Source organism: Pseudomonas sp. NFACC16-2 (genome assembly GCF_900119205.1).
Taxonomy (GTDB): Bacteria; Pseudomonadota; Gammaproteobacteria; order Pseudomonadales; family Pseudomonadaceae; genus Aquipseudomonas; species Aquipseudomonas fluorescens_Q.
On record NZ_FPIX01000009.1, the window covers coordinates 33323 to 146377 of the forward strand.

A 113055-nucleotide genomic window follows, 5' to 3' on the forward strand; every position below is an offset into this window, starting at 1 on the left:
CGGAACGCGGAGCGTCCCTGGCGGCATTCCCACGCAGGAGCGTGGGAACGATCGAACCGCCAATCCTCTGTGGGAGCGAGCTTGCTCGCACACAGGTGCAGTCGTCCTTATTCGCCGATAGCTGCCTTGTAGCCTGCCGCATCAAGCAACTTGCCCACCTCCGCCTTGTCACTTGGCTGGAGCTTGAAGATCCAGGCGCCGTACGGATCGGAGTTCAGCAGCTCAGGCGAGCCGCTCAGCTCTTCGTTGACCGCTATCACTTCACCTGCAATTGGGGAATAGATATCGGAAGCAGCTTTGACCGACTCGACCACACCGGCCTGGTCACCTGCGCCAAAGACCTTACCGACTTCAGTCAGCTCGACAAATACCACATCGCCCAGGGCTTCCTGCGCATGATCGCTGATGCCCACGGTGACGGTACCGTCAGCTTCCAGGCGTGCCCACTCATGGCTTTCGGCAAAACGCAGTTCGGCAGGGATATCACTCATATTCTGTGTCCTCAATAGAAAGTATCAGCGGCCAGCGGCCCGCCGTAAAAGGTTAGATCAGGGTTTTGCCATGGCGGACGAAGGTCGGTTTGACCACCCGTACCGGATACCATTTGCCGCGAATTTCTACCTCGGCACGGTCGGCGGTTGCCATCGGAACACGTGCCAGAGCGATCGACTTGCTAAGCGTAGGAGAAAAACTACCACTGGTGATCTCCCCTTCGCCAACATTGGCGATGCGAACCACCTGATGAGCGCGTAAAACACCCCGCTCTTCCAGCACCAGCCCGACCAGCTTGTGCTGCACACCGCTGGCAAGCTCGGCTTCCAGCGCACTGCGCCCGATGAACGGACGGCTCGCCGGTTCCCAGGCGATGCTCCAGGCCATGTTCGAGGCCAGGGGCGAAACGTCTTGATTGATGTCCTGGCCGTAGAGGTTCATGCCGGCCTCCAGGCGCAAGGTGTCGCGGGCGCCGAGGCCAATGGGCGAAATGCCAGCGCCGACCAGGTCGTTGAAGAAACTCGGGGCCTCCTGGGCAGGCAAGACGATTTCCAGGCCATCCTCGCCGGTGTAGCCGGTCCGGGCGATGAACCATTCGCCGTCGGCGCGGCCTTCGAAAGGCTTGAGTTGCTGGATGATTTGCCCACGCGGTTGCGTCACCAGTTCGGCAATCTTCTGCCGGGCCTGGGGGCCCTGGATCGCCAGCATCGCCAGTTCGGGGCGCTCATGCAACTGCACGTCGTAGCCACCGAGCTGTGCCTGCATCCAGGCCAGATCCTGATCGCGAGTCGAGGCGTTGAAGACCAACCGATAACCGTCCTCGACACGGTAGATAATCATGTCGTCGACGATGCCGCCGCGCTCATTGAGCATCGCGCTGTACAGGGCACTGCCTGTGTCCTGCAAACGATCGACGTCATTGGCCAGCAAGCGCTGCAGCCAAACCTTGGCCTGGGGGCCGGCGACATCGATCACGGTCATGTGGGATACATCGAACACTCCGCAGTCGCGACGCACCTGATGGTGTTCTTCGACTTGCGAGCCGTAATGCAAAGGCATATCCCAACCGCCAAAATCGACCATCTTCGCGCCGAGGGCGAGATGAAGGTCATACAGAGGCGTACGCTGTCCCATGGGTTTCTCCTTCCGGGCTTGGCGAAGGTGCGGACGGGCACTGCATAGCGCGAACATCTGAAAAAAGGAGTTTTCTGACGTTCTCAGTTGCCCGGTCCGACAGACGGACCGCACCGAATGCCGCGCATTGTAGCCGCATGAGGTGGGACTGGCACCTAGCTGTTTCGATGGGCCGAACGTCGTATCAATCCGATGACTGGCAACAACCCCACCAGTACCAACGTCAGCGCCGGCAGCGCGGCCCGGGCCCACTCCCCTTCGCTGGTCATCTCGAAGATCCGCACCGCCAGCGTGTCCCAGCCGAACGGACGCATCAGCAGCGTCGCAGGCATTTCCTTGAGCACGTCGACGAACACCAGCAACGCCGCGCTCAAAGTGCCGGGTAACAGCAAGGGCAGATACACTTTGAAAAACAGTCGTGGCCCGCTGACCCCAAGGCTGCGTGCAGCCTCGGGCAAAGACGGACGAATGCGCGCCAGGCTGCTCTCCAACGGACCGTAGGCCACCGCCAAAAAGCGCACCAGATACGCCAGCAACAGCGCCGACAGGCTACCCAGCAACAACGGTTTGCCTGCCCCTCCGAGCCAGGTCGACAGCGGGATGACCAACTCACGGTCCAGGTAGCTGAATGCAAGCATGATCGACACCGCGAGCACCGAACCGGGCAAGGCATAGCCCAGGTTCGCCAGGCCGACGCCGGCACGAATCGGACGGGTTGGCGCCAGCCGTCGGGCGAACGCCAGCAGCAAGGCCACGCAAACGGTGATCAGCGCGGCCAGGCCGCCCAGGTAGAGGGTGTGGACGATCAGCCCGGCATAACGTTCGTCCAGGTCGAAACGACCGCGTTGCCAGAACCACACCACCAATTGCAGCACCGGAATGACAAAGGCACAGGCGAACACCAGGAAACACCAACTGCTGGCTGCCGCGGCCTTCAGACCGCGCAACGTATACAAAGCCTTGGCTCGGGGACGTTCGTTACTGGCCCGGTGGGCACCACGAGCCCGGCGCTCGCCGTAGACCACCAGCATCACCGCCAGCAACAGCAGGCTGGCCAGTTGCGCAGCACTGGAGAGGCTGAAGAAGCCATACCAAGTCTTGTAGATCGCGGTGGTAAAGGTGTCGAAGTTGAACACCGACACCGCGCCAAAATCCGCCAGGGTTTCCATCAGCGCCAACGCCACGCCCGCACCGATGGCCGGCCGGGCCATCGGCAGCGCCACGCGCCAGAAAGCCTGCCACGGCGACTGCCCGAGCACCCGCGCCGCTTCCATCAAGCCCTTGCCCTGGGCCAGGAATGCACTGCGCGCCAGCAGATAGACGTAAGGGTAAAAGACCAGCACCAGCACCAGGATCACCCCACCGGTGGAACGGACCCGGGGCAGGCGCAGGCCGCTGCCGAACCATTCGCGCATGAGCGTCTGTACGGGGCCGGCAAAGTCCAGCAGGCCAACGAAGACAAACGCCAACACGTAGGCCGGTATCGCAAACGGCAGCATCAACGCCCAGTCGAGCCAGCGTCGCCCGGGGAACTCACACAGGCTGGTGAGCCAGGCGAGACTGACACCCAGCAACGTCACCCCGACACCCACGCCAAGGATCAACGTGAGGGTGTTGCCCAACAAGCGCGGCATTTGCGTATCCCACAGGTGGGACCAGATCTGTTGGTCGATGCTCTGCCAGGACAACAGCAAGACGCTAAGGGGCAGCAGGACCAGCGCGGCAATGGCGAAGACCAGGGGATACCAGCGGCGTTGGACGGGGTGGGCCAAGGGGAGCTCTCGTTTAAATGATGATGCCCGCGCATTGGCGCGGGCACCTATTCTATAACCCGCCGCATGAAAACCTGTGGCGAGGGGATTTATCCCCGCTGGGTTGCGAAGCGACCCTCCAATCAGAGCACGCGGCGTGTCAGACGGATTGAATTGTCTGTCATTGGGCTTGCTCCGCAAGCCAGCGGGGATAAATCCCCTCGCCACAGGGAATAGTGTCTGACTTGGGGCTAATTTCAGCCACAGGGAATAGCGTCTGACTTGGGTTAATTCCAGCCCACAGCGTATAGCGTCTGACCTGGGTTAATTCCAGCCCACAGCGTATAGCGTCTGACCTGGGTTAATTCCAGCCAGCGCGATCCATCATGCGAATGGCTTCGGCCTGGCGTTTACCCGCGACTTCCACTGGCAGGGTATCGGCCTTGAACTTGCCCCAGGCCGCCACTTCCTTGGACGGCTCCACCTGCGGGTTAGCCGGGAATTCCTGGTTCACGTCGGCGAAGATGCTTTGCGCTTGCGGCGTGGTCATCCACTCCACCAGCTTCTTCGCGGCGTCCGGATGCGGTGCATGCTTGGTCAAGCCAATCCCCGAGAGGTTGATGTGCACCCCACGGTCGGCCTGGTTCGGCCAGAACAGCTTCACCTTCAGGTCCGGCTTCTGCTGGTGCAGGCGGCCATAGTAGTAGGTATTGACGATGCCGACGTCGCACTGCCCGGCGTTGATTGCCTCAAGCAGCGCGGTGTCATCGGAGAAGACGTCGGTGGACAGGTTCCGGACCCAGCCCTTGAGGATCTCCTCGGTTTTTTCCGCACCGTGGGTTTCGATCAGGGTGGCGGTCAGCGACTGGTTATAGACCTTCTTCGACGTGCGCAGGCACAGGCGGCCTTCCCATTCGTCACCCGCCAAGGCCTCGTAGGTGCTCAGCTCAGCGGGTTTGACCCGGTCGGTGGAGTAGACGATGGTCCGCGCCCGCAGGCTCAAGCCGGTCCAGGCGTGGGAAGAAGCGCGGTATTGAGACGGGATGTTGGCGTCGATCACCGGTGAGGTGAACGGCTGGAGGATGCCCATCTGCTCGGCCTGCCAGAGGTTGCCGGCGTCGACGGTGAGCAGCAGGTCGGCGGTGGCGTTCTCGCCCTCGGCCTTGATCCGCTGCATCAGCGGCGCTTCCTTGTCGGTGATGAACTTCACCGACACACCGGTCTTCTTGGTGTAGGCGTCGAAGACCGGTTTGATCAGCTCATCGATGCGCGAAGAGTAGACCACCACCTCATCGGCGGCCTGGGCGGCAGTGGCACCGATCAAGGTCAAGGCGAGGGCGGACAGCAGGCGCTTGGGTGCCGACATGGGGGCAGTCTCTCGAGTATGAAGTGCGCAAATGATAAGGACTCACATTTGGCTTCTCAATCGAACAGTGGGTGGACACATTTCCAAATGTTGCACAGGTGGGTTCTCAAGGTGACTGTCCCGGCCTCATCGCGAGCAAGTTCGCTCCCACAGGTTCTGCAGGTCAATGTGAGAGCGAGCTTGCTCGCGATGGGGCCATGAGCCCAACGGACCTCTCAGGCCTTGGCCAGATCCGGCAAATCCCCAATCAACCCCAGCGCCTCGCGCACGAACAACGCCTTGGCCTCAGGCATGCGGTCTACCAGCTTCAGCCCGGTGTTACGCAACCAGCGCACCGGCAATGGATCGGCCTGGAACAACCGCTCGAAACCTTCCATCGCCGCCATCAACGCCAAGTTATGGGGCATGCGTCGCCGCTCGTAGCGGCTCAGCACCTTCACATCCGCCAATCGTTCGCCACGCCCGGCCGCCTGCAACAGCACTTCGGCCAGCACGGCGGCGTCGAGGAAGCCCAGGTTCACGCCCTGCCCGGCCAACGGATGAATGGTATGGGCCGCGTCGCCGATCAACGCCAGCCCTTCGGCCACATAGCGCTTGGCATGTCGTTGGCGCAGCGGCACGCACAGGCGCGGGTCGGCACTCAGTACCGTACCGAGCTGGCCTTCGAAGGCTCGTTCCAGTTCGCTGCAGAATTCAGTTTCATCGAGCGCCATCAAGCGCTGCGCTTCACCGGGGGTGGTGGACCAGACGATCGAGCACCAATCGTGCTGACCGTCACGCTCAAGTGGCAGGAACGCCAGCGGACCGTTGTCGGTGAAACGCTGCCAGGCCGTCATTCGATGCGGCCGGGCGCTGCGCACGCTGGTGACGATGGCGTGGTGCAGGTAATCCCATTCGCGTGTGACAACGCCGGTCAGGCGGCGCACTGCGGAATTCGCGCCGTCAGCCGCGATGACCAGGGGCGCCCGCAACGTGCGGCCATCGGCCAAGGTCAGCAGCCAGTCGTCACCGGAACGACGCATCTGCTCCAGCCGGGCGTTGGCCAGCAGGCCCAGGTCGCAGTCATGCAGTCGATCCAGCAAGGCGTCCTGCACAACGCGGTTTTCAACGATGTGCCCAAGCGCCTCGGCGTGCAGGCTGGCGGCCGAGAAATGGATCTGTCCGGTGCCGCTGCCGTCCCAGACGTGCATGTCGGTATAGGGGCTGGCGCGTCGGGCGGTGATGCCGTCCCAGACGCCCAGGCGATCGAGGATCCGCTGGCTGGCCGTCGACAAGGCACTGACTCGGGGCTCGAACGCGGCCTGGGGATCGAAGGGTTTGACGCTCATCGGGCTGCCGTCGAGCAGCAGCACTTGCAGGCCACTGCCCTGCAACGCCAGCGCCAGGGCGCTGCCGACCATACCGGCACCGACAATCAGCAGATCTGCACGCAATTCCATGCTCTAAGCCTGTTTTGCTGGCGACATCGGTCGCCCATGAAAAGAAATGACAGCCCCGGCCTCAAGCATCGGGACGCGTCCCCAGCCCCATGGCCTGACGGGCGAACCAGCGCTTGGCCGGCGGCAGCAAGTCGAGGCCCAACAGGCCGAGGTTACGGCCCAGGGACACCAACGGCAGGTTGCTGGCGAACAGCCGCGTGACTTGGTCGGAGAAGCCCACGGTCAGGACCTGATCCATTCGCTGGCGCTCGCGATAGGCTTGCAACACGGCAAAATCCCCTGGCTCGCTTTCACTGTCGAGCAGGGCATCGGCAAGGGCCTGGGCATCGCGCAGGGACAAGTTGAACCCCTGCCCGGCAATCGGGTGCAAGCTGTGGGCGGCGTTGCCCAGGATCGCCAGGTGCGGACGGACCTGTTCTTCGGCCTCCACCAGCGCCAGCGGGTACAGATGTCGCACGCCCACCTGTTTCAGGGTGCCCAGGCGATAGCCGAACACGCCCTGCAATTCGCTGAGGAAACTGCGCTCGTCGAGGGCCGCCAGCCGTTTTGCATCCATGCCCTGGCGGGTCCAGACCAGCGCGCAACGATTCTCCGGCAGCGGCAACAAGGCCATCGGGCCGTCATCGGTGAAACGTTCGAAGGCCATGCCATTGTGGGCTTCGCTGGGGGTGATGTTGGCGATCAAGGCGCTCTGGTCGTAGGGTCGACTGCGCACGCCGATACCCAACTGCTCACGCAGGCCGGAGCGGCCGCCATCGGCCAGTACGGCAAGGTCGCATTCCAGGGTGGTTTCATCGTCGAGGGTCAGGCGATAACCGCCGACCAGAGGTTCCATGCCGGTGACCTGCGCCGGGCAGCGCCAACTGACCACCTCAGGGTCCAGGCCTTGCCACAGGCACTGGCCGAGCCAGGCGTTTTCCACCACGTAGCCCAGCGCCGGCACGCCCTCCTCCATAGCCGACAGACGCGCGGTGGAAAACCGCCCACGGTCGGATACATGGATCTGTTTGATCGGTTCGGCGCGGCGGGAAATCTCCTGCCAGACACCCAAGCGTTGATAAATCTGCCGGGCACCGTAGGACAATGCCGAGGACCGGGCGTCGTAGCTCGGCTGCCAGGCGTTGCCGGGAGCGAAGGGCTCGATCAGCATGATCTTCCAGCCCCGGGCCTTGGCACCGGCCTGCAGGGCCAGCGCCAGGCTCGCGCCGACCAGGCCGCCGCCGACGATCGCCAGATTGACCCGGCTCATGCCGCTTGCGTCCGGGCAGCGGCCATCAGGGCCTCGATGTCGGCGACCGTCTTCGGTACGCCGTGGCTCAGGATTTCACAACCGGTTCTGGTCACTACCACGTCATCCTCGATACGCACGCCAATGCCGCGCCATTTTTTCGCTACGCTGCGGTTGTTCGGGCTGATGTAGATGCCCGGCTCCACCGTCAGCGTCATGCCGACCTCAAGCACCCGCCACTCACCACCAACGCGGTATTCACCCACGTCATGCACGTCCATGCCCAGCCAGTGGCCAGCGCGATGCATGTAGAACGCCCGGTAGGCTTCGCTGGCGATCAACGCATCCACCTCACCCTCCAGCAGCCCAAGGCGCACCAGCCCCTCTGTAATCACCCGCACCGTCGCTTCGTGGGCCTGGTTCCAGTGTTTGTCCGGCGCGATCTGGGCAAATGCGGCTTCCTGGGCAGCCAGCACCACTTCGTAGATCGCCTTCTGCTCGGGTGAAAACTTGCCACTGACCGGCCAGGTTCGGGTGATATCGCTGGCGTAGCAGTCGATTTCACAACCGGCGTCGATCAGCACCAGATCGCCGTCCTTGAGCAGCGCGTCGTTCTGCTGGTAGTGCAGGATGCAGCTGTTGCGCCCCGCCGCGACGATCGAGCCATAGGCCGGCATTTTTGCCCCGCCCTTGCGAAACTCATAGTCCAGCTCGGCTTCCAGGCTGAACTCATGCAGCCCCGGACGCGCCGCCTGCATCGCCCGAATGTGCGCCTGGGCGGAAATCCGCGCCGCTTCGCGCATCACTTTCACTTCTGCCGCCGATTTATACAGGCGCATGTCATGCAGCAAGTGATCCAGGGCAACGAATTCGTTCGGCGGCTGGGCGCCGAGGTGGGCCTTGGAGCGAATCACGTTGATCCACTCCATCAGGTGCCGGTCGAATTCCGGGTTGCTGCCCATGGCCGAATACACCCGGTCGCGGCCTTCGATCAGGCCCGGCAGGATGTCGTCGATATCGGTGATGGGAAACGCGTCGTCGGCGCCGTAGTCACGGATCGCCCCTTCCTGGCCGGCGCGCAGGCCATCCCACAACTCACGTTCGGCGTTGCGCTCGCGGCAAAAGAGGATGTATTCGCCATGGGCGCGGCCCGGCATCAGCACCAGCACCGCTTGCGGCTCGGGAAAGCCGCTGAGGTATTGGAAGTCGCTGTCCTGGCGGTAGACGTGCTCGACGTCGCGGTTGCGGATCGCAACGGCGGCGGCGGGCAGGATTGCGATGCTGTTGGGTTCCATCTGCGCCATCAGGGCCTTGCGGCGACGGCTGTATTCCGATTTCGGGATATGAATCATGGGCAGACGGTGTTCCCTCTAAAAATTAATGCAAGGACGGCTTGGCCGCCGCTGCATCGGTTTTCTTGGTCTCGGTGAACAGCAGCAATGGCGCGACCCGCAGGTACTCCATCACTTCCATGTAGTCGCTTTCACCGTCATCGGATTCTTCCAGGGCATCCTGGACCTGGGAGATCGCGGCCAAGTCCTGCAACACTTCCTTGGCCTCTTCGCTCAAGGCGTATTCGCGGCGGGTCAGGCCGAAGCCGGCGAGGAAGCCCTGGCACCACTGGCCCAGCGCCGCGGCGCGTTCAGCCAGGGGGGCGTCGTCAGTGGGCAGCAGCAGGACGACGGTCATGTCGTCACTGGTCAGCTCGCCCTTGACCATTTCCTGCAGGCCGATCAGCGCGTTGCGGACGTTGTCCGCCGGCTCGCCTTCCAGCAGTTCTGCGGCGTCGGCCAACCAGCCGTCGGCATCGAACCCGGCGCCGGCGCAACTGCGACCGAGCAGCAGGCCATGCAGTTCGGCAGGCGAGACAGGATGACCGCTGGTGCTCAGCAGGGTGGCGAATGCTTGATACGGGGAATTCTGAATGGGCATGGGCAGCTAGGCGCCAGACGGCGCTATGTCTAGAATGGAGGCCTTGTATCCTACATCGACAGACTCGCCAAGACTATCAGAGGCTGTGCGACTCATACCCTCCATCAGACACAATCTTCAGTGGACACAATGGAAGACACCGACCTGCAAGCGCTGATGGCCAGACTCGAACTGCTAATTGACCGGGTCGAGCAACTTAAGAGCCAAAACGGACTCCTATTAGCTCAGGAAAAAACCTGGCGCGAGGAACGCGCGCACCTCATTGAAAAAAACGAAATCGCCCGGCGTAAGGTCGAATCGATGATTTCGCGCCTCAAGGCCCTGGAGCAAGACTCATGAGTTCAAGCAATAGCGTTACCGTGCAGATCCTCGACAAAGAATATTCGATCATCTGCCCCCAGGAAGAGCGTAGCAACCTGGTGAGCGCCGCCCGTTACCTGGATGGCAAGATGCGCGAGATCCGCAGCAGCGGCAAAGTCATCGGCGCCGACCGCATCGCCGTAATGGCTGCCTTGAACATCACCCACGACCTGCTGCATCGCCAGGATACGCCGGACCTGCAGGTCAGCGGCTCGACCCGTGAACAGGTGCGCGACCTGCTCGACCGGGTGGATCTGGTGCTCGCCACCGATCCGGATGTCAGCAAGGGCTGATTCGCGAGGCTGCCTGGGGTATACTCGCATCACTCCCTGGGGTGCTTGCCAGTTGGTGATGTCCCTGAGCCGATACGCACAACCACGGGGGTTGCACGTTGGGGCCGGTGTGCATGTCCGCTTGACGGAAAGCCTTAACGCCCCCTGCAACTTCCACCTTGAACTTTCGGGTTCAAGGGCTAAGCCGACAGCGGTTCATCCGGGGAGCCTGACTCCTGACAATGCCAGTCCATATGGACTGGCATTGTCGTTTCTGGCGCAGGCATTTCTGAGCAGCCTGTTTTGCGGTTACGCTGTGGCATCGCCACTGCGTGAAGCACTGATATGACCGAACCTGCGCTGCTGCCCCGCCCGCAACTTCGACGCCTGCTGCGCCAGGCCCGTCGCGCCCTGACGCCCGCCCAGCAACGGCAAGCCGCCCACGGGCTGTACAAGCAACTGGCCCAGCATCCGCTGTTTCGCCGTGCGCAGCACATCGCCCTCTACCTGCCCAACGACGGCGAGATCGATCCGCGCCTGCTGCTGCGCGAAGCCCAACGCCGGGGCAAGGCCACTTACCTGCCCGTGCTCAGCCCATGGCCGCGGACCAAGATGGTGTTCCAGCGCATCCACCCCGGCGAAAAAATGCAGCCCAACCGGTTTCGTATTCCTGAGCCGCGCAAGAACATCGCCCGGCAACGCAAGGCCTGGACGCTGGACCTGGTGTTGCTGCCATTGGTGGGGTTTGACGATGCGGGTGGTCGACTGGGCATGGGCGGCGGTTTTTATGACCGCAGCCTGGCGTATCTGGCGCGACGCAAGCAGTGGCGCAAGCCGACGCTATTGGGGCTGGCCCATGAATGCCAGAAAGTCGAACGATTGGCGCAGGCAAGCTGGGACGTACCGCTGCAGGGAACGGTCAGCGACAGGCATTGGTATATCGCGGGGTAGACGCCGCGATCATCTGCGGCGCCAGGAAAGCAGATTCAGCGTTTGAACGATGCCGCGGGCTGGGTGATTTCCACCGGCGCGTCGGTCTTGTTGGCCCACAGGCTTTGGGCGTAACCCGTGGTCACGACACCCAGACCGAACAGAATGACCAGGATCCACAACAAATCCGGTTTGCGTTTCATCGATTGCCCCCCTCAAGGCATATCACACACGATGACAGCAGCGGTTTTCTTATTGGCCGTGCAGCAGCGTCAAGCTTGGAAGGCCGGCATTTTGCGGCAACCGGCCCCGACACGCAAACTCTGGCGTCAACCGACTGTCGGTTTGTCATAAAATCGCTGAACTATTTTTTCAACACCGCCAAGGAGTAGCAATCATGGCCTATTGGCTGATGAAATCCGAGCCCGACGAATTATCCATCCAAGGTTTGGAAGAGCTCGGCCAGGCACGCTGGGACGGGGTTCGCAACTACCAGGCGCGTAACTTTCTGCGAACCATGGCGGTGGGCGACACGTTCTTTTTCTATCACTCCAGTTGCCCCGAGCCAGGCATTGCCGGAATCGGCCGGATTGTCCGTGCGGCCTACCCTGACCCAACGGCGCTGGAGCCCGACAGCCATTACTACGACCCCAAGGCCGGTCCGGACAAAAACCCCTGGACCGCGATCGACGTGGCCCACGTCGAAACGTTTCCCCACGTACTGAAGCTCGACTACCTCAAGCAACAGGCCGCCCTGGCTGAAATGCCACTGGTGCAAAAAGGCTCGCGACTGTCGGTGATGCCCGTCACCCCCGAACAATGGGCAACGGTCATGGCGCTGCGCTGATCGCCAATGAGTTGATGGATGTCAAGCGGGGTCGTTCGCTGACCTGGCAGACTTCGATGCTATAGCCGCAGGATGCCGGACATGTCGACAAACCATCGTACTTCTCGCTTTTTTGCCCTCGCCTTGATGACTGTTTTGCTGGCCGCCGGCGGTTTCGGCTATTGGAAATCGCGCCACGATCGCCTGCCGGAAGGCTTGAGCATGGGCAACGGTCGCCTTGAGGCCACCGAGGTCCAGATTGCCAGCAAGACCCCCGGGCGCCTGGCCGAAGTTCAGGTCGACGAAGGCGACAACGTCATCAAGGGCCAGGTGCTGGCGCGCATGGATACCCGCACCCTGGAGGCCCAGCGCAACCAGGCCGAGGCCGAAGTCGTGCGGGCCCGGCAGAACCTTGCTGCCACCGAAGCCAACGTGCAGTTGCGCCAGAGCGAACAATTGCTCGCTCACCAGGAGCTCAAGCGGACCCAGGAACTGTTCAAGCGCGGTTACGCCAGCGGCCAGGTCATTGACCAGCAACAAGCCCGCGTCGACACCGCCAATGCCGCGGTCAACGCCGCCCGGGCTCAGGTATCGGCGGCGAATGCGGCCATCGGCGCGACCCTGGCCCAAGTGGCCCAACTCACCAGCGAAATAGATGACAGCACGTTGCGGGCACCGCTCGACGGCGTGATCCAGTTGCGCCTGGCCGAGCCAGGTGAAGTGCTGGGCGCCGGCGGCCGAGTGTTGCTGATGATCGATCCGAACGACCAATACATGAACCTCTACCTGCCGGCGTCGGTGGCGGGGAAACTGGCGGTGGGCGATGAAGCGCGACTGTTGCTCGACGCCCTGCCCGCGCGACCTCTACCCGCCAAGGTCAGTTTCGTCGCGGCCAAATCCCAGTTCACCCCGAAAGAAGTCGAAACCCGTGATGAGCGCCAGAAACTGGTGTTCCGCGTTAAAGTACGCCTGACCCGCCCCGGCGAAGTGCCCCAGGTCAAACCCGGCATGCCAGGCGCCGGCTATGTACGCACCGCCCCCATCGACTGGCCGGCCAACTTGCAATGAGCGCCCCCGCCGGCGAGGCATTGCGCGCCTCGGGCCTTGAACACCGCTACGGCCAGCAGGTGGCGCTGAGCGATATCGCCTTCAGCCTGCCCGTCGGCACTCGCTGCGGCCTGATCGGCCCGGACGGTGCCGGCAAATCGAGCCTGCTGGGGCTGATTGCCGGGGTGAAGAAACTCCAGCACGGCCAACTGGACGTACTCGGCGCCTCGATCGACGACCGACGCCATCGCAATACCCTCTACCGACGCATTGCCTTCATGCCCCAAGGGTTGGGGGGCAACCTTTACCCGGACCTGTCGATACGCGAGAACATTCGCTTCTTCGGCACGCTGTTCGGGTTATCCCGGGCAGACTGCGAACAACGCATGGGCACTTTGCTGCTGGCCACCGATCTGCAGCGTTTTGCCGATCGCCCGGCGGGCAAACTGTCCGGCGGCATGAAACAGAAGCTCGGCCTGTGTTGCGCACTGATCCATGAGCCGGACCTGCTGATTCTCGACGAACCCACCACCGGCGTGGACCCGCTGTCCCGGCGTCGCTTCTGGGAACTGATAGAAGACGTGCGTCGACAACGCCCGCAACTGACCCTCCTGGTCGCCACCGCGTACATGGAAGAGGCTGAACAATTCGAGCATTGCCTGATGCTCGACAACGGTCGCTTGATCGCCAAGGGTTTGAGTGCCGAGCTGGCCACAGTCACGCCAGACGGCAAGCTCGACTCGGCCTTCACCCATTTCCAGGGCGACAGCAACCGCGATGCAGAGCCGCTGGTGATTCCCCCCAGGAGCGCCAACACCGCCGACATTGCCATCGAAGCCCACGACCTCACCTTGCGCTTCGGTGATTTCACCGCCGTCGACAACGTCAGTTTCGCGATTGGTCGCGGTGAGATCTTTGGGTTCCTGGGTTCCAACGGCTGCGGCAAGACCACCACCATGAAGGTGTTGACCGGGCTGATCCCCGCCAGCGAAGGCAGTGCCCGGCTGCTGGGCAACCCGGTCAACGCCAAGGACCTCGCCACCCGCAAGCGGGTGGGTTTCATGTCCCAGAGCTTTTCGCTGTACGGCGAACTGAGTGCGCGCCAGAACCTGGAACTGCACGCCAAGCTCTTCGACCTGCCCACGACGGACAGTCGCCAGCGCATCGACGAACTGATTCAGCGCTTCAATCTCCAAGCGCTGGCGGACCAGCCTTCCGGCGCCCTGCCACTGGGCCTGCGCCAGCGTTTGTCCCTGGCGGTGGCGGTGTTGCATCGCCCGGAAGTGCTGATCCTCGATGAGCCGACCTCGGGTGTCGACCCGGCTGCGCGGGATGATTTCTGGCGGCTGCTGATCGAGCTGTCTCGCGAACAGGGCGTGACGATTTTTCTTTCCACGCACTTCATGAACGAGGCCCAGCGCTGCGACCGTATTTCGCTGATGCACGCCGGCAAGGTCCTGGCTTGTGACACGCCGGCGGCCTTGCAGGCGCAGTTCAACGGCCAGACGCTGGAAGCCGCGTTCGTCACCTGCCTGGAAAAAGCCCAGGGCGAGACGCAGCAAGATGCCGCCCCCGTACCCCTTGACAGTGCCGACGCCCCCCGGGACCGGCGCGGCCTGAGCCTCGGTCGCCTGTGGGCCGTCGCCAGCCGGGAAGGCAAGGAGCTGCTGCGCGACAAGGTGCGGATGGCATTCGCCTTGCTGGGCGCCTTGTTCATGATGGTGGTCTTCGGCTTCGGTATTTCCCTCGATGTGGAGAAACTGGCCTTCGCCGTGTTTGACCAGGATCAGAGCCCGCAAAGCCGTGCCTATCTGGAAGCGTTCCGTAGCTCGCGCTACTTCGAGGAGCAACCGATCATCAGCGATGCGAAGGAGCTGCATCGACGCTTGCAGCGTTCGGAGATCAAGCTGGCCCTGGAAATCCCCCCCGGTTTCGGGCGTGACCTTTACGCCGACCGCCAACCGACGGTGGGCGCCTGGCTGGACGGCGGCATACCGTTTCGAGCCGAGACCAGTCGCAACTACGTCCAGGCCGTGCACCAGGCCAACCTTGAGCAACTGGCTGAACTCAGCAGCCGCGCGCCAAACCGGCAACCCGGTGCGACGCTGGAAACGCGCTTTCGTTACAACCAGGACGTGGTCAGCGTCAACGCCATCGGTCCTGGGGTCATGGCGCTGATCCTGGCGTTCATTCCGGCCATGTTGACGGCGCTGGGCATCGTGCGGGAGAAGGAGCTGGGCTCGATCACCAACTTCTACGCCACGCCGCTGACCCGACTGGAGTTCCTGCTGGGCAAACAAGTGCCCTACCTGGCGGTCAGCCTGATCAACCTCGCCCTGCTGACAGCGATGAACCGCTGGCTGTTCGGTGTGCCGTTCAAGGGCAGCGGCCTGACGCTAGCGATCGGCGGCCTGCTCTATGTACTGGCGACCACCAGCATGGGGCTGCTGATCTCGGCGTTCACCCGCACCCAGATCGCGGCGATCCTCGGCACCATGATTATCACCAGCCTGCCGACCATCCAGTTTTCGGGGTTGATCGTGCCGCGCTCCTCCCTGGAGGGTGCCGCTGCGGTGATGGGCCAGTTGTTTCCCGCCGGTTACTTCCTGGATATCGCCGTCGGCACCTTCACCAAGGCCCTGGATCTGCGCCAGCTATGGCCGCAATGCCTGGCACTGGGCGGTTTTTTCCTGGGCTTCACCGGGCTCAGCCTGATCATGCTGAAAAAGCAGGAGGCCTGATGCACACGCTTTCACATATCTGGCGTCTGGGGCTCAAGGAACTGACCAGCCTGCGGTACGACTCCGTCCTACTGCTGTTTTTGGGCTACGCGTTCACGGTGGCGATCTACATGCCGGCCGCAGGTTCGGTAATCGGCGTCCACAACGCCAGTGTGGCAATAGTGGACGAAGACCAGAGCCATCTTTCGCGCCAATTGGCCCAGCTCCTGCAACCGCCGGAGTTCCAGAACCCAGTGGCCTTGCCCTATGCCGAACTGGACAAGGTCATGGACAATGGCCGCTACACCTTTGTCATCAACGTGCCCGCCAACTTCCAGGCCGACCTGCTCGCAGGGCGCGAACCGACGCTGCAACTCAACGTCGACGCCACGGCCATGAGTCAGGCGTTCATGGGCGCCGGCTACATCGGACGGATTTTCCAACAGGAACTGACTACCTACGCCGGCCAGGCACAAACGAGCGAAGCAACGCCCGTGAGGCTGACCACGCGTTCGCTGTTCAATACCAATCTGGAAGGTGGCTGGTTCCTGGCGGTGATCCAGATCGTCAACAACATCACGATCCTGGCCATCATCCTGACGGGGACCGCGCTGCTACGCGAGCGCGAGCACGGCACCCTCGACCACTTGCTGGTGCTGCCGCTGACGGCATTGGAAATCATGCTGGCGAAAATCTGGAGCAACCTGCTGGTGGTGGTGCTGTGCACCTGGGCATCGCTGGAAATCATCGTCAAGTTCGCCTTGGGGGTTCCACTCGCCGGCTCCATGGCGCTCTTCCTGCTGGTGACCGCACTCTACCTGTTCGCCAGCACCTCACTGGGCATCTTCCTCGCCACCCTCGCCCGCTCGACGCCGCAATTCGGCCTGCTGGCGATCCCGGTTATCATTCCGATGCTGCTGTTGTCGGGCGGCAGTACACCGCTGGACAGCATGCCGCAATGGTTGCAATGGGTGATGCAAGGCTCGCCCTCGACGCATTTCGTCAGCCTCAGCGCGGCGATCCTGTTCCGAGATGCCGGCCCTGGCGTGATCTGGCCGGACCTGCTGGCGCTGGCGGCCATCGGACTTTTGTTCTTTGCAATCGCCCTGGCCCGGTTTCGGAAGAGCCTGGCGTCTTGACGAAAAAAAACAGCCTTGGGCAGCGCCAGGAGATCCGGGCACTGCCAAAGGCTGCGATCGAGCCGGTTTACTGAATGATCAGGTTGTTGAACAACAGGTCATCGACCATCGGTTTGCCGGTTTCGTCGTTCATCACCTGCTGGGTCTGCTTCAACGCTTCCTGACGCAATTTTTCCTTGGCCTCAAGGTTGTTCATGGTCTCGGTGGTCTGCTGGGCGAACAGCGCCACCAACTGGTTGCGAATCAACGGCTCATTGGCCTTGACCGCCGCCGCTGCGGCATCTCCTGTCACGCGCAGGGCCACATCGGCCTTGTAGACTCTCAACTTCGCCGAACCGTCGAGCCCATAGTTGCCGACAAAGGGCGGGCTGAGGGTGATGTAGCTGACCTTCGGCGCCTCACCCTCCTTCGCTTCCTTGCCCTCTTCGGCCATCGCTGCCACAGGCAACGACAGGGCCAGCATCAACATGATCCACGCTTTCACAATTGATTCCTCATCCGGTTTGCGGCCCAGCATACCGCCCCGCCGTTCAAGCACAAGCTTATGGCCGGCTATCAGGGCAAGGCATGCTCGTTGACCCGTTGTCTCTCACACCTACACTTATCGGCCATCACTCCCAAAGGAATAGCCCTGATGAAAGCCGTGCTGTGCAAAGAATTCGGCCCCGCCGAATCGCTGGTGCTGGAAGACGTCGCCAGCCCCATCGCCAAGAAGAACGAAGTGCTGCTGGACGTGCATGCCGCCGGGGTGAACTTCCCTGACACGCTGATCATCGAGGGCAAATACCAATTCAAGCCACCCTTCCCGTTCTCCCCCGGCGGCGAAGCGGCGGGCGTCGTCAGCGAAGTGGGAGAGAAAGTCAGCCACTTGAAGGTCGGCGACCGGGTAATGGCGCTGACTGGCTGGGGCAGCTTTGCCGAACAGGTGGCGGTACCTGGCTACAACGTGTTGCCGATCCCTGCATCCATGGACTTCAACACCGCCGCCGCCTTCAGCATGACCTATGGCACCTCGATGCATGCCCTCAAGCAACGGGCCAACCTGCAAGCCGGCGAAACCCTACTGGTGCTCGGCGCATCCGGTGGTGTCGGCCTGGCGGCGGTGGAGATCGGCAAGGCCATGGGCGCCCGGGTAATCGCCGCTGCCAGCAGCGCAGAAAAACTCGCCGTGGCGAAGGCGGCCGGCGCCGACGAATTGATCAACTACAACGAAACCAGCCTGAAGGATGAAATCAAGCGCCTCACCGACGGCCAGGGCGCCGATGTGATCTACGATCCGGTGGGTGGCGACCTGTTCGACCAGGCCATCCGCGCCATCGCCTGGAACGGCCGGCTGCTGGTGGTGGGCTTTGCCAGCGGACGCATCCCCGAGCTGCCGGTGAACCTGGCCCTGCTCAAGGGCGCCGCCGTGGTGGGCGTGTTCTGGGGCTCCTTCGCCCAGCGCCAGCCCCAGGACAACGCCGCCAACTTCCAGCAATTGTTCGGTTGGTTCGCCGAAGGCAAGCTCAAGCCGCTGGTGTCGCAGGTGTACCCGCTGAGCAATGCGGCGCAGGCGATCAATGACCTGGGGCAGCGCAAGGCGGTGGGGAAGGTGGTTGTGCAGGTGCGTTGAATGCCTCAAAGCGGTCAGGACCTCAAGCGCCGGACCGCTATTGAGCCGCACTAAAGCAACTCGCGAATCTCCTGCGGCAGCATCCGCACATACCGTGCCGCCGGAAAACTCCCGCAACGCTGCACGATCGTAGGCAGGCGCCTGTTGAACCGGGCGATCAAGGCCAAACGCTCCACATCCGGCATCTGTTTCACAAAAAACACATTAGACAAGTAACTGCGGGTGTAACGGAACGGGAGCAAATCCTCTACCCACAGCTGTCCCCTGGCATGCGCATTGATGTCCGAGCATTTCCAGGTCTTGATCCACTTGTTGGCATCCAGTGGCACGCCATCCAGGCGGAACTCGAAGGGCGCTATGACGTGCGTCTGCGCCGGATGTTCGTGGTCCACCGCCCACGGCCTGAAGCGCCATTGCCTCACGGCCTCCCGAGCGGCCTCGGCGAAATCCGGATGATCGCTGCGCAGGATCGCGACTTCATCGACACGACCATCGGCATGCACCGTGAAGCCGACCCGGACCACACCCACGACGCCCTTCCGGTGCAGGGCCGTCGGGTAGTCCGGCTTGGGATTGTGCTCGGGCACCAACAACACATCCGTCGCCCCGCTCGTAGCGGACAAGCACAACAACAGCATCACGACACACCACCTCATGCCCTCACCCCTCACCTGAATGCCAGACTTGGCAAAGACATAGAGGGTAGAGGCCGCGGCCTTGGGGCTGAATAGCGAGACGTCCCATTTGGGTGAAGGACCTTTCCCACTGTCCTGCCCCCTTGCCACCGATGCACCGCGTGAAAAAAGCCTGTGGCGACATTTCCTACAACAGCTTTCGCCAATACCTGAGCGACATGTTCGTTTAAGAACATTCGATCAGAAAAATTTCGCTGTTTAAACGATAAGAACCAATGCTATTTTCGGTAACGAAACTGTAACATTCGCATCCGCAGTCATAACAAGAACCTGGAGCCCTTGAATGTTTGCCTTCTTTCGCCCTGCCGCCCATCAGGCGTCCCTGCCTGAAGAAAAAATAGACAGCACCTACCGACGCCTGCGCTGGCAGATCTTCGCCGGGATCTTCATTGGCTACGCCGGCTATTACCTGTTGCGCAAGAACTTCTCCCTGGCCATGCCGTACCTGATCGACGAGGGTTATACCCGTGGTCAGCTGGGCCTGGCCATGTCGGCCATCGCCATCGCCTATGGGCTGTCGAAGTTCCTGATGGGCCTGGTGTCCGACCGGTCCAACCCGCGTTACTTCCTGCCCTTCGGCTTGCTGGTCTCGGCGGGGGTGATGTTCGTGTTCGGTTTCGCGCCTTGGGCAACGTCAAGCGTGACCATGATGTTCATCCTGCTGTTCATCAACGGTTGGGCCCAAGGCATGGGCTGGCCACCCAGCGGACGGACCATGGTGCATTGGTGGTCGCAGAAAGAACGCGGCGGCGTGGTGTCGGTGTGGAACGTGGCGCACAACGTCGGCGGCGGCCTGATCGGCCCGTTGTTCCTGCTGGGGATGGGCTGGTTCAATGACTGGCACGCGGCATTCTATGTGCCGGCTGCTGTAGCGCTCGCCGTTGCCGTGTTCGCCTTCGTGACCATGCGCGATACCCCACAATCGGTGGGCCTGCCGCCGATCGAGAAATACAAGAACGACTACCCCGAAGGCTACGACGCCAGTCACGAGAACGAATTCAGCGCCAAGGAAATCTTCGTCAAATACGTGCTGCGCAACAAAATGCTCTGGTACATCGCCATGGCCAACGTGTTTGTCTACCTGCTGCGCTACGGCGTGCTGGACTGGGCGCCGACCTACCTCAAGGAAGCCAAGGGCTTCACGGTGGACAAAAGCTCCTGGGCCTATTTCTTCTACGAGTGGGCGGGCATTCCCGGCACGCTGCTGTGCGGCTGGATGTCGGACAAGATCTTCCGCGGCAACCGTGGCCTGACCGGCATGGTGTTCATGGCCCTGGTGACCGTAGCGACGCTGGTGTACTGGCTGAACCCGGCCGGCAACCCGACCGTCGACATGATCGCCCTGGTTTCCATCGGTTTCCTGATCTACGGCCCAGTGATGCTGATCGGTTTGCAGGCACTGGAACTGGCACCGAAGAAGGCCGCCGGTACCGCCGCAGGCTTCACCGGCTTGTTTGGTTACCTGGGTGGTTCGGTCGCGGCCAGTGCCGCCATGGGCTACACCGTGGACCATTTTGGCTGGAACGGCGGTTTTGTGTTGTTGATCGGTGCTTGCCTGCTGGCGATGGCCTTCCTCGCGCCAACCCTGTGGCACAAGCAAATCGCCAGTCAGAGCCGCGAAGCGATCGCCTGATCCTGCGCTGATTTACAGCGCTTGAGCCGCGCCTCCAGATTCCGGTCTGGCATGGCGTGGCTGCGCAGGGCGTGGATGGTCTGCTCGACGTAATCGCGAGTGGTGCCGTAACGCCCACAGGCGCTTTCAAAGACCTGGCTCAGCACATGGTCCGGCAGGTTGCCGGCATAGCTGGGCAGGTGTCGCTCCAGTACAAACCCCAAGGCTTGCACCCGGCTGCCATCCTCGAGACGGCAACTGAGCCAATGCGGGCGATAGGACGGGACCGGCATCTCGCGTTGCCACAGGGCAAACAGCGAATCCTCGAGATTCTCCTCCGGCAATCGGTAGGCGAAACCGCTGCACGAGCCGCCGCGATCCAGCCCGAACACCAGCCCCGGCAACTCCGGTGTACCGCGATGCTCGTGGGACCACAGGTACAAACCGCGATGATAACCATGGACCCGGCCGCGCATCCGCTCCACCACCGTGCATTCGGGCCGCCAGATCAATGAACCGTAAGCAAACAGCCAGACCGGACCGCCCTGGTGGAGACTCATGGTCAATTGCATCGAGGCGAGCAATTGCTCACGGGTCAGTTGCGGGCCCAGGTCGAGCCTTGGCGGGTACAAGACGCATGTAATGGCGGATTCGATAGCGGTCATGGCCGGTAGCGTAGGGCTCCTCGCAATTCATGAAGCTGGATGGTGCGCCGTCATGACACTGACGCTTGGCAGAACCAAGGCAAATTGGATGCCATGAATGCTCGGGGCGCTGGCATATACCTTAACGGCATCTGGCTCATGAACTAAATATCGAATAGGCATATGTGCAGATCTATACATTTGTGGCGAGGGGATTTATCCCCGCTGGGGCGCGAAGCGGCCCAAAAATCCGAGCGCTCGGTGTGTCAGATCAATTGATTTCTGATTTCGAGGGCCGCTTCGCAGCCCAACGGGGATAAATCCCCTCGCCACAAAAGCACCTTAGCCTGGGCTAAATGAGTGCTACTCAAGCCCGAGGCGCATAGGCGAAGACATCCGCGCGCATTTGATGGGCGTCCATTCCGGCTTCCACCAACGCATCGAGCGTGGCGTAGATCATGGCCGGCGAGCCGCTGGCGTAGACGTGCACGCCGGAAAGATCGCTGAGGTCCTCGCACACGGCTTCATGGAGCATGCCGCAGCGCCCTTCCCAGCCGCACAAGTCGCTGACGACTTTGTGCAGGAACAGGTTCGGCAGTTTTTTCCATTCGTCCCAATGCTCGATTTCATAGAAATCTTCCGGCCGCCGCACGCCCCAATACAGGTGCACCGGGTGCTTGAAACCCGCCGCCCGGCAATGCTCGATCAGGCTGTGCATCTGCGCCATGCCGGTTCCGGCGGCGATCAGTACCAACGGGCCATCGGGCAATTCGGACAAATGCGTGTCGCCAAAAGGCATCTCGATACGCACGCTGGGGTTGCGCCGCAGCTGCTCCAGCAGGGCTTGTGCACTGCTTTCGCGCACCAACACGTGCAATTGCAGCTCGCGCCCCGAATGCGGCGCCGAGGCCAGGGAGAAGGCCGATTTTTCGCCGTTTTCCCGTTCGATCATCAGGTACTGCCCGGCGTGATAGCGCGGCGGCTTGCCGGCCGGCGCACGCAGGCGCACTCGCCAGACATCGCCCCCCACGTCGGCGCACTCGACCACCTGGCACGCCAGGTTGCGTACCGGTAGCTCACCCGGCGACAGCACGCCATCCCACAACACCACGCAGTCCTCCAGGGGTTCGGCGATGCAGGTGAAGATCTCACCGTGATCGCGCACCTCGCCCGCCTGTTCCACACGGCCCTCCACCAACAACGCGCCGCAGACGTGGCAGTTGCCGTTGCGGCAACTTTGCGGGCATTCATAGCCCAGGCGCCGCGCGCCATCGAGAATCCGCTCGGCGGGCCGGATCTCCAGCACCGCCCCGGAAGGCTGCAAGGTTACACGCATCAATCTATTCCTAACTGATTCCAGATGGCATCGATCCGTTGGGTAACGGCCTCATCCTTGACGATAACCCGGCCCCACTCGCGAGTGGTTTCACCGGGCCATTTATGCGTGGCATCGAGCCCCATCTTCGACCCCAGACCGGACACTGGCGAGGCGAAGTCGAGGTAGTCGATCGGCGTATTCTCGATCATCACGGTGTCGCGCTTGGGATCCATGCGCGTGGTAATGGCCCAGATCACGTCGTTCCAGTCCCGTGCGTTGATATCGTCGTCGGTGACGATAACGAACTTGGTGTACATGAACTGTCGCAAAAACGACCAGACACCGAGCATCACCCGCTTGGCGTGCCCCGGATACGACTTCTTCATGGTCACCACGGCCATGCGATACGAACAGCCTTCCGGGGGCAAATAGAAATCGGTGATTTCTGGAAACTGCTTTTGCAGGATAGGCACGAACACTTCGTTCAGCGCCACGCCGAGAATGGCCGGCTCATCGGGCGGACGGCCGGTATAGGTGCTGTGGTAAATCGGCTTGATCCGATGGGTGATGCGCTCGACGGTGAACACCGGGAAGCTGTCGACTTCGTTGTAGTAACCGGTGTGGTCGCCGTACGGCCCTTCATCGGCCATTTCGCCAGGATGGATCACCCCTTCAAGGATGATCTCGGCGGTGGCCGGTACTTGCAGGTCGTTGCCACGGCACTTCACCAGCTCGGTGCGGTTGCCGCGCAACAGGCCGGCGAACGCATATTCGGAGAGGCTGTCGGGTACGGGCGTGACGGCGCCAAGGATGGTCGCCGGGTCCGCGCCCAGGGCCACCGACACCGGGAAGGGCTGGCCGGGGTGTTTTTCACACCACTCACGGTAGTCCAGTGCACCGCCCCGATGGCTCAGCCAGCGCATGATGACCTTGTTGCGACCAATTACCTGCTGACGATAGATGCCCAGGTTCTGGCGATCCTTGTTCGGGCCCTTGGTGACGGTCAGGCCCCAGGTGATCAGTGGCCCTACGTCGCCCGGCCAGCAGGTCTGCACAGGGAGCATGGCCAGGTCGACATCGTCGCCCTCGATCACCACTTCCTGACAGATAGCGTCCTTGACGACTTTCGGCGCCATGGAAATGATCTTGCGGAAAATCGGCAGCTTGGACCAAGCGTCCTTCAGGCCTTTCGGCGGCTCGGGCTCCTTGAGGAACGCCAGCAGCTTGCCGATTTCGCGCAGTTCGCTGACCGCTTCGGCGCCCATGCCCAGCGCCACGCGTTCCGGCGTGCCGAACAGGTTGCCCAGGACCGGAATGTCGTAGCCTGTCGGATTTTCGAACAACAGCGCCGGGCCTTTTGCGCGAAGCGTGCGGTCACAGACTTCCGTCATCTCCAATACGGGAGAAATAGGAACCTGGATGCGTTTCAACTCACCGCGCTGCTCAAGTTGCTGCACGAAATCCCGAAGATCCTTGAATTGCATTGAGATGCCACCCCGAAAATAGGCGTATATCCTACCTGCTCCAGCGCCCAAACAGCAGCCCGTGTGTGCGCGGCGGCGATCAATTGTCGGTTGTACCCAAGAGTACCGGGGCAAACAGCGGACGTAGTCGGGTACTACCGAGATCAGAGAGATGATCCTCGTCCTTGTACCGTGAGTGACCATTGACTTCGATGCTGCAAATCTGGCCCGGACACATCAGCGGGGTCGGATCGATGACATGTACGCCTGGATCCGCGGCGCTCATCGAGTCGAACAAGGCGCTGAAAAAATGCTGGCGGGACAAGTGCTCCTGCAGCGGACGCCCCAAGCCTTCGGTCGAACGTCCGACCCGGGCCAGGCTCGTCAATCGATCGATCGCGTTCTTGCGCTGCAGCGGCACCTCCTTGAACAGCCACACTTGCACACCCGCCGCCCTCAACAGCGCCACCCGAGCCTTGAGCGCCGCAGCCATGCGCGACTCGGCCTGGGCCCTATTGTCACGGGGGTTGAGCAGTAAATGGTTATCGCCGTCCTCACGACCATAGACGTAAAGACTCCAGTTGGAGGCCAACACCACATCCTTGATCTGCAGACGGCGAACCTGCTCCATGGTTCTTTCATTGAAGTCCTTGCAACGTTGGTGCAGGTCGTCGCTCAGGATAGGCGGACAAGCGCTCATGCTGTAAAGCCATACCGGCCGCCTCGCGCGCGTGGCATTGCTTTCGATCGGCGGCAACAACGCAGCGGCATGGCTGTCGCCCCAGAACAGTTGAGTCGCCGGGACCTCTTTGTGCTCGCCAACCAGGCACGCCTTGTCCAGACTCTTGTCCGACGTCATCAGAAAGCACTTCATCTGCCCGGCTTTCCAATCCCGCGCCTGCGCATACTCCAACGCCTTGCCGGTGAGGCGCTGGGGAAAGCCATCCGCCGAACGCACCACCGAACCTGTCACCGCCAGGGCGACCATGGCCAGCAAGCCTCCCACCAGCACCGGTTTGCGTCCGGGCAGCAAACGCTTTTCACGAAACGGAAGCTCAACGAAGCGCCAACTCAGCCAGGCAAGACTCAACGCCAGCAATATCCAACCCACGGCCTCCAAATGCTCGATACCGTCGATGGAAACAGCATTGGCATAGACGTAGATCGGCCAGTGCCACAGATAGAGGGAATAGGAAATCAAGCCAATCCAGACGAGCACCTTGGCACCGAGCAGTTGAGCCACCCAGGTCGAACCCTGTGCCCCGGACCAGATCAACGCGGTGGCACCGAGAACAGGCAGTAGAGCGGCCCACCCTGGGAACGTCGTGGTCCTGTCAAAGGTGAACACCGCCACGAGGACCGCCGCCAACCCGGCCACGCCCGCCAATTGATAGAGCCACGGCCTCACGACATGTCTTGACGCGGGCAATACCGCGAGCATCGCGCCGCACAAAAGCTCCCAGGCACGTGTCGGCAGCGAGAAGAAAGTGACGTCAGGCTTGCGGTCGATGTAAGTGATGTTCAGCCCGAAAGAAATCAGCAACATGGCAAACAACATCCAGCGCCAATGACGAACATGGCGCATCAACAACATCAACAACGGAAAGAAAATGTAGTACTGCTCCTCAACCGCCAGCGACCAGGTATGAAGCAACGGCTTCAAGTCCGACGCCGGCTCGAAGTAGCCGTCTTCTCGCATGAACAAGATGTTTGAAATGAACAGCGATTGGTAACGAACCGTCCGGCCAAGCTCGGAAAAATCCTTGGCCGTCAGCAGCCACCACCCCATGACCAACGTTGCCAACAGCACCAGGCTCAAGGCCGGGAGGATGCGTCGCGCACGTCGGGCCCAGAAATCGATGAAACTGAAGCGTTGCGCACCCATCTCACGGAACAGGATGCTGCTGATCAGGAACCCGGAAATGACAAAGAAGACGTCGACTCCGACAAAACCACCGCTGAACGTGCTGAAACCGAAGTGAAAAAGCACCACCGGAATAACGGCCAGGGCCCTCAACCCGTCGATGTCACGGCGATTGCCAAATGTGTGCATAACGTTCCTTGTCGTTTAAAAATACAAATGCCAACAGCAAGGATACTGCTGGCCTTCGAAAGTTGTCTGCTTTGATACAAATCCAGCCAAAAAAAAGAGCGCCCGGTCAGGGGCGCTCTTTTTTTGAAGCGTTGCTTCGTGTTACTTGCGTTTCATCGACAGGAAGAACTCGTCGTTGGTCTTGGTCGTCTTCAGCTTGTCGACCAGGAACTCGATGGCGGCGACTTCATCCATCGGATGCAGCAGCTTGCGCAGGATCCACATGCGCTGCAATTCGTCGTCGGCGGTCAGCAACTCTTCGCGGCGTGTGCCGGAACGGTTGATGTTGATGGCCGGGAACACACGTTTCTCGGCGATACGACGATCCAGAGGCAGCTCCATGTTGCCGGTGCCCTTGAACTCCTCGTAGATCACTTCGTCCATCTTCGAGCCGGTTTCAACCAGCGCGGTGGCGATGATGGTCAGCGAACCGCCTTCCTCGATGTTTCGCGCGGCGCCGAAGAAACGCTTCGGTTTTTCCAGCGCGTGGGCATCGACACCACCGGTCAGCACCTTGCCGGAGCTCGGGATCACGGTGTTGTAGGCACGGGCCAGACGAGTGATGGAGTCCAGCAGGATCACTACGTCCTTCTTGTGCTCGACCAGGCGCTTGGCCTTCTCGATCACCATTTCGGCAACCTGCACGTGGCGGGTCGGCGGCTCGTCGAACGTCGAGGCGACCACTTCGCCGCGCACGGTGCGCTGCATCTCGGTCACTTCTTCCGGACGCTCGTCGATCAGCAGCACGATCAGATGAACTTCAGGGTTGTTACGGGCGATGTTGGCCGCGATGTTCTGCAGCATGATCGTCTTGCCCGCTTTCGGCGGTGCCACGATCAAGCCACGCTGGCCTTTGCCGATGGGTGCACACAGGTCGATGACACGACCGGTGAGGTCTTCGGTGGAACCGTTGCCGGCTTCCATCTTCATGCGCACGGTCGGGAACAGCGGGGTCAGGTTCTCGAAGAGAATCTTGTTCTTCGCGTTTTCCGGACGGTCGAAGTTGATCGTGTCGACCTTGAGCAGGGCGAAGTAACGCTCGCCTTCCTTCGGAGGGCGGATCTTGCCAACGATGGTGTCACCGGTGCGCAAGTTGAAGCGACGGATCTGGCTCGGCGAGACGTAGATATCGTCCGGGCCGGCGAGATAGGAAGCGTCTGCGGAGCGAAGGAAGCCGAAGCCGTCCTGGAGAATCTCCAGCACGCCATCACCGGAGATTTCCTCGCCGCTTTTCGCGTGCTTCTTGAGCAGGGAGAAAATCACGTCCTGCTTGCGCGAACGGGCCATATTTTCTATGCCCATCTGTTCGGCCAATTCGAGCAGTTCGGTAATCGGCTTTTGCTTGAGTTCAGTCAGATTCATATAGGAATGACGTAATCATTTATGGAGGGGGGAAATTAAGCTTTTGGCTTAATGAGGCCGCGCCGCGGAGAAGGCGACAGGATCGCGTACTTATTCGAAAGGAGAGCGTCGGCGACGGCTTGCAGGGGGCAATGGAGAAACCAGTGCGGGGCCGAATGTACCACCTGGGTTTGCAAGCGTCTAGCCCCGGATAACGAAAAAGCCCCGCGATTTGCGGGGCTTTTTCAGTGGCATTCGGCGCTTAGATGTTGGCGTCGAGGAAAGCCGCCAGTTGCGACTTCGACAGCGCACCCACTTTGGTGGCTTCGACGTTGCCGTTCTTGAACAGCATCAGGGTCGGGATACCGCGTACGCCGTGCTTGGCCGGAGTATCCTGGTTTTCGTCGATGTTCAGCTTGGCAACGGTCAGCTTGCCTTTGTAGGTCTCGGCAATCTCGTCCAGGACCGGGGCAATCATTTTGCAGGGACCGCACCACTCAGCCCAATAGTCGACCAGTACCGCGCCTTCGGCCTTGAGTACGTCAGCCTCGAAGCTAGCGTCGCTAACGTGTTTGATCAGATCGCTGCTCATGGAAATCTCCGGGGTTGTCAGCAAAAAAACGTGGCCCATCATAGCGGCCCTTCCCGGGTTCAGGAAGCCGCAGTTGATTGAGTCTCGCTATGGCGGTCGATGGCTTTGGGTATGGCCGACGTCATGAAGCCGCGGGGGCGACGAAGGCAATTCCGGTACGCAGTGCAGCGTTACGTACATGTTCCTGCATGGCTTTTTGCGCAGCGCCTGAAGCGCGGCGAGCTAAGGCGCGAAGGATCTTGCGATGTTCCTGCCAGGTTTCCATCGCCCGTTCCGCCCTGATGAACGGTAGTTTCTGGCTTTCCAGGAAGATCTCGGCGCTGGCGGTGAGAATGCTCAGCATCGCCTGGTTGCCGCTGGCCAACAGGATTCGCCGATGAAATTCGAAATCCAGCCGCGCGGCGGCGTCGAAATCGCCGATTTTCAATTCCCGTCGCATGGCTTCGACATTGTCTTGCAGCATGTCCAGCTCATCGGCGCTGAGCGTCACCGCCGCCAACCCCGCCGCGAAACCCTCCAGGGCGTAGCGCAACTGGAAGATATCCACTGGCGAGGCCTGGGCCGCGAACGGCCAGCCCGGCGCCGATTCGCTGCGTGGAGCCTCTACCGGTGCCTGCACGAAAACCCCTTTGCCCGGCTGCACGCTGATCATCCCCAAAGCGCTCAACGATGACAGCGCTTCGCGCAGCGACGCCCGACTCACCCCCAGTTGCAGCGCCAGGTCCCGTTGCGACGGCAGCGCATCGCCCGGGCCGAAGCCTTCATCGACGATCAGTTTGCGGATGGCTTGCAGGGCCACTTCAGGAACGGCGCGAGCGATGGAATTCATGATTTTTTAGACGAACCGGGCCAGTGAGCGGCTAGTTGTAAAGCTATTCGCCGCGCCCGGCAAGTCGTGCCCCAGCAGGGTTCGGCGACAAATACCGACGCCCGATAACGGTGCGAAAAACGCCGCGACTGTTCAGACCAGTAAGACCGCCCTCCGCCAGCAAAACCGCGGCTTGGGCCGCTGAAAAGTCGCCTTGGCATGGCCTGTGCTCTGTCCGAACGCAGAAATCACATCACCGATTGCGGAGATTCGCCATGATTCAGCGTTGCAGCGCCCTGCTCACAGCTCTGTTTGCCAGCCTGATGCTCTGTCAGCTACCCGCCCACGCCGATGGCCTGGAAGACGTGGTCAAGCGTGGCACCCTCAAGGTCGCCGTGCCCCAGGACTTCCCGCCATTCGGTTCGGTAGGCCCGGACATGAAACCCCGCGGCCTGGACATCGACACTGCAAAACTGCTGGCCGACCAGCTCAAGGTCAAGCTTGAACTGACGCCGGTCAACAGCACCAACCGCATCCCCTTCCTGACCACCGGCAAGGTCGACCTGGTGATTTCCAGCCTGGGCAAGAACCCGGAGCGGGAAAAGGTCATCGACTTCTCCAGCGCCTACGCGCCGTTCTACCTGGCCGTGTTCGGTCCGCCTGACGCCGCCATCAACAACCTGGACGACCTCAAGGGCAAGACCATCAGCGTCACCCGGGGCGCCATCGAAGACATCGAGCTGACCAAGGTCGCCCCCGAAGGCACCACCATCAAGCGCTTCGAAGACAACAATTCGACCATTGCCGCCTACCTGGCCGGCCAGGTGGACCTGATCGCCAGTGGCAACGTGGTGATGGTCGCCATCAGCGAACGCAACCCCAAGCGTGTTCCGGCCCTGAAGGTGAAACTCAAGGACTCGCCGGTGTACGTGGGCGTGAACAAGAACGAGCCGGCGCTATTGGACAAGGTCAACCAGATCCTCGCCACCGCCAAGACCGATGGCAGCCTGGAGAAAAATTCCCAGACCTGGCTCAAGCAGCCGCTGCCGGCCGATCTCTGACCGTCGCTTGAGAGGCTGAGCATGGCTTATCAGTTCGATTTTCTGCCGGTGGTGCAAAACACCGAGCTGCTGTTGCGCGGCGCGCTGTTCACCCTGGAACTGACGGCCATCGGTACGTTGCTCGGGGTCAGCCTGGGCATCGTCGGGGCCGTGGTGCGGGCGTGGAACATTCGCCCGTTCGCGGCGATCTTCGGCGTATACGTGGAGCTGATCCGCAACACGCCGTTCCTGGTGCAGCTGTTTTTCATCTTCTTCGGCTTGCCGTCCCTGGGCCTGCAGATTTCCGAATGGCAGGCGGCGGTGCTGGCGATGGTGATCAACCTCGGCGCCTATTCCACCGAGATCATTCGCGCCGGCATCCAGGCCATCCCACGAGGGCAACTGGAAGCCGCCGCGGCCCTGGCGATGAGCCGCTTCGAGGCCTTCCGTCATGTGGTGCTGCTGCCGGCGCTGGGCAAGGTCTGGCCGGCGTTGAGCAGCCAGATCATCATTGTGATGCTCGGCTCGGCGGTGTGTTCACAGATCGCCACCGAAGAGTTGAGCTTTGCCGCCAACTTCATCCAGTCACGTAACTTCCGCGCCTTCGAAACCTATGCGCTGACCACGCTCATCTACTTGTGCATGGCGCTGTTGATCCGCCAGTTCCTCAACTGGGTGGGCCGCCGCTGCCTGTACAAGAGCAGCAACGGGAGCGGCCGATGAGCGATTTCACTTTCTGGGACGTGGTGCGCAACCTGCTCACCGGCCTGCAATGGACCCTGGCGCTGTCGCTGGTGGCGTTTATCGGTGGCGGCGTGATCGGTTTGCTGATCATGGTGTTGCGCATCTCCAAGAGCGCCCTGCCCCGCAACATCGCCCGGACCTACATTGAGCTGTTCCAAGGCACACCGCTGTTGATGCAGCTGTTCCTGGTGTTCTTCGGCGTGGCCCTGGCCGGGGTGGAGATTTCCCCCTGGATGGCGGCGGCGATTGCCTTGACGCTGTTTACCAGCGCCTACCTGGCGGAGATCTGGCGCGGTTGTGTCGACTCGATTTCCCACGGCCAGTGGGAAGCCTCGGCGAGCCTGGCCCTCAACCCGCTGGAGCAGTTGCGCTACGTCATCCTGCCCCAGGCCCTGCGCATCGCCGTGGCGCCGACCGTGGGCTTTTCGGTGCAAGTGGTCAAGGGCACGGCCGTGACGTCGATCATTGGCTTTACCGAACTGACCAAGACCGGCGGCATGCTCGCCAACGCCACGTTCGAGCCGTTCATGGTCTATGGCCTGGTTGCCCTCGGTTATTTCCTGCTCTGCTACCCCTTGTCCCTCAGTGCGCGCTACCTGGAAAGGAGACTGCATGCCTCTGCTTAGAATTACCGCCCTGCATAAATACTACGGCGATCATCACGTGCTCAAAGGCATCGACCTGAGTGTCGAGGAAGGCCAGGTGGTGGCGATCATCGGCCGCAGCGGCTCGGGCAAATCCACCTTGCTGCGCACCCTCAATGGCCTGGAATCGATCAATGATGGCGTGATCGAAGTCGACGGCGAATACCTCGATGCGGCCCGCGCCGACCTGCGCAGCCTGCGCCAGAAAGTCGGGATGGTGTTCCAGCAGTTCAACCTGTTCCCGCACCTGACGGTCGGCGAGAACGTCATGCTGGCGCCACAGGTAGTGCAAAAAGTGCCCAAGGCCAAGGCGGCCGTGCTGGCGCGGCAGATGCTGAAACGGGTCGGGCTTGGCGAGAAGTTCGATGCCTTCCCCGACCGGTTGTCTGGTGGCCAGCAGCAACGGGTGGCGATTGCCCGCGCGCTGGCGATGTCGCCGAAAGTGCTGCTGTGCGACGAGATCACCTCGGCCCTGGACCCGGAACTGGTCAATGAAGTGCTCAGCGTGGTGCGGCAACTGGCCAAGGAGGGCATGACCCTGATCATGGTCACCCACGAAATGCGCTTCGCCCGGGAAGTGGGCGACAAACTGGTGTTCATGCACCAGGGCAAGGTGCATGAGGTGGGCGATCCCAAGGTGCTGTTCGCCGATCCGCAGACTGCGGAGCTGGCGAACTTCATCGGGACGGTCGAGCCGGCCTGATTTTCTCAGCCAAGGAACACTCTGTGGCGAGGGGATTTATCCCCGCTGGGCTGCGAAGCGGCCCCCAAACCAGGCAACTCGGCGTGCCAGGATAATTGAGTTCACAGCTTTAGGGCTGCTGCGCAGCCCAGCGGGGATAAATCCCCTCGCCACAAGGGCACCCTGCAAGCTGCTCTGGCTCAAGGGTTTGGTTCAGGTGCGTTGGCGTAGGCGGTTGATCGTGGCAGGATGGCGAGGTTATCGACCGAGACTTTTTGACCATGCCGCCATCCCAAGCCAAGAATCTGTCCCTGATCGCCGCCATCGACCTGGGCTCCAACAGCTTCCACATGGTCGTCGCCAAGGCCCAGAACGGGGAAATCCGCATTCTTGAGCGGCTCGGCGAGAAGGTCCAACTGGCCGCCGGTATCGACGAAGAGCGCAAGCTGAGCGAAGAATCCATCCAGCGCGGGCTCGACTGCCTCAAGCGGTTTGCCCAACTGATCAACGGTATGCCCCTGGGCGCGGTGCGGATCGTGGGCACCAACGCCCTGCGCGAGGCGCGCAACCGTGGCGAGTTCATCCGCCGCGCAGAAGAAATCCTCGGGCATCCGGTAGAAGTCATTTCCGGCCGTGAAGAAGCCCGCCTGATCTATCTGGGCGTTTCCCATACCTTGGCCGACACCCCAGGCAAGCGCCTGGTGGCGGACATCGGTGGCGGCAGTACCGAATTCATCATCGGCCAGCGCTTCGAACCTCTGCTGCGCGAAAGCCTGCAGATGGGCTGCGTCAGCTACACCCAGCGTTATTTCCGCGACGGCAAGATCACCCCGGCCCGCTATGCCCAGGCCTATACGGCGGCGCGCCTGGAGATCATGAGCATCGAGCACGCCCTGCACCGCCTGACGTGGGATGAAGCCATTGGCTCCTCGGGCACCATTCGCGCCATTGGCCTGGCCCTCAAGGCCGGCGGGCATGGCACCGGCGAGGTCAATGCCGAGGGCCTGGCCTGGCTCAAGCGCCGGGTGTTCAAGCTCGGCGATGCCGACAAAATCGATTTCGAAGGCATCAAGCCCGACCGCCGGGCGATTTTCCCCGCGGGCCTGGCGATCCTCGAGGCGATTTTCGACGCCCTCGAATTGCAGCGCATGGACCACTGTGAAGGCGCCCTGCGCGAAGGCGTGCTGTATGACCTACTGGGGCGTCATCATCACGAAGACGTGCGCGAGCGCACCCTTGGCTCGCTCATGGAGCGTTATCACGTCGACCTGGAGCAGGCCGCACGGGTCGAACGCAAGGCGCTGCATGCCTTCGACCAGGTGGCCGACGACTGGGACCTTAACGACGGGGTCTGGCGCGAGTTGCTGGGCTGGGCCGCCAAGGTCCATGAAGTGGGCCTGGACATTGCCCACTATCATTACCACAAGCATGGCGCCTACCTGATCGAACACTCCGACCTGGCGGGCTTCTCCCGGGAAGACCAGCAGATGCTCGCGCTATTGGTGCGTGGCCACCGACGCAATATTCCCAAGGATAAATTTGCCGAGTTCGGCGATGACGGCATCAAGCTGATTCGCCTGTGCGTGCTGCTGCGCTTCGCGATCCTGTTCCACCACATCCGTGGCACCCAGGAAATGCCCCAGGTCGCCCTGCATGCCGACGGCGATCAACTGGACGTGATGTTCCCCGACGGATGGCTGGAAGAAAACCAGCTGACCCAGGCCGACTTCGCCCAGGAAGCCGACTGGCTCACCCGGGTCGGGATTGTGCTGAACATTCACTGAGCCCCGCCACAACACAGATCTATTGTGGTGAGGGGATTTATCCCCGTTGGGCCGCGAAGCGGCCCCAAAGAGTTGGAAGGTAATCAACCTGACACAACTGGCCCGCAGGTTTCAGGGCTGCTTCGCAGCCCAGCGGGGCGGTGCGACGTTTCGCTAAATCCCCTCGCCACAGATATCCTTAAACCATCAGAACTGCATCACCCCAACCTTAACGAACCGCCAACACCGGACTGCTCAAGCGCTCCAACAACGTCGCCTGGGCGCTGCGCGGGTTCTGGTTGCCGGTCGGGGTGTTGCGGATGTAGCGACCATCCGACTGCAGGCTCCAGCTGTGGGTGTTGTCGGTGAGGTAGCTTTCCAACTCCTTCTTGACCCGCAGGATCAGCTTCTTGCCTTCCACCGGGAAGCAGGTCTCGACCCGCTTGTCGAGGTTGCGCTCCATCCAGTCGGCACTGGACAGGAACATCTGCTCCTCACCGCCGTTGAGGAAGTAGAACACCCGCGTATGCTCCAGGAAGCGCCCGATGATCGAGCGTACATGGATGTTGTGGGACACCCCCGCAATGCCCGGCCGCAAGCAGCACATGCCACGCACCACCAGGTCGATGCGCACGCCCGACTGGCTGGCCTTGTACAACGCACGAATGATCTTCGGGTCGGTTAGCGAGTTGAACTTGGCAATGATGTGGGCCGGTTTGCCGTCCAAGGCGAACTGCGTTTCCCGGGCGATCATGTCGAGCATGCCCTTTTTCAGGGTGAACGGCGCATGCAGCAGTTTCTTCATGCGCAGGGTCTTGCCCATGCCGATCAACTGGCTGAACAGCTTGCCGACGTCTTCGCACAAGGCATCGTCAGAGGTCAGCAGGCTGTAGTCGGTGTACAGGCGGGCGTTGGCAGCGTGGTAGTTGCCGGTGCCCAAGTGGGCGTAACGCACGATCTCACCGGCTTCACGCCGCAGGATGAGCATCATCTTGGCGTGGGTCTTGAAGCCGACTACGCCATAGATCACCACCGCACCCGCCGCCTGCAGGCGGCTGGCCAGTTGCAGGTTGGATTCCTCGTCGAAGCGCGCGCGCAATTCGATCACTGCCGTGACTTCCTTGCCGTTTCGCGCCGCGTCCACCAGGGCATCGACGATTTCCGAGTTGGCGCCGCTGCGGTACAGGGTCTGGCGCACCGCCAGGACGTGGGGATCCTTGGCGGCCTGGCGCAGCAGGTCAACCACCGGTGTGAACGACTCGAACGGGTGCAGCAGCAGGATGTCCTGCTTGCTGACCACGCTGAAAATGTTCTCGCTGTTTTGCAGCAGTTTCGGGATCTGCGGCGTGAACGGCAGATATTGCAGCTCCGGATGGCTGTCCAGGCCGGTGATGCTGAACAGTCGGGTCAGGTTGACCGGGCCGTTGACCTGATACAGCTCGGTCTCATGCAGGTTGAACTGCTTGAGCAGGTAATCGGACAGGTGTTTCGGGCAGGTATCGGCCACCTCCAGGCGCACCGCATCACCGTAGCGACGGGAGAACAGCTCGCCGCGCAGGGCGCGGGCCAGGTCTTCGACGTCCTCGGTGTCCACCGACAGGTCGGCGTTACGCGTCAAGCGGAACTGGTAGCAACCTTTCACCTTCATGCCCTGGAACAGGTCATCGGCATGGGCGTGGATCATCGACGACAGGAACACATAATTGTCGCCAGGGCCACCGACGTCTTCCGGCACGCGGATGATCCGCGGCAGCAGGCGTGGCGCCGGAATGATCGCCAGGCCGGAATCGCGACCGAAGGCGTCGATGCCCTCCAGCTCGACGATGAAGTTCAGGCTCTTGTTGACCAGCAGCGGGAACGGGTGTGTCGGATCGAGACCGATCGGCGTGATGATCGGTGCGATCTCGTCGCGGAAATAGCGGCGCACCCAGGTCTTGATCTTGGTGTTCCAGTAGCGCCGACGGATGAAGCGCACCTGGTGCTTTTCCAGCTCCGGCAACAGGATATCGTTGAGGATCGCGTATTGCCGGTCCACATGGCCGTGGACCAGCTCGCTGATGCGCGCCAGGGCCTGGTGCGGTTGCAGGCCGTCGGCACCAGCCTGTTCACGGGCGAAGGTGATTTGCTTCTTCAGCCCGGCGACGCGGATTTCGAAAAACTCATCCAGGTTGCTGGAAAAGATCAGCAGGAACTTCAACCGCTCCAGCAGCGGGTAGGACTCGTCCAGCGCCTGCTCCAGCACGCGGATGTTGAACTGCAGTTGCGACAGCTCCCGATGGATGTACAGGCTGCTGTCATCCAGGTTGGGAATCACAATCGCCGGGGCCGGTGCGGGCTCGACGACAGCTGGGGCAGCAGGCTCCAGCGCCGGCGGTGTCTCGGCAATCTGCTCGACCACGGGTTGAGCGTCTTTTACGGCAACTTCGGAGAGTCCTTCGGTATTCATCGCAAGTTCCTGGGAGGCTATTTCTGCTCTCGTAACAATTGGGCGGCGCGCACGGCAAAGTAAGTCAGGATGCCATCAGCCCCTGCGCGCTTGAAAGCGGTCAAGGACTCCAGGATCACCCCTTCGCCCAACCAGCCGTTCTGGATCGCGGCCATGTGCATCGCGTACTCGCCGCTGACCTGATAAACAAAGGTCGGCACTTTGAATTCGTCTTTGACCCGGCAAAGAATGTCGAGGTAGGGCATGCCAGGCTTGACCATGACCATGTCTGCCCCTTCTGACAAGTCAGCCGCCACTTCGTGCAAGGCTTCCTGACTGTTGGCCGGGTCCATCTGATAAGAGGCCTTGTTGGCCTTGCCCAGGTTCAGGGCCGAGCCGACCGCGTCGCGGAACGGACCGTAATAGGCGCTGGCGTACTTGGCCGAGTAGGCCATGATCCGCACGTTGACGTGACCGGCCACCTCGAGGGCTTCGCGGATCGCCTGGATGCGCCCGTCCATCATGTCCGACGGCGCCACGACCTGGGCGCCGGCCTCGGCGTGGGACAGGGCCTGCCTGACCAGTGCATCGACGGTAATGTCGTTCTGCACGTAGCCTTCTTCATCGAGGATACCGTCCTGCCCGTGGGTGGTGAACGGGTCCAGCGCCACGTCGGTGATCACCCCCAGCTCCGGGAAGCGCGCGCGCAAGGCGCGGGTCGCGCGCTGGGCGATGCCTTCCGGGTTCCAGGCTTCGGCAGCGTCCAGGGACTTGAGTGTCGGCGGCGTGACCGGGAACAGCGCCAGCGCCGGAATGCCCAGCTCGACCCAGTGGGCGGCTTCTTCGAGCAGCAGGTCGATGGTCAGGCGTTCCACCCCGGGCATCGATGCCACCGCTTCGCGACGGTTCTCACCGTCCAGCACGAACACCGGCAGGATCAGGTCATTGGTGGTCAGCACGTTTTCACGTACCAGCCGACGAGAGAACTCATCACGACGGTTGCGGCGCAGGCGGGTAGCAGGGAACAGACGATTGGCGGGGGTAAAGCTCACGGCAGACTCCTGAGCCCGTGCTGACGGGCGAGCGTGACAGTTATAAGCGCCCATTATGACGAAGACATTACAGTTATGTGCACCTGCGTCCGGTCGTCGCAGTTATTGTCATTGTAGGAATTGTTCACGTCGAGACACATTTCGATACTTTCCTGAATGTGCCTGAAGGGTTAGGCTGCGCGTTCATTTCGCCAGCACCCAGACAATGCTCCAACAATTTCTGCATGACTTCGGCTACTTGGCCCTGTTTATCGGCACGTTCTTCGAAGGCGAAACTATCCTCGTGCTCGCAGGTTTCCTGGCGTTCCGTGGCTACATGGACATCAACCTGGTGGTCGTCGTGGCGTTCTGCGGCAGCTACGCGGGCGATCAGCTGTGGTATTTCCTGGGACGCAAGCACGGGCGCAAGCTGCTGGCCCGCAAGCCGCGCTGGCAGTTGATGGGGGATCGGGCGCTGGAGCACATCCGCCGGCATCCGGACATCTGGGTCCTGAGTTTCCGTTTTGTCTATGGCCTGCGCACGGTGATGCCGGTGGCGATCGGTCTGTCAGGCTATCCGCCGGGTCGCTACCTGTTGCTCAACGGCATCGGTGCGGCGATCTGGGCCACGGCGCTGGCTGCGGCCGCGTACCACTTTGGCGCAGTGCTCGAAGGCATGCTGGGCAGCATCAAGAAGTATGAATTGTGGGTACTCGGCGCACTGCTGGTGCTGGGCCTGGTCTTGTGGCTGCGCCGACGCATCAAGAATGCGCGCCTGGCCAGGAAAGTCCTCGAAGCCGAGCGCCTGGAGCAAGCCAGGTCCGGCGAACCTACGACGCCAACCGAGTAAACCGGGTACGGCAGCAATATAGCCCGATGCCGCTGAGCAGGCTGTAGCTGAGCAGCCCGGCCCAGGCCACAGGGTTGGCCGGCCACAACCCGGCCAGTGGCGCCAGCCATACCAGCGGCAGGTTCGAGGCCAGCCGCAACAGCTCCAGCCGCAACGCCCACGGGCGATTCTCCAGGGCCACGCCCAACACGAACAGACCGAACGCCACCGCGCCCCAACCCAGCATCAGGGCGACGACCGGCAGGCTGGCTTCAAGGTTCATCAGATAACTGCCCAAGGCAATGTAGGCGCAGAACTGCAGCCCCAGGTACCACTGCTGGCGAGCATCCAACGGCACGTCGAATTTGCGGAACTGGCTCAAGTCCGACTTGTTCAGCGGGTACCTGGCCGCGACGTCCGCCGGACGCCAACCGGTGGGCATGAACCAGATCCGCAGCTTGTCCCACCAACGCCCGGCCCGCCTGGCATCGGCCCACAGCTGCGCATAGAACTGCAGGTTGGCCCACAACGGATTCCAGCTCTCCAGCGGCGTGGTCACGCCGAAAATCACCGGTTCGTTGACGTCTTCTTCCTGGAAGGTGCCAAACAGACGGTCCCAAATAATGAACACCCCGCCGTAGTTGCGATCCATGTAGAGAGGGTTCTGTGCATGGTGGGCACGATGATTGGACGGCGTAACGAAGCACCACTCCAGCCAACCGAGCTTGGGAATGTGCTGGGTGTGGACCCAGAACTGGTACAGCAGATTCAACGCCGCGACGCTGACGAAGACCACCAGTGGCACACCCAGTACGGCGAGCGGGACGTAGAAGATCCAGCTCAACAGGAACCCGGTGCTGGTCTGGCGCAACGCGGTGGACAGGTTGTAGTCCTCGCTCTGGTGGTGCACCGAATGGGCGGCCCAGAGGATGTTGCGTTCATGGCCCATGCGGTGCAGCCAGTAATAGCAGAAGTCGTAGAGCACGAAGGCAAACACCCAGGCCCAGGCCCGGTCGGCAGGCAGTTCGATGACGGCCAGGTGTTTCAGCGCAAAGGCGTAGGTCAGCAGCCCCACGCCTTTGGTCAAGAGGCCCGTTGTGGTCGACAGCACGCCGGTGCTCAAGCTGTTGATCGCGTCGGCCACACGGTAGTGGCTCACGCCCCGCCAGCGATCAGCCAGCAACTCGACGGCGATCAGCACGAAGAAGAACGGCACGGCATACAGGATGAAGTTCATGACGCAACCCGGGCATGCGAGGCAGGGAGATAGTCGGCAGATTAGGTGTAGCTGCCCGATCCCCCTATGGCAACGAGTGACAAATTAGTAGACATTTAACGCCATGAATCTGGAGAAAAGCCCATGAGCAAAAAAATTGCAGTGATCCTTTCCGGCTGTGGCGTCTATGACGGCGCCGAGATCCACGAAAGCGTGATCACCTTGCTGCGTCTCGATCAGCGTGGGGCTCACGTCCAGTGCTTCGCCCCCAACATTGCCCAGTTGCATGTGATCAATCACCTGACTGGCGAGGAAATGCCCGAGAGCCGCAACGTGTTGGTGGAATCGGCGCGGATCGCCCGGGGCAAGGTGAAGGACTTGCGTGAAGCCAGGGTCGAGGATTTCGACGCCTTGATCGTACCCGGTGGTTTTGGCTCGGCGAAAAACCTCTCCAACTTTGCCATTGAAGGCGCGGCTTGCACGGTCCAGCCAGAGGTCCTCGCGCTGACCGAGGCCTTTGCCGAGGCCGGAAAACCGGTCGGGCTGATCTGCATCTCCCCGGCCCTGGCGGCGAAAATCTACGGCCCGGGCGTGGTCTGCACCATCGGCAACGACGTCGACACTGCCGCCGCTGTGACCAAAATGGGGGGTACTCACGAAGAGTGCACCGTCACCGACATCGTTGAAGACCGAGCGCGCAAACTGGTCAGCACCCCGGCCTACATGCTGGCGCAAAACATCAGCGAAGCGGCTTCCGGCATCAACAAACTGGTGGATCGGGTGTTGGAATTGACGCACGAGAACGACGCCTGACCCCACCACCACTAACCCTGTGGGAGCGAGCTTGCTCCCACAGAGGTTTGGGCATGATTCAAGGCAATCGGGTCAGGCGCGTCAGGATCCGATCCAGGGCATTGGCGAACCCCTGTTTGTCCCGCTCGCTGTAGGCCGCCGGGCCGCCGCCCATGTGGCCCTGTTCACGCAGATCAGTGAACAGGTTGCGCACCGCCAGCCGATCGCCCATGTTTTGCGCATCGAACTCCTTGCCGCGCGGGTCCAGGGCCGCGACGCCCTTCTTCACCAACCGGTCGGCCAAGGGCACGTCGCTGCAGATCACCAGCTCACCCGGCTCGGCGTGCTCTACCAGGTAATCGTCCGCCGCATCAGGGCCACTGGGGACCACGATCAGCTTCACACAAGCCAGGGCCGGCTTGATCTGCGGCTGACCGGCCACCAGCACCACCTCGAACCGGCGCTTCAGGGCGAACTTGATCACCAGTTCTTTCGCCGTCTTGGGACAGGCATCGGCGTCGATCCATACGCGCATTGGGGTTGTTCCTCTTTAAATGCATCAAATGCATCGCGAGCAAGCTCGCGCCCACAAGGACAGCCTACATCCTGTGGGAGCGAGCTTGCTCGCGATCATGAGCGCAGCGAACGCTTTTCAGGAAACCTGGACCCGACGCTTCTCCACCACCCAACTGCGTCCATACAGCACCATGATCGCCAGGATCGCCACCACTTGAGCGGCCAGCGAATAGGCATCGGCATGAATGCCCAACCAGTCGAAGTCGAAGAACGACACCGGATGGGTGCCGAAGATCCCGGCTTCCTGCAACGCCTTCACGCCGTGACCGGCGAATACCACCGACAGCGCGCACAACAACCCGGCGTTGATACTGAAGAACAGGGCCAGGGGCAGTTTCGCCGAGCCGCGCAGGATCACCCAGGCCAACCCCACCAACAACACCAGCGCCGTCGCGCCGCCGGCCAGCACCGCGTTGTGCCCGGCGGGGCCCGCTTGCAACCACAGGGTTTCGTAGAACAGGATCACTTCGAACAGTTCGCGATAGACCGAGAAGAACGCCAGGATCGCAAAACCAAACCGACCACCGCCGCCCACCAGGCTGCTCTTGATGTAGTCCTGCCAAGCCGCTGCGTGGCGACGGTCGTGCATCCACACACCCAGCCACAGCACCATCACACTAGCGAACAACGCCGTCGCGCCCTCAAGCAACTCACGCTGGGCACCGCTGACGTCAATCACATACGCCGCCAGGCCCCAGGTCGCCAGGCCGGCCAACAGCGCCAGGCCCCAACCGACGTTGACGCTGCGCACCGCCGACTGCTGGCCGGTGTTGCGCAGGAACGCCAGGATCGCCGCCAGCACCAGGATCGCTTCCAATCCTTCACGCAGCAGGATCAGCAACCCGGAGATGTAGCTCAGCGACCAGCTCAAGCCATCGCCGCCCAGCAGGCCGGCTGACTCCTTCAACTTGGCCTTGGCCGCGTCCAGACGCTGTACCGCCTGCTCCACCGGCAAACCATCCTGCAAAGACTGACGGTAGGCCATCAGGGACTTTTCGGTGTCCTTGCGCACGTTGGCGTCGACGTTATCCAGCGAGCTTTCCACCAGCTCGAAACCTTCCAGGTAAGCGGCTACCGACAGATCGTAGGCCTGGTCGTGGTCACCGGCACGGTACGCCGCGATGCTTTTATCCAGGGTGGCCGCCGTGTAGTCGAGCAACTGCGCCGGGCCACGTTGCACCTGCGGCGGCTGGGCACGCTGGGCACGGAACGTCGCCGCTGCTGCCGGGCCTTGTGCGGCGAGGACTTCGGCAGGGGTCTGGCGCGCCAGGTCAGCGAGGTTGAAGACCTGTTCACTTTTGGCCGCGGCCGGGTCCGCGCTGAAGCTGGCGATGTAGGTCGCCAGGTCCCAGCGCTGACGGTCGTCGAGCTGATCGGCGAAGGCCGGCATATCGGTGCCTTCGATGCCCATGCCGATGGTGTTGTAGATCGCATAGAGACTCAGGCGATCCAGGCGCTGGGCGTCCCGCATGTTGGCGGGCGGCGGTTCCAAGCCGACACCGGCAGGACCGTCGCCGGCACCGTTGGCTCCGTGGCACACCGAGCAATTCTGGGCATACAGCGGCGCACCGCGGGAGGGATCGGGGGTGATCACCGGCGCCTGGCTGACTTCATATGCCACCGCCAGCTTGGCCCCCAGTTGCCGCGCCAGGCGCGCGACGTCGCCGCCGTCCTGGCGCTGGGTGATCGCGCCGCGCAAGGTGTCGATGCCCTGGGTCAATTCAGCCTTTTCCGGTTTGGCCGGCAGCCCGGCGATCAACCCGGCCAGCACCTGAGTGAATTCCAGTTGCTCGCGGTATTCCCCGTCCTCGATGACCTTGCCTGCCTCGACCGTCGCCGGGTAATCCGCGCCGATGTAATCCAGCAAATGCAGCGCCTGGGGGGCGCCCTCGACGGTGTCGGCCAGCAGCGAGGTGCTGCACAGCGCAAGCAATGGCAGTGCAAGCCAGGCCAGGAAACGGAACGGCGCAGTCATGAATGACTCTCGATTGGTAATAAGAAGTAACACATTGTTCACTTCCAATGACTTTGGCTCAAGAGCCGATGTGCTTTGACGACACATTTTCATCGGATTGCTGACTTGGAGGTGATGTCACAAAAACAGCATTTCGAGATTGAAAAGCCATTACATAGCTAAGCGCCATGTTTATAATCGCGCCGCCTTCTTATTGTTCGATGGCATAAAAGCTCCTCTTCTTATGAGGAACCGACAGCGTCCCGACGTTTGTCCGTGGGATCGCCCCAGCCCGACCCGCAAACCCCGGCTGTTTCTCAGGGAAGAAATGTTCATGGCATCCCGTGCCGTTTTTTCGATCGCCCTCGGTGCGATCACCTTGGTGTCCGGCTGTTCGGCCTTTCGCAACTACGACAGCGAATTGGCCCAGACCAACCAGCAACTGGCTTCCGGCAACGTCGACGCCGCATTGACGCTGCTGGAAAAGAACAACACCAGCCAGGACAAGGACCTGCTGTATTACTTCGAGAAAGGTGAGCTGCTGCGCGCCAAGGGCGACCTGTCCGGCAGCCAGACGGCCTGGACCAGCGCCGACCAACAGGTTGGCCAATGGGAAGACGCGGTCAAACTCGACACGGCCAAGTACCTGGCCCAGTTCGGCAGCTTCCTGGTCAACGATAAAGTCCGCCGCTACGAGGGCTATGACTACGAAAAAGTCATGCTGACCACGCAGATGGCCCTGAATCTGCTGGCCGTGAATGACTTCGACGGTGCGCGGACGCAAATCAAGAAGACCCACGAACGCGAAGCGGTGATCGCCGACCTGCGGGACAAGGAATACCTCAAGCGCGAGGAAGACGCCGAGAAGCAAGGGGTCAAGACCGAATACAAGGACCTCAAGGGTTACCCGGTGGCCAGCCTCGACGCTCCGGAAGTGGTCAGCCTGAAGAACAGTTACCAGAGCGCGTTCAGCCATTACCTGGCCGGCTTCGTCTATGAAGCCCTGGGTGAAAAGGACCTGGCCGCACCGGGTTACCGCAAGGCCGCCGAACTGCGCCCTAACACGCCGCTGCTGGAACAGGCGCTGCTCAACCTCGTCAAACCTGCCGCCAAGAACGATGACAGCGACATCCTGATCGTGGTGCAGAGTGGCCTGGCACCGTCCCGGGACTCGATCCGCATTCCCCTGCCCTTGCCGATCAGCGGCAACCTGGTCATCACGCCGCTGTCGTTCCCGCTGATCAAGCCTGACACCTCTACCGCCACCTTCAGCCAGATCGGCGTCGACGGTCGCCAGTTGGACCTGACCCAGCTCAACAGCACCACCGCCATGTCCCGCCGCGCCCTGCGCGACGACATGCCGGGCATCATCCTGCGCACCACCGTGCGCGCCGTCACCCGTGGCGTGGCGCAAAAGCAGATCAACGACACCAATCCCCTGGCCGGCCTGGCCGTCGGCCTCACCTCGGCCGTACTCGAAGGTGCCGATACCCGAACCTGGCGCACCCTGCCCGACTACACCCAGGTGGTGCGCCTGCGCCTGAAGAAAGGCGAGCACCAGGTCACCTTGCCAAGCTCGGTGGGCGGCTCGGTGGTCAAGGTCACCGTCGACCAGCGCTACCAGGTCATCAGCCTGCGTGCGGTGGGTAATCAGGTGTTCGCCGGTGGCCTGGCTGCCCAGGTGATGCCAAGCGCCAACCCGACTGCCATTGCCCTCAAGCAACCTTAAGAACGGAGTCTTGTTCACATGCGTTTAAAACTGATCGCCGTTGGCGCCCTGGCCTTGCTGGCCGGTTGCGCCACCCCGCCACCACCGGAGCCGGGCAGCGCCGCCAGCAAGGTCGTGGCGATGGGCAAGACCAAGAACATTGTGGTCGGCGCCATGCGCGTGGCCCGGGAAAACGGCTACATGACCGTCAATGTCCAGTTGAGCAATACCAGCTACAACAACAAGACGATGTATTACCGCTTTGCCTGGCTCGGGCCGGAGGGCTTTCCGATCGCCGAGGAAGAAACCTGGAAAAGCCTGACGCTGTATGGCGAACAGACCAGCTTCCTGCCGGCCATCGCACCGACACCCAAGGCCGTGGATTTCCGTTTGGAAATCAATACCCCTTGAGCCGGATCCCGGTCGGTCAAGCCAACACCAGGCCTGTGGTGAGGGGATTTATCCCCGCTGGGTTGCGCAGCAGCCCTCAAACCGACGGACTCGGTATGTCAGGTAGATTTCATTCAGTTTTTTGGGGCTGCTACGCAGCCCAGCGGGGATAAATCCCCTCGCCACAAAAACCCTTTATGCAGCAATTTGAGAGCACCCACATGTTCGTACGCATTTCCTCCATCGCCCTCGCCGCCCTGCTGGTCAGCGGTTGCGCCAACAACTCGCCGGTCCTGGGCAACAAGAACATCAGCTACGGCGACACCAAGGCCGTGGAAACCGTGACCAACGAGTTCGGTTCCACCGACCTGCAAATGATCGCCGAGTCCATGACCCGCTCCCTGGCCCAGTCCGGCATCCTGCAGGGTCGCCCGGTGGTCCAGGTCTATGACGTGAAGAACAAGACCAGCGAATACATCGACACCCGCGAAATCACCACCAGCATCAAGACCCAGTTGATGAAGACCGGCGCTGCTCGCTTCGCCAGCGACAACACCGCCATGGACAGCCAGGTCGATCAGCTCAAGCTGCAGAACCAGAGCGGCCTGTACAAGAAAAGCACCGTAGCCAAGACCGGCAACATGATCGCTGCCAAGTACCGCCTCGAAGGTTCCATCAGCTCGATCGTCAAGCGCAGCAGCGACTACAAGGACGTCTTCTACAAATTCAGCCTGCAATTGATCGACGTCGAAAGCGGTCTGGCCGAGTGGATGGACGAAAAAGAAATCCGCAAGACCACGGAGCGTTAAGCCATGCGCACATGGATAGGCATCATGGCCTTGGCTTGCGCATTTGGCGCGCAGGCGGCCCCGAAAGTCGCAGTGACCGACCTTGCATACCAGGAGCGGGTGGAGGAATACATCCACACCGTCTCAGCGCAGAGCAACTTCCAGGCGAACCCTTACAGCGCCAGCGCTTCCTCGAGCTACGACGAGATGGAAGCCACCAGCAGCTATATCGAGCAGGGCGAACTGCGCAAGTTCACGGGCGACATCAAGGGCGAGATCCTGCGCAGCGGGATGTTCCAGCTGGTGCAGGGCACCCCGCACACCGCGTCGTCCAAGGGCGACGTCTATGACGTGATCAAGCGCATCAAGGCCGGGAACTTCAAGGGTGCCGACTATGTGCTGTTCGGCACGGTGTCGGACATCGACTTCACCCGCGACATCAACGAGCTGGCCAATACCGACAGCTATTCGGCCGTACTGGCGCTGACCTTGGTGGCAGACTTCAGTCTGATCAACACCAAGACCTACGAAATCACTTCAGCCTTTACGGCCATGGGCGAAGGCCAGGACACCAAGTTGTTGAACCACCGGGACGTGCACATTAGCCTCAACCGGCCGCGGGTGGTGCGCGATGTGTCCAAGGCCCTGGGGGAAGACGTGGCGCGGCAACTGAGCGAACAGCTCGGCGGCCCGAGCTATCAACAGCCCAGCGAGCCGGTGCAGCGCAACAACCTGCCACGGGATACGGCGCCGGTGATCCTGCACTGAGCCACGCCGCTCGGTAAATGCTTAGATACTTCTGTGGCGAGGGGATTTATCCCCGCTGGGCTGCGAAGCAGCCCCAAGAATTTTGCGAGTGCTGCGCACTCGAGCGGGGATAAATCCCCTCGCCACAGGTGTTGTGTACAAGCCCGCTACACCGCAGCCTTGCGAATCGTCGCGAGCAAGCCCGCCGCGCCGATGAACAGGCCAGCAAACGTGCGGTTCATCCGCCGTTGCTGCTTCGGTGTGCGCAACAGGCGCAGGACTTTGGACGCCAGCCCGGTGTACCCGGCCATGACGATGAGGTCGACGACGATCATGGTGACGCCCAGGATCAGGTATTGCTGGATCAACGGGGCATGGGGATTGATGAACTGTGGCAACACCGCCAGCATGAACACCAGCGCCTTGGGGTTGCTGATGTTGACCAGGAAGCCGCGAAACACCAGCGCCAAAGGATTACCGATAGGCCGCACGACGGAATCATCGCTGATATCGCCAGGGATGGCTCGCCACTGTTTGATACCCAGGTAAACCAGATAGGCCACGCCGAACCACTTGATCGCATAGAACGCGGTGGCCGACGCCGTGAGGATAGCGCCAACACCGGCGGCGACGATCACGATTTGCAGCGCCAGGCCCAGTTGCAGGCCCAGGGCATTCCAGTAACCGCGCCAAAACCCGTAGCGCAAGCCACTGGACATCGATGCAATGGCACCGGCGCCCGGGGAAAGACTGATCACCCAACAGGCGGCAAAAAACGCCAGCCATGTTTCCAGCAACATTGCACACCTCGGCTCGGATTCGTCGAAAACGACTAAGCTAATGCGCCGCTGAAGGATTGACCATCGCTTTTTTGCAAAAAAAAACCAATCGACGAGGCCGGATTATTCGACGAATCCACCCACCGGAAACGCTTCGCTGCCGCGCCAGCGCCTTACCGAACGCTGGAAGAACAGGCTGTTGGGTACTTGCACCATGGCACTGCCGGTGCCGAGTTCCTCGGGTTCGATCAGCGTGGTGTACAGCAGATTGATCGCCACCACGCGTCCTTTGATTCCAGGCTTGTCGGTGGTGTCCACCAGTTCGACCACATCGCCCAGGCGAAACGGTCCGACGGTGTAGATCAACACGGCGCAGAACAGGTTGGACAGCACGCTCCAGATGGCGAAGAACGCCACCGCCGCCACCGCCACGAAACCCGAGATCGCCGTCCAGAGTACCGTGGCCGAGACACCCAGGCGCTCCAGCGCCACCAGTACGGCGCTGCCCATGATCAGCCAGCGCAGCACACCGCGCAGGATGATCACCAATTGCGTCGGCAGTGGGTAGCGCTCGCCGAGGCCCGTGAGCGCACGCGCAACGAACCGCTGGGCGACATATCCCACCAACAGGATCAGCAGGATTTGCGCACCCAGCCAGATCGGCTCGATCCACATGACGGGTATAGGCAACGCCAACGCTTCCATCAGGACAACGCCTCCAGCTCCGCTTGCAGGTTTTCCAGCAGTTCCAGCGCTTGCATCCAAGCCTCCTCGAGTTCCGCTTCCCGAATTTTCAGCTTGGCCTGCTCGGCCAGCAGGTCGCGCAACTCATCTTTGCGCGCCGCCTCGTAGAGACCACTGTCGCCAAGGCTGGTTTCGATCTTTTGCAGTTTTTCATGCAGCTTGCCCAACTCGGCTTCGAGTTTGTCGGCCTCACGCTTGTGCGGCGCCAGTTGCTGGCGCAATGCGGCGGCGGCCTGGCGCTGGGCTTTCTTGTCGGTCTTGTCCGGGTTGACCGGCGTACTGCTGACCGGCGCGTTGCGCTGACGGTATTCCACCAGCCAACGGGCGTAGTCTTCCAGGTCGCCGTCGAACTCCTCGACCTTGCCGTCGGCCACCAGGAAGAAATTATCCGTGGTGCTCTTGAGCAAATGCCGATCGTGGGACACCACCAGCACCGCGCCACTGAATTCCTGCAAGGCCATGGTCAGGGCCAGGCGCATCTCCAAGTCCAGGTGGTTGGTCGGTTCGTCGAGCAGCAACAGGTTCGGCCGGCCCCAGGCGATCAGTGCCAACGCCAGGCGTGCCTTTTCGCCACCGGAGAAATTCAGCACCGGCTCGTCGATGCGCGCCCCGCGGAAATCGAACCCACCGAGGAAATCCCGCAGGGTCTGCTCGCGCTCGGTCGGTGCCAGGCGTTGCAGGTGCAACAGCGGGCTGGCCTTGGAATCCAGGGAGTCGAGCTGGTGCTGGGCGAAATAGCCAACGACGGTGTTTTCACCTCGGGTCAAGCGTCCAGCCAATGGTTGGAGTTCGCCGGAGAGGTTCTTGATCAGGGTCGACTTACCGGCACCGTTGGGGCCCAGCAGACCGATCCGCGCACCCGGGGTCAGTTGCAGCTTGACCTTCTCCAGCACGGTCTTGTCGCCATACCCCAGGCGCGCGTCGGACAGGTCGATCAACGGGCTGGAAATCTTGGTCGATTCGCGGAAGACAAAATCGAACGGCGAATCGACGTGGGCCGCCGACAGCTCTTCCATGCGCTCCAGTGCCTTGATCCGGCTCTGGGCCTGGCGGGCCTTGGTGGCCTGGGCCTTGAAGCGGGCGATGTAGCTTTCCATGTGCGCACGTTGCGCCTGTTGCTTCTCGTAGGCCTGCTGTTGCTGGGCCAGGCGTTCGGCACGCGCGCGTTCGAAGGCGCTGTAGCCGCCGCGGTACAAGGTGAGCTTGCGCTGATCGACATGGGCCACGTGATCCACCACCGCGTCGAGGAAATCACGGTCGTGGGAAATCAGCAGCAGCGTGCCCGGGTAACTCTTGAGCCAGTCTTCGAGCCAGATGATGGCGTCGAGGTCCAAGTGGTTGGTCGGCTCATCGAGCAACAGCAGATCCGAAGGACACATCAAGGCTTGGGCCAAGTTCAGGCGCATCCGCCAGCCACCGGAGAAGTCCCCGACCTGACGATCCATCTGCTCATTGGTAAAGCCCAGGCCGGCGAGCAATTTGCGCGCACGAGCATCGGCGGTGTAGCCGTCGGCACTGTCGAGCTCCGCGTGCAGACGGGCCTGTGCGGCACCGTCGTGGGCCGCTTCGGCCGCCGCCAGGTCGCGTTGCACCTGGCGCAGGCGCAGGTCGCCATCGAGCACGTAGTCCACCGCCAGACGCTCGAGGGTGTCGACCTCCTGGCGCATGTGGGCGATGCGCCAATCAGCCGGCAACAGGCAATCACCCGAGTCCGGGTGCAGCTCGCCTCGCAGCAAGGCGAACAGGCTCGATTTGCCGGCGCCGTTGGCACCGATGAGGCCGGCTTTGTGGCCGGCGTGCAGGGTCAGCTCGGCGTCTTCTAGCAGACGTTGCGGGCCACGCTGTAAAGTCAGGTTCTGAAGTCGGATCATAATGGCGGCGGAGTCTACCAGCTTCGCTCGCAACTGGCGCGAGTAGCACGATGTCCCCAGACCTGTGGAGCTTTTCCCTCGACCTCTATGCCAAGCCTGGCGTAGAGCCTGCGTGCCTGGCATCACAAGACGCCGGCGCCAACGTCTGCCTGCTGCTGTGTGGCCTGTGGCTGGCGCAGCGTGGCGTGGCCTGCAATGAACACAGGCTGCGGCAGCTTCGACTATTGGCCGAGCCCTGGGATGCCGAGGTGGTGCGGCCACTGCGCACGCTTCGCAGCCAATGGAAAACCAGCGCCCTCCAAGACACGGCACTCAATGGCCTGCGCGAGCAGGTCAAGCAACTGGAGCTGGCGGCCGAACGGCAATTGCTGGAGCGATTGGAAGCGCTGGCCAAGGATTGGCCTGGGACACAACAGAACGATTCAGCGCAATGGCTGCAAGGGCTGGCGGCGAATGCCGGGCCAGCGAGCCGCGACGCGCTGCATCAGCTGCGCGTCGCGGTGTCCGGCACTTAGGAAGCGCTGGTTGGGGTGCTGCTGATGCTCGGCGCAACGGCAGCGGATGGGCTGGTCGCCGCGGCCGGAGTGCTGGCGGTTGGAGCCGGTGCCGTGGTCGGAGCCGGTGTCGCTGGCTTGGCGGCTGGCGCAGTCGCAGGTTTTGCAGCGGCTGGCTTTTTCACGGCCGGTTTCGCTGCCGGCTTGGCGGCTGGTTTGGCGGCAGCTGGCTTCGCGACGGCTGGTTTGGCAGCCGTTGGCTTCGCAGCAGCAGGCTTGGCAGCAGCCGGTTTGGCAGCGGGTTTAGCCGCCGCTTTGGCGGGGGCCTTGGCAGCGACTGGCTTGGCAGCGGTTTTCGCAGCGGGCTTGGCCGCAGCCGTTTTGGTTGCCGCAGGCTTCGCTGCTGGTTTGGCAGCAGGTTTAGCGGTGGCTTTTACCGCAGCTTTGGCAGCAGGTTTTGCGGCGGCAGTTTTAGCGGCAGGTTTGGCTGCAGCAGTTTTAGCGGCAGGTTTGGCTGCAGCTTTTGCCGCAGGTTTAGCGGCCGGTTTAGCTGCAGCTTTTACAGCAGGCTTGGCGGCAGCGGCTTTTGCGGCTGCCGTTTTTGTGGCGGGCTTGGCCGCAGCTTTGACAACTGGTTTTTTTGCCGCAGGTTTTGCAGCACTGGCAGCGACCGATTTGGCAGCAGGCTTGCTGGCAGCTTTGGCCGGCGCTTTCGCCGCAGGCTTGGCGGCGATTTTGGCCGGAGCTTTTGCCGCGACGGGTTTAGCCGCCGGCTTCTTGGCCGATACAGCGGCAGGCTTGGCAGCACGAAGCGTCAGCGCCTTGCCTGCGGCTTCCTGCACGCGACCGACACCCTGGGCCAGTTTCAGGCTTTCCTGGGCATCACGCTTGAGTTGCAGAATGTAGGCGCGGGTCTCGGACTGACGATCCTTCAAGGCATCAAGCAGGTCTTCGAGTTCTTTCACGACATCTTTGGCCTTGGCTTGCGCCTTGGCCTTGCCAGCGGTGGCTGCGTCTTGCAATTTGGTGCGCGACTTGTGCAGTTTTTCTTGCGCTTTGCCGCGTTGTTTTTCAAGTTTGGCGAGCAGTTTTTCAGCATCAGCCAGGGCTTGGGAGCAGGCATTTTCCAGATGTTCGAGCAGGCTGCCCGAGAGTTGTTGGAGCAAGTGCAACGGAGTGTTTACAGGCTTCTTGGTGGCCGACATGGTTTACCTCCTGACTGACGTGAGTGCGGCTCATACTAGACCTCTGCTTCAACCGCCGCTAGGGCATGTTGACAGTACACAAGACGTTGCGTTGCAAGGGACGAAAAATCTTCTGCGCCAGTGCCTTGGCAATCCACTTCTATAGATATCGGCACTGGCATAATTCCTCGATTCGAGGCCGGAGAGCACACATGTCGCGTCACCTGTTTTTATTCCTGTGCATGGTTTGCTCCACGGTCCAGGCCGTTGAAAAAACCAGCGCAAACGATGCCCACGATTTGGCTTACAGCCTGGGCGCAAGTCTGGGCGAACGCCTGCGCCAGGACGTGCCGGACCTGCAGATCAAAGCCTTGGTCGAAGGCTTGCAACAGGCCTACCTGGGCAAGCCGCTGGCCCTCAAGGATGAACGCATCGAACAGATCCTGGCCGAGCACCAGGCAAAACTGAATTCGCAATCGACAACGCCACAGATCGAAGCTGCGTTGAAAACGGAGCAGAAATTTCTCAATGAAGAAAAGAACCGTCCTGGCGTCCAGCAACTCGCAGACGGCATCCTGCTGACCGAGATCAAGCCAGGCCACGGCGCGAAGGCCGGCCCTCACGGCAAGGTCCAGGTGCTGTATACCGGTCGATTGCCGGACGGCACCGTATTCGACTCCAACCACCAGGCGCAATGGTTCAACCTCGACAGCGTGATTGACGGCTGGCGCAGTGCATTGCCGCAAATGCCGGTAGGCGCAAAATGGCGGTTGGTGATTCCGTCGACCCTGGCCTATGGCGCCGAAGGGGCGGGAGATGTGATCCCGCCATTCACGCCACTGGTGTTTGAAATCGAATTGCTGGGCGCGACGACCTGACGCCGACTCAATAAAAAACGGTGCGCAATGCGCACCGTTTTTTCATGACCGCGAACCCTCAGGCCTGGACCGCGGCTTCTTCCTTGTGAGCGTTGTGCAGCACTTCGATCAGGCAGTCTTCCAGCTCGAAACGTTCGTGCAGCAAGCCGCCCAGCTCCTTGAATTTTTCCGCTACGCACTTGCCTTCATCGCACAGGTCGTTGAACGCCAGCAGCTTTTCGGTGATGACGTCGATACGCGGGTAGATCTGCTCGGCCAGTTCCAGGCCGCGCTTGTCGTTGAAGGCCTTGGCCTCGCCCGTCAGTTGTTCGTATATCTCGAAATGACCGGCAGACACATAGTCGACCAGCACACCGCAGAACTCCTGCAAGGGTTTGCGGCTTTCGCTCAGCGCTTCAGGCTTATCGCCGAGGGCATCGTAGGCCCGAACCAGTTCGTGACGCTCCTGCAACCAGCGATCGATCAACAGATGCACCCCACCCCAGCGTTCCTGAGCATTCTGACAACTTTCGAGCATGGTGATTTCTTCCCTTGTGAGTCATGCCACTCGCAGCCTGTGCACGCCTGATGATCAGGGACAAGCCAGACACAACATGATCGAGCGGCACAATTCCAATAACACGTGCGGGCCAGATTATGCCCGCACGACAACGGCTTCAAGGTACGCAGGAGATAAAGTTCATACAAGTGTTTAATCCACGGCCCGGAGCATCTGCGACGTATCGCCGCTGAGCGGTCGTACCAGAGCGCTCCAGGCAAGGCGCAGCAGTAGATAGGCCATCGCGCTGGACACCGCGAGAAAAAACAACAGGCTCCATTCGGGGATACTCAGGTCGAACAACGTCCAGGTGATATTCGCGCAATCGACCGCGCCGTCGAGGACGCGATGCAACGCGCACCACCACGAATCCATCAGCTTGGGCTGGGCAACACAATCAGGAAACGGCTCGAACGAATGGCTTTGCATCAAGACCTGACGCCATGACAGGGTCATTCCCCCCGTCGCAAAAACCAACCCTGCCGCACCATAGAAGAGACTGCCTCTTTGGCCTGGACCGTGTACGCATGCCACAAGGCTGTTCACCAGGAACAGCGTCAGGCACAACCGCTGCAAGACGCACAGGCTGCAAGGCGTCAGGCCGACCGAATACTCCAGATAGGTGGCAATGCCCAAAGCCAGGGCTGCGGCGATGGAAGCCATGAAAAACAAGAAGCGTGAGCTGGCCAAAGACATGGCGGTTCCGTAACAGAAGAGACAAGCAGTTACGGTAGAGGAAAGCCCTCGAGCCTTTCAAGGCAGGCCCGCGCAGACACTTCACCAGGGATGTAGGGAATTCCCGACAGGCCAAAGAGGATACAGCGCGATGAGCTGTAGGACTTTACTGACAGCATGACCAAAGCCCCAAAACCAGGGTGGTATTCGCAACCCTTCGCTCATGGACGGCACTGAACCTGTGGCGAGGGGATTTATCCCCGCTGGGTTGCGAGGCAGCCCTAAAGCCTGGCGCCGTGCGTGCTGCATCAGATTTTCATCGAGCCCAAGCTTCAAAGGGCCGCTTCGCAGCCCAACGGGGATAAATCCCCTCGCCACAAGGGTTCATACCCTTTTCAAGAATGAGTCATGCCCCTCTCAAGTGGACAACACCTGAGCCGGAACCGGCAACGGTGCGGCCAGCAGGCGCTCGTCCAGCAGCCCCAATCCCTCCTGGAACAACTGGTTGCTGCGCTCGGCATCGCCCAGTTGCGCCAGCAATCGCGCCAGTTCAGCACAGGCTTCGGGGTTGCGTTGGACGCGCAAGCTGCTTTCCAGATAGTCCCGCGCCTTGCCCCACAAACTGTTCTGCAGGCATAGGCGCCCCAGGGTCAGCAGCAGGCTTGGATCCGCCGGATGATCCTTGAGCCAGCCTTCGGCCGTTTGCAACTGGCGGATCGGATCATTGCCTCGAACCAACCCGTACAGGCGCGCCAGATGGCTGTCATAGTGACGCTTGAGCGCACTTCGCAATACCTCTTCGGCCTCGACCTGGGCTCCCAACTGACGCAACTGCTCGGCATAGGCCAGCACCAGCGCCGACTCCTGGCGCTGCGCGGAGGTCAGTTGTTGCCAGGCGCGATTGAGCGACTGCAAACCGACGCTGCCGTCCTCCTCACGGTGAGCTGCCAGGGTGAGGTTTTCACCCCAGGCACGACGTTCCAGTTCCGCCAGTTCAGCGGGTGGCAGGACCTTGTCCTTGCGCAGCTCCGGCAACAGCCGGATCAATGCCGACCAGTCGCCGCGCTGCTGATGCAGTCGTTGCAGTTGGCGCAGGACCTGGACGTTATGGGGATGCCGCTCATGCATGGCCTGGAGCGTGGTCAACGCGCCGTCGGTGTCGCCTCGGTCCGTCTGCAGTTGCGCGTGCGTAAGGGCAATGGCCAGTTCCGCCTGGGGCTGACGCTCCAGGGCGCGCTCGAGCAAACTGTCGCTCTGTTCGTAGAGACCTTGTTCGTTGGCCGCACGGGCGGCACCGAGGTAATACAGCAGCGGCTGGCGCTCGGCTTCGGCAGCACGATGCAGGTGTCGTTGGGCACTGGCCCAGCGACCTTCGGCCAGGTCCAACTGGCCGTGCTCGATCGCCACTTGCACCCGCCGGCTGCGGTTGCGCCGCGACCACGGGTTGACCACGCCGCTCGACGTAGTCACCAGCCCGATCAGCGCCCGCAGGCCTCGCCACACCAGCCAGAGCACCGCCACCAGCGCCAGGGTGACCCAAAGGCCAGCTTCATAACGGAAGTTCTTGTACGCCACCAGCACGTAACCCGAATGCTCGGCAATCGCCACGCCCAGCAAGGCAGCGGCAGCGATGACCACGAACAGAATCACGTAGAGACGCTTCATGGCGTGGCCTCCTGCGCGCCAGGCGCGGGCAGCGGCTTTACCGATTCCTGGGCATTGAGGTTGCGGCGCTCAAGGTAAGCCTGGACGCTGCTCAGCGTGCCCGTCAGGTCCGGGGTGACCACCGTCACCGGCTGCTTGGACAGCTCGACCACGCGTTCGAGCATGATCTTGCTTTGCGGGTTGTCCTGGTTGAAGTTGTTCTTCAACACGTCCCGAGCCTCGGTCAGCGCCTGGGTGTAGACCGGCGCCTGACCATTGAGGGCGGCCCATTGCGCCTGCTCCAGCGCCAGACTCAAGGCCAGGCGCACTTGCACGAGGCTTTGCCCGGCCAGCAGCGGACGAACATTTTCATCGGCGTTGAAGTCGATACGGATATAGCGCGAGATCTGGTCCCACCATTGCGCCCAACGACTGGCGCCATCGCCGTCGGCGGTCAGGCCCAGCAGGGATTCACCGCGGTCCTTGTACTCGGGCGCCAATTCGGTCAGCTCCAGGACCTGGTCACGCAAGGCGCCCAGTTGCAGGAACAGCCCGGTGCGATCCGGTTGCTCGGTGCTGCGCAACGCGGCGAGGGTCTTGGCCAGTTGCTCGCGGGCGGCGAACGAACCGGGGTCGTTCTGCTCGCGCAGGATTTCGTCAGCCCCCTGGACCAGCGCCTGGGCACTGTTGATGTCCTGCAGGGCGGAAAGACGCAGGCTGGCCAGGCGCAACAAGTGCTCGGCCTCCGCCAGGCGCCAATCCTTGCGGCTGGCACCGAGCACGGTTTCCAGGCGCTGGTTCAGGTGCTGCTGGTCACTTTGCAACTGGGCCACCAGGCGCCGCCGCCCCTCCAGCTCTTCGGCCGGGGGCAATTGCGCCAGGCGCTCGCTCAGGCGTTGCTCGTTGAGCTTGAGGCTCTGGGCCTGGTCATTCAGCGCCTGGACCTGGGCGGACTGCTGCTGGTTATTGGTTTGCAGGTGACGCACCTGCCACACGCCCCAACCGCCCACGGCCACGCCAGCGGCCCCGAGCAGCAATGCAACAATGGCCAACCCGTTGCCGCGACGCGGCGCCACCGGGGGCGGAGTTTCAACCGGCGCATCGATCGCTGGCTGGTCTAGATCTTCTTTTGGCAAGGCTGTTTCGCTCACGTATCCATCCTTTGCATTAGAAAACGGCACGGAGTGTTCCCGTAACGCCGCCAGCAAAGCCGCGGCATTGGCGCCACGACAATCCACAACTGTTCGGGCCCCGGCGGCACGCGCCATCCCGGCAACCCTTGGGCTTGGAACAAACAACGGTAACCGCGCCAAGGCCGGCCACGCATCGCCGGCCAGCCGCTGCAGATGCTCGAAGCCCTGCCCACTGCTGACCACCAGTGCGTTCAAGTGTTCCGCTTCGACTTTCGCCGGCAACGCCCCTTCGCCGTAATCGGGCAAGTGGCGGCGGTACAATTCCAGATAATCGACACTAGCACCTTGCTCGCGCAAACGCTCTGCCAGCAAGCCACGCCCGCCTTCACCGCGCACGATCAAAACCTTGGGGTCGGGCCGCGCAACAGCCTGGCGCAAGACCACGTGTTCCAGCAAGGCTTCGCTGTCATCGCCGTTATCGGGATAAAACACCGTGAGGCCGGCATCGACGAGAATCTGTCCGGTGGCCGCCCCCACGCTGAACCAGGGTTGGTCTGGAAGCTGGGGCCAGTATTGGCGCAGCAACTCGACGCACAGGCGTGCGGCCGGTTTGCTGACGACGATCACGGCAGAGTATTGGTCCAGCACCTGGAGTATCGCCCGCCCGGCATCGGACAGCGGGACCGGCTCGATATCCAGCAAGGGCAGGCTGCTGCTGTAGACCCCCGCTTCGGCCAGGACAGCCGCCAGCGCCGACGACTCGTCCGCCGGCCGGGTGAGCAGCAGCCGCCAACCCGTCACGTGTGGCCGGCCTCGCCATAGACGGCCTTGAGAATGTCGGCGGCGCCCTGGCTCAACAGATCTTCGGCCACCCGCACGCCCAACGCCTCGGCATCGTGGCGCGGCGCCCGGGCTTCGGCGCTGAGCAGCCGGCCACCGTTGGGATCCCCCACCAGGCCACGCAACCAGACCTGTTCGCCTTCCAGCACGGCGTAACAGGCGATCGGCACTTGGCAACCGCCATTGAGGTGTTTGTTAAGGGCGCGCTCGGCGAATACCCGCGTAGCGGTGTCTTCATGGTGCAGCGGCGCCAGCAAGGCATGGATGTCGCTGTCGGCGCTACGGCACTCGATGCCCACCGCCCCTTGTCCACCGGCCGGCAGGCTGTCGTCGACGCTGATGGCCGAGGTGATGCGATCTTCAAAGCCCAGGCGGATCAGGCCGGCGGCGGCGAGGATGATCGCGTCGTACTCACCGGCATCGAGCTTGGCCAGGCGCGTATTGACGTTACCGCGCAGGAAACGGATTTGCAGGTCCGGGCGGCGAGTCAGCAACTGTGCCTGGCGACGCAGGCTGGAAGTCCCCACCACGCTCCCGGCAGGCAGTGCTTCAAGACTGGAGAACGTGTTGGAGACGAACGCATCGCGTGGGTCTTCCCGCTCGCAGATGCAAAACAGGCCCAGGCCTTCGGGGAAGTCCATGGGCACGTCTTTCATCGAATGCACGGCGATGTCGGCTTCGTTGTCCAGCAACGCGGTTTCCAGTTCCTTGACGAACAGGCCCTTGCCGCCGATCTTCGACAGTGGCGAATCCAGCAGCTTGTCACCGCGACTGACCATGGGCACCAGGGTCACGATCAGGCCGGGATGGGCCGCTTCCAGGCGGGCTTTGACGTATTCGGCCTGCCAGAGGGCCAAGGCACTTTTACGGGTGGCGATGCGGATCTCGCGAGGGGACATGGATCAATCCGTACTTAAAAGATACGGCAGATAATAACAGCTCAGCCAAAACCGCTTTGATTTGAATCACGACCCCAAGGCCTCCCTGGCCGCCAAATCCTCGAAATGAAACGCATCGAACGCCTTGGACCGCCGCATTAAAGCTGCTGCATCATCTTGCGCACGCCGGCCACGTGTCGCCGGCTGACAATCAGCGCGTCGCCATTGAGGCCCTTGAGGAACAGTTGGAAATGCCCAAGGGGGGTGCGTTGCAAACGCTCGATCCGCTCGCGGGCCACGAGGGCGTTGCGGTGGATGCGTACGAAACGTTCGCCGAACTCGTCTTCGAGGGCCTTGAGTGGCTCATCCAACAACACCTCGCCACTTTCATGGCGCAAGGTCACGTATTTGTGGTCGGCAATGAAATAGACCACCTGGTTCAACGGGATCAGCTCGATGCCTTTGCGGGTGCGCGCACTGATATGGCTGCGCGGGCCGCTGCCGCTTTCGGCGGCCGGACGGGTCAGCGCTGCCAGCTGCACGCGGTTGGGCCGCTCGGCCTTGCGCAAGGCTTCGAGCAGCGCCTCGGCCGCCACGGGCTTGACCAGGTAGCCCACGGCGCCGGCCTGCAACACCTCGGGAGGGAAGTCGTCCCGTGTGGTACAGAACACCACGGCGGGCGGCGACTCTCGTTCGCACAGCTTCGCCGCAACCTGCAGACCGTCCAGGCCAGGCATGCGAATGTCGAGCAGCACGATATCCGGCTTGTGGCTGTCAATAAGGGCCAATGCCTCTTCGCCATTGGTGGCGCTCGGCTCCAGGACACTGTAACCCTCGAGCTCGCCAACCATTCGGCTCAGGCGCTCGCGGGCCAGTGGTTCGTCATCAACGATCAGGACATTCATATTGCGCTGGATTCCTGCGTGAGTCTCGCACAAGGATAGCGTAGACAGGGGAAGTGACATCCGTCACGGCGATCCACGCTAAGACTCGTTCGAGGGCCAAAAAGTGCCGCGAGGCGGTTGCCTATCTTTACCAGCGCTTGCCGACCGATGCCCGAGGCCCGTTGTCGCACGGCGTCGCCGTAGGGATTGTTAACTGTCGATCTGACCAATATGAGCACCCCCTTCTTATCTATATCCGCTGCGCCATGGGTGGAAAAAGCAAAAGTCCTACAGTCCACTGTAGACGGTTGCCACGACGATATTGCTCAATCGAAAAATATCGTTGCGGGAAAACCCGGTTGGATCCCAGGCTTGCATCGAAAAAACCTGCCGACCAGTGCCAGCGCCAGTCCCGGCAACCCTGCTATCATCCGCCGCAGCCTTTAACCGCTACTTTCTCCACAGCCGATCACGAGCGAATTCATGAGCACTGACAAGACCAATCAGTCCTGGGGCGGCCGCTTCAGTGAACCCGTCGACGCCTTCGTCGCCCGCTTCACCGCCTCCGTCAACTTTGACCAGCGCCTGTATCGCCACGACATCATGGGCTCGATCGCCCACGCCACCATGCTGGCCAAGGTCGGCGTGCTGACCGATGCCGAGCGCGACAGCATCATCGACGGCCTGAAGACCATCCAGGCTGAAATCGAGGCCGGCCAGTTCGACTGGCGCGTCGACCTTGAAGACGTACACATGAACATCGAAGCGCGCCTGACCGACCGCATCGGCGTGACGGGCAAGAAACTGCACACCGGCCGCAGCCGCAACGACCAGGTCGCCACCGACATCCGCCTGTGGCTGCGCGATGAGATAGACCTGATCCTGGCCGAAATCACTCGCCTACAAAAAGGCCTGCTGGAGCAAGCCGGGCGCGAAGCCGAGAGCATCATGCCGGGTTTCACGCACCTGCAAACCGCCCAACCTGTAACGTTTGGGCATCACATGCTGGCCTGGTTCGAAATGCTCAGCCGCGACTACGAGCGCCTGGTGGACTGCCGCAAGCGCACCAACCGCATGCCCCTGGGCAGCGCCGCGCTGGCCGGCACCACGTACCCGATCGACCGTGAATACACCGCGCAGTTGCTGGGCTTCGACGCCGTGGGCGGCAACTCGCTGGATAACGTCTCGGACCGCGATTTCGCCATCGAATTCTGCGCCGCCGCAAGCATCGCGATGATGCACCTGTCGCGCTTCTCCGAAGAGCTGGTGCTGTGGACCAGCGCGCAATTCCAATTCATTGACCTGCCGGACCGCTTCTGCACCGGCAGCTCGATCATGCCGCAAAAGAAAAACCCCGACGTGCCGGAGCTGGTACGGGGCAAGAGCGGCCGGGTGTTCGGCGCATTGATGGGCCTGCTGACCCTGATGAAAGGCCAGCCGCTGGCCTACAACAAGGACAACCAGGAAGACAAGGAACCGCTGTTCGACGCCGCCGACACCTTGCGCGACTCGCTGCGGGCCTTCGCCGACATGATCCCGGCCATCAAGCCCAAGCACGCGGTGATGCGCGAAGCGGCCCTGCGCGGCTTCTCCACCGCCACGGACCTGGCCGATTACCTGGTGCGCCGTGGCCTGCCATTCCGTGACTGCCACGAAATCGTCGGCCATGCCGTGAAGTACGGCGTGGACAGCGGCAAGGACCTGGCCGAGATGAGCCTGGACGAACTGCGCCAGTTCAGCGACCAGATCGAACAGGACGTGTTTGCCGTGCTGACCCTCGAAGGCTCGGTCAATGCCCGTGACCACATCGGCGGCACCGCGCCGGCGCAGGTCAAGGCAGCTGTGGTACGTGGCCAGGCGTTGCTCGCCAGCCGCTAAAAGCATCACGAGCAAGCTCGCTCCCACAGTGGATCTTCATGTAGAGATTCATTGTGGGAGCGAGCCTGCTCGCGATAACTCACTTCAAAACACCGCGAAACTCATTTTTTGGCAGCGATCATCGCCAAAAACGCCGGCATCGCCGCTTCTCTATCCGCCGCAATCCGCTGCACATTTGGATTCTGCTCCAAGCGCTCCATCAGCGCCTTGGCCGCGGGCATGCCTGCCAGCAAGTCGATATCGAACAGCTTCCTGCCCACCTGCAAGGCCAGGGATAAGCTGTAGAAGAAATACAGATCGGCCAGGCTCATGCGCTCGCCCGCCACGTAGGGCGAGAATTTGCCGTGCCTGCCAAGCGAGGCAAACCCCAGCTGCAATTCGGCCTTGGTCTTTTGCTTGATGGCATCGGGCACCGGCGTGCCGAAAAATGCCTCGCCATAACAGGCTCGCCCCGGCAGCTCGATGTACAACTCGATTTCCCTGCACAGGGCCAGCACCTGGGCACGTTCGAATGGGTCACCGGGCAGCAGGGCTTTCCCGGGTTGGGTTTGCTCGATGTACTCGAGGATCACGCTGGTCTCGTTGATAAACCCTTGTTCGGTCTTCAACACCGGGACCTTGCCGCGCGGGCTGACCGCGAGCGCTTCGGGGGTCTGGCTAGGGTAAAACGGCACTTCCTCGAAAGGCAGGCCCTTCTCCAACAGCGCCAGTTTGACCATGTTGTAATAGTTACTGACAGAGAAACCATAAAGCTCAAGCATTACAAAGCCTCCAGGCCGTGCGGGGTTGGCAGCCAAGCGTTATAGACCGCCAGGGCATTTCTTGCCAGGCGCATCACGCCGCTGAATGCAGGTAAACTGGCGACCTTTCTCCCAGGAGCCTGCCATGAGCGAGCCAACCGACATCGACAACGACGAAGAAGAATTCGTCGAGAACACGCTGATCCAGGCCATCGAAAACCAGATCGAAAGTGACAATCCGCCTGCGGCCAAGGCCACTTTCAACAAGTTGACCCTGGTCGGTTATGAGCGCGAAGAAATCCTCAACCTGATGGCCCATGTGCTGGCGGTAGAAATCGATGCGATCCTGGAAGAGGACCGCGCGTTCGATACCCAATGGTACGAAGCCGCATTGCGCGCCCTGCCTGAGTTGCCGCCGGAAAAGAAATAAACCGTGAGGCAAAGTTGCTCCTGTGGCGAGGGGATTTATCCCCGCTGGGCCGCGAAGCGGCCCCCACAACGAGCGCACCTGTTTCCTTGGGCCTGCTTCGCAGTCCAGCGGGGATAAATCCCCTCGCCACAAGGTGCTCTGCCTGGCAGGACAGCGATGTTCCGCCACCCAAAACAAAAAAAGCATGACACTGAGACTGGACAGCTCGGCCGAGTGCGCTCACCTTAGTGACGCTGTCGACCAAATTCCTAGAAAGTCTGGAGTCCTTATGTCGCTTACCCCTGAGCTGGTTGCCGAACTGGAAATCCTTGCACTCTTCAACCTGGACAGTTCCCAGGAAGGCCTGAAAATTCATCAGACCGCTGCCCCTAAAGCGATTGCCGCTGCCCAACGCCTGTTCGAAAAAGAACTGATCACCCAGCCCGATGGTGGTTACCTGACAAGCCTGGGCCGAGATGCCGCCCAAAACGTACAAACCGTCCTGACAATACTCAGCGTGCAAGAAGCCGCCTGATCCCCCTGTCGCCCACGGAAATCTCCCTTACGGGATTTCCGCAGGCGCACGGGTGCCCTGCGTAAAAAACCGGCATCCGAAATCTGTTTTCAGCTTAAGAATTCCCAAGATCGGGCGCTAACCTGCCATCACCCCACGTTCGACGCCGCGAGCCGGTTTGAGCTGACATGACCCGCAATCACGAAATACGCCCTGATCTGGACGAGGGAATCGACCGCAAGGTCTTGAACCAGTTGCGCGCGCGTTTTCTCAAGCTCAACACCGTGCGGATGGAGCGCGCCCTCGAAGGCCTGTCGCCGCGCCAGCAAGGCGTGCTGACGTTGCTGCCGCTGTTCTTCCACGTCAACCATCCGCTGCTGCCCGGCTACGTTTCCGGCAGCACGCCTGCCGGGCTGTCGAACTACGAGCCTGACGCCAATATCCTTGCCGAAGCCCAGCGACTGACCCGCTCGTTTTCCTACAAGCCGCGGCACGGCAGCAACCCGCCACGGCCGATCCTTGGCCTGTTCCTGATGGGCAGCCTCGGTACCCTGGCCCAGGCCGACCAGAGCGACATGGACGTTTGGGTGTGCCACGGGCCTGACCTGAGCGACGATGACCTGGCCGAGCTGCGCAAGAAATGCCAGCTGCTGGAAATCTGGGCCGCGACCCAGGGCGCCGAAGCCCATTTTTTCCTGATCGACCCAGCGCGTTTCGTGCGGGGCGAGCGGGACAACCAGCTCAGTTCCGACGATTGCGGCACCACCCAGCATTACCTGCTGCTGGATGAGTTCTACCGCACCGCGATCTGGCTGGCCGGGCGCACGCCGATCTGGTGGCTGGTACCGGTCTATGAAGAAGAGAACTATGAGCAATACACCCATACGCTGATGTCCAAGCGTTTCATTCGCGCCGATGAAACCCTGGACCTGGGACACCTGGCCTACATTCCGCCAGGCGAATTCGTCGGTGCCGGGCTCTGGCAGCTGTTCAAAGGTATCGAGTCGCCCTACAAGTCCGTACTCAAGCTGCTGCTGACCGAGGTCTATGCCAGTGAACACCCGAATGTTCGCTGCCTGAGCCTGCGCTTCAAACAGGCCGTATTTGCCAATCGCCTGGACCTCGAAGAGCTGGATCCGTACATGCTGGTCTACCGCCGCATCGAGGAATACCTCAATGCCCGCGGCGAATCCGAACGCCTGGAGTTGATCCGCCGCGCGCTGTACCTGAAGGTCAATCGCAAGCTCACCGGCCAGACGCGTAGCAGCGGCTGGCAACGGGTACTGCTCGAACGACTGGCCCGGGAATGGGGCTGGGACCAGCGTCAACTGGCGCTGCTGGACGCCCGCAGCCAATGGAAAGTCCGCCAGGTCAGCCACGAGCGACGGGCCCTGGTCAACGAACTCACCCACAGCTACCGCTTCCTGACCCAGTTCGCCCGCACCGAGAAAACCGTCAGCCTGATCAACAAGCGCGATCTCAACGTGCTTGGCCGGCGGCTGTATGCCGCCTTCGAACGCAAGGCCGACAAGGTCGAGTTCATCAACCCCGGCATTGCGCCGGACCTGGCCGAAGACACCCTGACGCTGGTCCAGTCACCCAACAAGAAAGAACCGGGGCAGAACCAGTGGGCGCTGTACAACGGCAGCCTCAACGCCCTGGAGTGGGAGAATTTCGCGCCGATCAAGCGCTGCCGCGAGCTGCTGGAACTGCTGACCTGGTGCCATCGCAACGGCGTGATCGACAGCAGCACGCGTCTGGCGCTGCACCCAGGCGACAGCGACCTGAGCGAGTTCGAACTGTTCAACCTGCTGGGCAGCCTGCAACAGTCCATCGCCCTGCCCTTGACCACCGTGGATGAAGCACAGTTGCTGCGCGCCAGCGTGCCCAGCGAAGTGTTGATCCTGGTGAACGTCGGCGTCGACCCGCTCAAGCACCACCGCGACTTGAATATCCTGATGACCACCGAGCGCACCGACTCCCTGAGCTATGCCGGGGTCCGGGAGAACCTGGTGCTGACCCTCGACCAGGTCACGCTCAACAGTTGGAATGAGGTGCTGGTCAACCGTTTTGACGGCGAACACGCCTTGCTCGACTGCCTGCGCGATTACCTCAACGACCTGCCCGTCACCCAGCACCAGCCACGCTTGCAGGTGCGCTGTTTCTGCCACAACCGCGCCCAATTCATTGCGCGGCGCGTGGAAGAAGTCATCGATACGGCGCAGACCCTGCTGCTGAGCAGGCTCAATCACCGCTATCTGCTTCAGGTCCAACAGCACTATCACGTGTTGGAGCTGGTGCCCGGCCAGGTCAACCACGTGGCGCTGGGCAGCCTGTCGGCGCTGATGGATTACCTGGGCGAGGAACTGACAACCTACAGCCCCTTGCACCTGGACCCGATGGCCTTGGAGGACCATGACCTGGCGCTGATCCTGCCCATGGGCCAGCCCGAGTGCATCCAGGTGTTTTACCGCGTCGACGAAGACGAGGCCGATCTGTACGTGCTCGACGAGTTCAACGCGCTGTGGCAACAACACGTGCCTTATCACGACGAACAAAGCCTGCTGGTGCCGCTACAACGCTTTTTGCAGTCAGTGCTTTATCGTCGCGATGCCCTGCTGCCGCTGGATGCCGCCCAGCCGCCGACCCTGGAAACCCTGTACTACCAGTTATTGCCCTCAGGCAGTGGCCGGGCGCGACGGATCGAAGCGCGGCAAGCCCCGCAGATGCAAGTCAACAAGCCGTTCTATGACGTGCAGGCGATCATCGGCAAAGCGGCGCACGGGCAGGTGCACGTCACCCTGTACTGTGATCAGCAGGAGTTTTCCGAACTGGAACATGGCGACCAACTGTTCCGCGTGGTCGCCAGGGAGATCGTCGAACAGCGCCGCGAAGCCCAGCGCTATCGCTGCTACATCACCGACCTGGACCTCTCGGGCCTGGTGGGCGACGGCGCCTGTTCAAGCAATTTGTACCTGCGCTACAAGGCCGACCTGGAGCGCGCCCTGAACGAGGCACTGAACCAGGTCTGAGACGGGTTCAGAACGCACAGTCGCCGCCATTGACCGGCTGCGACTCGACCTCCAGCAACGTCAGCTTCAGCGTCTTGCCACCCGGGGCCGGCCAGTCGATGTGCTGACCGACCTTCAGGCCCAGCAACGCGCTGCCCACTGGCGCCAGGATCGAGATCCGGCCTTCGTCGGCGTTCGCGTCCTGTGGATAAACCAGCGTGAGGTGATAGTCCTTGCCGCTGCTTTCTTCGCGACAGTGCACGCGCGAGTTCATGGTCACGACATCGGCAGGCACTTCTTCGTGGCCCACCACGTTCTCGGCGCGATCCAGTTCGGTTTGCAGCGCAATCACGCCCGGCAGCGTTTCATCAAGGCTGTCGATCAGGCGTTCCAGACGCTGTACGTCCAGACGGGTAAGGGTGATGGATGGTGCGGTCATGATCCTGGCAGACTCCTTTCTTCTGCACGAAAAAAGCAAAACCCCGCCACAAAAAGGCGGGGTTTTCACGGGCCTCGATGGATTGAGGCGTAACCGGACACTATCACAGCTCAATAAATAAACAAGACGGGCGGGGTCTACTCATCGTCATGGGAAGCAGAATGACTGTGGCGAGGGGATTTATCCCCGCTGGGCTGCGAAGCGGCCCTAAACCCTCACCTTGGTGCATCAGGCTGGTCGTGCCCGGCTTCTATTGGGGGCTGCTTCGCAGCCCATCGGGGATAAATCCCCTCACCACAAATTACCTCAGAGACTGGCGCTTAGCCGCCTCGGCGCAGATAACCCGCCGACGCTCGTCGTCGGCCGAGCGCCATTCGCGGATATCTTCCACATGACGGAAACAGCCGAGGCAGACCTTCTGTTCATCCAGCTTGCACACGCCAGTACACGGCGATGGCACGGACGGGCTGACGTTGCTGTAGAGCGGCTTGAGTGGCCGTTGCGGGGCGGTCTGGCTCACGCCGTCACAAGCCTTCGAAATCGAGTTCCACGCCCGCCTGCTGCTTGACGATGCGCTCGAGCATTTCGCCCAACTGCTCTTCGCTCTTGTCGCACATCCAGCGCTCGCTTTCTTCGTCGTAGTCGAAGTGAAAGCCACCGGAAACCGCCGCCAACCACAATTGCCGCAACGGCTCCTGGCGACTGAAAATCAACTGACTGCCGTTTTCGAACTTGACGGTGAGTACACCGGCAGAGATTTCCAGGTCAATGTCCAGGCCACTGTCATCGAACACATCCTCCAGCGTTTGCTGGGTCGCATCGACCAGATCGTGGAAACGGGCTTCAGTCAAACTCATTGCGGCAACCTCGAAAATGTCTGCTCATGCTCAAGCGCCGCAAGATACGGACGCTTCCCGGCGATTGCAAAGGATATACCCACTGACGACCACCAGCGCCGCCAGACGGGCACCCCGTTGCATAGGCAAGCTGACGGGTGGCCGGTATACTCCGGCGCAATTAAAGCATTTTCAAGGATTTCGCCATGAAGCGCCTGATCTCTTCCCTTGCTGCGCTCGTCGCGGTTGCCTGCCTCGTGACAGCCTGTGGTCAAAAAGGTCCGCTGTACCTGCCTGATGACAGCAAGTCCCCTGAAGAACAGGCCAAGTCGTCCCAGGCCAAATCCCACTCGCACGACACCCACACCACCACTTACTAAGGGAACGCCATGGACGCTTTTAATTACCGTGGCGGGGAGCTGTTCGCGGAAGGGGTTGCCCTGTCCGCGATCGCCGAACGTTTCGGCACGCCGACCTATGTCTATTCCCGCGCTCACATTGAAGCCCAGTACCGGACATTCGCCGATGCCCTCGTGGGCATGCCGCACCTGGTGTGTTTCGCTGTAAAAGCCAACTCCAACCTGGGTGTGCTCAATGTCCTGGCGCGCCTGGGGGCCGGTTTCGACATCGTCTCCGGTGGCGAGCTCGAACGTGTGCTGGCCGCTGGCGGCAGCGCCGACAAGATCGTCTTCTCCGGCGTCGGCAAGACCCGTGAAGACATGCGCCGCGCCCTGGAAGTCGGCGTGCACTGCTTCAACATCGAATCCACCGACGAGCTGGAGCGCCTGCAGGTTGTCGCCGCCGAGCTGGGCGTTCGCGCACCGGTCTCCCTGCGCGTGAACCCGGACGTCGACGCCGGCACCCACCCGTACATTTCCACCGGTCTGAAGGAAAACAAGTTCGGCATCGCCATTGCCGACGCCGAGGACGTGTACGTACGCGCTGCCCAACTGCCGAACCTGGAAGTGCTGGGCGTCGACTGCCACATCGGCTCGCAACTGACCACCCTGGAACCGTTCATCGATGCCCTCGACCGCCTGCTGGCGCTGGTCGACCGCCTCGGCGACTGCGGCATCTACCTGCGCCACATTGACCTCGGTGGCGGTGTCGGCGTGCGCTATCGCGATGAAGAGCCGCCGCTGGTGGCCGACTACATCAAGGCCGTGCGTGAGCGCCTCGACGGGCGTGACCTGGCGCTGATGTTCGAACCGGGCCGCTACATCGTCGCCAACGCCGGCGCGCTGCTGACCCAGGTCGAGTACCTCAAGCACACCGAGCACAAGGATTTCGCCATCGTCGACGCGGCGATGAACGACCTGATCCGCCCGGCGCTGTACCAGGCCTGGATGGACGTCACCGCCGTGCGCCCTCGCGACACTGCGACCCGCAGCTACGACATCGTCGGGCCAATCTGCGAAACCGGCGACTTCCTGGCCAAGGGTCGGGAACTGGCGCTGGAAGAAGGCGATCTGCTGGCCGTGCATTCGGCTGGTGCCTATGGGTTTGTCATGAGTTCCAACTACAACACCCGCGGCCGTTGCGCCGAGGTGCTGGTGGACGGTGATCAGGCATTCGAAGTGCGTCGCCGCGAGACGGTAGCCGAGTTGTTTGCCGGCGAAAGCCTGCTGCCGGAGTAAAACCATGCTGCTGCGTTTTACCAAGATGCACGGCCTGGGCAATGACTTCATGGTCCTCGACCTGGTCAGCCAGCACGCGCACATCCTGCCCAAGCACGCCAAGCAATGGGGGGACCGGCACACCGGTATCGGTTTCGACCAGTTGTTGATCGTCGAGGCACCCAATAACCCGGACGTGGACTTCCGTTATCGGATCTTCAACGCCGACGGTTCGGAAGTGGAGCAATGCGGCAATGGCGCGCGCTGCTTCGCCCGCTTCGTGCTGGACAAGCGCCTGACCGCCAAGCGGCAGATCCGCGTCGAGACCAAAAGCGGCATCATCGAACTGGATGTGCGCAGCGACGGCCAGATCGGCGTCAACATGGGCGCTCCGCGCCTGGTACCGACGGACATTCCATTCCAGGCACCGGCCCAGGCCTTGAGCTATCAGGTGGACGTCGACGGCGCTACGGTGGAACTGGCAGCGGTTTCCATGGGCAACCCCCATGCCGTGCTGCGAGTGGCCGATATCAACAGTGCTCCGGTGCATGAGCTGGGGCCGAAAATCGAGCATCATCCGCGCTTCCCCGCGCGAGTGAACGTCGGTTTCCTGCAAGTCATCGACCGCCACCGCGCACAATTGCGCGTCTGGGAACGCGGTGCCGGGGAAACCCAGGCCTGCGGTACCGGCGCCTGTGCGGCCGCAGTCGCTGCGATCAGCCAGGGGTGGATGGATTCGCCGTTGTTGATCGACCTGCCCGGCGGGCGCCTGTCCATCGAATGGGCAGGCCCTGGCCAACCGGTGATGATGACCGGCCCGGCAGTGCGCGTATACGAAGGACAAGTTCGTCTTTGAGTGAGCCAAACCCATGACCGACCAGCCACAGGTTCCAGCCCCACAGCCCGACGAATCCCCCAGTCTGCCAGAAACCGCGGCCGTAGCGGCTTACCTGGAGGCTCACCCGGACTTCTTCGTCGCGCATGAAGAACTGCTCGCGACGATGCGCATCCCCCACCGGCGCGGCGATACCGTGTCGCTGGTGGAGCACCAGATGAAAATCCTGCGCGAGCGCAACATCGAAATGCGCCATCGTCTTTCGCACCTGATGGATGTAGCCCGGGACAACGACCGGCTGTTCGACAAGACCCGTCGGCTGATCCTCGCCCTGATGGACGCCAGCACCCTCGAAGACCTGGTCATGAGCGTCGAAGACAGCCTGCGCCAGGATTTCCAGGTGCCCTTTGTCAGCCTGATCCTGTTCGGCGACAACGCCATGCCGGTGGGCCGCTGGGTGACCCATGCCGAAGCGCAGACGGCCATCGGCGGCCTGCTCACGGAAAACAAAAGCGTCAGCGGCAGCCTGCGCGAGCATGAGCTGGACTTCCTGTTCGGCGAAGAACAACGCAAGCAGATCGGCTCCACCGCCGTCGTCGCCATCGCCCATCAGGGCGTGCACGGCGTGCTGGCCATCGCCAGCCGCGATCCGCAGCACTACAAGAGCTCGGTGGGCACGCTGTTCTTGAGCTACATCGCCGAAGTCACCGGCCGGGTACTGCCAAGAGTCGCCGGTTCGCTGCGCTCGGTACGCTGAGGATGGAACGGCAACTGGACGCCTACTGCGAACACCTGCGCAGTGAGCGCCAGGTGTCGCCCCACACGTTGTCGGCCTATCGCCGCGACCTGGAAAAAGTGCTGGGCTGGTGCCAGAAGCAGAACATCGACAGCTGGGCGACCCTGGACATCCAGCGCTTGCGCAGCCTGATCGCCCGCCTGCATCAACAGGGGCAATCCTCTCGCAGCCTGGCACGCCTGTTGTCAGCGGTACGCGGCCTGTATCACTACCTCAATCGCGAAGGCCTGTGCGATCACGACCCGGCCACCGGCCTGGCACCGCCCAAAGGCGAGCGCCGGCTGCCAAAGACCCTCGACACCGACCGCGCCCTGCAACTGCTCGAAGGTGCCGTCGAGGATGACTTCCTCGCCCGGCGCGACCAGGCGATGCTCGAGCTGTTCTATTCTTCCGGCCTGCGACTTTCAGAGCTGACAGGGCTTAACCTGGATCAACTGGACCTGGCCGATGGCATGGTCCAAGTGCTCGGCAAGGGCAGCAAGACCCGCCTGCTGCCCGTCGGCCGCAAGGCCCGTGAAGCCCTGGAGCAATGGCTGCCGCTGCGGGCGCTGGCCAACCCCGCCGACGACGCGGTCTTCGTCAGCCAACAGGGGCGGCGCCTTGGCCCGCGGGCCATTCAGTTGCGGGTCAAGGCTGCCGGCGAACGGGAGCTGGGACAGAACCTGCACCCGCACATGCTCCGGCACTCCTTCGCCAGCCATTTGCTGGAGTCCTCCCAGGACCTGCGCGCCGTTCAAGAGCTATTGGGGCACTCGGACATCAAGACCACCCAGATCTACACCCACCTGGATTTCCAACACCTGGCGACGGTCTATGACAGTGCCCACCCCAGGGCCAAACGCATCAAGGGCGACGAATCATGACCATCGAACTCATCACTTTCGACCTGGACGACACCCTGTGGGACACCGCGCCGGTGATCGCCAGCGCCGAAGCCATACTCCGCCAATGGCTGACCGACAACGCGCCGAACCTGGGCGGCGTGCCGGTGGAGCATCTTTTTTCGATTCGCGAACAAGTGCTGCGCGAGGAGCCTGGGCTGAAGCACCGCATCAGCGCCCTGCGCCGACGGGTGCTGTTTCGCGCCCTGCAGGAAGCCGGCTACGACCAGTGGCAAGCCTCTGAGCTGGCAGACCAGGCCTTCGAGACGTTCTTGCACGCCCGTCATCAGCTGGAGATTTTCCCCGAGGTGCAGCCCACGCTGGAGATCCTGGCCAATCATTTCGCCCTCGGCGTGGTCACCAATGGCAACGCCGATGTGCGCCGCCTGGGGCTGGCGGACTATTTCAAGTTCGCCTTGTGTGCTGAAGACATCGGCATCGCCAAGCCGGACGCGCGGCTATTCCACGAGGCCTTGCTGCGCGGCGGCGCGACGGCGCAGACCGCCGTGCACATTGGTGATCACCCCGGCGATGACATCGCCGGCGCCCAGCAGGCCGGCCTGCGCGCGGTGTGGTTCAACCCGACGGGCAAGGCCTGGGAAGCCGACCATGCGCCGGATGCGGAGATTCGTAGCCTGACCGAACTGCCAGGGTTATTGGCAGGGTGGCATCGCCAGCGCTGAACCCTGCTTCACAGCCGCCAAAGCCCTCTGTGGGAGCTTGCTCGCGATGACGGCGGCACATCCGACATCAATGCCAACAGACCTACCGCTATCGCAAGCAAGCTCGCCCCCACAGGGGTTGTGCCTGGCCTGGGAATGGAATCGCGCCCATGAAAAAGCCCGCAGCGACGGCGGGCTTTTTCAGCAAGCAATGAAGCCGATACTCAGATAGGGCGGCTGCCGTACTTGTTGTCAGGCTTCTTGGGCGGATCAGCGACCACGTTGGCCTCCACTTCCTGCACCTTACCGCCCCTGGCCAGGAATTCCTCCATGGCCTTGGCGAGCGCATCACGCTCCTTGTTCTTGGCCTCTACGCTCGGCAACTCGTCGACCGAAACGGCCGCCTTGGCCTTGCCTTTGGCGGTAGGAACCGGAACATCGGCCCCATCGTCGTCGGCAACGTCTTCCGCCGCCGCTTCAAGGCCTTCTTCGGTCTCGTCTTCGTCACCTACTTCGAGGTCGTCGTTTTCCAGATCATCGTCGCTCATGTTCTACCTCATGACTTGCGAAAAGCAGATTAGTTATAGCCCAGCTTCGCCATCTGTTCGAAGGCTGCCAGAAAAAATTCAACATCCGCCGGCAATCAGCGGTTATGCCCCTTCACCGTGCAAGGTGGCGAGGACTTTACGAGCACCGCCGTGATCACGGTGCTCGCCCAGATAAACACCTTGCCAGGTACCCAATGCCAGCCGCCCTGCCGTGACCGGCAGGCTGAGTTGACAACCGAGCACACTGGCCTTGAAGTGCGCCGGGAGGTCGTCCAGGCCTTCGTCGTTGTGCTCATAATCGGCGGTTCCTTGTGGGATCAGCCGATTGAAAAATCGTTCGAAGTCTCGACGTACCGCCGGATCGGCGTTCTCGTTGATGGTCAACGAAGCCGAGGTATGCTGCAGCCACAGATGCAACAGACCGACACGACACGCCTGGAGTTCAGGCAGGCCGGCAAGCAACTCGTCTGTCACCAGATGAAAGCCCCGAGGCCTTGCCCGCAGGGTTATCAGCGTCTGTTGCCACATACAGATCTCCGCACGTTCGGCGCGCATTCTAGCGCGCTCTGGGAAAAAACAAAGGGCCTAATATTCTTGCTTCGGTGTAAGCCTTTAGCGGTATAAAAACCCATGTCGCATCCACAACAAAAGGCGTCGGAAAAACCGGGGCGCCCTCTGAGCAATGACAAATTCCAGGCAAAAAAATGCCCGGCGAACCGGGCATTTTTTATTGCGTGTGCGTGTGCTTACAGATTGTAGCCACGTTCGTTGTGCTGGGCCAGGTCCAGGCCCACCGCTTCTTCTTCCTCGGTGACACGCAGCCCCATGACAGCGTCCAGGACCTTGAGGATGATGAAGGTGACGATTGCGGTGTAGACCACCGTGAAAGCCACACCCTTGAATTGAATCCACACTTGCGCACCGATATCGGTCACGGTGCCGAAGCCACCCAGGGCCGGTGCTGCGAACACACCGGTCAGGATCGCGCCGAGGATACCGCCGATGCCGTGTACGCCGAAGGCGTCCAGGGAATCGTCGTAGCCGAGTTTGCGCTTGAGGGTCGTGGCGCAGAAGAAGCACACCACGCCCGCTGCCAGGCCGATGACCAGGGCGCCCATCGGGCCCACGGTGCCGGCAGCCGGGGTGATGGCAACCAGGCCCGCCACGACGCCCGAGGCGATGCCCAGTGCGCTTGGCTTGCCGTGGGTGATCCACTCGGCAAACATCCAGCCCAGCGCCGCCGCAGCGGTCGCGATCTGGGTCACCAGCATCGCCATGCCGGCGGTGCCGTTGGCGGCGACGGCGGAACCGGCGTTGAAGCCGAACCAGCCGACCCACAGCATGGCCGCGCCCATCAAGGTGTAACCCAAGTTGTGCGGCGCCATTGGCGTGGTCGGGAAGCCTTTGCGCTTGCCCAACACCAGGCACGCCACCAGGCCTGCGATACCGGCGTTGATATGCACTACGGTGCCGCCAGCGAAGTCCAGTACGCCCCAGTCCCACAGCAGGCCGCCGTTACCGGACCAGACCATGTGGGCAATCGGTGCATACACCAGGGTGAACCACACGCCCATGAAGATCAGCATGGCGGAGAACTTCATCCGCTCGGCAAATGCGCCGACGATCAGGGCCGGGGTGATGATGGCGAAGGTCATCTGGAAGGTGATGAACACCGCTTCAGGGAACAGCGCCGCCGGGCCGGTCAGGCTGGCGGGTGTGACGCCCGCCAAGAAGGCTTTGCCGAAACCGCCGATAAAGGAATTGAAGTTGACGACGCCCTGCTCCATGCCGGTGGTGTCGAACGCAATGCTGTAGCCGTAGATGACCCACAGGATGCTGATCAGACCGGTAATGGCAAAGCACTGCATCATCACGGAAAGAAGGTTTTTCGACCGAACCATGCCGCCGTAGAACAGCGCCAGGCCGGGAATGGTCATGAACAGTACAAGAATCGTGGCCGTGAGCATCCAGGCGGTGTCGCCGGAGTTCAGGACTGGGGCTGCCGCTTCTTCTGCCATGGCCAGGCCAGGCATTGCGAAGGACAACAGGGCTCCTAGCCCTGCGAATTTACGCAGAGTCATATTGTTTTCTCCTGGGGCGTTGGGTTTGGCGGCTTAGATAGCGTCGGTATCGGTTTCGCCGGTACGGATGCGGATAGCCTGTTCCAGATTGACCACAAAGATCTTCCCGTCACCGATCTTGCCGGTGTTGGCGGCCTTGGTGATTGCCTCGATCACCCGGTCCAGATCCTTGTCGTCAATGGCGACATCGATCTTCACCTTGGGCAGGAAATCGACCACGTATTCCGCGCCGCGATACAGCTCGGTGTGACCCTTCTGCCGACCGAAGCCTTTGACCTCAGTAACGGTAATGCCCTGCACGCCGATCTCGGACAACGACTCGCGCACGTCGTCCAACTTGAACGGCTTGATGATGGCAGTGACTAGCTTCATGAAACTTTCTCCCGAATTGGTGGACTTGCCCCAGGAAAACAAACCCGACTCAAGTCTAAGCGCAGTGCCTGGCTTTGTAACGCGTCGTCGGCCCAAGTTGCCCGACAGGTGCCAGTTAACCGATCCTGACGAAACTCCCCGTTTCGCCTGCTGCACTGCATTCGTCACAGCGACTGCATCAGTGCATGGGTCATCAGCCTCTAAGCAGAAACCTTGCCATCTGCATCAAACCCTCTGATTTCAGTCTCTTGGCCACCTGCTCGACGTGCGTTGTGCCATGAACCGCAGCGATACGCACAACAACAGTGCAGCAACGCCCAGACCCATGCGCGAAAAGCGTGCATCCCTGGCTTGCGAATTGACTATAGACACTGCGTGATACACTGCCCGTCATTGTTTTCAGGACACCTGCCATGCTTGCGCCCAAAGACCTCCTCGACGCCCTGAGCGGCCACGCCTCCCGCCTCTTGAGTGGGGACACCCCCCTGCCAAAAAGCGAAATCGAAAGCCAGTTCAAAGCCCTGCTGCAAAGCGGCTTCAGCAAACTGGACCTGGTAAGCCGGGAAGAATTCGACAGCCAGATGGTCGTGCTGGCCCGGACCCGAGCGCGGCTGGAAAGCCTGGAGGCGAAGGTCGCAGAGCTTGAGGCGAAGATGAATCCATCTATCGAATAACGTGTACCCCTGTAGGAACTGCCGAAGGCTGCGATATTTTGATCGCTATCCTTTCCAACATCCCGGCAAAATCCTACAAGCCTCAGCGCCTCCGTCCGATTGCGCCGCCATGTCCAGGTTCCTAAGCTCGCTCGATGCTGAACATTCAGCACCGGGTTTGGCGACCCGAGCAGCTTAAGGCGCACACTATCCGACGGCGGACTTCCTTTCCGCCACATCGAGTCATGGCGGTTGTGCGTGGGAGACCCTCGGGTCTGCCGGGTTCCTTTTGCTCCGGTTCGCCAACCCGCGCACAACTGCCACCCAATCGTTTGGCGACGATTGATGGCAGCCCTTAAGCAAAAGGAGCTGTTCAATGAATCACGATGACGCTTATCTGATCCCCCACGTCTTCATCCGTCACAAGCTGCACCTCCATGCCCTGCTACTGCAAAACCAACCCTGGTTCAGCGCTCGCGATCTGGGCCGGTTCCTTCGGCTTTTTCTTGATGACCGAGCGCTACGCAAACTCGATCCTGACCAATACCAAAATTTACAAATGCTTATTCACGGCACTATCGAGAACGTACTGCTGATCAGCGAATCCGGTATCTATGCGTTACTGATCTATCACTATTGCCCCGAATATCGTGGCCTGCGGGAATGGCTCACTCACGACGTAGTCCCAGCTCTAAGAGACGCGCAACAGTTAGCACCAGCCGAACGCCCAATTCTGAGCGTGCTGAACTGGCCAAATATGTCTTTGAATTTACTGCACTGGAATAACCAGCCTTGGATTCGGTTGCAGGATGTTCCGCAATTGCTGCCGTATGAGGAGCAACCACGGAATGCGGTTAATCCTCCATGGTGGAAGCGTGCTTCGCGCGCGCTGCAGTTTTTTTAGTTTGGTCAATGATGATCATGAAAACCCTTCGATTTGGTGGAGTTCCATTGGGTTACCGAGGTCCCTCACCGATCCAGGCTCGCTCCTACAAGGAGAAGCTCCCGCGGCTGATTACCTCGGCGATCCTGCATCTCTTACGATTCAGCGACGCCAAGAGTCCAGAGGAAACCAAATGAGCCTCCAGAAATACAAACCAAATCGGGATAAAGAGCTATACCACGATAAATGCCTCAGCCTGGCGTCGCACAGGCTCCGCGCGTATTACATCGCTGGTTGCCAAACTGCTTGCATCTGATATCAATGTGCAACGATCAAACCTCAACGCGCGCATACCTCACAGGGACCGTTATGGCAGCACCAGACTTCCGCCTCATAGCCTCAGCGAACAGTGACCAAAGCGGTCATTTCGACGACATCGGCGCAATAGGAAAGACAATCACTCCAGAGATAGTCATCGCCCTATGCGGACCCATGGGGACTCCCTTGCACGATGTTGCACAGACTTTCCAAGACTTACTGCTCGGCAATGATTATAGCTACGAAAAAGTTAACATTATCCGACTGAGTGACGAAATTCGTAAGCAGAAAGCACTGACCGGCGAGAAATCCATTCTTAAGCTGATTGAGGCAGGAAATGAGCTTCGTGCTGAGTATGGCAACGAAATCCTGGCTCGCTTTGCAATTAGACGGATCACCTTGGAGCGCGAGGAAGCCCAGCAAGCATCGGAAAAAAATCGCGAGCCCGATTTATTCGAAGATGCAGAATCAGCGGTCATCCCTAAGGTGACTGTTCGCTACTGTCACATCATCGACTCGATCAAACATATCGATGAGCTGAAGCTGTTGCGGTCTATCTATGGAGATATGCTCCACGTCGTGGGAGTGTACTCGCCCATTGAGATGCGCATTGCCAGGCTTGAACGCTCCAAAGGCCCGGGAGATCACATCCACGATCTGATCGACAGAGACTCTGGAGAGGAAATAGACCACGGTCAGCGAGTCGAAGACACGTTTCCCCAAGCTGACTTTTTCCTGCGCGTGGAAAAGACTACAGACACACATCGTAAAGGGCGGGTAAACGCTTTCTCGACCTCATGTTGGGGACGGTGATTGCGACCCCAACCCTGAATGAACGGGCCATGTATACGGCATTCTCAGCCGCACGGAATTCAGCGTGCCTTTCGCGACAGGTCGGCGCCGCTATCACCAGTGCTGATGGGGAGATCCTAGCCACCGGATGGAACGATGTACCCAAAGCTTTCGGTGGGCTCTATCAGACAGAAACATACGGTAGCTCACCCGATGAAGACCGGCGCTGCTGGAACCTTGGGGGCGGCTTTTGCTCCAACGACCAAGAAAAAAGAGCCATTTCCAATGCGATAGTCGATCTCTTGACCAGCGAAGGCCTCATCGAAGAGGCCAAACGAGATCAGGTCTACCAAGTCATCCGCAAGAAGTCGCAGTTGAAGAGTTTGATTGAGTTTTCGCGCGCTGTGCACGCGGAAATGCATGCATTGTTAAGTGCTGGCGGTACTGATGGAGGGAAGATCCGGGGCGGGAAGCTATTCGTCACCACCTATCCCTGCCACTCTTGCGCTCGACACATCGTTGCAGCAGGAGTCCGGGAGGTTTACTTCTTGGAACCATACAGAAAGAGCCTTGCTACCAAGCTCCATGAGGATGCTATAACTGAAAATGAAAACGAGACAGATAAGGTCAGAGTGATGCCCTTTGACGGTGTGGCCCCCTCAAGATTCCTGCGCTTTTTCTCCGCTCACCCCAAAGGCCGGAAAAACGCAGAGGGAAATATGCATACCAGGGAAGCCCATCCCGTCGCCTTCGTTACAATAGAGGCCATTCCGACCCTTGAATCTCTCATCGTACAGGGACTATCCTCCCGCGGCATTTAAGGTCATCTGGTGAGCTGCTAGCAGCAGTGGAGAATTTTATGAAGAACGTTGACGAGTCTGGTAAACCAGAAGTCGGAATACAGTTGGCGCTCACCTTTGATTCCTTCGATTCCAAGGACCAGTCGTACCTGCCGGTACCAGCGTTCATTGAATCTGCGAAAGTGTTCCGCCTCACTGAGAACAAGGTGATAGCGTTTCCCAAGCAACGGATTTCCTCCGCTGAAGCAGGTTTAATCGCAAGGATCTTGCACAGAACCAGACATTTCGTCTGAGACCCTTATTGCTTTTACATGTGACTCAAGCGCGGCGCTCGACCTGCTCCCCCGGTTATCCGCAGAGCCTGTAACACTTCGTGTCCTAGGCCTCGATCTGACAGCTCAACCATCCGCCGCCCGCTGAGACGGGTCCAAGGCCAGTGCCAGCGGCAGCTCCAGGATAAAGAGCGCGCCCTGGCCCGGCCCCGCGCTCTGCGCCGTCAGATCGCCGCCCATCTCGTGCGCCGCCAGAATGCAGCTGTGCAAACCAAAGCCGTGGCCGTCGACACGCGTGGTGAAGCCGTGCTCGAACACCCGCGCGAGATTGTCCTGCGCAATCCCCTCGCCATTGTCCTGGACCTCGACCCACACGCGCCCATCGTCAACGACCTTCAGGCGCAGGATGATCTGCGGTGGCCGGTTCACACCGGCGTCCAGCGCCTGCTTGGCGTTGTTGATCAGATTCACCAGGATCTGCAGCACGCGGTGCTTGTCCAGTGGCATTTGCGGTATATCGCTGAACTCCTTGATCAGCGTGATGTGGTGACGAGCCAGGGACACATCGCAAATGCGCACGACATCCTCGACCAGCTCACGCAACGATCCCGGCTCCAGCACGCTGGCGTTGCCGGCGTAGGATTGCTGGGTGGCGACGATTTCCTTGATGTGGTCGATGCGGCGGGTCAACTGCGCCAACTCGGCTATCATGCCCTGCTGCTCGACGGCCAGCGCGTCGGCCAGCTTGTCGAGATAGTCCGGTAGCGCGCGACCTTTCGGGTCGCTGCTGATGAAGTCACCGAGGTCATCGGGATGCTCCTTCATCAGCTGGGCAACCTTGGCCACCCCGGGCCCCTTGGAGGTGTGCACCTTCTCGTACAGGACCTGGGCTGACACATTGACGCTGTTGAGCACATTGCCAACGTTGTGCAGCACATTGGTGGCGATCTCCGCCATGCCGGCGCGGCGGGCGGTGGTGACCAGTTCAGCCTGGGCCTCGCGCAACTCGTCGTTGACCTTGGCCAGTTGCTGCGGGCTGGGGATCTTCAGGGCCGCCGGCACCAGCCGGACCAGCAGGATGGCGGTAATCACCGAGGCAATCGCGGTGATGACCTTGACCAGCGCCATCAACCAGTAATAAGGCTGCCAGATGGTCAGGATCTCCATCACATGGCTGGTCCCGCAGGCCAGGATAAACACGCCAAAGGCCGCGAGCATCCAGTCAAACGGCACGTCTTTGCGCTTGTGGATAAAGTACAGGAGCGTGAATGGGATGGTGACGTAGGACAGGGCGATCAAGCCATCGGCGATCACATTCGTCCACAGCAGATCCGGACGCCACATGTAGCAATGCCCGTGGGGCATGAAGCGCTTGTCGGTTAACAAAGCCAGCAAATCGTCCATGGCCACTTCCTCGTTGTGCCGTTGATACCGCCAAATGTCGACTGGGCAAATCGGAGTCTAGCAGCGGGCCCTTCCCGGGCATTTTGCGTGGACAGGCGAGACGGTGATATGCGCTACCGCATCGCGCTTGTCGCCCTCGGCCGTCACTCGCTGTCGAAACATCCTGCCAAATTTTCCCCCTTCAATTGCCGCGCCCAAGCTCATCCCCAAGACTAACCTTCCAGAGCCGCAGGACGCGGCGCCCTATTCACTCAAGGAATGATTCATGTCGCTTGCCATCGTCCACAGCCGCGCCCAAGTAGGGGTCGAGGCGCCTGCCGTTACCGTTGAAGTCCACCTGGCCAATGGCTTGCCGTCGCTGACGATGGTTGGCCTGCCGGAGGCGGCGGTGAAGGAAAGCAAGGACCGGGTGCGCAGCGCGATCATCAATTCGGGCCTGAGCTTTCCAGCGCGGCGCATCACCCTGAACCTGGCGCCGGCGGATCTGCCCAAGGACGGCGGGCGGTTCGACCTGGCGATTGCCCTGGGCATCCTGTCGGCCAGTGTGCAGGTGCCAACCCTGACACTGGACGACGTCGAGTGTCTCGGTGAGTTGGCCTTGTCCGGCGCGGTGCGCCCGGTGCGCGGGGTACTGCCAGCGGCGCTGGCGGCGCGCAAGGCCGGACGCATGCTGGTGGTGCCGCGGGCCAATGCCGAAGAGGCCTGCCTGGCCTCGGGGTTGAAGGTGATCGCCGTGGACCATCTGCTCGAAGCAGTGGCCCACTTCAATGGGCACACACCGGTCGAGCCTTTCGTTTCCAATGGGCTGCTCTCGGCCAGCAAGCCCTACCCCGACCTGAATGAAGTACAGGGCCAGGCCGGGGCCAAGCGTGCCCTGCTGATCGCTGCCGCGGGGGCACATAACCTGTTGTTCAGCGGACCACCGGGCACCGGCAAGACCTTGCTGGCAAGCCGTCTGCCCGGGCTGCTGCCGCCCCTGGCCGAGAGCGAGGCCCTTGAGGTGGCGGCGATTCAGTCGGTTGCCAGTTGCGTGCCGCTGAGCCACTGGCCGCAGCGGCCGTTTCGCCAGCCCCATCACTCGGCTTCCGGCCCAGCACTGGTGGGTGGCGGGTCGAAACCACAACCCGGGGAAATAACCCTCGCCCACCATGGCGTGCTGTTTCTCGACGAGTTGCCGGAGTTCGACCGCAAGGTGCTGGAAGTCTTGAGAGAACCGCTGGAATCAGGGCACATCGTGGTGTCCCGCGCCCGTGATCGAGTACGGTTTCCGGCACGCTTCCAACTGGTGGCGGCGATGAACCCCTGCCCCTGTGGATATCTTGGCGAACCCAGCGGTCGCTGCTCCTGCACACCGGACATGGTGCAGCGCTACCGCAACAAGTTGTCCGGTCCGTTGCTGGACCGTATCGACCTGCACTTGACCGTGGCCCGGGAAGCCACCGCACTTAACCCGAAGAGCACAACGGGCGAGGACACGGCCACCGTCGCCGAACGAGTGGCCGAGGCCCGGGAACGCCAACAACGACGCCAGGGTTGCGCCAATGCCTTCCTGGATCTGCCGGGCCTGCGCCGGCATTGCAAGTTATCCACAGCCGACGAAACCTGGCTGGAAACCGCCTGCGAGCGGCTGACCTTGTCGCTGCGTGCCGCCCATCGCCTGCTCAAGGTCGCCCGGACATTGGCCGACCTGGAACAAACGGCAAGCATCCGCCGGGAGCATCTGGCCGAAGCGTTGCAGTATCGGCCTGCTACACCCTGATCACGGCTTGGTCAGGTCCACCAGCGGCGTATCGCGCACTTCGGTTTTCTGACCGTTCTGGATGGCGTCGATGCGCTTGAGCGCCGTATCCACAGCGCCCTTGTCCGCCAACAGGCTGTAGCGGATCTGGAACTGCTTGTGCTCTTTCGGCGCGATGGTGGGGACCAGGCCCAGGGGCCGCTGATACCGGCGGTTATAGGAAAAACTGGTGCCTGGCTCCAGCCCGGTCACGTAGCCCTGGCCTTGGGTATCGGTGTTTTTCCACAGGGAGAACACGGGCAACGTGCTGGTGTTGAAGCCTACCGACACACCGAGGCTGCCGGCCTTGTTGTGCAGCACGGTGAGGGTGTCGCCCTTGGCGTCAGCGTAGGGCACGACGTTATAGACGGTTTCGTCATAATCCTTGGTCGGGGCTCGGTAGGTTTGCCAATCCGGCAAATCGCCCTTGGCCTTGTCGTTGAACGGCGAGACCTGCTTGACTGGTGCCGCGAAACGAGCGCCCTGCTCCAGCAAAGGCGTGCTGAAATTGCTGTGATAGAGCGCTTGGTATTCCTTCGGGTAATCGCCGTTGTTGGTCAGTGTGTCGCTGAGCGCGAACGTCACACTGCCGGGCTCGGTGACCAGTTCGGTCTGTACCGAAAAGTCGACCTTCTTGAACGCCTGCTCCTTCAACTCGCCCCGCAGGGTGATGGCGTAAGGCGGTTTTTCATCAATGTGCAACGTGACTTTGTTGGCAGGAATATTAGCGGCGCGACCATGCAGGGTCAGCAGCTCACCGTTGTCCATGCCGGGATGGCCGACCCACTCGTAGCCGCAACGGGTGACCAGTTCATTGAAGCCTTCAAGCCAACCCAGGCCACCACGGCCGTTGAGTTCGATAAAGGCCGGGTTGACTACTTCCTTGACCGGCGAGTCCCAGCCCATGCGTACGCTGCCAACCGAGGCCTGCAACACATTCATGCCGCGGGTCGGGACGACTGAAAGCTTGAGGGTGCCATTGTCGATATCGACGATGCTGACGCCTTCCTGCCGGCCGCCGTGCAGGGTGCGCATCGTCACGGAAAAGGGCTTGCCGGTTTTCACACCGAGTTGCTGGCTGGTGATTTGCCAGGGTTGAGCGGCTTTATCCGTATCCAGCAGGACGTAGTCCCAAGCCATCGCATGGGAGGCAGCGCCCAAGGCGCCAAGGGTGATGAGGAGTTTGAGCGGAGTCATGGTCACGACCTTTTATTGGAGTTGTGCGGTTTTTATAGACTTGAAGAAACGTTTCAGCAAGCTTAAAAACAGCAATATCCCTAAAAAATAGCGACACCAGGGTGGTAGCTTTCGTGGGAGCGAGCTTGCTCGCGATAGCGGTGGATCAGATTGAGATGATGTTGGCCGGGCGGTCGTCATCGCGAGCAAGCTCGCTCACAGGGGTATGGGCGAGCTTGCTCATGACGGGACGCTTCAGCGGAACCGATCAACCTCTTGGCGCAGGTCCTGCGCCAGTTTCTCCAGTTCCTTGGCGGTGAGTGCCAGGTTCGAGACCACTTCGCGCTGTTCGCTGTTGGCCATGGCGATGCTTTGCAGGTTACTGCTGAGCAGGGTCGCAGTGCTGCTTTGTTCCTGGGTGGCGGTGGTGATCGCCGCAAACTGCTGGCCCGCCGAACGGCTCTGCTCATCGATTCGGGCCAGGGCCGTGGCCACGTTGGCGTTGCGCGAAAGGCCTTCTTGCATCAACAGGTTGCCCTGCTCCATCGTGCTGATGGCATTGCCGGTTTCCTGCTGGATGCTATTGATCATGCTGGAAATTTCGTCAGTAGCCTGGCGAGTGCGAGAAGCCAGGCTGCGGACTTCATCGGCCACCACGGCGAAACCACGGCCCTGCTCGCCTGCGCGGGCGGCTTCGATGGCGGCGTTCAAGGCCAGCAGATTGGTCTGCTCGGCGATCGAGGTGATCACACCCACGATGCCGCCGATTTCCTGGGAACGCTGGCCCAAGGTATTGATGACCGTGGCCGTACTGTTCAGCGCACCGGCAATTTGCTCCAGGGACGACGACGCTTCGTCCATCGAGGTTCGGCCAATGCGGGTTTGCTGGGCGTTTTCCTGGGCCAGGCGCTCGGTGTTGCCCATGTTGTCGGCAATGTTCAATGAGGTCGCACTGAACTCTTCCACCGCGCCGGCCATGCTGGTGATTTCGCCGGATTGCTGCTCCATGCCTTCATACGCCCCGCTGGACAACCCGGACAGCGCCTGGGCACGGCTGTTGACCTCCTGGGAGGCCTTGCGGATGTGCTCGACCATGGTCGACAAGGCCTGGCTCATCTGGTTGAAGGCACGGGCCAACTGACCGATCTCATCATGGCTCGACACGTTCAGGCGCACGCTCAGGTCACCGGCGCCCAAGGCTTCGGCCTGGCGCACCAGGTCCCCCAGCGGCGCCAGTTTGCTGCGCAGCAACCACATCGCCGAGCCGACCGCCAACAACATCGCCAGCAGGCTGCCAATGGCCAGTTGCGTACCGACGCTCCAGGTCACGGCGCGAATCTCGGTTTTGGGCATGCTCGCCACCACCGCCCACGGCCCACCTTCGAACGGTACGGCAACGCTGTAGAAATCTTCGGCGGTATCGGTCCAGAACGCGCCTTTGCCCGGCTTTTTGATCAGACCCGTGATGGTTGCGGTAGCGTTGTCCAGCGCCTGCACGCCGGCCGGCGGTACCAGCCATTTGTTTTGTTCGTCCAGCAGCGCCAGGGAACCGGTCTGGCCGATACGGAAGCGCTTGAGGTTCTCGAACTGCGCGTTCTGCGCATCGGTGTAGTCGAAACCTACGTACAGCACGGCAATGATCTTGCCGCTGCTGTCGCGTACGGGCGTGTACTGCGACATGTAGAAGCGTCCAAACAGCAAGGCTCGGCCAATGTAGCTCTGCCCGCTGATCACCGGACCATAGGCAGGGCCGGCGCGGTCGAGCACGGTACCAATGGCCCGCGTACCGTCCTGCTTGCTGACCGAGGTACTGACGCGAATGAAATCGTCGCCACTGCGCACGAAAACCGTGGCAACCCCGGCGGTCATCGCTTTGAAGTCATCCACTTCCTTGAAGTTGTTATTTAACACTTCGCCGCCCAAGCTCAAGCCTGGGGTTTGTACGCCCGCCACCGTCACCGGCTGGTCCGGATGCACGCTCAGCCCCGCGCTGAAGCGTTTCTCGAACAGACCCGCCAAGCGCTGGGTGCTCTCGCGCAAGGTGCTGTGGAACGTATTGAGCTGATCGGCCATCAGGCGCGCTTCGCTGGCCAGGTGTTCTTCACGGGTAGCGAGGTTGGCAGCGTCCAGCGAACGCAGGGCAAAGACGGTACTGCCGGAGATCACGACCGCCAATATCACAGCGAGCGCAAGGCCTAGCTGTGAGGCGATCCGGGCACGGGGTTGAGACATGACGGCTCCTGGCCGAGAGACCGGATCATCCTGATCACGCTCGCACGCTCGGCATTTTATTCGGGTGAGGTGTAAGTAGACCCTTTCTGAACGAGGGTTCCATGTTCACGGATTCGGCGGCAAAGCCAAATACTTGAGCGGCCTGGAAGGATTAACATCAAGTGGCCAGCACGCCAACTGCAACGTTTCAGCCCAGACGCTGCACATCAGGTAATTGCATGGCCTTCACCTCACCTTGGAGGAAGTCGCTGAGCCGGCGCAAACGTTCACCTCCCGGCCGGGTTTTCGGCCAGACCAGGTAATAGTGTTCACCGCTGGCGACAGCCGTTGGCCATGGCAGGCTCAGGCGCCCCTGGGCGACGTCTTCAGCCACCATCAGCAGATCGCCCATGGAGACCCCATAGCCGCGTGCTGCCGCGATCATGCCCAGCTCCAGGGTATCGAATACCTGCCCGCCTTTGAGCGAGACCTTGTCGGACAGCCCCATGCGTTGCAGCCAGTTGCGCCAGTCCCGGCGATCTGGCGTGGGGTGCAGCAATTCAGCGCTGGCCAACCGCGCCACATCCCAGGGCTGGTCGTTCAACAGGTTCGGCGCGCCCACCGGGATCAATTCCTCGGGAAACAGCAAACTGGCCTCCCAGTCTGCCGGAAAATGCCCGTTGCCCAGTAATACGGCGCAATCGAAGGGCTCGACGTTGAAGTCCACCGAGTCGACGTCCATCCAGGCACTGGTCAGTTGCACCTCGTTGCCGGGCTGCAAATGCCGGAAGCGACTCAAGCGCGCCAACAACCAGCGCATGGTCAGCGTGGAAGGCGCCTTCATGCGCAAGATGCCATCCTCACCATGCAAGGTATGGCAAGCCCGCTCCAGCGCCATGAAGCCCTCACGTACGCCCGGCAACAGTAACCGTGCGGCCTCGGTCAATTGCAGGTTGCGGCCGCTGCGCAGGAACAGCCGACAGGCAAAGTGATCTTCCAGCGTGCGTATGTGCCGGCTGACGGCGCTCTGGGTAATCGACAGCTCTTCAGCGGCGCGGGTGAACGAGCTGTAGCGCGCCGCGGCTTCGAATGCCCGCAGCGCATAAAGAGGAGGAAGACGACGAGACATCGCAAAAGCTCCATGGCGTTGTTTGCAAACCCTACCAGAAACGCGTCCAGCATGAGTTTTAATCATGCCAGCGATCTTTTTTATCCCTTTGTGCAATCCGCCGAGAGCGCCGAGAATCGTTGCTTTACTGCCTTGTTTGAACATGGAGCGTGATGATCATGCGGCATCCGGTGCGTACCGAACTCTGGGCCCTCCTGCGGCTGGCGGGGCCGTTGATTGCCTCGCAGTTGGCGCACATGCTGATGGTGCTCACCGACACCGTGATGATGGCGCGCCTGAGCCCCGAAGCCTTGGCCGGCGGTGGGCTTGGGGCGGCCACCTATTCGTTCGTGTCGATCTTCTGCATCGGCGTGATCGCTGCGGTGGGCACGCTGGTCGCGATCCGCCAGGGCGCAGGCGATGTCGAAGGCGCCACCCGGTTGACCCAGGCCGGGTTATGGCTGGCCTGGCTGATGGCGCTGATGGCCGGGTTGCTGTTGTGGAATCTCAAGCCAGTGCTGCTGATGTTCGGCCAGACCGAAACCAACGTGCTGTCCGCCGGACAGTTCCTGCTGGCGCTGCCGTTCGCCCTGCCCGGCTACTTGAGCTTCATGGCCCTGCGCGGTTTCACCAGCGCCATCGGCCGGGCCACACCGGTCATGGTGATCAGCCTCGGCGGCACCGTGGCCAACTTCCTGCTCAACTACGCGCTCATCACCGGAATGTTCGGCCTGCCGAAACTCGGCCTGATGGGGATCGGCCTGGTCACGGCCATCGTTGCCAACTGCATGGCCCTGGCGCTGGCCTGGCATATCCATCGGCACCCGGCCTACCGCGCCTATCCATTGCTCGAAGGCCTGTCGCGGCCCAATCGCCAGTACCTCAAGGAACTGTGGCGCCTGGGCCTGCCGATTGGCGGTACCTACGCGGTGGAGGTCGGGCTGTTTGCGTTCGCCGCGCTGTGCATGGGCACCATGGGCAGCACGTCGTTGGCAGCCCACCAGATCGCGCTGCAAATCGTCTCGGTGGCGTTCATGGTGCCGGCCGGGATGTCCTACGCCATCACCATGCGCATCGGCCAGCACTACGGTGCCGGGCAACTGTTGATGGCACGCCTGGCCGGTCGGGTCGGCATTGGCTTTGGCGCGGCCGCCATGTTGGCGTTCGCCATGGTGTTCTGGCTGCTGCCCCATCAATTGGTCGGCTTGTTCCTGGACCACGACGACCCGGCGTTCCGCGATGTGATCAACCTGGCTGTGAGCCTGCTGGCGGTGGCGGCGTGGTTCGAGCTGTTCGATGGCACGCAAACCATCGCCATGGGCTGCATTCGCGGGCTCAAGGACGCCAAGACCACCTTCCTGGTGGGCCTGGGTTGCTATTGGCTGATCGGCGCGCCGGCGGCGTGGTGGATGGCGTTCCACCTGAACTGGGGGCCGACCGGCGTCTGGTGGGGCCTGGCCCTGGGGCTGGCCTGCGCGGCCGTGAGCCTGACAGCGGCGTTTGAATGGAAAATGAAGCGGATGATTCGCAGCGAGCCCGGACGGCAGCGTTTCGAGGCCATCCAGGCCAAGTGAGATTCCCATGTGGGAGCGGGTTTGTGTCAGCTGATTTCCAGCATCGACTGCTGATCACCCTCGAACGTCAAGTACTCAACCAACTCCGGCAACGGCAGCGGCTTGCTGATCAGGAAACCCTGCACCTGGTCGCAACCGAAGCCGCATAGCAGGTCCAGTTGTTCCTGGGTTTCCACCCCTTCGGCCACCACTTCCAGATTGAGGTTGTGCGCCAGGTTGATCATCGCGTGCACCAGTTTGCGGTTCTCTTCGCGCTGCTCCATGCCACCGACGAAGCTCTTGTCGATCTTGAGCAAGGCGATCGGCAGGCTGTTGAGATGCACGAACGAGGAGAACCCAGTGCCGAAGTCGTCCAGGGAGAAGCGCACCCCCAGGCGGCCCAGGGCATCCATGGTCTGCTTGACCAGTTCGCTGCGGCGCATGACGGCGGTTTCGGTGAGTTCGAACTCCAGCCATTGCGCCTCGACACCCCGCTCGGCAATCAGCCGGCTCAGGGTCGGCAGCAACTGGCTGTCCTGGAACTGTCGGAACGACAGGTTGACCGCCATGTGCAACGGCGCCAGCCCACGCTCGCGCAGGGCCTGCATGTCCCGCAGCGCCCGGGAAATTACCCAGTAGCCCAGCGGCACGATCAGGCCGCTCTGTTCGGCCAGCGGCACGAACTCACTCGGTGGCAGCAAGCCACGTTCGCCGTGACGCCAGCGTACCAACGCTTCGAGGCCGACAATGTGGCCGCCATCGAGGTTCAGCCGTGGCTGGTAATGCAGTTCCAACTCGTCACGGCGCAGTGCCCGGCGCAGTTCGCTTTCCAGGTCGGCGAGGCTGCGGGCGTTGCGATTGATGCGCTCGTTGAAGATATGAAAGGTGCAGCCCTGGGTGCTCTTGGCCTGCTGCATGGCGATGTGGGCGTGCCACATCAGCGGATCGGCGCCGGCCTGGGCGCGAGCATGGGCAACGCCCAGGCTGCAGCCGATCAGCAAGCTTTCACCGTCCACCCAATAGGGTTCGGCCAAGGCTTCGGTAATACGCTCGGCCATCCACTCGGCCCGCTGTGGTGCGCGGCGGGTATCGATCAGCAGGGCAAATTCATCACTGCCCAACCGCGCCAATTGATCGCCGGCCTCGAGCGAGCTCTTGAGCCGCGACACCACTTGCAGGATCAAGCGGTCACCGGCCTGGTGGCCGAGGGCGTCGTTGGCGTGACGAAAGTTGTCCAGGTCCAGGTGACCGAGCGCCAGGCCACGGCCGTCGTTTTCCGCCAGACGCGCCGCCAGCAGCGTCTGGAAACCCTGGCGATTGGCGATGCCCGTCAATGGGTCCTGTTCGGCGAGGCGCTGCAAGGTGTTTTCCAGCACGCCGCGTTCGCGCACATGGCGCAGGCAACGACGCAGGGTCGCGCTGTCGAGGACATCACGCACCAACCAGTCGCTGACACCGTCGGGGGCAACCGCCGGCTCGTGCTCAAGCAACAGGATCGTCGGCAGGCTGCAACGGCCCGGCGCCGGCTGCAACGCCGTAACGGTCAGCAACACCGCGTTGCGATTATCTTCGAACAGGCTGCTGACTGACTCCCAGCTCGGGGCGCTGATCAACACGACCGAGGGCCCCAAGGGCGCCAGGCACTCGCGCAATATTGCTGACCACGCAGGCTCTTGGGCCAATAACAGCAAACGCAAGGGTTCGACAGGCGTTGACAAGCTGACTCCCTAGACTCTGCAAGGTGGTAGGCGCCGGGCATTATGACGCGCCGATGGGCAATGACCAATGCCAATGGTTCTCAAACACGCGGCTTTGGTGGTTTTTTTCCACTCCAAATCCTGCGCAGGACGCAATTGGCCCCACATCCTGCGTGAAAGTAGCAGAAGCGGCAAATGACAATGCGCTATGCGTCACAAGTCGGACAGAGCAGCACAATTCTCAGAGCCTGTTAAAATGCCGGCCCATTTCGCAAACGACTCCCTGACTCTGTCATGTCCCGACTCAATCCCCGGCAGCAAGAAGCCGTGAACTATGTCGGCGGCCCTCTTTTGGTGCTCGCCGGTGCAGGCTCCGGCAAGACCAGCGTAATCACCCGCAAGATCGCGCACCTGATCCAGAATTGTGGCATCCGCGCCCAGTACATCGTCGCCATGACCTTCACCAACAAGGCCGCCCGGGAAATGAAGGAACGGGTCGGCGGCCTGCTGCGCGCCGGCGAAGGCCGTGGCCTGACGGTCTGCACGTTCCACAACCTGGGCCTGAACATCATCCGCAAGGAACACGCGCGGCTGGGCTACAAGCCGGGCTTCTCGATTTTCGACGAGACCGACGTCAAGGCCCTGATGACCGACATCATGCAGAAGGAATACTCGGGCGACGACGGCGTGGATGAGATCAAGAACATGATCGGCGCCTGGAAAAACGACCTGATCCTGCCGCCACAAGCCCTGGAAAACGCCCGCAACCCCAAGGAACAGACCGCCGCCATCGTCTACGCCCACTACCAGCGCACGCTCAAGGCGTTCAACGCGGTGGACTTCGACGACCTGATCCTGTTGCCGGTCAAGCTGTTCCAGGACCACGCCGACATCCTCGAGAAATGGCAGAACAAGGTCCGCTACCTGCTGGTGGACGAATACCAGGACACCAACGCCAGCCAGTACTTGCTGGTGAAGCTGCTGATCGGCAAACGCAACCAGTTCACCGTGGTGGGCGACGACGACCAGTCGATCTATGCCTGGCGCGGCGCGCGGCCGGAAAACCTGATGCTGCTCAAGGATGACTATCCGTCGCTCAAAGTGGTGATGCTGGAGCAGAACTACCGCTCCACCAGCCGCATCCTGCGCTGTGCCAACGTGCTGATTTCCAACAACCCCCACGAGTTCGAAAAACAACTGTGGAGCGAGATGGGCCACGGCGACGAGATCCGTGTGATCCGTTGCCGCAACGAAGATGCCGAAGCCGAGCGCGTGGCCATGGAAATCCTCAGCCTGCACCTGCGCACCGACCGGCCGTACAGCGACTTCGCGATCCTGTACCGCGGCAACTACCAGGCCAAGCTGATCGAGCTGAAACTGCAGCACCACCAGATTCCTTATCGCCTGTCGGGGGGCAACAGCTTTTTCGGACGCCAGGAAGTGAAGGACCTGATGGCCTACTTCCGCCTGATCGTGAACCCGGACGACGACAACGCCTTCCTGCGGGTGATCAACGTGCCGCGCCGGGAAATCGGTTCGACCACCCTGGAAAAACTCGGCAACTACGCCACCGAGCGCAAGATCTCGATGTACGCCGCCACCGATGAAATCGGCCTGGGCGAGCACCTGGACAGCCGTTTTACCGATCGCCTGGCGCGCTTCAAGCGCTTCATGGACAAGGTTCGCGAACAGTGCGCCGGGGAAGATCCGATTTCAGCACTGCGCAGCATGGTCATGGACATCGACTACGAGAACTGGCTGCGTACCAACAGCTCCAGCGACAAGGCCGCCGACTACCGCATGAGCAACGTCTGGTTCCTGATCGAGGCGTTGAAGAACACCCTGGAAAAAGACGAAGACGGCGACATGACGGTCGAGGACGCCATCGGCAAACTCGTCTTGCGCGACATGCTCGAGCGCCAGCAGGAAGAAGAGGACGGCGCCGAAGGTGTGCAGATGATGACGCTGCACGCCTCCAAGGGCCTGGAATTCCCCTACGTGTTCATCATGGGCATGGAAGAAGAAATCCTGCCGCACCGCTCCAGCATCGAGGCCGACACCATCGAGGAAGAACGGCGCCTGGCCTATGTAGGGATTACCCGGGCCCGCCAGACGCTGGCCTTCACCTTCGCCGCCAAGCGCAAGCAGTACGGCGAAGTGATCGACTGCGCCCCGAGTCGTTTTCTCGATGAGCTGCCGCCGGATGACCTGGCCTGGGAAGGCAACGACGACACGCCGACGGAAGTCAAAGTCGTCCGGGGAAACAGCGCCTTGGCTGACATACGAGCGATGTTAAAGCGCTAGAATCGACTACTTTTTTCACCGACTTCAGGCGCTGCAAGCGTCATTAGAGGAGGCTTCATGGAAGCCCTGCACCAGAAAATCCGCGAGCAAGGCATCGTGCTTTCCGACCAGGTTCTGAAAGTCGACGCATTTCTCAACCACCAGATCGACCCGCAGCTGATGAAGCTGATCGGCGACGAATTCGCCGCGCTGTTCAAGGATTCGGGCATCACCAAGATCGTCACCATCGAAGCCTCGGGCATTGCCCCGGCGATCATGACCGGGCTGAACCTGGGCGTACCGGTGATCTTCGCCCGCAAGCAACAATCCCTGACCCTGACGGAGAACCTGCTGTCGGCCACCGTGTATTCGTTTACCAAGAAAACCGAAAGCACCGTCGCCATCAGCCCGCGTCACCTGACGAGCAGCGACCGGGTGCTGATCATTGATGACTTCCTGGCCAACGGCAAGGCCTCCCAAGCGCTGATCTCCATCATCAAGCAGGCTGGCGCCACCGTGGCAGGCTTGGGGATCGTGATCGAGAAGTCATTCCAGGGCGGTCGTGCGGAACTGGATGCCCAGGGCTATCGGGTTGAATCGTTGGCGCGGGTGAAGTCGTTGGCCGGTGGGGTTGTGACCTTCATCGAATAACCCTGTGCCTCCTGTGGGAGCAAGCTCGCTCCCACAGGAGTTTTAGGGTGTTCGCGATAGCGCAGTAGCCTTGAGCCCCGCCAGCAACAACCGCTGAAACAACTCCTCCTTCAGCCCTTCAGGGCTGCTCAGCTGCATCCGCCCCAAATGCCCGGCGAACTCCCAGGGCTCCGGAGCATCGAGGGCGGCCTTGCCCAGCTCCAGGATCTCGGCGAGCTTGAACTTGCTCTTGAGCCAGTTCAGCGCCCGCAACAGGTCCCGCTCGACCTCATCGAAATCACACCCCAGCGGGTATTCGGGAAACAGATTCGGATGGCGTGCCTGGATCGCCTGCAAGCGCTCCGATGTATTGTCGGCAAAGCGCGGGTCGAGACGGAAATCCTTCGGCAACTTGCCAGCACTTTGCGCCTGCTCGATCAATCCGGGCTGGAAGCGTGAATCGCTGATGTTCAGCAGCGCCTCGATCACCGCCGCATCGGTCTTGCCGCGCAGGTCGGCGATGCCGTACTCGGTCACCACGATGTCGCGCAAGTGCCGGGGAATCGTGCAATGTCCGTATTCCCAGACGATATTGGAGCTGATCTCGCCCCCGGCCTCACGCCAACTGCGCAGCAGCAGGATCGAACGCCCGCCCTCCAGCGCATGGCCCTGGGCAACGAAATTGTACTGCCCGCCCACGCCGCTGAGCACCCGTCCGTCTTCCAGCTGATCGGCCACCCCGGCCCCCATCAGGGTCATGGTGAAGACCGTGTTGATGAAGCGGGCGTCGAGGCGCTGCAGGCGCTTGAGCTGTTCCTGGCCGTAGAGCTCGTTGATGTAACTGATGCGCGTCATGTCGAATTCGAGAAGACGGCTGTGCGGCAACTCGCGCAGGCGCTCATAAAAACTGCGCGGCCCGAGGAAAAATCCGCCGTGTACGCAAATGCCGTCAGGTTGCGCCGCCTCGTCGAGGGTGCCGGCGTTGGCCCGTTCCTGGGTCGGAACGTCGGGATAGACCTTGCGCCGGACGATTCCGGCCTCGGCCAGCACCAGCAAACCATTGACGAACATTTCACTGCAACCGTACAGCCCTTTGGCAAATGGCTCGACCCCGCCTTCACGCTCGATCAATTGTGCCCACTGGCTGAGGTTCAGATCGGCCAGCAACGCCTGGTAGCCGGCGTTATCGGCCTGGCGCGCCAATAGCGCCGCGGTCAATGCATCGCCCATGGAACCGATGCCGATCTGCAGCGTACCGCCGTCGCGCACCAAAGTACTGGCGTGCAGGCCGATCAGATGATCCTGAAACCCCACCGGCATGTTCGGCGTGGAAAACAACGTGTGGCTGTCCTTCTCGTCGATCAACAGGTCGAAGGCGTCGATGCCGACTTCCGCGTCGCCCGGCATGTAGGGCAAATCGTTGTGCACCTGGCCGACCAGGAGGATGGTCTCCCCGGCCGCCCGCCGCTTGGCGATCATCGGCAGCAGGTCGAGGGTGATATCCGGGTTGCAGCTCAGGCTCAGGCGATCCGGATGCTCAGGATCGCTCGCCACCAACTGCGCCACCAGGTTCAAGCCGGCAGCGTTGATGTCCCGGGCAGCATGGCTGTAGTTGCTGCTGACATAGTCCTGCTGGGCTGAGGCGCTGTGCAGCAGGCTGCCGGGTTGCATGAAGAACTGCTCGACTCGTATGTTGGGTGGCAGGCTGTCCTGATGCAGGTCGGCCAGGTAATCCAGTTCGGGGTAGTCGCCGAAGACCCGTTCGACAAAGGGCTCGAGGAAGCGCTTCTGCAGACCATCGCCCAGTTTCGGTCGGCCCAGGCTCAGGGCCGTGTAGATGGTCAACTGCCGCTCGGGCAGTTGTGCAATGCGCCGGTACAGCGCGTTGGCGAACAGGTTGGGTTTGCCCAGCCCCAAGGGCATGCCCAGGTGAATATGCGCGGGCAGGCGCTCAAGCACCTCGTCCACCGCCTGTTCGATTGAACACAACTGCACCATCGGACCCTCCTGGACACTCCATGAATGTGGGTTGGACCGAGCTTGCCGGGTCTTGGTTGCGATGAACAGCCCTGAAAAAACCCGGGCACAAAAAAGCCGCTCGTAAGCGGCTTTTTTTTCGACTGAATTACTTGAGGCCGGACATCTTCTGGATGGCGCCCTTGAGTTCGGCATCCGAACAATCGGCGCAGGTACCTTTTGGCGGCATGGCGTTGATACCGGTGATGGCCTTCGCCAGGATTCCGTCCAAACCACCTTGATGATCGGCTCGCTCTTTCCAGGCAGCGGCGTCACCGATTTTTGGTGCGCCCAGCAGCCCGGAGCCGTGGCAAGCGTTGCAATGTTTGGCAATGACTTCATCCGGCGTCTTGGCACCGCCAGCGCCGCCAGCGGCTGTGGCCACTTCCATGCCCTTGCATTCCTTGCCCAGAACGCAAACCTGGCCGACGGGTTCAAGACGTTTGGCGATTTCATCGGTGGGCGCCGCTTGAGCGCTCGCAGCCCAAAGGGCCAATACGGTTGCTGGTGCAGCCAGCATTTTCATAATTAGGTTCACGCGTACACCCTCAATGGTGGCTAGTCACGCCTGCGGCCACGGTTTGCAGGCGGGCGCAAGTATAGCGGTAAGCCCGTCACACTGAAACAACCCTAAAGTCGCAAGGGTCTTGTTTGCAATGACGGTTACTTCCCTGGGCGCCTTTGCCGCTGGGGCCGGCGCCGCTTTTTCTAGAAATTCGCCGGCGTGGCTGCGCTGATCAGTCGCGCCGGCACGTCGAACGGGTTACGGAAACGGTGGGGCTTGGTGCTTTCGAAATAGTAGCTGTCGCCCGCTTCGAGCACGAAAGTTTCGACACCGACCACCAGTTCCAGCCGCCCCTCCACCAGGATCCCGGTTTCCTCGCCCTCATGGGTGAGCATCTCTTCACCGGTGTCGGCGCCAGGCGGATAGATTTCGTTGAGGAAGGCAATCGCCCGGCTCGGGTGTGCCCTGCCCACCAGCTTCATGGTCACGGCGCCGTCGGAGATGTCGATCAGTTCGTTGGCTTTATAAACGATCTGAGTCGGTTTCTCCTGAAGGATTTCTTCGGAGAAAAACTCGACCATGGACATGGGAATCCCGCCAAGGACCTTGCGCAGCGAGCTGATCGAGGGGCTGACGCTGTTCTTCTCGATCATCGAAATAGTGCTGTTGGTGACGCCCGCGCGCTTGGCGAGTTCACGCTGGGAAAGGCCTTTGAGTTTACGAATGGATTGCAGTCGTTCACCGACGTCCAATGCTGGAGCCTCCAGGGAATCAGGTTGTGAGGAAAGTGAGCGTTATCATGGCGACAGCGTTCAGTATTTACAACACTTTGACCCGAATCCTGTGCGGTGAAGCGACTTTCGGTAGGTGGCGCTTCGTCTCAGCCCCCGGAATAGAGCCGTGGCACCCGCCGCAGGTTGCAGAAAATCTGATAGGGGATCGTGCCAGCGGCCTTGGCAACGTCGCTGGCAAGGATGTTCTTGCCCCACAACTCCACGGTCGAGCCGAGCCCGGCCTGGGGGACATCGGTCAAGTCGACACACAGCATGTCCATCGACACCCGCCCGACCAGTTGGCTGCGCTGCCCATCCACCAGCACCGGCGTACCGTTCGGCGCCTGGCGTGGGTAGCCGTCGGCATACCCCATGGCGACCACCCCGACCCGGGTCGGTTGCGTGGTCACAAAACGAGCACCGTAGCCCACCGGTTCGCCAGCGGGCAATTCACGCACGCAGATGATCTTCGACTCCAGCGTCATCACCGGTTGCAGGCGCGAGGCGACGGCGTTGGGCTCGTCGAAGGGCGTGGCCCCGTAGAGCATGATGCCCGGGCGCACCCAGTCGCTGGGGATCTGCGGCCAGCCCAGCACGGCCGGTGAGTTGCGCAGGCTGATCTGCGCCGCCAGGCCCTGGCGGGCTTTGTCGAATACCGCCAGTTGCTCGGTGCTGCTGGGATCGTGCAGTTCATCGGCACGGGCGAAGTGACTCATCAAGACAATCTTCGCCACCTTGCCGCTGGCGAGCAGGCGACGGTAGGCCGCCTGGTAATCCGCCGGATGCAGGCCGACCCGGTGCATACCGGAATCGAGCTTGAGCCAGACCGTGATCGGCTGGCTCAGCGCGGCTTTTTCAATCGCTTCGAGCTGCCACAACGAATGCACCACGCACCAGAAATCGTGCTCGACGATCAACGGCAGCTCACTGGCCTCGAAAAAACCCTCCAGCAGCAGGATCGGTCTGCGGATCCCACCGGCCCGCAGTTCCAGGGCTTCTTCGATGCAGGCCACGGCAAACCCGTCGGCCGTGTCCTGCAGCGCCTCGGCGCAACGCACCGCGCCGTGCCCGTAGGCGTCGGCCTTGATCACCGCAAGGGCCTTGGCCCCCGTGACTTCGCGGGCCAATTGGTAGTTGTGACGCAGGGCTTGGAGATCGATCAGGGCACGGGCTGGACGCATGGCGGCAGGCTTCTAGGCGGTCATGAATAAAAAACCGGTGCTGGCTGACAGCATGAACCACCAACAGCACCGGGAGAGGGATCGTTTGGGCCGGTATTTAAGGCAACGCGGCCACGACGGACAGCTCCACCAGGATCTCCGGTTCGCACAGCTTGGCTTCCACCGTGGCGCGGGCCGGGGCGACGCCCTTGGGCAACCATTTGTCCCAGACCGCGTTCATGCCTTCGAAGTGAGCCTCGATGTCCTTCAAGTAGATCGTCACCGATAGCAAACGATTCTTGTCGGTTCCGGCCAGGTCCAGCAAGCGCTCGATATTGGCCAGGCTTTCGCGGGTCTGCTGTTCAATACCGGCGTTCATGTCGTCGCCGACCTGCCCGGCCAGGTAAACGGTGCCGTTGTGCACGACAACCTGGCTCATGCGGTCATTGGTGAGCTGGCGCTGGATTGACATGTTTTGCAGACTCCTGGTGTTTGCTGCCATAACGGGAAATATCGAGGCCTTCGGCGCTGATCTGCGGCTTGTTCTTCGCCATCAGGTCGGCCAACAGGCGACCGGAACCACAAGCCATGGTCCATCCGAGGGTGCCATGGCCGGTGTTCAGGAACAGATTCTTGAAGGGCGTGGCGCCCACGATTGGCGTTCCGTCCGGAGTGGTCGGGCGCAAGCCGGTCCAGAAACTGGCCTGGGCCAGGTCGCCGCCCTGAGGATAAAGGTCGTTGACGATCATCTCCAGGGTTTCGCGCCGACGTGGGTTGAGAGACAGGTCAAAACCGGCGATTTCCGCCATGCCGCCCACCCGAATGCGGTTGTCGAAGCGGGTGATCGCGACCTTATAGGTTTCGTCGAGGATGGTCGAAGTCGGCGCCATCGCCGGGTTGGTGATCGGCACGGTCAGGGAGTAGCCCTTGAGCGGATACACCGGTGCACGGATCCCTAGGGGCTTGAGCAGTTGCGGCGAGTAGCTGCCCAGGGCGAGGACGTAGCGGTCGGCGGTTTCCAGCTTGCCGTCGATCCAGACACCGTTGATGCGGTCACCGGCGAAGTCCAGGCGCTGGATATCCTGGCCGAAGCGGAATTGCACTCCGAGCTTCTCGGCCATTTCCGCCAAGCGCGAGGTAAACATCTGGCAGTCGCCGGTCTGGTCGTTGGGCAAGCGCAGGGCGCCGGCCAGAATGTCGGTGACATTCGCCAGGGCCGGTTCAACCCGGGCAATGCCCGCGCGGTCGAGTACTTCGAACGGCACACCCGACTCTTTCAGCACGGCGATGTCTTTTGCCGCGCCATCGAGCTGGGCCTGGGTGCGGAACAGTTGGGTGGTCCCCAGGCTACGGCCCTCGTAGGCAATGCCGGTTTCGGCGCGCAGCTCGTCGAGGCAGTCACGGCTGTACTCGGACAGGCGCACCATGCGCTCCTTGTTGATCGCATAGCGGCTGGCGGTACAGTTGCGCAGCATCTGTGCCATCCACAGGTATTGGTCAATATCGGCAGTGGCCTTGATCGCCAGCGGCGCGTGGCGCTGCAGCAGCCACTTGATGGCCTTGAGCGGTACACCCGGTGCGGCCCACGGCGAGGCATAACCCGGCGACACCTGGCCGGCGTTGGCGAAACTGGTTTCCATGGCAGGCGCCGGCTGACGGTCGACCACCACTACTTCAAACCCGGCACGGGCCAGATAATAAGCACTGACGGTACCGATGACGCCGCTACCCAAGACCAGAACGCGCATGTTGATGCCCTCATCGCGGATAACCGCTGACGTTTGTTGTACATAGCTTTGATGGTCGCAGTGTAAAAAAGATCAGCCAGTGCTTTTCACTATATAAACGCCTATATTTGGCGAGAATTCTCGGCAAAAACCCTTTTCACGGAGGTGCATCACCTGTGCGTACCAACACCCAGACCAAACGTGAGCTGGACAAGATCGACCGCAATATCCTGCGCATTCTCCAGGCGGACGGGCGCATTTCCTTCACCGAGCTGGGGGAAAAGGTCGGCCTCTCCACCACGCCCTGCACCGAGCGGGTACGGCGCCTGGAGCGCGAGGGCATCATCATGGGCTACAACGCCCGGCTCAATCCGCAGCACTTGAAGGGTAGCCTGCTGGTGTTTGTCGAGATCAGCCTCGACTACAAATCCGGCGACACGTTCGAAGAGTTCCGACGCGCCGTGCTGAAACTGCCTCACGTGTTGGAATGTCACTTGGTGTCAGGAGATTTCGACTATCTAGTGAAAGCACGGATTTCCGAGATGGCTTCGTACCGCAAGCTGCTGGGGGACATCCTGCTCAAGCTGCCCCATGTGCGCGAATCCAAGAGCTACATCGTGATGGAAGAGGTGAAGGAGAGCTTGAACCTGCCGATTCCGGATTGAGCCTGGCTCCGGACCGCTTTGGCGAGCAAGCTTGATCGGTCCCTCGCTCCCATGGGAACGATCTCGCTAGACTAGAACCTGCCGATTAGCAGCCATGTATTCATGAATCTGCTTCTCGACCCGCGGATGAATCAGCTCCACCGGCCGCCGTCCATTGGGACACGGCAAGGTCGCCGTGGTGCCGAACAGCCGGCAGATCAGCGGGCGCTCATCGTAGACGGTGCAACCGTCGGGCCCCAAGTGCACGCAGTCGAGTGCGTCCATGGCCGCGTCCTGTTCGGCCCGGGTCTTGCGGGGCAAGCGGGCCATTTCCTCGGGCGAGGTGGTCACCGGACCACAGCAATCATGGCACCCCGGTACGCACTCGAACGAGGGAATCTGCTGGCGTAGCGTGCGGATTTTTTGACTGTTGCAGCTCATCGAGGCGGTTACCGAAGGAGACGGTCCAGGATTCTGCCTTAAAAGCCGCGCACCAGACAGCGCCAGCCGACCGGTGTTGCCCAGTTAGGAATCGCCAGCTTATGCTCCGTAAAATTTCTCAAACACAAAAATCAGGATTACGCACATGAACGCCCGTGTTCAGCAACCGGTCCCGAGCCACGCGCACGCCGCCTCTTATTACGCCGCCAGCAGCCTGCCGCAACCGGACCATCCGCTGTTGCAGGGTGAACTGCTGGCAGATGTCTGCGTGGTCGGCGGCGGGTTCTCCGGGTTGAACACGGCCATCGAACTGGCCGAGCGCGGCATGAGCGTGGTGCTGCTGGAAGCGCACCGGATCGGCTGGGGCGCCAGCGGGCGCAACGGCGGCCAATTGATTCGTGGCGTCGGCCATGGCCTCGATCAGTTTGCGCCGATCATCGGCGCCGACGGCGTGCGCCAGATGAAGCTCATGGGCCTTGAGGCCGTGGAAATCGTCCGACAGCGCGTCGAGCGTTTCCAGATCCCATGCGACCTCACCTGGGGTTACTGCGACCTCGCCAACAAGCCCAGTGACCTGGAGGGCTTCGCCGAAGACGCCGAAGAATTGCGCAGCCTGGGTTATCGCCATTCGACCCGACTGCTGCAAGCCAACGAAATGCACAGCGTCGTGGGTTCGGATCGCTACGTCGGTGGGTTGATCGACATGGGCTCGGGGCATCTGCATCCGCTGAACCTGGCCCTGGGCGAAGCCGCCGCCGCGCAACAGCTGGGGGTCAGGCTGTTCGAGCAATCGGCGGTCACACGGATCGACTACGGTCCTGAAGTGAAGGTGCACACCCAGCAGGGCTCGGTCCGCGCCAAGACGCTGGTGCTGGGCTGCAACGCTTACCTCAATGGACTCAATCCGCAACTGGGCGGCAAAGTGCTGCCCGCTGGCAGCTACATCATCGCCACCGAACCCTTGAGCCAGGCCCAGGCTCAAGCGCTGTTGCCGCAGAACATGGCCGTCTGTGATCAGCGGGTGGCCCTGGATTACTACCGGCTTTCGACGGATCGCCGCTTGCTGTTCGGCGGGGCCTGTCACTATTCCGGCCGCGACCCGCAGGACATCGGCGCGTACATGCGGCCGAAGATGCTCAAGGTGTTCCCGCAATTGGCGGATGTGAAAATCGATTATCAATGGGGGGGGATGATTGGTATCGGCGCCAACCGTTTGCCACAGATCGGTCGGCTCAAGGACCAACCCAATGTGTATTACGCCCAGGCCTATTCCGGCCATGGGGTGAATGCCACGCACCTGGCCGGCAAATTGTTGGCCGAAGCCATCAGCGGGCAGCACAGCAGCGGTTTCGATCTGTTCGCCCAGGTCCCGCACATGACCTTCCCGGGAGGCAAGCATTTGCGCTCACCGCTGTTGGCGCTGGGGATGTTGTGGCATCGGTTGAAAGAGTTGGTTTAGTCCTGGATCCGGTGACGAGGGAGCTTGCTCCCTCGCCACCGGGTTCCTATTGCTTCAAAGCCGCCAGAACGGTTTGAGCCCCTCCTCCCGTGCCTGCTCCCGACTCAGCCCGATGTCACGCAACTGTTCGGGTGTAAGTTCCAACAAGGCCTTGCGTGTATGCAGACGATGCCAGAACAGGGCCCAGCGGTTCAGGCCGGACGGCGGATTGCACAATGTCGCGCTGCGCAGCCCTTTCTCCCGCCCTGCCGCCAGTTCCTGACTGTGTAACGTCAGCCGCACATCGCTCAAGCCGTTCATTTTGATCGCTCCTGTTTACTTGGGTAGCCAGAGGTTTCATGATGCGCGGACGGCTTGAAGCGATACAGATTCAACCGATTTCTTTTATAAGCATACAGATTCGGTACTTGCGGCACTGAATTGCCATTTTCCGCCGCAACTGTATTGGTTGCAGTTGCCTCATCTCATCGGGAGCGCACCATGACCCTCTACGTGAACCTCGCCGAATTGCTCGGTACCCGCATCGAACAGGGCTTCTACCGCCCCGGCGACCGGCTGCCATCAGTGCGGGCATTGAGCACGGAACATGGGGTCAGCTTGAGTACGGTGCAGCAGGCCTATCGCGTGCTGGAAGACAGCGGGCTGGCGATGCCGAGGCCCAAGTCCGGCTATTTCGTACCCGTGGGCCGCGAACTGCCGGACCTGCCGGTGGTAGGCCGTCCGGCCCAGCGCCCAGTGGATATTTCCCAGTGGGACCAGGTGTTGGAACTGATCCGCGCCGTACCGCGCCCGGACGTGGTGCAACTGGGACGCGGCATGCCGGATATTCATTCGCCGACCATGAAACCGCTGCTGCGCAGCCTGGCGCAGATCAGCCGCCGACAAGACATGCCCGGCCTGTATTACGACAACATCTACGGCAACCTCGCGCTACGTGAACAGATCGCCCGACTGTCGCTGGACTCCGGCTGCCAGCTGGGGCCCAACGACTTGATCGTCACCACTGGCTGTCATGAGGCCCTGTCGGTCAGCATCCGCGCCACCTGCGAACAAGGCGATATCGTCGCGGTGGACTCACCCAGCTTTCACGGGGCCATGCAAACCCTCAAGGGCCTGGGCATGAAGGCTTTGGAAATCCCCACCGACCCGCTCACCGGCATCAGCCTGGATGCCCTGGAACTGGCGTTGGAGCAATGGCCGATCAAGGCCATACAGTTGACTCCCAGCTGCAATAACCCGCTGGGCTACATCATGCCCGACGCTAATAAACGCGCGCTGCTGACCCTGGCACAGCGCTTCGACGTGGCGATCATCGAAGATGATGTGTATGGCGAGCTGGCCTACACCTACCCTCGCCCGCGCACCATCAAGTCCTTCGACGAAGACGGCCGCGTCCTGCTCTGCAGTTCTTTTTCCAAGACCCTGGCGCCAGGACTGCGCATTGGCTGGGTCGCGCCAGGCCGGTATCTGGAGCGGGTGCTGCACATGAAATACATCAGCACCGGCTCCACCGCGCCACAACCGCAGATCGCCATTGCCGAATTTCTCAAGGGTGGGCATTTCGAACCCCATTTACGCCGGATGCGTACGCAATACCAGCGCAATCGCGACGTGATGATCGATTGGGTCAGCCGCTATTTCCCACCGGGCACCCGGGCCAGTCGCCCGCGGGGCAGCTTCATGCTGTGGGTCGAATTGCCGGAAGGCTTCGACACGCTGAAGCTCAATCGGGTCCTGCTCGACCAAGGCGTGCAAGTCGCTGTCGGCAGCATCTTTTCGGCATCGGGCAAGTACCGCAACTGCCTGCGGATGAACTACGCTGCCAAGCCAACGGCCCAGATCGAAGAGGCCGTACGCAAGGTGGGAACCGCCGCTATCGCGTTGTTGAACGAAACCCAGCGCGACGTCGTCTGAACTTTACCCAGGGAAGCAGCACCCAACAGCCGATCAACGTGAACAAGCGGAACGATCCTACGTGAGATCCAGACCGATCCTGCCTGCGCTGCTGTTAGTCGCCTCACTGCTGAGCGGCTGCGCCGGTCTTGATGTCACCCGCGAGCCCTCCCAGGCCCTGCCGGCCGCCGAATCTTCGTTCGGCCGCTCGGTCCAGGCCCAGGCTGCCGCCCATGAAGGACGCTCGGGCTTTCGGCTGCTGTCGGACAGCACCGACGCGTTCATCGCCCGGGCCGAGCTGATTCGCCACGCCCAAGGCAGCCTGGATTTGCAGTACTACATCGTCCATGACGGCATCAGCACGCGGATGCTGGTGGATGAATTGCTCAAGGCCGCCGACCGAGGCGTTCGCGTACGGATCTTGCTGGACGACACCACCAGCGATGGCCAGGATCAGATCATCGCGACCCTCGCCGCTCATCCGCAGATCCAGATCCGCCTGTTCAACCCGCTGCACCTGGGACGTGCCACCGGCGTGACCCGCAGCCTCGGGCGCCTGCTCAACCTTTCGCAGCAACACCGCCGAATGCACAACAAGCTGTGGCTGGCGGATAACAGCATGGCCATCGTCGGCGGTCGCAACCTGGGCGATGAGTATTTCGACGCCGAACCCAACCTGAACTTCACCGACATCGACCTGCTCAGTGTCGGCCCGGTGGCCGAACAGTTGGGTCACAGCTTCGACCAGTACTGGAACAGCGCCCTGAGCAAACCCATCGAACAGTTCCTGTCCCATCGCCCCACGCCCAAGGACCTGGCCAACAGCCGCCTGCGCCTGCAAGAATCCATGGAGCAGACCCAAAAGGAAAATCACGCGCTCTACCAACAGTTGACTGCCTACAAGACCCAACCGCGCCTGGACACCTGGCGCGACCAGTTGATCTGGGCCTGGAACAAGGCGCTGTGGGACGCGCCCAGCAAGGTACTGGCCAAGGACGAGCCGGATCCGCAGCTATTGCTGACCACGCAATTGGCGCCCGAGCTGACGGGCGTCAGCAAAGAGCTGATCATGATTTCCGCCTACTTCGTCCCCGGTCAGCCAGGTCTGGTCTATCTGACCAGTCGCGCCGATGCCGGCGTGTCGGTGAGCCTGCTGACCAACTCCCTGGAAGCCACCGATGTGCCCGCCGTGCACGGCGGCTATGCACCGTACCGCAAGGCCCTGTTGCAACATGGCGTGCGCCTGTTCGAACTGCGACGACAACCGGGCGACACCGGCAGCAGCCCGCACCTGTTCTACAGCAAATCCTACGGCGAATCGGACTCCAGCCTGCACAGCAAGGCGATCATCTTCGACCAGCAGAAGTCGTTCATCGGCTCGTTCAATTTCGACCCGCGCTCGGTGCTGTGGAACACCGAAGTCGGCGTATTGGTGGACAGCCCTGAACTCGCCAGCCAAGTGCGCGAACTGGCCTTGCAGGGCATGGCGCCAGCCCTGAGCTATCAGGCCAGGCTGGAGGATGGAACGCTCGTCTGGACCACCGAAGACAACGGCCAGACGCACGACCTGAACCGCGAACCGGGTAGCTGGTGGCGCCGGTTCAATGCCTGGTTCAGCACGACCATCGGGTTGGAGCGGATGTTGTAGGTCTGTCCTCCTTGTGGCGAGGGAATTTATCCCCGCTGGGGCGCGAAGCGGCCCTAAAAAAGGGTGATCTGCACCGATCCGACTGACTGGATTCAGATTTTCGGGAATGCTGCGCAGTCCAGCGGGGATAAATCCCCTCACCACAGGGGTTTGGTGTGCTCAGGCCGCTTGGGTTGCCCCGAACGCCCCCTGGCGCAACAGCAGGATCACCAACCCGAACGCCCCGGCCGCCATGAACAAAGGCAGCGCATGCCCGCTGATCCACTGACTGCCCGCCCCCGCCACCAGTGGCCCGATCAGGCAACCAAGGCCCCACAGTTGCGCGACGTGGGCGTTGGCCCGCACCAGCGCATCGTCACGGTAACGCTCGCCGATCAGGATCAGCGACAACGTGAACAAACCGCCGGCACTGGCGCCGAACAGTACCCACAGCGGCCAGATCAACAGGGTATCGATCAAAAGCGGAACCGCCAGGCTCGATAACGTCAGCGCCACTGCACAGCCCGTCAACAGTGCCCGACGAGACACGCGATCGGCCAGGGCACCAATGGGCAACTGCAACAGGGCATCACCGACCACCACGGTGCTGACCATCACCAGCGCTACGTCAGCGGTGAAGCCCTGGCGCAGGCAATACACCGGCAGCAACGTGAGGATCATGGCCTCGAACGCGGCGAACAACGAGACCGCCCAGGCAATCGCCGGCAAGCCCCGGCAAAACGTCCACAAGTCGCCAAACGTAACGCTGCCGGCCTCGCTGTTCGGCGCACCGCTACGGCCCAGCAACAGTAAGGGTGCGATCAGCAGCAAACCGACACCCACCCAGAACCCGTAGTCATGAGCGGTCCCCAGCGCGCCCAGCAGCAGCGGGCCGGACAACTGGCTCAAGGCGTAGCTGCTGCCGTACAGCGCCACCAGTCGCCCACGCCATTTCTCAATGACCAGTTGGTTGATCCAACTCTCACCCAGAATGAACACCAAGGTCAGGACCACGCCAATCACCAGCCGCAGCAGCAACCAGACCGGATAGCTGGGCAACAGCGCCAGCAACCCGATGGACACCGCGCCGCCCCACAGGCACAGACGCATCAAGGCTGCCGTACCAAACCGCGCCGCCAGCCGGCTGGACACCTTGGCCCCGAGCAACACCCCCACGGCCGGCATGGCGGCCATCACGCCAATGGCGAACGAGCCATAGCCCCAGCCCTCCAGGCGCAACGACACCAGCGGCATGCTCACGCCCAAGGCCAGGCCGACACTCAGGACAGACGCCAACACGGCGAAATAGGTCGCCCAACGCATTTCCACGCTCCTGTGGAGGGTTATCAATCTCAGCCATCCCCCAAAACACTGTGGGAGCGAGCTTGCTCGCGATAGCGGCGCAACATTCAACAAAGTCGTCGACTGTCATACCGCGATCGCGAGCAAGCCCGCTCCCACAGGAGATGTGTGTCTACCGCAAATCTTCCGCTCCCACAAAAGGGATCAGAGCTTGATCCAGGTCGACTTCAGCTCGGTGTATTTGTCGAACGCATGCAACGACTTGTCGCGACCGTTGCCCGACTGTTTGAAGCCACCGAACGGCGCGGTCATGTCGCCGCCGTCGTACTGGTTGACCCAGACGCTGCCGGCACGCAGGGCCTTGGCGGTCAGGTGGGCCTTGGAGATGTCCCTGGTCCATACCGCCGCGGCCAGGCCGTACGGCGTGTCGTTGGCGATCTCGATGGCTTGCTCGGCGGTGTCGAAGGCAATGACCGACAACACCGGGCCGAAAATCTCTTCCTGGGCGATTTTCATCGCGTTGCTCACACCGTCGAAAATCGTCGGCTCGACGTACGTACCGCCCGTTTCCTCAAGGATGCGTTTGCCGCCGGCCACCAGTTTGGCGCCGTCGCTGTGACCGGCCTCGATGTAGGACAGCACGGTGTTCATCTGCTGGGTATCGACCAGGGCGCCGACATTGGTGGCCGGGTCCAGAGGGTTACCAGGCTTCCAGCCCTTGAGGGCTTCGATCACCAGTGGCAGGAAGGTGTCCTTGATGGAGCGCTCCACCAACAGCCGCGAGCCGGCGGTGCAGACTTCACCCTGGTTGAAGGCGATGGCGCTGGCGGCGGATTCGGCGGCGGCTTGCAGGTCCGGGGCATCGGCGAATACGATGTTCGGGCTCTTGCCGCCGGCTTCCAGCCAGATACGTTTCATGTTGGATTCGCCGGAGTAGATCATCAGTTGCTTGGCGATCTTGGTAGAGCCGGTGAACACCAGCGTATCGACGTCCATATGCAGGGCCAGGGCCTTGCCGACGGTGTGGCCATAGCCTGGCAGCACGTTCAGCACGCCTTTCGGAATGCCGGCCTCGATCGCCAGTGTGGCGATGCGGAGAGCGGTCAGCGGGGATTTTTCCGACGGCTTGAGCACCACCGAGTTACCGGTGGACAGCGCCGGCCCGAGCTTCCAGCAGGCCATCATCAACGGGAAGTTCCAGGGCACGATAGCCCCCACGACACCCACCGGCTCACGGGTTACCAGGCCCAACTGATCGTGCGGCGTAGCCGCCACTTCGTCGTAGAGCTTGTCGATGGCTTCACCGCTCCAGCTCAAGGCTTGCGCCGCGCCGGGAACGTCGATGTTCAGGGAATCACTGATCGGCTTGCCCATGTCCAGGGTTTCGAGCAGGGCCAGTTCTTCGGCATGCTGCTTGAGCAGGCCGGCAAAACGAATCATGGTGGCTTTGCGCTTGCTGGGTGCCAGGCGCGACCAGACGCCGGAACTGAATGTGGCGCGGGCGTTTTCGACTGCACGCTGGGCGTCGGCGACGTCACAGCTGGCGATCTTGCCCAGCAAGCGGCCATCGACCGGGCTGAGGCAATCGAAGGTTTCGCCGGACACCGCATCAGTGTACTCGCCGTTGATGAAGGCGCGGCCCTCGATCTTCAGGTCGCGGGCGCGTTGTTCCCAGTCGGCACGAGTCAGGGTGGTCATGCGTGTGTCCTCCTCTTATTGAGTACGAACGCCGCGCGGTGCGCAGCGCTCAAAAGTATTCTGCCCAACCAGCCTGGTTTCGGCGCCGTTTTCGGCATAGGGCACCCGCCACCCTAAACCAGCGGCTGGTCATGTTTCAATATATTTGACACAACGCAGGCAAACGACCTTGCGATGTTCGTTTTAATAAACATAGACTCGAAGCCTTCCAAGCGATCACTGGGGATCACCCGCATGAGCATTCAGGACATCGTCGATTTCAGCCAGGCCAATACCACCGCCGAACGTTATCGCCCGGACCCGGCCAAGGTGTTCAAGGGCGACCCCGAGCAAACCGTGTTCAACCATTACAGCAGCCCCTGCGGGCAGATGAACGCGGGCGTATGGGAAGGCGCCGTCGGCCAGTGGACGGTCAATTACACCGAGCATGAGTATTGCGAGATCGTCCAGGGTGTTTCCGTGCTGCGGGACGACAATGGCAACGCCAAGACCCTGCGGGCTGGCGACCGCTTTGTGATCCCAGCGGGTTTCCAGGGCACGTGGGAAGTGCTAGAGCCGTGCCGCAAGATTTACGTGGTGTTCGAGCAGAAGGCTTGAGCCCCGCCGAAAAAGAAGCTGACACTCTATCGCTGGTCAAGACCAGCGCAGCAGACAAGACTGCTCACGGGCATCACGTATTCTATCGTCGCAACGGCACGCACAGGACGTGCGGCCAACCGACAGGTGAGCGCCCTGACCCTATCACTATTGCAAGGAGGCAATATGCCCGTCGTACCTGATCAATGCGATCTCGCCATCGCCCAATACACCATCGGTCAAAAATGCACCCCTCAATTGCTTGAAGAGGTTCGCGCCTTGGCCAATGGAGCCCCCGTCCGCGCCACAGGTCCGAAATACCCGTCGAGCTGGGACCTGCGTCCGCGACGGATCAACCTGCACACCGACGCCGACAGGATCATTGTCAGCATCAACTGCGGCTGACCCCTCGTCGCTGACAACACAATCCAAGCTCAACAAAAAAGGCCCGTATCTCGCGATACGGGCCTTTTTCGTAAGAAGGGAAAAATCAATTACTTGATTTTGCCTTCCTTGTAGATCACGTGCTTGCGAACAACCGGATCATATTTCTTGATCTCGATTTTGTCCGGGGTAGTACGCTTGTTCTTGTCGGTAGTGTAGAAGTGACCAGTACCGGCGCTCGAGATCAAACGAATCAATTCACGCATGATTAGCTCCCTTAAACCTTGCCATCGCGACGAAGTTCGGCCAGCACGACACTGATGCCACGCTTGTCGATGATACGCATGCCCTTGGCAGATACGCGCAGACGCACAAAACGTTTCTCTTCTTCAACCCAGAAGCGGTGATGCTGCAGGTTCGGCAGGAAACGACGACGGGTTTTGTTGTTTGCGTGGGAAATGTTATTCCCAGTCACCGGACCCTTACCGGTAACTTGACAGACTCTCGACATGCCTCAGCCCTCTAAAACCACATGCCCAACCCGGCATGGGTTGGCCGCTTAATCTCTCAGTCATTTGGCGCCAGGCGCCGCGTTTCTTTAAGGGTCTTACCGGCTACACCTACAGTGAAGGAACCGGGCCCCTAGAAAAGAGCGCTGCTTTATACCAGAAAGACCACAGCGCAACAACAGCCGATGTGATTTGTCTTCATGGCGACTCATCGACCAACCGCCCCGGGCGGCGGGGGCAGAGGCTGGCACAGCACCTTACCGCTCGTCGCTGCATGCAGGTTTTTTTTCACCTGTGGCGATTTTTAGTCCATCCACGCGTCGGCGCAGAGTGCCGGAAAATGCAAAAAGGGGATAGTCATTTAGCGGCGAGCCCACTAGGGTAGGCCTTTTCCAGACTGCACTCGCAGATGGGCCTTCGACTTGCACAGGAAACCGACCATGCGCCTCGCTGCCCTACCATTGTTGCTCGCCCCTCTGCTGATCACCCCGCAGGCCTTGGCCGCCGCCCTGAGCGTCTGTACCGAAGCCAGCCCGGAAGGGTTCGATGTCGTCCAGTACAACTCCCTGACCACCACCAACGCCTCCGCCGACGTGCTGATGAACCGCCTGGTGGACTTCGATACCGCCGGCGGCAAAGTGGTCCCCAGCCTGGCCGAACGCTGGGAAGTCTCCACCGATGGCCTGACCTACGTGTTCAAGCTGCGGCCACAGGTCAAGTTCCACCACACCGACTACTTCACGCCGCGCCGCGACCTGACCGCCGAGGACGTGAAGTTCAGCTTCGAGCGCATGCTCGACCCGGCGAACCCATGGCACAAGGTGGCGCAAAGCGGCTTCCCCCACGCCCAGTCCATGCAACTGCCAGCGCTGATCAAGAAAGTCGACGCGCTGGACCCGTTGACCGTGCGCTTCACCCTCGATCACGCCGACTCGACCTTCCTGGCGACGTTGAGCATGGGCTTTGCCTCCATTTACTCGGCCGAATACGCCGATCAGTTGATGAAGGCCGGTACGCCGGAAAAGCTCAACAGCCTGCCGATCGGCACCGGCCCGTTCATTTTCAGCCGGTTCCAGAAGGACGCCTCGATTCGCTACAAGGCCAACGACGCCTATTTCGGCGGCAAGCCCCAAGTGGACCCACTGGTCTTCGCCATCACGCCGGATGCCAATGTGCGCCTGCAGAAACTGCGTCGCAACGAATGCCAGATCGCCCTGTCGCCCAAGCCGCTGGACGTACAAGCCGCCAAGCAAGAACCTACGCTGAAGGTCGAGCAGACCGACGCCTTCATGACCGCATTCGTGGCCATCAACAGCCAGCATCCGCCGCTGGACAAGCCTGAGGTGCGCCAAGCCATCAACCTGGCCTTCGACAAGGCCAGCTACCTGAAGACCGTCTTCGAAGGCACCGCCGAAGCCGCCAATGGCCCCTACCCGCCCAACACCTGGAGCTACGCCAAAAGCCTGCCCGGCTATACCCATGATCTGGCCAAGGCCCGCGACCTGTTGGCCAAGGCCGGCTTGAAGGAAGGCTTCCAGACCACCATCTGGACCCGCCCTTCCGGCAGCCTGCTGAACCCCAACCCCAGCGTCGGCGCACAACTGCTGCAGTCCGACCTGGCGCAGATCGGCATCCAGGCCGAGATCCGGGTGATCGAATGGGGCGAACTGATCCGTCGCGCCAAGGCCGGCGAACATGATTTGCTGTTCATGGGTTGGGCCGGCGACAACGGCGACCCGGACAACTTCCTCACCCCACAGTTTTCCTGCGCGGCGGTCAAGTCCGGCACCAACTTCGCCCGCTACTGCAATCCCGACCTGGACAAGCTGATCAGCGCCGGCAAGACCACTGGCGAACAAGGCGTGCGGGCCAAGCTCTACGAGCAGGCCCAGGCCCAGATCCAGCAACAGGCCCTGTGGCTGCCCCTGGCGCACCCGACCGCGTTCGCCCTGGCCCGCAAGGATGTTCAGGGTTACTCGGTCAGCCCGTTTGGGCGGCAGGATTACTCCAAGGTCAACATCAAGTAACCACGGCCTACAGCCTCCCCTGTGGGAGCGAGCTTGCTCGCGATGGCGGCTAGTCAGATAACATCAATGTTGACTGACCGACCGCTATCGCGAGCAAGCTCGCTCCCACACAGGGCCCAGCCTCGCCAGCGACGACCTACATCCACCCACGCTCCGCCATGGATAACGGTTCCCCATCGCCGACGATGACATGGTCGAGCACCCGCACATCGATCAGTTCCAATGCCTCCTGAAGCCGCTCAGTGAGCACCCGGTCGGCCTGGCTGGGCTCGGTGTTGCCGGAGGGATGGTTGTGGCACAGGATCAACGCGGCGGCGTTGTGGGCCAGGGCGCGCTTGACGACCTGCCGGGGATGGACACTGGCGCTGTCGATAGAGCCGCGGAACAGCGCCTCGAAGGTCAGCACCTGGTGCTTGGAATTGAGAAACAGGCAACCGAACACCTCGTGGGGTTCGTGACGCAACATCGATTTCAGGTACTCACGCACCGCGAACGGGCTTTCCAGCGTGGTCTTTTCCCGTGCCCGTTCAGCCAAATGCCGACGACTCATTTCCTGAGCCGCTTGCAGTTGGGCAAACTTCGCCGGTCCGAGCCCCATATGATTACTGAATGTGATCTGATCGGCTTCAAGCAGCGCGCGCAGGCTGCCAAATTGAATCAATAGTTGTCGCGCCAGATCCACCGCGCTTTTGCCCGACACGCCGGTGCGTAAAAAAATCGCCAGCAGCTCGGCGTCCGATAGACTCCCCGCCCCTAGCGCCAATAACCGCTCCCGTGGCCGCTCGGCCGCGGGCCAATCGCGAATACTCATGGCATCTCCCTGATTGTGGGCGCCGCTGTTCCATAGCGGTCGCTGTGATATCGTAGCCCATCTTTTTTGCAGGCGATTTGCACCCTGGCAGCTGCTGCCAAGGGGTTCGCCTTGCACTGACCACTGAAATCGAAAGGCAGGCCTATGCAGCGGCTGTATCGGAAACGCATCGTTCTGGGCGTCGGCGGCGGCATTGCCGCCTACAAGAGCGCCGAGCTGGTTCGCAGGCTTATCGACCAGGGCGCGGAAGTACGGGTCGTCATGACCCGTGGTGGCAGCGAGTTCATTACCCCGCTGACCATGCAAGCCCTATCCGGGCACCCGGTCCACCTGGATTTGCTCGACCCGGCGGCCGAAGCCGCCATGGGTCATATCGAACTGGCCAAGTGGGCCGACCTGGTGCTGATCGCCCCGGCCACGGCCGACCTGATCGCCCGTTTGGCCCAAGGCATCGCCGACGACCTGCTGACCACCCTGGTGCTCGCCACCGATGCGGTGGTCGCCGTGGCGCCGGCCATGAACCAGGCCATGTGGCGCGACCCGGCCACCCAGGCCAACCTGCAATTGCTCGAAAGCCGCGCCCTGAAAGTCTTCGGCCCGGCCTCAGGGACCCAGGCCTGTGGCGATGTCGGCATGGGCCGCATGCTCGAGGCCACTGACCTGGCCCAGTGCGCCGCCGACTGCTTCCAGCGCCAGGCCCTGACCGGCAAGCACGTGCTGATCACCGCCGGACCGACCCAGGAAAACATCGACCCGGTGCGCTACATCACCAACCACAGCTCCGGGAAAATGGGCTTCGCCCTGGCCGAGGCCGCGGTGGAAGCCGGCGCCCGGGTGACGCTGATCACCGGTCCCGTGCACCTGCCGACCCCGGACCGGGTCACCCGCATCGACGTGGTCAGCGCCCGGGACATGCTCGCAGCCTGCGAAGCAGCCATCCCCTGCGACCTGTTCATCGCCTCGGCGGCGGTGGCGGACTACCGCCCCGAAGTCGTCGCCCCGCAAAAATTGAAGAAAGACCCTACAAGCGGCGACGGCTTGCTCCTGCAAATGGTGCGCAACCCGGACATCCTGGCCAGTATAGCCACCCGCCCCGACCGCCCGTTCAGTGTCGGCTTTGCCGCCGAGACCGAACACCTGCTCGATTACGCCGCACGCAAGCTCAAGGACAAGAACCTCGACTTGATCGTCGCCAACGACGTGGCCAACCCGAGCATCGGCTTCAACAGCGAAGAAAACGCCTGCAGCGTGATCGACCGCCAGTTGCACGCCACACTTTTCGCCCAGACCAGCAAGAGCAAGATTGCCCGCCAGCTGATCACTTTTATCGCCGAACGTCTGAACCAGGTTTAATGTCATGCACGCCCTACAAGCCAAGATCCTCGACCCACGCATCGGCAACGAATTCCCGCTGCCGCAATACGCCACACCGGGCTCCGCCGGCCTCGACCTGCGGGCGATGCTCAAGCAGGACACGATCCTGGAGCCGGGCCAGACCCTGCTGATTCCTACCGGCCTGTCGGTGTACATCGGCGATCCGGGCCTGGCCGCGCTGATCCTGCCGCGCTCGGGCCTGGGCCATAAGCACGGCATCGTGCTGGGCAACCTGGTGGGCCTGATCGACTCCGACTATCAAGGCGAGCT

The 113055-nt window shown here is 61.5% G+C and carries 109 protein-coding genes, 1 other RNA gene and 4 pseudogenes (1 of these 114 running past the window's edge); 52 read left to right on the forward strand and 62 right to left on the reverse strand.

The window, feature by feature from the left end; translation table 11 throughout:
- Positions 1–107 precede the first annotated feature (107 nt).
- The 8 genes from gcvH to BT116_RS10185 all read right to left on the reverse strand — a co-directional run bounded on the left by gcvH (position 108) and on the right by BT116_RS10185 (position 9342).
- Positions 108–491: a glycine cleavage system protein GcvH gene (gene gcvH / locus BT116_RS10150; RefSeq protein WP_072342940.1), complete on the reverse strand. Its 384-nt coding sequence runs from the start codon at positions 489–491 to the stop codon at positions 108–110.
- Between the two features lie 52 nt (positions 492–543).
- Positions 544–1626: a glycine cleavage system aminomethyltransferase GcvT gene (gene gcvT / locus BT116_RS10155; protein ID WP_072342943.1), complete on the reverse strand. Its 1083-nt coding sequence runs from the start codon at positions 1624–1626 to the stop codon at positions 544–546.
- A gap of 155 nt (positions 1627–1781) precedes the next feature.
- Entirely contained in the window at positions 1782–3398 is a 1617-nt protein-coding gene (locus BT116_RS10160) for an ABC transporter permease (RefSeq protein WP_063323877.1), read from the reverse strand.
- Positions 3399–3738: 340 nt separating this feature from the next.
- Positions 3739–4743 carry an extracellular solute-binding protein gene (locus BT116_RS10165; protein WP_072342946.1) on the reverse strand — a complete coding sequence of 335 codons (1005 nt, stop codon included), beginning with the start codon at positions 4741–4743 and terminating at the stop codon, positions 3739–3741.
- A 215-nt stretch (positions 4744–4958) separates the two neighbouring features.
- Positions 4959–6176: a 2-octaprenyl-3-methyl-6-methoxy-1,4-benzoquinol hydroxylase gene (locus BT116_RS10170; protein ID WP_170845941.1), complete on the reverse strand. Its 1218-nt coding sequence runs from the start codon at positions 6174–6176 to the stop codon at positions 4959–4961.
- 67 nt (positions 6177–6243) lie between these two features.
- A complete protein-coding gene (ubiH, locus tag BT116_RS10175; protein ID WP_072342952.1) occupies positions 6244–7431 on the reverse strand; it encodes a 2-octaprenyl-6-methoxyphenyl hydroxylase in 1188 nt (395 codons plus the stop codon).
- Positions 7428–8762 carry a Xaa-Pro aminopeptidase gene (pepP, locus tag BT116_RS10180; protein ID WP_063323873.1) on the reverse strand — a complete coding sequence of 445 codons (1335 nt, stop codon included), beginning with the start codon at positions 8760–8762 and terminating at the stop codon, positions 7428–7430. Before pepP ends, ubiH begins: the two co-directional genes overlap by 4 nt.
- Before the next feature lie 25 nt (positions 8763–8787).
- A complete protein-coding gene (locus BT116_RS10185; RefSeq protein WP_072342955.1) occupies positions 8788–9342 on the reverse strand; it encodes a YecA/YgfB family protein in 555 nt (184 codons plus the stop codon).
- Between the two features lie 129 nt (positions 9343–9471).
- Between BT116_RS10185 and BT116_RS10190 the strand changes: the two genes are divergently transcribed.
- From BT116_RS10190 to BT116_RS10205, 4 genes are all read left to right on the forward strand, one after another.
- The gene (locus BT116_RS10190; RefSeq protein WP_003177365.1) at positions 9472–9681 is read left to right on the forward strand and encodes a TIGR02449 family protein; all 210 of its coding nucleotides are present in this window, start codon (positions 9472–9474) and stop codon (positions 9679–9681) included.
- A complete protein-coding gene (locus BT116_RS10195) occupies positions 9678–9995 on the forward strand; it encodes a cell division protein ZapA (RefSeq protein ID WP_003177364.1) in 318 nt (105 codons plus the stop codon). Before BT116_RS10190 ends, BT116_RS10195 begins: the two co-directional genes overlap by 4 nt.
- Positions 9996–10025: 30 nt before the next feature.
- Positions 10026–10205: non-coding RNA, 6S RNA (gene ssrS, locus BT116_RS10200), on the forward strand.
- Positions 10206–10319: 114 nt separating this feature from the next.
- Complete coding sequence (locus BT116_RS10205) at positions 10320–10925, forward strand: 5-formyltetrahydrofolate cyclo-ligase (RefSeq protein WP_072342957.1); 606 nt, start codon at positions 10320–10322, stop codon at positions 10923–10925.
- A gap of 35 nt (positions 10926–10960) precedes the next feature.
- Here BT116_RS10205 and BT116_RS31025 read toward each other — a convergent pair whose 3' ends face one another.
- Positions 10961–11107 (reverse strand): hypothetical protein, encoded by a 147-nt coding sequence (locus BT116_RS31025; protein WP_092149156.1) that lies wholly within the window; start codon positions 11105–11107, stop codon positions 10961–10963.
- A gap of 194 nt (positions 11108–11301) precedes the next feature.
- On the opposite strand from BT116_RS31025, the gene BT116_RS10210 reads away from it, so the two are divergent.
- From BT116_RS10210 to BT116_RS10225, 4 genes are all read left to right on the forward strand, one after another.
- Complete coding sequence (locus BT116_RS10210; RefSeq protein ID WP_072342960.1) at positions 11302–11751, forward strand: EVE domain-containing protein; 450 nt, start codon at positions 11302–11304, stop codon at positions 11749–11751.
- 81 nt (positions 11752–11832) lie between these two features.
- Positions 11833–12798, forward strand: a complete 966-nt coding sequence (locus BT116_RS10215; protein ID WP_072342964.1) for an HlyD family secretion protein — start codon at positions 11833–11835, stop codon at positions 12796–12798.
- Complete coding sequence (rbbA, locus tag BT116_RS10220; RefSeq protein WP_072342967.1) at positions 12795–15518, forward strand: ribosome-associated ATPase/putative transporter RbbA; 2724 nt, start codon at positions 12795–12797, stop codon at positions 15516–15518. The genes BT116_RS10215 and rbbA overlap by 4 nt, the downstream gene beginning before the upstream one ends.
- The gene (locus tag BT116_RS10225) at positions 15518–16636 is read left to right on the forward strand and encodes an ABC transporter permease (protein WP_072342970.1); all 1119 of its coding nucleotides are present in this window, start codon (positions 15518–15520) and stop codon (positions 16634–16636) included. Before rbbA ends, BT116_RS10225 begins: the two co-directional genes overlap by 1 nt.
- A 67-nt stretch (positions 16637–16703) precedes the next feature.
- Here the strand turns inward: BT116_RS10225 and BT116_RS10230 are convergent, their stop codons facing one another.
- Positions 16704–17120, reverse strand: coding sequence for a flagellar basal body-associated protein FliL (locus BT116_RS10230; protein WP_063325204.1), 417 nt, complete (start codon positions 17118–17120; stop codon positions 16704–16706).
- A gap of 150 nt (positions 17121–17270) precedes the next feature.
- Here BT116_RS10230 and BT116_RS10235 point away from each other — a divergent pair, with 150 nt between their 5' ends.
- Complete coding sequence (locus BT116_RS10235) at positions 17271–18248, forward strand: NADPH:quinone oxidoreductase family protein (protein ID WP_072342972.1); 978 nt, start codon at positions 17271–17273, stop codon at positions 18246–18248.
- A gap of 50 nt (positions 18249–18298) precedes the next feature.
- Here BT116_RS10235 and BT116_RS10240 read toward each other — a convergent pair whose 3' ends face one another.
- On the reverse strand, positions 18299–18886 hold the full coding sequence (locus BT116_RS10240) for an energy transducer TonB (protein WP_256572569.1): 588 nt from the start codon (positions 18884–18886) through the stop codon (positions 18299–18301).
- 340 nt (positions 18887–19226) lie between these two features.
- Here BT116_RS10240 and glpT point away from each other — a divergent pair, with 340 nt between their 5' ends.
- Positions 19227–20576, forward strand: a complete 1350-nt coding sequence (gene glpT, locus BT116_RS10245) for a glycerol-3-phosphate transporter (RefSeq protein ID WP_072342975.1) — start codon at positions 19227–19229, stop codon at positions 20574–20576.
- Here the strand turns inward: glpT and BT116_RS10250 are convergent.
- From BT116_RS10250 to BT116_RS10280, 7 genes are all read right to left on the reverse strand, one after another.
- Positions 20552–21220 carry a gamma-glutamylcyclotransferase gene (locus BT116_RS10250; RefSeq protein ID WP_072342978.1) on the reverse strand — a complete coding sequence of 223 codons (669 nt, stop codon included), beginning with the start codon at positions 21218–21220 and terminating at the stop codon, positions 20552–20554. The genes glpT and BT116_RS10250 overlap by 25 nt on opposite strands.
- Before the next feature lie 346 nt (positions 21221–21566).
- Positions 21567–22535: a CDP-6-deoxy-delta-3,4-glucoseen reductase gene (locus tag BT116_RS10255; protein ID WP_072342981.1), complete on the reverse strand. Its 969-nt coding sequence runs from the start codon at positions 22533–22535 to the stop codon at positions 21567–21569.
- Positions 22535–24001, reverse strand: a complete 1467-nt coding sequence (ubiD, locus tag BT116_RS10260; RefSeq protein WP_072342983.1) for a 4-hydroxy-3-polyprenylbenzoate decarboxylase — start codon at positions 23999–24001, stop codon at positions 22535–22537. The genes BT116_RS10255 and ubiD overlap by 1 nt, the downstream gene beginning before the upstream one ends.
- Before the next feature lie 79 nt (positions 24002–24080).
- On the reverse strand, positions 24081–26033 hold the full coding sequence (locus tag BT116_RS10265; protein ID WP_072342985.1) for an acyltransferase family protein: 1953 nt from the start codon (positions 26031–26033) through the stop codon (positions 24081–24083).
- A 141-nt stretch (positions 26034–26174) separates the two neighbouring features.
- Complete coding sequence (rho, locus tag BT116_RS10270) at positions 26175–27434, reverse strand: transcription termination factor Rho (protein WP_003206716.1); 1260 nt, start codon at positions 27432–27434, stop codon at positions 26175–26177.
- Positions 27435–27675: 241 nt separating this feature from the next.
- Entirely contained in the window at positions 27676–28005 is a 330-nt protein-coding gene (gene trxA / locus BT116_RS10275; protein WP_072343190.1) for a thioredoxin TrxA, read from the reverse strand.
- Between the two features lie 121 nt (positions 28006–28126).
- Complete coding sequence (locus BT116_RS10280; RefSeq protein WP_072342987.1) at positions 28127–28834, reverse strand: FadR/GntR family transcriptional regulator; 708 nt, start codon at positions 28832–28834, stop codon at positions 28127–28129.
- 254 nt (positions 28835–29088) lie between these two features.
- On the opposite strand from BT116_RS10280, the gene BT116_RS10285 reads away from it, so the two are divergent.
- The 5 genes from BT116_RS10285 (at position 29089) to ppx (ending at position 33707) form a co-directional block, all read left to right on the forward strand.
- The gene (locus tag BT116_RS10285) at positions 29089–29874 is read left to right on the forward strand and encodes a transporter substrate-binding domain-containing protein (protein ID WP_014340791.1); all 786 of its coding nucleotides are present in this window, start codon (positions 29089–29091) and stop codon (positions 29872–29874) included.
- A gap of 21 nt (positions 29875–29895) precedes the next feature.
- Positions 29896–30576: an amino acid ABC transporter permease gene (locus tag BT116_RS10290; RefSeq protein WP_003206733.1), complete on the forward strand. Its 681-nt coding sequence runs from the start codon at positions 29896–29898 to the stop codon at positions 30574–30576.
- Entirely contained in the window at positions 30573–31223 is a 651-nt protein-coding gene (locus tag BT116_RS10295) for an amino acid ABC transporter permease (RefSeq protein ID WP_003206735.1), read from the forward strand. Before BT116_RS10290 ends, BT116_RS10295 begins: the two co-directional genes overlap by 4 nt.
- Positions 31210–31944, forward strand: a complete 735-nt coding sequence (locus BT116_RS10300; RefSeq protein ID WP_072342990.1) for an amino acid ABC transporter ATP-binding protein — start codon at positions 31210–31212, stop codon at positions 31942–31944. Before BT116_RS10295 ends, BT116_RS10300 begins: the two co-directional genes overlap by 14 nt.
- A gap of 260 nt (positions 31945–32204) precedes the next feature.
- Positions 32205–33707: an exopolyphosphatase gene (gene ppx / locus BT116_RS10305; RefSeq protein ID WP_072342993.1), complete on the forward strand. Its 1503-nt coding sequence runs from the start codon at positions 32205–32207 to the stop codon at positions 33705–33707.
- A 208-nt stretch (positions 33708–33915) separates the two neighbouring features.
- On the opposite strand, the gene ppk1 is transcribed toward ppx, so the two are convergent.
- Together ppk1 and hemB are read right to left on the reverse strand one after the other, a co-directional pair.
- Positions 33916–36132 carry a polyphosphate kinase 1 gene (gene ppk1 / locus BT116_RS10310; protein WP_072342996.1) on the reverse strand — a complete coding sequence of 739 codons (2217 nt, stop codon included), beginning with the start codon at positions 36130–36132 and terminating at the stop codon, positions 33916–33918.
- 17 nt (positions 36133–36149) lie between these two features.
- Positions 36150–37163 (reverse strand): porphobilinogen synthase, encoded by a 1014-nt coding sequence (gene hemB, locus BT116_RS10315; RefSeq protein ID WP_063323855.1) that lies wholly within the window; start codon positions 37161–37163, stop codon positions 36150–36152.
- 205 nt (positions 37164–37368) lie between these two features.
- On the opposite strand from hemB, the gene BT116_RS10320 reads away from it, so the two are divergent.
- On the forward strand, positions 37369–37992 hold the full coding sequence (locus tag BT116_RS10320) for a DedA family protein (protein WP_003206742.1): 624 nt from the start codon (positions 37369–37371) through the stop codon (positions 37990–37992).
- On the opposite strand, the gene BT116_RS10325 is transcribed toward BT116_RS10320, so the two are convergent.
- A complete protein-coding gene (locus BT116_RS10325) occupies positions 37973–39208 on the reverse strand; it encodes a sterol desaturase family protein (protein ID WP_072342999.1) in 1236 nt (411 codons plus the stop codon). The genes BT116_RS10320 and BT116_RS10325 overlap by 20 nt on opposite strands.
- 123 nt (positions 39209–39331) lie before the next feature.
- Between BT116_RS10325 and elbB the strand changes: the two genes are divergently transcribed.
- Positions 39332–40000: an isoprenoid biosynthesis glyoxalase ElbB gene (gene elbB / locus BT116_RS10330; protein WP_072343002.1), complete on the forward strand. Its 669-nt coding sequence runs from the start codon at positions 39332–39334 to the stop codon at positions 39998–40000.
- 58 nt (positions 40001–40058) lie between these two features.
- On the opposite strand, the gene BT116_RS10335 is transcribed toward elbB, so the two are convergent.
- Both BT116_RS10335 and BT116_RS10340 read right to left on the reverse strand, forming a co-directional pair.
- Complete coding sequence (locus BT116_RS10335) at positions 40059–40514, reverse strand: YaiI/YqxD family protein (RefSeq protein WP_072343005.1); 456 nt, start codon at positions 40512–40514, stop codon at positions 40059–40061.
- A 117-nt stretch (positions 40515–40631) separates the two neighbouring features.
- A complete protein-coding gene (locus BT116_RS10340; protein WP_072343007.1) occupies positions 40632–42530 on the reverse strand; it encodes a cytochrome c/FTR1 family iron permease in 1899 nt (632 codons plus the stop codon).
- Between the two features lie 313 nt (positions 42531–42843).
- Here BT116_RS10340 and BT116_RS10345 point away from each other — a divergent pair, with 313 nt between their 5' ends.
- The 4 genes from BT116_RS10345 (at position 42844) to BT116_RS10360 (ending at position 46163) form a co-directional block, all read left to right on the forward strand.
- Positions 42844–44238, forward strand: a complete 1395-nt coding sequence (locus BT116_RS10345) for a COG3014 family protein (RefSeq protein ID WP_072343193.1) — start codon at positions 42844–42846, stop codon at positions 44236–44238.
- A gap of 18 nt (positions 44239–44256) precedes the next feature.
- Positions 44257–44628 carry a YcfL family putative periplasmic lipoprotein gene (locus tag BT116_RS10350; RefSeq protein ID WP_003206754.1) on the forward strand — a complete coding sequence of 124 codons (372 nt, stop codon included), beginning with the start codon at positions 44257–44259 and terminating at the stop codon, positions 44626–44628.
- A gap of 200 nt (positions 44629–44828) precedes the next feature.
- Complete coding sequence (lpoB, locus tag BT116_RS10355; protein ID WP_072343012.1) at positions 44829–45416, forward strand: penicillin-binding protein activator LpoB; 588 nt, start codon at positions 44829–44831, stop codon at positions 45414–45416.
- 3 nt (positions 45417–45419) lie between these two features.
- Positions 45420–46163 (forward strand): penicillin-binding protein activator LpoB, encoded by a 744-nt coding sequence (locus tag BT116_RS10360; protein ID WP_072343015.1) that lies wholly within the window; start codon positions 45420–45422, stop codon positions 46161–46163.
- A gap of 146 nt (positions 46164–46309) precedes the next feature.
- Here BT116_RS10360 and rhtB read toward each other — a convergent pair whose 3' ends face one another.
- The 3 genes from rhtB to BT116_RS10375 all read right to left on the reverse strand — a co-directional run bounded on the left by rhtB (position 46310) and on the right by BT116_RS10375 (position 49536).
- Positions 46310–46942: a homoserine/homoserine lactone efflux protein gene (gene rhtB / locus BT116_RS10365; RefSeq protein WP_072343018.1), complete on the reverse strand. Its 633-nt coding sequence runs from the start codon at positions 46940–46942 to the stop codon at positions 46310–46312.
- Between the two features lie 102 nt (positions 46943–47044).
- Positions 47045–47626 (reverse strand): mechanosensitive ion channel family protein, encoded by a 582-nt coding sequence (locus tag BT116_RS10370; RefSeq protein WP_072343021.1) that lies wholly within the window; start codon positions 47624–47626, stop codon positions 47045–47047.
- Positions 47626–49536 (reverse strand): ATP-binding cassette domain-containing protein, encoded by a 1911-nt coding sequence (locus BT116_RS10375; protein WP_072343024.1) that lies wholly within the window; start codon positions 49534–49536, stop codon positions 47626–47628. Before BT116_RS10375 ends, BT116_RS10370 begins: the two co-directional genes overlap by 1 nt.
- Before the next feature lie 50 nt (positions 49537–49586).
- Here BT116_RS10375 and BT116_RS10380 point away from each other — a divergent pair, with 50 nt between their 5' ends.
- Positions 49587–50051 (forward strand): TIGR02444 family protein, encoded by a 465-nt coding sequence (locus BT116_RS10380; protein WP_072343028.1) that lies wholly within the window; start codon positions 49587–49589, stop codon positions 50049–50051.
- Here the strand turns inward: BT116_RS10380 and BT116_RS10385 are convergent.
- Entirely contained in the window at positions 50048–51235 is a 1188-nt protein-coding gene (locus BT116_RS10385; protein WP_072343031.1) for an AlgP family protein, read from the reverse strand. The genes BT116_RS10380 and BT116_RS10385 overlap by 4 nt on opposite strands.
- Positions 51236–51426: 191 nt before the next feature.
- Here BT116_RS10385 and BT116_RS10390 point away from each other — a divergent pair, with 191 nt between their 5' ends.
- On the forward strand, positions 51427–52092 hold the full coding sequence (locus BT116_RS10390) for an FKBP-type peptidyl-prolyl cis-trans isomerase (RefSeq protein WP_072343034.1): 666 nt from the start codon (positions 51427–51429) through the stop codon (positions 52090–52092).
- A 58-nt stretch (positions 52093–52150) separates the two neighbouring features.
- Here BT116_RS10390 and BT116_RS10395 read toward each other — a convergent pair whose 3' ends face one another.
- From BT116_RS10395 to BT116_RS31415, 8 genes and pseudogenes are all read right to left on the reverse strand, one after another.
- Entirely contained in the window at positions 52151–52609 is a 459-nt protein-coding gene (locus BT116_RS10395; RefSeq protein ID WP_003206770.1) for an Rsd/AlgQ family anti-sigma factor, read from the reverse strand.
- 174 nt (positions 52610–52783) lie between these two features.
- Positions 52784–53326 carry a disulfide bond formation protein B gene (locus tag BT116_RS10400; protein ID WP_072343037.1) on the reverse strand — a complete coding sequence of 181 codons (543 nt, stop codon included), beginning with the start codon at positions 53324–53326 and terminating at the stop codon, positions 52784–52786.
- A 396-nt stretch (positions 53327–53722) separates the two neighbouring features.
- Positions 53723–54970 carry a heme biosynthesis protein HemY gene (locus BT116_RS10405; protein ID WP_072343040.1) on the reverse strand — a complete coding sequence of 416 codons (1248 nt, stop codon included), beginning with the start codon at positions 54968–54970 and terminating at the stop codon, positions 53723–53725.
- Positions 54967–56100 carry a uroporphyrinogen-III C-methyltransferase gene (locus tag BT116_RS31405; RefSeq protein ID WP_256571678.1) on the reverse strand — a complete coding sequence of 378 codons (1134 nt, stop codon included), beginning with the start codon at positions 56098–56100 and terminating at the stop codon, positions 54967–54969. The genes BT116_RS10405 and BT116_RS31405 overlap by 4 nt, the downstream gene beginning before the upstream one ends.
- Positions 56101–56136: 36 nt before the next feature.
- Positions 56137–56883, reverse strand: a pseudogene (locus BT116_RS31410) (uroporphyrinogen-III synthase); the annotation flags it as partial.
- A complete protein-coding gene (gene hemC, locus BT116_RS10415; protein ID WP_003206778.1) occupies positions 56880–57821 on the reverse strand; it encodes a hydroxymethylbilane synthase in 942 nt (313 codons plus the stop codon). The pseudogene BT116_RS31410 and the gene hemC, both read right to left, overlap by 4 nt.
- A 137-nt stretch (positions 57822–57958) precedes the next feature.
- On the reverse strand, positions 57959–58705 hold the full coding sequence (locus tag BT116_RS10420; protein ID WP_003206780.1) for a LytR/AlgR family response regulator transcription factor: 747 nt from the start codon (positions 58703–58705) through the stop codon (positions 57959–57961).
- Positions 58702–58851 (reverse strand): annotated as a pseudogene (locus BT116_RS31415) (sensor histidine kinase); the annotation flags it as partial. The pseudogene BT116_RS31415 and the gene BT116_RS10420, both read right to left, overlap by 4 nt.
- A 316-nt stretch (positions 58852–59167) precedes the next feature.
- Between BT116_RS31415 and argH the strand changes: the two are divergent.
- Positions 59168–60562 (forward strand): argininosuccinate lyase, encoded by a 1395-nt coding sequence (gene argH, locus BT116_RS10425; RefSeq protein ID WP_063323839.1) that lies wholly within the window; start codon positions 59168–59170, stop codon positions 60560–60562.
- Between the two features lie 101 nt (positions 60563–60663).
- Here argH and BT116_RS10430 read toward each other — a convergent pair whose 3' ends face one another.
- A complete protein-coding gene (locus tag BT116_RS10430) occupies positions 60664–61323 on the reverse strand; it encodes a glutathione S-transferase family protein (RefSeq protein WP_072343046.1) in 660 nt (219 codons plus the stop codon).
- A 124-nt stretch (positions 61324–61447) separates the two neighbouring features.
- On the opposite strand from BT116_RS10430, the gene BT116_RS10435 reads away from it, so the two are divergent.
- From BT116_RS10435 to BT116_RS10445, 3 genes are all read left to right on the forward strand, one after another.
- Positions 61448–61732, forward strand: coding sequence for a hypothetical protein (locus BT116_RS10435; protein ID WP_063323837.1), 285 nt, complete (start codon positions 61448–61450; stop codon positions 61730–61732).
- 268 nt (positions 61733–62000) lie between these two features.
- Entirely contained in the window at positions 62001–62246 is a 246-nt protein-coding gene (locus tag BT116_RS10440) for a TIGR02647 family protein (protein WP_003206789.1), read from the forward strand.
- A 167-nt stretch (positions 62247–62413) separates the two neighbouring features.
- Positions 62414–65257 (forward strand): class I adenylate cyclase, encoded by a 2844-nt coding sequence (locus BT116_RS10445; RefSeq protein ID WP_072343049.1) that lies wholly within the window; start codon positions 62414–62416, stop codon positions 65255–65257.
- A gap of 7 nt (positions 65258–65264) precedes the next feature.
- Here BT116_RS10445 and rnk read toward each other — a convergent pair whose 3' ends face one another.
- The 3 genes from rnk to cyaY form a co-directional block, all read right to left on the reverse strand.
- Positions 65265–65675 (reverse strand): nucleoside diphosphate kinase regulator, encoded by a 411-nt coding sequence (gene rnk, locus BT116_RS10450; protein WP_014340819.1) that lies wholly within the window; start codon positions 65673–65675, stop codon positions 65265–65267.
- Between the two features lie 301 nt (positions 65676–65976).
- Positions 65977–66195 carry a DUF1289 domain-containing protein gene (locus BT116_RS10455; protein WP_072343052.1) on the reverse strand — a complete coding sequence of 73 codons (219 nt, stop codon included), beginning with the start codon at positions 66193–66195 and terminating at the stop codon, positions 65977–65979.
- A gap of 4 nt (positions 66196–66199) precedes the next feature.
- Entirely contained in the window at positions 66200–66532 is a 333-nt protein-coding gene (gene cyaY / locus BT116_RS10460; RefSeq protein ID WP_072343055.1) for an iron donor protein CyaY, read from the reverse strand.
- Positions 66533–66717: 185 nt separating this feature from the next.
- Between cyaY and BT116_RS10470 the strand changes: the two genes are divergently transcribed.
- Genes BT116_RS10470 through BT116_RS10495 form a run of 6 tightly spaced genes read left to right on the forward strand, consistent with a single transcriptional unit; the run spans position 66718 to position 71322 of the window.
- Entirely contained in the window at positions 66718–66891 is a 174-nt protein-coding gene (locus BT116_RS10470; protein WP_013694543.1) for an LPS translocon maturation chaperone LptM, read from the forward strand.
- Positions 66892–66900: 9 nt separating this feature from the next.
- Complete coding sequence (lysA, locus tag BT116_RS10475) at positions 66901–68148, forward strand: diaminopimelate decarboxylase (protein ID WP_072343058.1); 1248 nt, start codon at positions 66901–66903, stop codon at positions 68146–68148.
- Positions 68149–68152: 4 nt separating this feature from the next.
- Positions 68153–68983: a diaminopimelate epimerase gene (gene dapF, locus BT116_RS10480; RefSeq protein ID WP_072343061.1), complete on the forward strand. Its 831-nt coding sequence runs from the start codon at positions 68153–68155 to the stop codon at positions 68981–68983.
- A gap of 13 nt (positions 68984–68996) precedes the next feature.
- On the forward strand, positions 68997–69719 hold the full coding sequence (locus tag BT116_RS10485; protein ID WP_072343064.1) for a DUF484 family protein: 723 nt from the start codon (positions 68997–68999) through the stop codon (positions 69717–69719).
- A gap of 2 nt (positions 69720–69721) precedes the next feature.
- Positions 69722–70621, forward strand: coding sequence for a tyrosine recombinase XerC (gene xerC / locus BT116_RS10490; protein WP_072343068.1), 900 nt, complete (start codon positions 69722–69724; stop codon positions 70619–70621).
- Positions 70618–71322 carry an HAD family hydrolase gene (locus BT116_RS10495; protein ID WP_063323831.1) on the forward strand — a complete coding sequence of 235 codons (705 nt, stop codon included), beginning with the start codon at positions 70618–70620 and terminating at the stop codon, positions 71320–71322. The genes xerC and BT116_RS10495 overlap by 4 nt, the downstream gene beginning before the upstream one ends.
- 203 nt (positions 71323–71525) lie before the next feature.
- Here BT116_RS10495 and sutA read toward each other — a convergent pair whose 3' ends face one another.
- The 4 genes from sutA to glnK form a co-directional block, all read right to left on the reverse strand.
- Positions 71526–71849, reverse strand: a complete 324-nt coding sequence (gene sutA, locus BT116_RS10500) for a transcriptional regulator SutA (RefSeq protein ID WP_003206813.1) — start codon at positions 71847–71849, stop codon at positions 71526–71528.
- Between the two features lie 102 nt (positions 71850–71951).
- The gene (locus BT116_RS10505; protein WP_072343198.1) at positions 71952–72377 is read right to left on the reverse strand and encodes a secondary thiamine-phosphate synthase enzyme YjbQ; all 426 of its coding nucleotides are present in this window, start codon (positions 72375–72377) and stop codon (positions 71952–71954) included.
- A 218-nt stretch (positions 72378–72595) separates the two neighbouring features.
- Positions 72596–73930 (reverse strand): ammonium transporter, encoded by a 1335-nt coding sequence (locus BT116_RS10510; protein ID WP_072343071.1) that lies wholly within the window; start codon positions 73928–73930, stop codon positions 72596–72598.
- A gap of 33 nt (positions 73931–73963) precedes the next feature.
- Positions 73964–74302: a P-II family nitrogen regulator gene (glnK, locus tag BT116_RS10515; protein ID WP_002555808.1), complete on the reverse strand. Its 339-nt coding sequence runs from the start codon at positions 74300–74302 to the stop codon at positions 73964–73966.
- Positions 74303–74715: 413 nt separating this feature from the next.
- On the opposite strand from glnK, the gene BT116_RS10520 reads away from it, so the two are divergent.
- The 5 genes from BT116_RS10520 to BT116_RS10540 all read left to right on the forward strand — a co-directional run bounded on the left by BT116_RS10520 (position 74716) and on the right by BT116_RS10540 (position 78041).
- Complete coding sequence (locus tag BT116_RS10520; protein WP_072343074.1) at positions 74716–74976, forward strand: accessory factor UbiK family protein; 261 nt, start codon at positions 74716–74718, stop codon at positions 74974–74976.
- A gap of 355 nt (positions 74977–75331) precedes the next feature.
- Positions 75332–75859 (forward strand): BRO-N domain-containing protein, encoded by a 528-nt coding sequence (locus tag BT116_RS10525; protein ID WP_072343077.1) that lies wholly within the window; start codon positions 75332–75334, stop codon positions 75857–75859.
- Between the two features lie 348 nt (positions 75860–76207).
- Positions 76208–76969, forward strand: a complete 762-nt coding sequence (locus BT116_RS31225) for a nucleoside/nucleotide kinase family protein (RefSeq protein ID WP_072343080.1) — start codon at positions 76208–76210, stop codon at positions 76967–76969.
- A 29-nt stretch (positions 76970–76998) separates the two neighbouring features.
- Positions 76999–77769 (forward strand): deaminase, encoded by a 771-nt coding sequence (locus BT116_RS31230; protein ID WP_072343083.1) that lies wholly within the window; start codon positions 76999–77001, stop codon positions 77767–77769.
- A 38-nt stretch (positions 77770–77807) separates the two neighbouring features.
- Entirely contained in the window at positions 77808–78041 is a 234-nt protein-coding gene (locus tag BT116_RS10540) for a hypothetical protein (protein WP_072343086.1), read from the forward strand.
- Positions 78042–78146: 105 nt separating this feature from the next.
- Here BT116_RS10540 and BT116_RS10545 read toward each other — a convergent pair whose 3' ends face one another.
- Entirely contained in the window at positions 78147–79424 is a 1278-nt protein-coding gene (locus BT116_RS10545) for a sensor histidine kinase (protein ID WP_072343089.1), read from the reverse strand.
- A 265-nt stretch (positions 79425–79689) separates the two neighbouring features.
- On the opposite strand from BT116_RS10545, the gene BT116_RS10550 reads away from it, so the two are divergent.
- Positions 79690–81183 carry a YifB family Mg chelatase-like AAA ATPase gene (locus BT116_RS10550; protein ID WP_072343091.1) on the forward strand — a complete coding sequence of 498 codons (1494 nt, stop codon included), beginning with the start codon at positions 79690–79692 and terminating at the stop codon, positions 81181–81183.
- Here the strand turns inward: BT116_RS10550 and BT116_RS10555 are convergent, their stop codons facing one another.
- The 4 genes and pseudogenes from BT116_RS10555 to BT116_RS10565 all read right to left on the reverse strand — a co-directional run bounded on the left by BT116_RS10555 (position 81184) and on the right by BT116_RS10565 (position 85717).
- Complete coding sequence (locus tag BT116_RS10555; RefSeq protein WP_072343094.1) at positions 81184–82398, reverse strand: aldose 1-epimerase family protein; 1215 nt, start codon at positions 82396–82398, stop codon at positions 81184–81186.
- A 234-nt stretch (positions 82399–82632) separates the two neighbouring features.
- A complete protein-coding gene (locus tag BT116_RS31780) occupies positions 82633–83493 on the reverse strand; it encodes a methyl-accepting chemotaxis protein (RefSeq protein ID WP_371856973.1) in 861 nt (286 codons plus the stop codon).
- Positions 83494–83535: 42 nt separating this feature from the next.
- A pseudogene (locus BT116_RS31785) lies at positions 83536–84609 on the reverse strand (Cache 3/Cache 2 fusion domain-containing protein); the annotation flags it as partial.
- Between the two features lie 187 nt (positions 84610–84796).
- Entirely contained in the window at positions 84797–85717 is a 921-nt protein-coding gene (locus tag BT116_RS10565; protein ID WP_063323822.1) for a LysR substrate-binding domain-containing protein, read from the reverse strand.
- Positions 85718–85875: 158 nt separating this feature from the next.
- On the opposite strand from BT116_RS10565, the gene BT116_RS10570 reads away from it, so the two are divergent.
- Positions 85876–87270, forward strand: a complete 1395-nt coding sequence (locus tag BT116_RS10570) for a NorM family multidrug efflux MATE transporter (RefSeq protein ID WP_063325198.1) — start codon at positions 85876–85878, stop codon at positions 87268–87270.
- A 26-nt stretch (positions 87271–87296) separates the two neighbouring features.
- On the opposite strand, the gene BT116_RS10575 is transcribed toward BT116_RS10570, so the two are convergent.
- A complete protein-coding gene (locus tag BT116_RS10575; RefSeq protein ID WP_072343100.1) occupies positions 87297–88967 on the reverse strand; it encodes a putative bifunctional diguanylate cyclase/phosphodiesterase in 1671 nt (556 codons plus the stop codon).
- Positions 88968–89240: 273 nt separating this feature from the next.
- On the opposite strand from BT116_RS10575, the gene rep reads away from it, so the two are divergent.
- Positions 89241–91250, forward strand: a complete 2010-nt coding sequence (gene rep, locus BT116_RS10580) for a DNA helicase Rep (RefSeq protein ID WP_072343103.1) — start codon at positions 89241–89243, stop codon at positions 91248–91250.
- 57 nt (positions 91251–91307) lie between these two features.
- The gene (locus BT116_RS10585) at positions 91308–91880 is read left to right on the forward strand and encodes a xanthine phosphoribosyltransferase (protein WP_018602593.1); all 573 of its coding nucleotides are present in this window, start codon (positions 91308–91310) and stop codon (positions 91878–91880) included.
- Positions 91881–91922: 42 nt separating this feature from the next.
- Here the strand turns inward: BT116_RS10585 and BT116_RS10590 are convergent, their stop codons facing one another.
- The 6 genes from BT116_RS10590 to dadA form a co-directional block, all read right to left on the reverse strand.
- Complete coding sequence (locus BT116_RS10590) at positions 91923–93857, reverse strand: acetyl-CoA hydrolase/transferase C-terminal domain-containing protein (protein ID WP_072343106.1); 1935 nt, start codon at positions 93855–93857, stop codon at positions 91923–91925.
- 127 nt (positions 93858–93984) lie between these two features.
- The gene (locus BT116_RS10595; RefSeq protein WP_072343109.1) at positions 93985–94401 is read right to left on the reverse strand and encodes a c-type cytochrome; all 417 of its coding nucleotides are present in this window, start codon (positions 94399–94401) and stop codon (positions 93985–93987) included.
- Between the two features lie 182 nt (positions 94402–94583).
- Positions 94584–95132 carry a cupin domain-containing protein gene (locus BT116_RS10600; protein WP_003206841.1) on the reverse strand — a complete coding sequence of 183 codons (549 nt, stop codon included), beginning with the start codon at positions 95130–95132 and terminating at the stop codon, positions 94584–94586.
- Positions 95133–95260: 128 nt separating this feature from the next.
- On the reverse strand, positions 95261–96334 hold the full coding sequence (alr, locus tag BT116_RS10605; protein ID WP_072343112.1) for an alanine racemase: 1074 nt from the start codon (positions 96332–96334) through the stop codon (positions 95261–95263).
- Positions 96335–96431: 97 nt separating this feature from the next.
- On the reverse strand, positions 96432–96785 hold the full coding sequence (locus BT116_RS10610) for a RidA family protein (RefSeq protein WP_003206844.1): 354 nt from the start codon (positions 96783–96785) through the stop codon (positions 96432–96434).
- A complete protein-coding gene (dadA, locus tag BT116_RS10615; RefSeq protein WP_072343115.1) occupies positions 96757–98061 on the reverse strand; it encodes a D-amino acid dehydrogenase in 1305 nt (434 codons plus the stop codon). The genes BT116_RS10610 and dadA overlap by 29 nt, the downstream gene beginning before the upstream one ends.
- Before the next feature lie 155 nt (positions 98062–98216).
- Here dadA and BT116_RS10620 point away from each other — a divergent pair, with 155 nt between their 5' ends.
- Positions 98217–98705, forward strand: coding sequence for an Lrp/AsnC ligand binding domain-containing protein (locus tag BT116_RS10620; RefSeq protein WP_003206849.1), 489 nt, complete (start codon positions 98217–98219; stop codon positions 98703–98705).
- A 66-nt stretch (positions 98706–98771) separates the two neighbouring features.
- Here the strand turns inward: BT116_RS10620 and BT116_RS10625 are convergent, their stop codons facing one another.
- Positions 98772–99125 carry a YkgJ family cysteine cluster protein gene (locus tag BT116_RS10625; protein WP_063323814.1) on the reverse strand — a complete coding sequence of 118 codons (354 nt, stop codon included), beginning with the start codon at positions 99123–99125 and terminating at the stop codon, positions 98772–98774.
- A 145-nt stretch (positions 99126–99270) separates the two neighbouring features.
- Between BT116_RS10625 and BT116_RS10630 the strand changes: the two genes are divergently transcribed.
- Positions 99271–100584, forward strand: a complete 1314-nt coding sequence (locus BT116_RS10630; RefSeq protein ID WP_072343119.1) for an NAD(P)/FAD-dependent oxidoreductase — start codon at positions 99271–99273, stop codon at positions 100582–100584.
- A gap of 54 nt (positions 100585–100638) precedes the next feature.
- Here BT116_RS10630 and BT116_RS10635 read toward each other — a convergent pair whose 3' ends face one another.
- Positions 100639–100884 (reverse strand): DUF1127 domain-containing protein, encoded by a 246-nt coding sequence (locus BT116_RS10635; protein ID WP_072343122.1) that lies wholly within the window; start codon positions 100882–100884, stop codon positions 100639–100641.
- Positions 100885–101064: 180 nt separating this feature from the next.
- Between BT116_RS10635 and BT116_RS10640 the strand changes: the two genes are divergently transcribed.
- Entirely contained in the window at positions 101065–102498 is a 1434-nt protein-coding gene (locus BT116_RS10640) for an aminotransferase-like domain-containing protein (protein ID WP_072343125.1), read from the forward strand.
- A gap of 61 nt (positions 102499–102559) precedes the next feature.
- The gene (locus BT116_RS10645) at positions 102560–104125 is read left to right on the forward strand and encodes a phospholipase D family protein (protein ID WP_072343128.1); all 1566 of its coding nucleotides are present in this window, start codon (positions 102560–102562) and stop codon (positions 104123–104125) included.
- Positions 104126–104284: 159 nt separating this feature from the next.
- Here BT116_RS10645 and BT116_RS10650 read toward each other — a convergent pair whose 3' ends face one another.
- Positions 104285–105427, reverse strand: coding sequence for an MFS transporter (locus tag BT116_RS10650; protein WP_072343131.1), 1143 nt, complete (start codon positions 105425–105427; stop codon positions 104285–104287).
- Positions 105428–105610: 183 nt separating this feature from the next.
- Complete coding sequence (locus BT116_RS10655) at positions 105611–107104, reverse strand: aldehyde dehydrogenase (RefSeq protein ID WP_072343136.1); 1494 nt, start codon at positions 107102–107104, stop codon at positions 105611–105613.
- Positions 107105–107338: 234 nt separating this feature from the next.
- On the opposite strand from BT116_RS10655, the gene BT116_RS10660 reads away from it, so the two are divergent.
- Together BT116_RS10660 and BT116_RS10665 are read left to right on the forward strand one after the other, a co-directional pair.
- The gene (locus tag BT116_RS10660; protein WP_072343141.1) at positions 107339–107701 is read left to right on the forward strand and encodes a cupin domain-containing protein; all 363 of its coding nucleotides are present in this window, start codon (positions 107339–107341) and stop codon (positions 107699–107701) included.
- A gap of 165 nt (positions 107702–107866) precedes the next feature.
- Positions 107867–108085: a peptidase inhibitor gene (locus BT116_RS10665; protein WP_063323806.1), complete on the forward strand. Its 219-nt coding sequence runs from the start codon at positions 107867–107869 to the stop codon at positions 108083–108085.
- A gap of 89 nt (positions 108086–108174) precedes the next feature.
- Here the strand turns inward: BT116_RS10665 and rpmG are convergent, their stop codons facing one another.
- Both rpmG and rpmB read right to left on the reverse strand, forming a co-directional pair.
- Positions 108175–108330, reverse strand: coding sequence for a 50S ribosomal protein L33 (gene rpmG / locus BT116_RS10670; protein ID WP_003177274.1), 156 nt, complete (start codon positions 108328–108330; stop codon positions 108175–108177).
- An 11-nt stretch (positions 108331–108341) separates the two neighbouring features.
- On the reverse strand, positions 108342–108575 hold the full coding sequence (gene rpmB / locus BT116_RS10675; RefSeq protein ID WP_003177273.1) for a 50S ribosomal protein L28: 234 nt from the start codon (positions 108573–108575) through the stop codon (positions 108342–108344).
- A 438-nt stretch (positions 108576–109013) separates the two neighbouring features.
- On the opposite strand from rpmB, the gene BT116_RS10680 reads away from it, so the two are divergent.
- Positions 109014–110600 (forward strand): ABC transporter substrate-binding protein, encoded by a 1587-nt coding sequence (locus tag BT116_RS10680; protein WP_072343143.1) that lies wholly within the window; start codon positions 109014–109016, stop codon positions 110598–110600.
- Positions 110601–110621: 21 nt separating this feature from the next.
- A pseudogene (locus tag BT116_RS31790) lies at positions 110622–110723 on the forward strand (metal ABC transporter ATP-binding protein); the annotation flags it as partial.
- Positions 110724–110736: 13 nt separating this feature from the next.
- Here BT116_RS31790 and radC read toward each other — a convergent pair.
- Entirely contained in the window at positions 110737–111411 is a 675-nt protein-coding gene (gene radC / locus BT116_RS10685; protein WP_072343146.1) for a RadC family protein, read from the reverse strand.
- Between the two features lie 144 nt (positions 111412–111555).
- Here radC and coaBC point away from each other — a divergent pair, with 144 nt between their 5' ends.
- Complete coding sequence (coaBC, locus tag BT116_RS10690; protein WP_072343148.1) at positions 111556–112764, forward strand: bifunctional phosphopantothenoylcysteine decarboxylase/phosphopantothenate--cysteine ligase CoaBC; 1209 nt, start codon at positions 111556–111558, stop codon at positions 112762–112764.
- A gap of 4 nt (positions 112765–112768) precedes the next feature.
- On the forward strand, positions 112769–113055 hold the 5' portion of the coding sequence (dut, locus tag BT116_RS10695; protein WP_003206867.1) for a dUTP diphosphatase. Its footprint extends 169 nt past the window's final position; 287 of the gene's 456 nt are visible here — the first part of the coding sequence; the start codon lies at positions 112769–112771; the stop codon falls past the right edge of the window.

Coding starts and splice junctions, on each gene's coding strand:
- gcvH (WP_072342940.1), bottom strand. CDS start 491: ATGAGTGATATCCCTGCCGAACTGCGTTTTGCCGAAAGCCATGAGTGG.
- gcvT (WP_072342943.1), bottom strand. CDS start 1,626: ATGGGACAGCGTACGCCTCTGTATGACCTTCATCTCGCCCTCGGCGCG.
- BT116_RS10165 (WP_072342946.1), bottom strand. CDS start 4,743: ATGTCGGCACCCAAGCGCCTGCTGTCCGCCCTCGCCTTGACCTTGATC.
- ubiH (WP_072342952.1), bottom strand. CDS start 7,431: ATGAGCCGGGTCAATCTGGCGATCGTCGGCGGCGGCCTGGTCGGCGCG.
- pepP (WP_063323873.1), bottom strand. CDS start 8,762: ATGATTCATATCCCGAAATCGGAATACAGCCGTCGCCGCAAGGCCCTG.
- BT116_RS10185 (WP_072342955.1), bottom strand. CDS start 9,342: ATGCCCATTCAGAATTCCCCGTATCAAGCATTCGCCACCCTGCTGAGC.
- BT116_RS10190 (WP_003177365.1), top strand. CDS start 9,472: ATGGAAGACACCGACCTGCAAGCGCTGATGGCCAGACTCGAACTGCTA.
- BT116_RS10195 (WP_003177364.1), top strand. CDS start 9,678: ATGAGTTCAAGCAATAGCGTTACCGTGCAGATCCTCGACAAAGAATAT.
- BT116_RS10205 (WP_072342957.1), top strand. CDS start 10,320: ATGACCGAACCTGCGCTGCTGCCCCGCCCGCAACTTCGACGCCTGCTG.
- BT116_RS31025 (WP_092149156.1), bottom strand. CDS start 11,107: ATGAAACGCAAACCGGATTTGTTGTGGATCCTGGTCATTCTGTTCGGT.
- BT116_RS10210 (WP_072342960.1), top strand. CDS start 11,302: ATGGCCTATTGGCTGATGAAATCCGAGCCCGACGAATTATCCATCCAA.
- BT116_RS10215 (WP_072342964.1), top strand. CDS start 11,833: ATGTCGACAAACCATCGTACTTCTCGCTTTTTTGCCCTCGCCTTGATG.
- rbbA (WP_072342967.1), top strand. CDS start 12,795: ATGAGCGCCCCCGCCGGCGAGGCATTGCGCGCCTCGGGCCTTGAACAC.
- BT116_RS10225 (WP_072342970.1), top strand. CDS start 15,518: ATGCACACGCTTTCACATATCTGGCGTCTGGGGCTCAAGGAACTGACC.
- BT116_RS10235 (WP_072342972.1), top strand. CDS start 17,271: ATGAAAGCCGTGCTGTGCAAAGAATTCGGCCCCGCCGAATCGCTGGTG.
- BT116_RS10240 (WP_256572569.1), bottom strand. CDS start 18,886: ATGCTGTTGTTGTGCTTGTCCGCTACGAGCGGGGCGACGGATGTGTTG.
- glpT (WP_072342975.1), top strand. CDS start 19,227: ATGTTTGCCTTCTTTCGCCCTGCCGCCCATCAGGCGTCCCTGCCTGAA.
- BT116_RS10250 (WP_072342978.1), bottom strand. CDS start 21,220: ATGACCGCTATCGAATCCGCCATTACATGCGTCTTGTACCCGCCAAGG.
- BT116_RS10255 (WP_072342981.1), bottom strand. CDS start 22,535: ATGCGTGTAACCTTGCAGCCTTCCGGGGCGGTGCTGGAGATCCGGCCC.
- ubiD (WP_072342983.1), bottom strand. CDS start 24,001: ATGCAATTCAAGGATCTTCGGGATTTCGTGCAGCAACTTGAGCAGCGC.
- BT116_RS10265 (WP_072342985.1), bottom strand. CDS start 26,033: ATGCACACATTTGGCAATCGCCGTGACATCGACGGGTTGAGGGCCCTG.
- rho (WP_003206716.1), bottom strand. CDS start 27,434: ATGAATCTGACTGAACTCAAGCAAAAGCCGATTACCGAACTGCTCGAA.
- trxA (WP_072343190.1), bottom strand. CDS start 28,005: ATGAGCAGCGATCTGATCAAACACGTTAGCGACGCTAGCTTCGAGGCT.
- BT116_RS10280 (WP_072342987.1), bottom strand. CDS start 28,834: ATGAATTCCATCGCTCGCGCCGTTCCTGAAGTGGCCCTGCAAGCCATC.
- BT116_RS10285 (WP_014340791.1), top strand. CDS start 29,089: ATGATTCAGCGTTGCAGCGCCCTGCTCACAGCTCTGTTTGCCAGCCTG.
- BT116_RS10290 (WP_003206733.1), top strand. CDS start 29,896: ATGGCTTATCAGTTCGATTTTCTGCCGGTGGTGCAAAACACCGAGCTG.
- BT116_RS10295 (WP_003206735.1), top strand. CDS start 30,573: ATGAGCGATTTCACTTTCTGGGACGTGGTGCGCAACCTGCTCACCGGC.
- BT116_RS10300 (WP_072342990.1), top strand. CDS start 31,210: ATGCCTCTGCTTAGAATTACCGCCCTGCATAAATACTACGGCGATCAT.
- ppx (WP_072342993.1), top strand. CDS start 32,205: ATGCCGCCATCCCAAGCCAAGAATCTGTCCCTGATCGCCGCCATCGAC.
- ppk1 (WP_072342996.1), bottom strand. CDS start 36,132: ATGAATACCGAAGGACTCTCCGAAGTTGCCGTAAAAGACGCTCAACCC.
- BT116_RS10320 (WP_003206742.1), top strand. CDS start 37,369: ATGCTCCAACAATTTCTGCATGACTTCGGCTACTTGGCCCTGTTTATC.
- BT116_RS10325 (WP_072342999.1), bottom strand. CDS start 39,208: ATGAACTTCATCCTGTATGCCGTGCCGTTCTTCTTCGTGCTGATCGCC.
- elbB (WP_072343002.1), top strand. CDS start 39,332: ATGAGCAAAAAAATTGCAGTGATCCTTTCCGGCTGTGGCGTCTATGAC.
- BT116_RS10335 (WP_072343005.1), bottom strand. CDS start 40,514: ATGCGCGTATGGATCGACGCCGATGCCTGTCCCAAGACGGCGAAAGAA.
- BT116_RS10340 (WP_072343007.1), bottom strand. CDS start 42,530: ATGACTGCGCCGTTCCGTTTCCTGGCCTGGCTTGCACTGCCATTGCTT.
- BT116_RS10345 (WP_072343193.1), top strand. CDS start 42,844: ATGGCATCCCGTGCCGTTTTTTCGATCGCCCTCGGTGCGATCACCTTG.
- BT116_RS10350 (WP_003206754.1), top strand. CDS start 44,257: ATGCGTTTAAAACTGATCGCCGTTGGCGCCCTGGCCTTGCTGGCCGGT.
- lpoB (WP_072343012.1), top strand. CDS start 44,829: ATGTTCGTACGCATTTCCTCCATCGCCCTCGCCGCCCTGCTGGTCAGC.
- BT116_RS10360 (WP_072343015.1), top strand. CDS start 45,420: ATGCGCACATGGATAGGCATCATGGCCTTGGCTTGCGCATTTGGCGCG.
- rhtB (WP_072343018.1), bottom strand. CDS start 46,942: ATGTTGCTGGAAACATGGCTGGCGTTTTTTGCCGCCTGTTGGGTGATC.
- BT116_RS10370 (WP_072343021.1), bottom strand. CDS start 47,626: ATGGAAGCGTTGGCGTTGCCTATACCCGTCATGTGGATCGAGCCGATC.
- BT116_RS10375 (WP_072343024.1), bottom strand. CDS start 49,536: ATGATCCGACTTCAGAACCTGACTTTACAGCGTGGCCCGCAACGTCTG.
- BT116_RS10380 (WP_072343028.1), top strand. CDS start 49,587: ATGTCCCCAGACCTGTGGAGCTTTTCCCTCGACCTCTATGCCAAGCCT.
- BT116_RS10385 (WP_072343031.1), bottom strand. CDS start 51,235: ATGTCGGCCACCAAGAAGCCTGTAAACACTCCGTTGCACTTGCTCCAA.
- BT116_RS10390 (WP_072343034.1), top strand. CDS start 51,427: ATGTCGCGTCACCTGTTTTTATTCCTGTGCATGGTTTGCTCCACGGTC.
- BT116_RS10395 (WP_003206770.1), bottom strand. CDS start 52,609: ATGCTCGAAAGTTGTCAGAATGCTCAGGAACGCTGGGGTGGGGTGCAT.
- BT116_RS10400 (WP_072343037.1), bottom strand. CDS start 53,326: ATGTCTTTGGCCAGCTCACGCTTCTTGTTTTTCATGGCTTCCATCGCC.
- BT116_RS10405 (WP_072343040.1), bottom strand. CDS start 54,970: ATGAAGCGTCTCTACGTGATTCTGTTCGTGGTCATCGCTGCCGCTGCC.
- hemC (WP_003206778.1), bottom strand. CDS start 57,821: ATGTCCCCTCGCGAGATCCGCATCGCCACCCGTAAAAGTGCCTTGGCC.
- BT116_RS10420 (WP_003206780.1), bottom strand. CDS start 58,705: ATGAATGTCCTGATCGTTGATGACGAACCACTGGCCCGCGAGCGCCTG.
- argH (WP_063323839.1), top strand. CDS start 59,168: ATGAGCACTGACAAGACCAATCAGTCCTGGGGCGGCCGCTTCAGTGAA.
- BT116_RS10430 (WP_072343046.1), bottom strand. CDS start 61,323: ATGCTTGAGCTTTATGGTTTCTCTGTCAGTAACTATTACAACATGGTC.
- BT116_RS10435 (WP_063323837.1), top strand. CDS start 61,448: ATGAGCGAGCCAACCGACATCGACAACGACGAAGAAGAATTCGTCGAG.
- BT116_RS10440 (WP_003206789.1), top strand. CDS start 62,001: ATGTCGCTTACCCCTGAGCTGGTTGCCGAACTGGAAATCCTTGCACTC.
- BT116_RS10445 (WP_072343049.1), top strand. CDS start 62,414: ATGACCCGCAATCACGAAATACGCCCTGATCTGGACGAGGGAATCGAC.
- rnk (WP_014340819.1), bottom strand. CDS start 65,675: ATGACCGCACCATCCATCACCCTTACCCGTCTGGACGTACAGCGTCTG.
- cyaY (WP_072343055.1), bottom strand. CDS start 66,532: ATGAGTTTGACTGAAGCCCGTTTCCACGATCTGGTCGATGCGACCCAG.
- BT116_RS10470 (WP_013694543.1), top strand. CDS start 66,718: ATGAAGCGCCTGATCTCTTCCCTTGCTGCGCTCGTCGCGGTTGCCTGC.
- lysA (WP_072343058.1), top strand. CDS start 66,901: ATGGACGCTTTTAATTACCGTGGCGGGGAGCTGTTCGCGGAAGGGGTT.
- dapF (WP_072343061.1), top strand. CDS start 68,153: ATGCTGCTGCGTTTTACCAAGATGCACGGCCTGGGCAATGACTTCATG.
- BT116_RS10485 (WP_072343064.1), top strand. CDS start 68,997: ATGACCGACCAGCCACAGGTTCCAGCCCCACAGCCCGACGAATCCCCC.
- xerC (WP_072343068.1), top strand. CDS start 69,722: ATGGAACGGCAACTGGACGCCTACTGCGAACACCTGCGCAGTGAGCGC.
- BT116_RS10495 (WP_063323831.1), top strand. CDS start 70,618: ATGACCATCGAACTCATCACTTTCGACCTGGACGACACCCTGTGGGAC.
- sutA (WP_003206813.1), bottom strand. CDS start 71,849: ATGAGCGACGATGATCTGGAAAACGACGACCTCGAAGTAGGTGACGAA.
- BT116_RS10505 (WP_072343198.1), bottom strand. CDS start 72,377: ATGTGGCAACAGACGCTGATAACCCTGCGGGCAAGGCCTCGGGGCTTT.
- BT116_RS10510 (WP_072343071.1), bottom strand. CDS start 73,930: ATGACTCTGCGTAAATTCGCAGGGCTAGGAGCCCTGTTGTCCTTCGCA.
- glnK (WP_002555808.1), bottom strand. CDS start 74,302: ATGAAGCTAGTCACTGCCATCATCAAGCCGTTCAAGTTGGACGACGTG.
- BT116_RS10520 (WP_072343074.1), top strand. CDS start 74,716: ATGCTTGCGCCCAAAGACCTCCTCGACGCCCTGAGCGGCCACGCCTCC.
- BT116_RS10525 (WP_072343077.1), top strand. CDS start 75,332: ATGAATCACGATGACGCTTATCTGATCCCCCACGTCTTCATCCGTCAC.
- BT116_RS31225 (WP_072343080.1), top strand. CDS start 76,208: ATGGCAGCACCAGACTTCCGCCTCATAGCCTCAGCGAACAGTGACCAA.
- BT116_RS31230 (WP_072343083.1), top strand. CDS start 76,999: ATGTATACGGCATTCTCAGCCGCACGGAATTCAGCGTGCCTTTCGCGA.
- BT116_RS10540 (WP_072343086.1), top strand. CDS start 77,808: ATGAAGAACGTTGACGAGTCTGGTAAACCAGAAGTCGGAATACAGTTG.
- BT116_RS10545 (WP_072343089.1), bottom strand. CDS start 79,424: ATGGACGATTTGCTGGCTTTGTTAACCGACAAGCGCTTCATGCCCCAC.
- BT116_RS10550 (WP_072343091.1), top strand. CDS start 79,690: ATGTCGCTTGCCATCGTCCACAGCCGCGCCCAAGTAGGGGTCGAGGCG.
- BT116_RS10555 (WP_072343094.1), bottom strand. CDS start 82,398: ATGACTCCGCTCAAACTCCTCATCACCCTTGGCGCCTTGGGCGCTGCC.
- BT116_RS31780 (WP_371856973.1), bottom strand. CDS start 83,493: ATGAGCCAGGCCTTGTCGACCATGGTCGAGCACATCCGCAAGGCCTCC.
- BT116_RS10565 (WP_063323822.1), bottom strand. CDS start 85,717: ATGTCTCGTCGTCTTCCTCCTCTTTATGCGCTGCGGGCATTCGAAGCC.
- BT116_RS10570 (WP_063325198.1), top strand. CDS start 85,876: ATGCGGCATCCGGTGCGTACCGAACTCTGGGCCCTCCTGCGGCTGGCG.
- rep (WP_072343103.1), top strand. CDS start 89,241: ATGTCCCGACTCAATCCCCGGCAGCAAGAAGCCGTGAACTATGTCGGC.
- BT116_RS10585 (WP_018602593.1), top strand. CDS start 91,308: ATGGAAGCCCTGCACCAGAAAATCCGCGAGCAAGGCATCGTGCTTTCC.
- BT116_RS10590 (WP_072343106.1), bottom strand. CDS start 93,857: ATGGTGCAGTTGTGTTCAATCGAACAGGCGGTGGACGAGGTGCTTGAG.
- BT116_RS10595 (WP_072343109.1), bottom strand. CDS start 94,401: ATGAAAATGCTGGCTGCACCAGCAACCGTATTGGCCCTTTGGGCTGCG.
- alr (WP_072343112.1), bottom strand. CDS start 96,334: ATGCGTCCAGCCCGTGCCCTGATCGATCTCCAAGCCCTGCGTCACAAC.
- BT116_RS10610 (WP_003206844.1), bottom strand. CDS start 96,785: ATGTCAATCCAGCGCCAGCTCACCAATGACCGCATGAGCCAGGTTGTC.
- dadA (WP_072343115.1), bottom strand. CDS start 98,061: ATGCGCGTTCTGGTCTTGGGTAGCGGCGTCATCGGTACCGTCAGTGCT.
- BT116_RS10625 (WP_063323814.1), bottom strand. CDS start 99,125: ATGAGCTGCAACAGTCAAAAAATCCGCACGCTACGCCAGCAGATTCCC.
- BT116_RS10630 (WP_072343119.1), top strand. CDS start 99,271: ATGAACGCCCGTGTTCAGCAACCGGTCCCGAGCCACGCGCACGCCGCC.
- BT116_RS10635 (WP_072343122.1), bottom strand. CDS start 100,884: ATGAACGGCTTGAGCGATGTGCGGCTGACGTTACACAGTCAGGAACTG.
- BT116_RS10640 (WP_072343125.1), top strand. CDS start 101,065: ATGACCCTCTACGTGAACCTCGCCGAATTGCTCGGTACCCGCATCGAA.
- BT116_RS10650 (WP_072343131.1), bottom strand. CDS start 105,427: ATGCGTTGGGCGACCTATTTCGCCGTGTTGGCGTCTGTCCTGAGTGTC.
- BT116_RS10655 (WP_072343136.1), bottom strand. CDS start 107,104: ATGACCACCCTGACTCGTGCCGACTGGGAACAACGCGCCCGCGACCTG.
- BT116_RS10660 (WP_072343141.1), top strand. CDS start 107,339: ATGAGCATTCAGGACATCGTCGATTTCAGCCAGGCCAATACCACCGCC.
- BT116_RS10665 (WP_063323806.1), top strand. CDS start 107,867: ATGCCCGTCGTACCTGATCAATGCGATCTCGCCATCGCCCAATACACC.
- rpmG (WP_003177274.1), bottom strand. CDS start 108,330: ATGCGTGAATTGATTCGTTTGATCTCGAGCGCCGGTACTGGTCACTTC.
- rpmB (WP_003177273.1), bottom strand. CDS start 108,575: ATGTCGAGAGTCTGTCAAGTTACCGGTAAGGGTCCGGTGACTGGGAAT.
- BT116_RS10680 (WP_072343143.1), top strand. CDS start 109,014: ATGCGCCTCGCTGCCCTACCATTGTTGCTCGCCCCTCTGCTGATCACC.
- radC (WP_072343146.1), bottom strand. CDS start 111,411: ATGAGTATTCGCGATTGGCCCGCGGCCGAGCGGCCACGGGAGCGGTTA.
- coaBC (WP_072343148.1), top strand. CDS start 111,556: ATGCAGCGGCTGTATCGGAAACGCATCGTTCTGGGCGTCGGCGGCGGC.